Consider the following 111,159-nt stretch of genomic DNA (forward strand, 5'->3'; position numbering starts at 1 on the left):
GCGTCCTCAACGTCACGCCGGACTCCTTCTCCGACGGCGGACGGTACGCCGACCTCGACGCGGCCGTCGGACACGGCGTCCGTCTGCGCGAGGCCGGGGCGCACCTGATCGACATCGGCGGTGAGTCGACCCGTCCCGGCGCCGAGCGGATCGACGCGGTGACGGAGGCCGAGCGGGTGCTGCCGGTCATCCGCGAGCTGACCGCCGCCGGTGTGCCGGTCAGCATCGACACCAGCCGGGCGCGCGTGGCCGAGGCCGCGTTGGGCGCCGGCGCGGCGGTGGTCAACGACGTCTCCGGCGGGTTGGCCGACCCCGACATGGCCCGCGTCGTCCGCGACGCCGGCTGCCCCTGGGTCCTGATGCACTGGCGGGGCCACTCCCGGCAGATGCGCGACCTGGCCAGCTACACCGACGTGGTGACCGATGTGCGGGGCGAGCTGGCACAGCGGATCGACGAGGCGCTGGCCGCCGGGGTCCCGGCGGACCGCATCGTCATCGACCCCGGCCTCGGCTTCGCCAAGACGGCCGCCCACAACTGGGAACTCAGCGCTCGCCTGCCGGAGCTGCTGGACCTCGGGTACCCGCTGCTCTTCGGCGCCAGCCGCAAGTCCTACCTCGGTCGACTCCTCGCCGGCGCCGACGGCACACCGCGACCCACCGCTCAGCGGGAGGCCGCCACCGTGGCCACCAGCGTGCTCGCCGTCGCGGCGGGCGCCTGGGGCGTACGCGTACACGACGTGCGCGCCACCGTGGACGCGCTCGCCGTCTGGGCCGCCACCGGCAGCCCGCGCCTGGTGCCAGCCAGCCCGGCTGGGCGGCCCGTACGAGCGGCCGCCGGCCGGCGAGAGGGAGACCGATGAACGACCGGATCCAGTTGACCGGCCTGCGTGCCCGCGGCCGGCACGGGGTGTACGACTTCGAGCGCGCGCAGGGGCAGGACTTCGTGGTCGACGCCGTCCTGGAGTTGGACCTCGCCCCGGCGGCGGCCAGCGACGACGTCACCGCGACGGTCCACTACGGCGAGCTGGCCGAACGTCTGGTGGCGGTGGTGACCGGCGAGCCGGTCAACCTGATCGAGACCCTCGCCGACCGGCTGATCGCCGTCTGCCTGGCCGACGAGCGGGTCCGCACCGCCACGGTCACCGTGCACAAGCCGGAGGCGCCGGTGCCGCACACGTTCACCGACGTGGCCGTCACGATGACCCGGACGCGTACCCGATGACCCGGGCCGTGCTCTCGCTCGGCAGCAACCTCGGCGACCGCCTGGAGCACCTCCGGACGGCCGTCACCACGCTCGGCGACACCGTGCTGGTGGTCTCCGGCGTGTACGAGACTCCACCGTGGGGGGACGCCGACCAGCCCGCGTACCTCAACGCGGTGCTGCTGGCCCAGGACGCCGCCGCCACGCCCCGCGACTGGCTGGAGCGGGCCCGGGCCGCGGAGCGCGCGGCCGGCCGGGTCCGTGACCCGCAGCGGCGGTTCGGGCCGCGCACCCTCGACGTGGACGTGATCGCGGTCTGGGGCGACGACGACGAGCCGGTGCTCAGCGACGAGGAGGAGTTGACCCTGCCGCACCCCCGGGCGCACCTGCGCGCGTTCGTGCTGCGACCGTGGATCGACATCCAGCCGTACGGGCGGCTGCCCGGCCACGGCTGGTTGACCGACCTGCTCACCGCCGGCCCGGTCGCCGACGACGCGCTGGAACTGCGTCCCCGGCCGGAACTGGCGTTAGAGTCGACGGCATGACCCAGTGGAGCCGGCCGGCATGACGCAGGCGAAGTCCCCACCACCGGGCGGGCCGGGCCCGGACCGGTCGCGGATGGGTCCCACCCGGATCTCGACCCTGGTCGTGGCCGCCCTGGGCGCGGCGGCGGTGGCCTGGCTGCTGATCAGCAGCCTCTACTACAGCGGCATCCCCCGTCTGCCGTGGCTGCCGGTGGTGACGCTTGCCGCGCTCGCGGTGCTGGAGGCGTACGCGGCCGTCAACACCCGCGGTCGCATCGAGCGCAAGCCCGGCCGGGATCCGGTGAACCCGTTGATGGTCGCCCGGTTCGTGGTGCTGGCCAAGGCGTCGGCGCTGGCCGGGGCCATCTTCGCCGGTTTCTACGCCGGGCTCAGCGGGTGGCTCTTCGTCGAGACCACCCGGGCCGCCATCGACGATCGGCCGGCCGCCGGGGGCGGGCTGCTGGCGTCGCTGGCGCTGGTGGGGGCCGCGCTCTGGCTGGAGCGGTCCTGCCGGGTCCCGGAGCGCCCGGACGACGAGCACGAGCCCGACCAGCGCCAGAGCCGTCCCGGCCAGCGCTGAGCAGGGGGTTACGCCTGGCTCCGGGCGCGGGTACGGTGCCTCCGATCGGAGAGCAACGGCCGCCCCCGATCCGTCCGTGCGCCGGACCGGGACGGCCGGCCACTGGGGAGGCGGTGCCATGGGGTACGAGGACACGGGCCGGGACCGGTCGGTCGAACCCTCGTCCGGGGTTCCTGTCGCCGTCCTGGAGAACGTCTTCGACGATCCCACCCACGGCGAGCCGGGCCGGGACCGCGTCGGTGTGCACATGTTGTGGGAATTCCTGCTGCTGGTCGGTCTCGCCGCCCTGGGCTGGCTGCTCTGGCGGGCCGACCCGGACACGCTGCGCGGCGCCGGTCTGCGTACGTTGCTGGTCGGCGCGGTCGGCCTCGGGCTGCTCGCTCTCGCCGCCGGGCTGAGCCTGCGCACCGCCGTCCCCAACCTGGCCGTCGGGCCGGTCGCGGTCGCCGCCGCGCTGCACTACGCGGAACAGGGCGATCGAGGGCTGGCGACGTCCGTGGGGTCGGCCGTCGTGGTCGCCGCGGTGGGCGGTCTCGTGTTGGCGCTGGCCGTGGTGGTGTTACAGGTGCCCGCCTGGGCGGCGAGCCTGGCCGCAGCGGCCGGAGTCGTGGTGTACATCGAACGTCGTTCGACGTCGATTCTGGTGCAGGGGGACTACGACCCGAGGCGTACGGCCGGCTACCTCTTCGCCGGGTTCGCCGCCGTCGCGGTTCTCGGCGGTCTGTTCGGCACGATCAGGTCGATCCGCCGGCTGGTGGGTCGGTACCGGCCGGTGGCCGACCCGGCCCGGCGCCGGGGCGCGCTGGCCGCCGTGGTCGCCGCCGTCGCGCTCGTCGGTTCCACGGTGCTGGCCGCGCTCGCCGGTGTCCTGCTCGCCGCCAACGGCCCCGGGGCGGTCACGCCCACCTCCGGGCTGGACTGGACCGTCCTGGCCATCGGCGTGTCCCTGCTCGGCGGCACCAGCGCGTACGGCCGCCGCGGCGGGGTGTTCGGCACGGTGCTGGCGGTCGGCCTGGTCACCGTCTTTCAGGCGTACGCGCCGGAGCGCGACTGGACGGTGAGTCACTGGGCGCTCGGTGGCGTGGCGCTCGGCGTCGGGCTGCTGGTGACCCGGCTGGTCGAGACGTTCGGGCGGCCCCGGCCGGGCCACGTGGAGAAGATCGAGCCGGTCGGCGACGGCACGATCAGCACGGGATGGAACGTGCCCCGGCAACAGTCGGCCGACAACTGGCCTCCGACGCTGCCGACACCCCTCGCGCCGGAATCGGCCGACCCGTGGCGTGACCCCCGCTGGGAGACCGGCCCGCGGCGCTGGGACGCCGACGACCGGTGAGCCGTGTCCCGTCCGCCGAGCCGGCGCTGATCTCGACCGTTAGGCTCGCCGCATGACCGACACACCTGCCGCCACCCCCGGCGGAACCTCGTTCGAGGAACTCGACGCGCTGTCCACGGAGGAGCTGCGGGAGCGGGCGTTCGCCCGGGCCCGGGAGCGTCGCGACGTGGGGTTCTACTGGTCGGTGCTGCGGCACCTGCCGAACGCGGACGAGGCCACGGTGCTGGACGGCGCGCCGAACTCGATCGGCCCGACCATCGACGAGGCGAACGCCTTGTGGCGGGAGCTGACCGGGCACGGCTACGAGGAGTCGGCGCCGCTGCTGCGGGCCGCCTTCATCGACTACCTGCTGAAGCACTGAGCCGTTCGGGGCAGCCCAGGTCCGCCCGGCCGGCCGGCACGGGACCTGGGCGGATCATGGGACTCGTCCGTACGGGCCCGGTCAGCGGCTACGGGACGGCCGCCGGCACCGGCGCGCTCGCCGTACTGCTGCTGGTCGGCATCTGTGGCAGCCCGGCGTACACCGGCTGGGCCGCCGCGACGCTTACCGACCCGGACTCGGCCGGCGGCTTCTACCTGCGCCTGCTCGCCTGGCCGGCCTGGCGGCTGGACGCGGACGGGCAGGCCGGCGGTCTGTTCGCCGCCGACCTGCGGGCCGTCGCGCTCGTGGTCCTCGCGGTGGCGCTGCTCTATCTGCTGCCCGCCGCGCAGGTGGCCCGGGTGCCCGGCCCGGTCAGCCAGTTCTTCTCCGGCTGGGCCGCGTACGTGCTGGCCGGCGGGCTCGCCGCCGTGCTGGCGGCGCTGCTCGGCCCGGACCCGTCGCTGCTGGCAGCACTGCGAGACGCCAGCAGCGGCGCCGGCTACGGCTTCCTCACCGGCTGGATCATCGGCACCGCGAGCCTCGGTGGTCGCGCCTGACCCGCGCGACCCCATTCGGAACGGGTGACGCCGCCGGGTCGGTCAGCGGCCGGGTCAGCCCGTCGAGCGGCCCAGGTCGAGCAGACGCTGGCGGCTGAGCGCGCCCACCGGGCGGCCGTCGTCGGTCACGACGAGCTGGTCCCGCCCCGACGTGAGCAGTGCCGCCAGCGCGTCGTACGCCGTGCCGTCCAGCGCCACGGTGGGCAGATCCGCGGCGGCGCCTGGGGGCACCGGCTCCAGGGACTCCCGGTCGAGCGGGGTGACCGCCAGCCGGCGGATGCCCCGGTCGGCTCCGACGAATTCGCGGACGAACGGGGTGGCCGGTGCGCCGAGCAGGGCGGCCGGCGTGTCGTACTGCTCAAGGTGCCCGCCCTGAGAGAGCACGGCGATCCGGTCACCGAGCCGGACGGCTTCGTCGAGGTCGTGGGTGACCAGCACGATCGTCTTGCGGACCTCGGCCTGGAGGCGGAGGAACTCCTCCTGCAGGCGGGCCCGGACGATCGGGTCGACGGCCGAGAACGGCTCGTCCATCAGCAGCACCACCGGGTCCGCGGCGAGCGCGCGGGCCACGCCGACCCGCTGCCGCTGCCCACCCGACAGCTCGTGCGGATAGCGGCGGCCGAACTGGGCCGGGTCCAGACCGACCAGGTCGAGCAGCTCGTCGACGCGGGCCCGGGTCCGATCCCGGGACCAGCGGAGCAGACCCGGGACGGTTGCCACGTTCGCCCGGACCGTCTGGTGTGGAAAGAGGCCGACGTTCTGGATCACGTAGCCGATCCGGCGGCGTAGCCGCACCGGGTCGACGTCGGTGACGTCCTCGTCGCCGAGCATGATCCGCCCGGCCGTCGGCTCGATCAGACGGTTGACCATGCGGAGCACTGTCGACTTGCCGCAGCCGGACGGGCCGATCAGCACCACCAGCTCGCCGGCCTTGACGTCCAGGCTCAGGTCCCGCACGGCCTCGGTGCCGTTCGGGTAGCGCTTCTGGATGCCCTGCAGGGAGATCGACGCCGCGCGAGGGGATTCGGCCACGCTGGCGGCCTCCGGGGTAACGTCCACGTATGTCCTTCCGCCTGAGCTACCGGGCCGACCCGGGTAACCCCTGGTTCTCCTGGCAGTACGTGCGGGACAACTCTGACACGATCCTCGCCGCCATGCGCGAACACGCCTCCCTCACGGGACGCGCGGTGCTGATCGCGGTGCTGATCGCCCTGCCGTTGTCCGTGCTCGCGTACTGGGTCCGCCCGCTGGCCGGCCCGATCCTCGGCGTCACCGGCGTGATCTACACCATCCCGTCACTGGCGCTGTTCGCGTTCATCGCGCCGTACCTGGGCACCGGCGCCACCACCGTGCTGGTCGGGTTGGTCCTGTACGCGCTGCTGCTGATCGTCCGCAACGTGGTGGCGGGGCTCAACCAGGTGCCGCCGGAGGTCGGCGAGGCCGCCGAGGGCATGGGCTACGGCCGCTGGCGGCGGCTCTTCCGGATCGACCTGCCGCTGGCGATCCCCGGCATCCTGACCGGGTTGCGCCTGGCCACCGTGTCGACGGTCGCGCTGGTCACCGTCGGCGTGCTGGTGGGGCACGGCGGCCTCGGTCAACTGATCTTCGCGGGCTTCCAGAACAACCTCTACAAGGCCGAGATCATGACCGGTACGGTGCTCTGCGTGGCGCTCGCGGTGCTGCTGGACCTGCTGCTGGTCCTCGTCGGCCGGCTGGTCACCCCCTGGTCCGCCCGGGGCGTCCGGTGAGCGCCGCGGCCAACCCCGTGCACCAGGCGGTGCTCTGGCTCAACGACCCCCTGAACTGGAGCAACCCGGGCGGCATCCTGGACCGGCTCGGCGAGCACCTGACGATCTCCGCCCTGGCGGTGGCGCTGGGCTGCCTGGTGGCCTGGCCGGTCGGGCTGTGGCTCGGGCACACCGGCCGCGGCGGCGGTCTGGTGGTGCTGGTGTCCAACGCCACCCTGGCCATTCCCACCCTGGCGCTGCTGACCATCCTGCCGCTGACCTTCCTCGGCTTCGGGCGTACGCCGGTGGTGGTGGCGCTCGCCGTCTTCGCTATTCCGCCGCTGCTGGCCAACGCCTACACCGGCGTACGCCAGGCGGACCCGGAGGCGCGCGACGCGGCCCGCGGGATGGGCCTGTCCGGCGGGCAGTTGCTGCGTCGGGTGGAGCTGCCGCTCGCGGTGCCGTACCTGGCGGCCGGCTTCCGGACCGCCGCCGTGCAGGTCATCGCCACGACCGCGCTGGCCTCGTTCGTCAACGGTGGCGGTCTCGGCGAGATCATCCGTACCGGATTCGGTCTGAGCATCGCCGCCGGTGGCGGGCAGATCGTGGCCGGTGGTGTGCTGGTGGCCGGGCTGGCATTGCTGGCCGAGCTGCTCCTCGGGATCGTCGAACGCCTGGTCACCCCCCGTCCGCTGCGACGCGGACGGCAGCGCGCGGGCCGCGCCCGGCCCGCCGACGCCACCGGCCGCGCCTGACGCGCCGTCGCGATCCGTCCGGGTGAGCGGACGCCGAAGCGGCGACCAGCGGCGGGCCGGTCGGTGACGATGCGGTGACGAAGCCCATCCCGGGTTGTCGGTCGCTCGCGGACCATGTTGGGTGGAAGTCGCGGGCGGCCGACAGCCGGGATCGCCCGTCGGACACGCGGCCGGCCCGGGACGGGTCGCGCCGGGACACGGAAGGCGGGCGGCACACATGCGCGCACGTACACGTCTGGCGATGGGCGCCATCGGCGCCATCGCCGGAGCAGCACTCCTCACCGGGTGTGGCGATGCCGGCTCGTCCGGCACCGACGCCCCCCAGACGAGCGCCTCCGGGGCCGGGTGCGCCCCGGTCGCCGGTCAGCAGCTCATCGCTCTGACGGACGACAAGAAGCTCCAGAACTCCGACAACGTCATTCCGGCGGTCAACAGCAAGGTGGCCAACCCGCAGCTGATCGCCGCGCTGGACAAGGTCTCCGCGGCGCTCGACACGCCGAAGCTGATCCAGCTCAACAAGGCCGTCGACGCCGACCGCAAGACCCCCAAGGTGGCCGCCGAGGAGTTCGCCAGCGCCAACAACATCACCGCGGGAATCGCCAAGGGCCCGGGTGGCGACATCGTGGTGGGCGCTGGCAACTTCAGCGAGAGCCAGACCCTGGGCGAGCTGTACCGGATCGTGCTCACCGCCGCCGGTTACCAGGTCAAGGTGCAGCAGATCGGCAACCGGGAGCTGTACGAGCCGGCGCTGGAGAAGGGCGAGATCCAGGTCGTCCCGGAGTACGCGTCGACCATGGCCGAGTTCCTCAACACCAAGGCCAACGGCAAGAACGCCCAGCCGGTGTCCTCGCCCGACATCAACACGACGGTGACCAAGCTCAAGGCCGAGGGCGACAAGGTGGGCATCACCTTCGGCACCCCGGCCGCCGCGCAGGACCAGAACGCGTTCGCGGTCACCCAGCAGTTCGCCGACAAGTACGGCGTGCGGACCCTCTCCGAGCTGGCCGCGAAGTGCTCCGGCAGCGCGACGGTGCTGGGCGGCCCGCCGGAGTGCCAGCAGCGTACGTTCTGCAAGCCGGGCCTGGAGAAGACGTACGGGCTCTCGGTGGGCTCGTTCTCCTCGCTGGACCAGGGCGGGCCGCTGACCAAGAACGGGCTGCGTGAGGGCAAGATCAGCGTTGGTCTGGTCTTCTCCTCGGACGGTGCCTTCGCCACCAGCTGAGGTTCCTTTCGGGTGTGCCGTGGACGCCCCCTCCCCATCTCGGGGCGGGGGCGTCCGCGCGTCCGGGGACCCGTTCCCTCCGCTGGGGATCGTCGGTAGGCTGCACAGCCATGCCAGCCCCGGTCACCCCCGACGCCCGGCGTCAACCGCTGTTGCTGACCGTGCTCTTCTGGGGCGGCGTGGCCCTGGCCCCGGTGGCGGCGCTGATCCTTCTGGTCGCTGACGGTAACGGCCCGCTGCGCTTCGCGGCGGTGCTCGCCATCGTGGCGGTGGTCCTGATCGGCCTCTCCATCGCGTTGCGTCCCGACGGTGACGACGGTCGGGCCGATGAGCTGCTGGACGAGATCGAGGAGCTGCGCCGGGAGTTGCGCGCCGAGATCGTGGCCGCCGCGCAACGCGGCAACCAGGCGCTCGACCAGGCGCAGCGAGCCCAGGAGGGGATCGCGGCGGTCCGCCGCCGCCTCGATGCCACCGGAGCGGCCCTCGCCGGCGCCACCCCGCTGGCCGAGCCGGCAGGCGCCGGGCGGGTGCGGGTGCCGGCCGCCGACCCGGTGGACGAGACTCCGCCCGCCCGCAGCCGGGTACCGGTCCCCGGCGACGCCCCGGTCGCCCGGGTCCGGGTGCCCGCTCCCGAGGAGGCCGCCGGCCGGGTTCGGGGCCCGGGTCCGGGCGAGGTGGCTGGTCGGGTTCGGGTGCCGGCCCCGGACGAGGCCGCCGATCGGTGGGGTCGCGACGAGCGCGCCGACGACGAACCGGCGTACCGCCACCGCGCCGCCGCCGACGCGCCCCCCGAGCCAGCCGCCGGCGGTGTGTACGGCGCCGAGCGGTCCGCGGCCGGATACGCCGCCGCTCCCCGCCCGCGTGAGCACGACCGCCCCCGTGAGCACGACCGCTCGGAGCCGGCGCACCGGCCGGTGGGCGTGGTCCGGCACACCGAGACCGTGCACGTCACCACCCGGCACACCGTCGTCGACGGCGGACCGGCCGAGCCGGGCGGGCGCTACGGCGGCGGGTACGCCGGCCAGTGGACCCCGCCGGCCCAGGAATGGACCCGGGGCGGCGGCACGGAGGGACGTGCCCGGCCGGCCGACCGCTCGTGGGGCGAGCCGGAGAACCCCCGGTCCACGTACGCCGACGACCGTGCCCGCCCAGCCGACGACCGGGCCCGCTCTGCCGACGACCGCGCTCGGCCCGTCGACGACCGGTCCTGGGGTCAGCAGCCCGCCGCCCGGGGTGAGTCCGGTTGGAAGGGCGCACGGGACGGCTCGGGCTCCGACCGGAACGGGCCCGACCGCGGCGACGAGGAGCCGGGCTGGAGGGCTCGCCGCGACGAGCCGGAGTGGACCGGCCAGCGCGACGTGTACGCCCAGGCCGACGAGCCCGCCTGGGGCGGCCGATCGCAGCACGACGACCGTGGCTGGTCGGAGCAGGCCGAGCCCGACCACGCCGGTGCGCCGCAGCCCGGTCCCGCCCTGCGGGCGGACGACACCGGCGAGTACTGGTCGCAGTTGCGGGCCGGCGACCGGTGGGCGGCCGTCCGGGACGACGAGAACGGCCGTGAGCTGCACGTCGGAGAGCGCCGGGCCGAGGTGCACGCCGACGCCACGGGGACCGAGTACCGGATGGCGGACCGCTGGGCGTCCGTCCGCCAGGAGGACCCACGCCGCCACGACGACGCGCGCCGCCACGACGACGCGCGCCGCCACGAGGACGCGCGCCGCCACGAGGACTCACGCTGGCAGGACGAGCGCGAGTCGTACCACCGGTCCGAGCCGGGCGGCCGGCCGGCGCTGCCGGTCGGCGGCGTGCCCGTGCCGGACGAGTGGCGCCCGCCGCGCCAGCGCGGTCACGAGCCGGAGCCCGCCCCCGAGCGGGCCGGCCGCCGCCGGGTCGAGGAGCGGTACGGCTACCCGCCGCAGGACGACGTGCCGCGTGCCGGCGGCGCCCCGGTCACCGACCGCTGGCGCTGACGCGTCACTTGTCGATGTCGCCGACCACGAAGAACATCGAGCCGAGGATGGCGATCAGGTCCGGAACGAGGCAGCCCGGAAGCAGGGTGGCCAGCGCCTGCACGTTCGCGTACGAGGCGGTGCGCAGCTTCAACCGCCAGGGGGTCTTCTCGCCGCGCGACACCAGGTAGTAGCCGTTGATGCCGAGCGGGTTCTCCGTCCAGGCGTACGTGTGCCCCTCGGGCGCCTTGAGCACCTTCGGCAGGCGGGTGTTGATCGGCCCGGTCAGCCGGTCCACCCGGTCCAGGCACTGCTCGGCGAGATCCAGCGAGACGTACACCTGGTCGAGCAGCACCTCGAAGCGGGCGTGGCAGTCCCCGGCATTCTTGGTCACCACCGGCACGTCCAGCTCGTCGTACGCCAGATACGGGTCGTCGCGGCGCAGGTCCAGGTCGAGTCCGGAGGCTCGGGCCACCGGCCCGGACGCGCCGAACGCGGCGGCGTCGGCGGCGGACAGCACGCCCACGCCCACCGTGCGGGCCAGGAAGATCTCGTTACGCCGGATCAGGTGGTCGAGGTCGGGCAGCCGCCGACGGACCTCGCCGATCGCCGCGCGGGCCCGCCCGGTCCAGCCGTACGGGACCTCCTCCTTCAGCCCGCCCACCCGGTTGAACATGTAGTGGATCCGGCCGCCGGAGACCTCCTCCATCACCGCCTGGATGGTCTCCCGTTCCCGGAAGGCGTAGAAGACCGGCGTGATGGCCCCGATCTCCAGCGGGTAGGAGCCGAGGAACATCAGGTGGTTGAGCACCCGGTTCAGCTCGGCGAGAGCCATCCGCAGCCAGGTGGCCCGCTCCGGCACCTCCATGCCCATCAGGCGTTCCACCGCGAGCACCACACCCAGCTCGTTCGAGAACGCCGAGAGCCAGTCGTGCCGGTTGGCCAGCACGATGATCTGCCGGTAGTCGCGCACCTCGAAGAGCTTCTCCGCGCCTCGGTGCATGTAGCCGACGATCGGTTCGCAGGCGATGACCCGTTCGCCGTCGAGCACCAGCTTCAGGCGCAGCACGCCGTGCGTGGAGGGATGCTGCGGGCCGATGTTGAGCACCATGTCGGTGCCGAGCTGCTGATCGCCGGTGCCGGCGACCAGACCGGCCCCGGTGCCGACGGTCAGTTCACGGAGGGCCCCGGCGTCGGTGGTCATGCCCGTCATCGTGCCACGGCGACGGTGCCCCGGGTCACGGCGACCGCTCAGCGCCACCGGGTCGGCCAATCGGCTCATGTGGTCGTCGGACCCCCGCCGTAGCATCCCGATCCATGGAGCGGACGGAGATCGACGGAGTGCCGGTTCGGTGGAAGCAGGGGCCGGCGCCGCTGAGCGCCACCCTGCTGTTCGGCTGCGGCGCGCGGGACGAGACGTTCCGCACCATCGGGGTCACCCACCTGATCGAGCACCTGGTGATGAGCACCCTGCCCCGCCTGCATCACGAGCACAACGCCTCGGTGGACCTGCACGTCACCGAGTTCACGGCGACCGGCCGGCCGGAGCAGATCGTGGCCTTCCTCGCCGCCGTCTGCGACGGTCTCCGGGCCCTTCCGCTCGACCGTCTCGAGAAGGAGGCGGGTGTGCTGGCCGCGGAGGGTGGCCACTGCACCGATCCGACGACGGCCGCGCTGCTCACCCAGCGGCTCGGCGTGCAGGGCGCAGGGCTCGCGCCGTGGACCGGTCCGGGCTACGACCGGCTGACGCCGGAACAGATCCGCGAGTACGCCGCACGTTGGTTCGTGGCCGGCAACGCGGTGCTGCTGCTCACCGGCCCACCGCCGGAGGGCCTGCGGCTGCCGCTGCCGGCCGGGCCTCGACCGGATCATCTCGCGCCGACGCCCGTGGCGACCGCCGAACCGATCTGGTGTGAGCACCTCGTGCCGTCGGTGGGTGTGTCCCTGGTTGGCGACGACGACGCGGCGATGGCGCTGGGCTCCCAGGTGCTCTCTCAGCGGCTGGAGCAGATCGCGCGGCGCACGCACGGCCTGAGCTACGAGGTGGGCGGTGACGTCGTCCTGCTGGGCAACGGACAGCAGTTGGTGACGGTCACGGTGGACGCCCGTGAGGGCCAGGAGCCGCAGGTGGCCGCCCTGCTCTGGGAGGAGCTGAACCGCCTGGCCACGGAGGGACCGACGGCTGCCGAACTGGCCGAGGAGTGCGCCGCCGCCCGCGAGATGATCGAGGACCCGCGCGCCGTCGAGGCTTATCTCCACAGGTCCGGCTTCCGGGAACTGCTGGGCCTGCCGCAGATCACTCCCGAGCAGCGGCTGGCCGAGTTCCTGGCGGTCACGCCGGAGGATGTCCGCGAGCGGTTCCAGGCCGCGCTGCCCAGCGCGCACCTCGTCGTACCGTGCGGAGTGACCCTCTCGCTCCCCGGGCTGACCGAGGGCGGCTGTCCTCGTCTTCCCGAGCAGCCCGAAGGTCGGGTGTTCCACCCGCCGATGCTGGCGAAGGTGCTCGCCCGTGAGGCGCGCGGCCTCCGGCTGATCCTCACCGACGACGGGGTCGCGCTCCGCGACCCGGACGGCGACGTGCACCTGGTCCGCTTCGACGAGGTGGTCGGTGTCGAGGAGGACGGCGCCGCGCGTACCGTCTTCGGCCGCAACGGCTGCCACGTCCTGGTCGATCCGGACATGTTCCGCGGCGCCGAGCGGGCGGTCCGCGCGGTCGACGCGGCGGTCCCGGCCTCCCTGCGTTACCGGCGCTCGGAACTCGTCGGGCTGGACTGAACGACGTCGGCGATGCCGACCGGTTGGCGCAGCCACCAGTGCCCGCCGAGCCCGGCCGGGTCGGTCAGCTCGGCCACCGCCGACGCGGCGGCCAGCGCCCGCACGTAGCCGACCGGGTCGGTGCCGGCCAGGCTGAGCGGCGGTCGTCCACCGTCGGCCCCGAGCGCCCGCAGCGCCTCGGCCTGCGAGACCAGGGAGTACGCACACCGGGCGACCGCCGCGCCGGCGGAGGCGACCGAGTCCATTGCCACGTGTGCGGTCACATCACTCGACCCGTCCGGCACCGGAGGCACCTGCCGCCCACCCCGATACCCGGTCAACGTCCCGTCCACCGGCCGACCCTCACGCAGGTGTCCGTAGTCGACCGCCACCGCCAGCCCTCGGCTGATCCTGCCCACCGCGTGTGCCCAGGCTTCGTCCCTCGGCCTTCCTATTTCTGCCCGGTTGCTGTGGGGGTTCGGTTGGTCGCGTTGGGGGGTCTCCGGGCAGCCCGGCCGGCTCCGGGCGGTCAGGATTGATCCCTGCGCCGGCCGGGCTGCCCGGAGACCCGACTCGCTTCCGCCAGTCGCATCAGTCGAGGTTGAACCACCGGTCACGGCACGGTCCGCACCGCGCGGGCTCGCGGGACCGGGCCACCAGGTGGTCAGCCAATCAAGATCAGCAGGGTCGACTGGCCCGCCTATCGTCTCCACACCGCTCTCGGGTTCGACAAGTACATACCGCCAGCCACCGGTGGTGTGCAGTGCCACGTCCAACGGCACGTTGTCCAACCACTCGGTAGCCAGCAGCACCCCCGTGATCTCACCGGGGATCTCGGCGGTCCAGTGGATCTCCTCTGGGAGGTCGTCGGGTCGGGGCGCCAACTCGACAGCGGTGAACCGCACCCGTTCCGCCAGCGAACGGGCGGTGATCGACGACCGCTCGCCGGGTGACTGACGGACGGCGGTCGTTGGAGTCAGGGTTTCGGGGGAGCCCGCCCACGCAGGGATCAAGCCTGACCGCCCGGAGTGGGTGGGCTCCCCCGAAACCCCCACCGCAACCCTGCCAGAGTGGGCGGGCTCCCCGGAAACCCCCACCGCGAGCCCGACGGCATCTTCAGACGCGAGAAGGCGGCGCAGGGCCAGCAGCAGTTCCCCCCGCCCAGCCCCAACGTCGACCACGTCCAGCCGTGATGGATGGCCGAGGGCAGAGTCCACCTCCGCGACAAGGCGCAGGAGCGCGGCGGCGAAGGCGGGGGAGGCGTGCACGCTGGTCCGGAAGTGGCCGGCCGGCCCGGCGCCGGCCACGAAGAAGCCGTCCGGCCCGTAGAGGGCCTGGCTCATCGCGTCCCGCCACGGGATCGGCGTTCGGAGCGCAGGAGACGTCACCGTGCCGACCCTACGGCCACCGGTCCGGTGGCGACTCCCGATCCCCGTCGCGCGGTCCGCGGGTGGCCGCGGTCACCGTCGCCCTTCGGGCTCGGGTCAGCAGATCTTGGACAGTTTCCGTTAGCTGCTAACGGAAACTGTCCAAGATCTGCACACGGGGCCGGTGGTGGTGAAGGTTTTCACACATGCTTGTCCCGGTTCGGCGAGCCGGGCGCATACTTGCGATCGACCGGTACCCCTTCTCGAGGACTGGATCGTTGCCATGAGCGCACCGCTGCGCCCGCGCCCGGCCGCCCCACGTGGGCCCGCCGGGTCGTGGGATCGCGCCGACACCGGCGCCCGCGCCACCTCCCGTCTGCTCACGGTCGGCGTCGTCGGCGCCGGTCGGGTCGGTGCCGTCCTGGGCGCCGCGCTCGCCGCCGCCGGCCACCGGGTGGTGGCTGTCGCCGGTAACTCCGGTACCAGCCGCGCGCGGCTCGCCCTGCTGCTGCCCGAGGTGCCCCGCCGCCCGGTCACCTCCGTCGCCCGCGCCGCCGCCGACCTGCTGCTGATCGCGGTGCCGGACGACGCGCTGGCCGGAGTGATCGCCGACCTCGCCGACCGGGGTGCCCTGCACCCGGGCCAGGTGGTCGCGCACACCTCGGGCGCGCACGGTCTCGCCGTGCTGGCGCCGGCCGCCGCGGTCGGCGCCCTGCCGCTGGCCCTGCACCCCGCCATGACCTTCACCGGTACGCCGGACGATCTGCCCCGGCTGGCCGGCATCTCGTACGGAGTGACCGCCCTGGCGGACCTGCGCCCGCTGGCCGCCCGGCTGGTCACCGACCTCGGTGGCGTGCCCGAGTGGGTGGCCGAGGCGGACCGCCCGCTGTACCACGCCGCGCTCGCGCACGGCGCGAACCACCTGGTGACCCTGGTGAACGAGGCGACCGACCGGCTGCGGGACGCCGGCGTGGCTCGCCCGGAGAAGGTGCTCGCCCCACTGCTGCGGGCCGCCCTGGAGAACGCGCTACGCCTCGGCGACGACGCGCTGACCGGTCCGGTCTCCCGGGGCGACGCGGGCACGGTCGAGCGGCACCTGGCCCGGCTGGCCGCCACCGCGCCGGAGTCGGTCCCCGCGTACCTGGCGCTGGCCCGGCGTACCGCCGACCGGGCGATCGCCGCCGGCCGTCTGCGCCCGGTGGACGCCCAGCCGCTGCTCGGTGTGCTCGCCGGGACGAGCCGGGAGGTGGCGGCATGACGCAGCTTGTCCACACGCGCGCCGAGTTGGCCGAGGCCCGGGCCGCGTTGAAGGGCACCGTCGGCGTGGTGATGACCATGGGCGCCCTGCACTCCGGGCACGAGACGCTGCTGCGCGCGGCCCGGGACCAGGCCGACCACGTGCTGGTGACGATCTTCGTGAACCCGCTGCAGTTCGGGCCGAACGAGGACTTCGACCGCTATCCGCGCACCCTCGACGCCGACCTGGAGGTGTGCCGGCGGGCCGGCGCCGACCTCGTCTTCGCGCCGTCGGTGGCCGACATGTATCCGGACGGCCAGCCCCGGGTGCGCCTCGACCCGGGTCCGCTCGGCGGGGAGCTGGAGGGCGCGAGCCGCCCCGGCTTCTTCCACGGCGTGCTCACCGTGGTCCTGAAGCTGCTCCAACTCACCCGTCCCGACCTGGCCTTCTTCGGCGAGAAGGACTATCAGCAGCTCACCCTGGTGCGGCGGATGGCCCGGGACCTGGACGTCCCGGTCGAGGTGATCGGCGTACCGACCGTTCGGGAGCCGGACGGGTTGGCGCTGTCCAGCCGCAACCGTTACCTGAGCGAGCCCGAGCGGGCGGCGGCGCTGAGCCTGTCCGCCGCGCTGCGGGCCGGGGCCCGGGCCGCCGACGACGGCCTGGACGCGGGGGAGGTGCTGTCCGCCGCGCACGCCGCGTTCGGCGCCGGTACGCCCGGCGCTCAGCTCGACTACCTGGTGCTCACCGACCCCGAGCTGGAGCCGGGGCCGGTGTCCGGGCCGGCCCGGCTGGTGATCGCCGCCTGGGTCGGCGCAACCCGGTTGATCGACAACGCGGCGATCCACCTCGCCCCTCGTCCCTGACCCGGCCGCACCCACCACCACTCTTTTCGCGAAAGGCGAGCCCGATGCTGCGGACCATGCTCAAGTCGAAGATCCACCGGGCCACGGTGACCCAGGCCGACCTGCACTACGTCGGCTCGGTGACGGTGGACGAGGACCTGCTCGACGCCGCCGATCTGCTCCCCGGCGAGCAGGTCGCGATCGTGGACATCACCAACGGCGCCCGGCTGGAGACGTACGTCATCCCGGGCGAGCGGGGCAGCGGCGTGATCGGCATCAACGGCGCCGCCGCGCACCTCGTACACCCCGGTGACCTGGTCATCCTGATCTCGTACGGGCAGATGGACGACGCCGAGGCCCGGTCGTACCGGCCGCGGGTGGTGCACGTCGACACCGACAACCGGGTCGTCGAGCTGGGGGCGAACCCGGCGGTGGCGGCCCCGGGCACGGCCGGCGACCCGATGCCCAACCCGTTCGCCGTGTCCGGAGTCTGATCTCGCGCGAGCCGATTCCGGTCTGTCACCGGAAGGTCATTTGCGGTTACCCTGGGCACGCTGGCGGAAGCCGGTAGGTGGCTGGGGGAGGCCGCGATGCGCCGTGCCATGACGACCCTGTTCGCCACTGCCGTCACGGCAGTGTTGCTGGTCGGCTGCGCCGGGTCCGGTGGTCTGGACGGCGACCTGACCGACGACTGGGCGGCGCCGCCACCGGCCACGGCGTTCACGCCGGCCGTCGGGATGTGCCAGGCCGCCGACTTCGTCGAGGTGGTCACGCTGGCCGCCTACCAACCCATGGACTGCGCCGGCCCGCACCGGGTGGAGACCGTGCACGTGGGGGCGTTCCCGGCCCAGCGGGCTGCCGCCCCGGCCAACGGGTCGGTGGAGCTGCGCGGCGCGTTCACGGAGTGCGACACGAGGTCCTCGGCGTACGTGGGCGACGACTGGCGGGCCGGGCGACTGCGGCTGTCGGTGGCGCTGCCCTCCGGGCCGGGCTGGGCAGCCGGTTCCCGCTGGTACCGGTGCGACCTGACCGAGCTGACGACTGTCGAGGCGGCGGCCACGGTGGTGGTCCGGTCGGGCAGCCTGCGGGACGCGTTGAAGGGGGCCTCCGGGCTGCGGTTGGGCTGCCAGCAGACCCGCGCCGGGGCGGGCCGGGGCGTGCAGACGCTGGTCCCGGTGGAGTGCGGCGGTCGGCACGACGCCGAGTTCGTCGGGGTGTGGCGTGCGCCGGACAAGCCGTACCCGGCCAAGGATGCCGACTGGGCGCCGCTCTACACCGGCTGCCGCACCGTCCTCGGCCGCTATGTCGGTGTACCGGACGACTCCGACCTGCGGTTCCGCAGCGGCGTGGTGGTGCGCCCGCCCGGTGCGGGGCGTTGGCGGGTCGGTGACCGGGGGGTCCGCTGTTACCTGTGGCTGAGCGACCGTACGGTGAGCGCGTCGTTGAAGGGCGCGGGCCCGGCCGGCCTGCCGGTGCGGACGAAGTGACCGCGGCCGACCGCTCGGCGCGGCGCGGTCCGCGCCGGACGTGGTAGCCCAAACCACTCGTTGAGCCCCCGCCTCCCTCGGCGAGGATCGTTCGGGTTGACTGGTGGGATGGACGTTCCGACGGTCGACCTGCCGGCCCTGCCCAGACTGCTGGCCGCGCCCGAGCCCGGCTGGGTGGAGACCACCGACGTGATCGTGGTGGGCTCCGGGGTGGCGGGGTTGACCGCTGCGTTGCACCTGCGCGAGGCGGGCCTGCATGTCACGGTCGTCACCAAGGTCAACATTGACGACGGCTCGACCCGGTGGGCGCAGGGCGGCATCGCCGCCGTGCTCGACCCGACGGACACTCCGGCGGCGCACGCCCGGGACACCGAGATCGCCGGAGTGGGGCTCTGCGACCCGGCGGCTGTCCGGGTGCTCGTCGAGGAGGGGCCGACCCGGCTGCGGGAGCTGATGCGGATCGGCGCCGAGTTCGATCGCCACCCCGACGGTTCGTTGATGCTGACCCGCGAGGGTGGGCACCGCGCGGACCGGATCGTGCACGCGGGCGGGGACGCGACCGGCGCCGAGGTGCAGCGCGCCCTGCACGCCGCCGTGCAGCGCGACCCGTGGATCCGGCTGGTCGAGCACGCCCTGGTGCTGGACCTGCTGCGGGCGCCCGGCGACGGCCCGGACGGGCTGGGTCCGGCCTGCGGGATCACCCTGCACGTGCTCGGTGAGGGCAGCGAGGACGGCGTCGGCGCGCTGCTGGCCCGGGCGGTGGTGCTGGCCACCGGCGGGATGGGCCAGATCTTCGCGGCCACCACCAACCCGGCGGTGTCCACCGGCGACGGGGTGGCGCTGGCGATGCGGGCCGGCGCGGCGGTGACCGACGTGGAGTTCGTCCAGTTCCACCCGACCGCCCTGATCACTCCGCCGGGCGCGGGGGTGCCCGGCGCCGGGCACGCGCAGCAGCCGCTGGTCTCCGAGGCGCTGCGCGGCGAGGGCGCGTACCTGGTGGACTCCGACGGCAAGCGGTTCATGGTGGGGCAGCACGAGCTGGCCGAGTTGGCCCCCCGGGACGTGGTGGCCAAGGGCATCCACCGGGTGCTGCTGGCCAGCGGTGCGGACCAGGTCTTTCTCGACGCCCGCCATCTGGGCGGCGATTTCCTGGCCGGGCGGTTCCCGACCATCGTGGCGTCCTGCCTGGCGATCGGCGTGGACCCGGCCACCGATCTGATCCCGGTCGCCCCGGCCGCGCACTACGCCTCCGGTGGCGTCCGCACCGACCTGCGCGGCCGCACGTCGATCCCCGGCCTGTACGCCTGTGGCGAGGTCGCCTGCACGGGTGTGCACGGCGCGAACCGGCTGGCCAGCAACTCGCTGCTGGAGGGGCTGGTGTTCTCCCGGCGGATCGCCGACGACATCGCGGCCGGCCTGCCCGAGCAGGCCCAACCGGCGGACGTCGGCGCGTGGCGCGGCGGCGCGGGCTGGGTCCTGCCGGCCGGGGTGACGCCGACGCTCCAGCAGGCGATGACCCGGGGCGCCGGGGTGCTCCGGTCCGCGGCGACGCTGGCGGAGACGGCCGGGACGCTGACCGAGCTGGGCGCGGCCCGGGGCCGACCGCGGACCGCCGACTGGGAGGCGACCAACCTGCTCACGGTGGCTTCGACGCTGGTCGCGGCGGCGTACGCCCGCGGTGAGACCCGGGGTTGCCACTGGCGGGAGGACTTCCCGACGGCCGACGAACGGTGGCTGGGCCACCTGGTCGGGTCGGTCGGGGCGCACGGCCGGGTGACGGAGCAGTGGGAGGGGAAGCCATGACGGGGTCGACAGAGGCGGCGTTGCGGGCGACCGGGCTGGACCCGGAGCAGGTGCGGCGGGTGATCGAGACCGCGCTGGTCGAGGATCTGGGGCCGGGTTTCCTGGACGTCACCAGCGTGGCGACCATTCCGGCCGAGCAGACCGACACCGCCGACCTGGTGGCCCGCGCCGACGGCGTGGTGGCCGGGCTGGCCGTGGCCGCCGCCGTGTTCGAGCTGGTGGGCGAGGTGACCGGCTTCGGTCGTACCGTCGAGGTGTCGGTGCTGGCCCGCGACGGTGAGCGGGTGGCCCGCGGCGACGTGCTGGCGACGGTGACCGGCCCGACCCGGCTGCTGCTGACGGCCGAGCGGACGGCGCTCAACCTGCTCTGCCGGATGTCCGGGGTGGCCACCCACACGCGTGCCTGGGCGGACGCCCTGGCCGGCACGAAGGCGATGGTGCTGGACACCCGCAAGACGACGCCGGGCCTGCGGGCGCTGGAGAAGTACGCGGTGCGAGCCGGCGGAGGCACCAACAAGCGGATGGGCCTCTACGACGTGGCCATGATCAAGGACAACCACAAGCTGGCGGCCGGAGGCATCACGGCGGCGTACCGGCGGGTCCGGGAGGCGTTTCCGGAGGTCCCGGTGCAGGTCGAGGTGACCACTGTCGCCGAGGCGGTGGAGGCGGTGGAGGCGGGCGCCGACTTCCTGCTCTGCGACAACATGACCCCGGAGGTGTTGGCCGAGGCGGTGACCGCGGTGGGCGACCGGGCGGAGCTGGAGGCGACCGGCGGTCTGACCCTGGAGGTGGCGGGCCGGTACGCGGCCACCGGCGTCGACTTCCTCTCGGTGGGCGCGTTGACCCACTCGTCGCCGATCCTGGACATCGCGCTGGACCTGCGTACGGAGTAGTTGTCTAGGCTGCGTGCGTGCTGCTCTGCATCGACATCGGAAACACCAACACCGTGCTGGCGACCTTCGACGGCGACAAGCTGGTGCACTCCTGGCGGATCAAGACCGATGCCCGCTCGACGGCGGACGAGTTGGGCCTGATGTTCCGGGGTCTGCTCGCCGGGGACAACGTCGAGATCACCGGCGTGGCCGCCTGCTCCACGGTGCCGGCCGCGCTGCGGTCGCTGCGGACCATGCTCGGCCGCTACTACGCGGACCTGCCGAGCGTGATCGTCGAGCCGGGCGTGCGGACCGGGGTGCAGCTGGCGATCGACAATCCGAAGGAGGTGGGCGCCGACCGGGTGGTGAACACGCTGGCCGCGTTCACCCTCTACGGCGGGCCGTCGATCGTGGTGGACTTCGGCACCACCACCAACTTCGACGTGATCAGCGGTCGGGGCGAGTTCCTGGGTGGGGCGTTCGCCCCGGGCATCGAGATCTCCTTCGACGCGCTGGCCGCCCGCGCGGCCCAGCTGCGCAAGGTCGAGGCCACCAAGCCCCGCTCGGTGATCGGCAAGAACACCGTGGAGTGCCTCCAGGCCGGTCTCTACTTCGGGTTCGCCGGGCAGGTGGACCGGATCGTCGAGCGGATGACCGAGGAGTTGGGCGAGGTGAAGGCGGTGATCGCCACCGGCGGTCTCGCCTCCCTGGTGATCAACGAGTGCAGCACCATCACCCACCACGAGCCGATGATCACGCTGATCGGCCTGCGGATGGTCTACGACCGCAACCTGTGAACGCCGGCCGCCGTCGAGGCCGGCCTCCGTGCGGGCCTTCAGCGCCGCCGGGCCCGCAGCACGATCGTGCGGTACGGCAGCTCGACGGTTTCCCGCCCGGCCAGCTCGGGATGGCCCGCGAACAGGTCGCGCAGTTCCCGGTCGATGCGCGCGCGCCGCTCGGGTGGGGCGGTGAGCCAGTACGAACGGGTGTGCAGCATCGCGACCACCTCGTCGGGTGTGAGCGTCGTGTGGTGCGTGAACTCGCCCAGCTCGACAGGTGTGAACGCGGAGCCGAAGTCCTCGTACCGTCCGACGACGTCGCCGGCGTTGTCACCGAGGTGGGCGATCCGACCCAGCTCGGCCACCCATGCGACCCGCTCGTCCCGCATGTTCCAGATCGGGGCGAACGTCCCACCCGGCCGGAGCACCCGCGCGATCTCGGCGTGCGCCCGCTCCCGGTCGAACCAGTGGTACGCCTGCCCCACCACCACGGCGTCCGCGACCCCGTCGGGCAGCGGCACCGACTCGGCGCCGCCGGCCAGCGCGGTGACGCCGGGGGTGGCGGCGTCCAGTTGGGCGCGCATCTTGGGGTCCGGCTCCACCGGGGTCACCTGGTGGTCGAGGGCGAGCACTCCCCGGGTGAGAATGCCGGTGCCGGCGCCCAGGTCGACAACCTGGGCGGAATCGCCCAGCCCGTCGAGCGCCCACCGCACGGCTGCCACCGGATAGCGGGGTCGAAACCGGTCGTAGTCGGCCGCCGCCGCCCCGAACGAGAGGGCCTGAGTGTGATCCGCCATGGCGGGCAGGTTATCCGGTAACGACCCCCTGAGGGCTTGAGTACGCTCGGGCCTGACCCCGCCGACAATCCTTCGTTGAGGAAGCGTGCCGTGACCGAGCAGACCGCCGTGCCAGTTGACCCCGCCGACGACCTTCCCGAGCAGATGAAGGTCCGCCGGGAGAAGCGGGACCGGATGCTCGCCGAGGGTGTGGAGCCGTACCCGTTCGGTTTCCCCCGGACCAGCACGCTCGCCGAGATCCGCGCGAAGTACGCGGATCTGCCCACCGACACCGCCACCGGCGACGAGGTCTCGGTCACCGGCCGGGTGATCTTCGTACGCAACACCGGCAAGCTCTGCTTCGCCACCCTGCGCGACGGCGACGGCACCGAGTTGCAGGCCATGCTCTCCCTGGACCGGGTCGGTCCGGAGCGGCTGGAGGCCTGGAAGCGCCTCATCGACCTGGGCGACCACGTCGGCGTGACCGGTGAGGTGATCACCAGCCGCCGGGGCGAGCTGTCCGTGCTCGCGCAGCGGTGGGAGATGACCGCCAAGGCCCTGCGGCCGCTGCCGGTGGCCCACAAGCCGCTCTCCGAGGAGGCTCGGGTCCGGCAGCGCTACGTCGATCTGATCGTCCGGCCGCAGGCCCGGCAGATGGTCCGCACCCGGGCGGCGGCGGTGCGTAGCCTGCGCGATTCACTGCACGGCCAGGGCTTCATCGAGGTGGAAACTCCGATGCTGCAACTCCTGCACGGTGGCGCGGCGGCCCGACCTTTCGTGACCCACAGCAATGCGTTGAGCACCGATCTGTATCTGCGAATCGCTCCGGAACTGTTTCTGAAGCGCGCGGTCGTTGGTGGTGTGGACCGCGTCTTCGAGATCAACCGCAACTTCCGTAATGAGGGCGTCGACTCCTCGCACTCACCGGAGTTCGCGATGCTGGAGACGTACCAGGCGTACGGCGACTACGACACGATGGCCGAGTTGACCCGCAATCTCGTGCAACAGGCGGCGATCGCGGTCAGCGGCTCGACGGTGGTGAGCCATGCCGACGGGCGGGAGTTCGACCTGGGCGGCGAGTGGCGATCGGTGACCCTGTTCGGGGTCCTTTCCGAGGCACTCGGCGAGGAGGTCACGGTCCGCACCGAACGTTCCCGGCTGGTGGAGTACGCGGACAAGGTGGGATTGGCCGTGGACCCGAAGTGGGGCCCGGGCAAGCTCGCCGAGGAACTGTTCGAGGAACTCGTCGTCCCCGGCCTGCAGGCGCCCACGTTCGTACGCGACTACCCGGAGGAGACCAGCCCGCTCACCCGGGCGCACCGCAGCGAGCCGGGGCTGGCCGAAAAGTGGGACCTCTACGTTCTCGGCTTCGAGCTGGGCACCGCGTACTCCGAGCTGGTCGACCCGGTGGTGCAGCGGGAACGGCTGGTGGCCCAGGCGCAGCTGGCCGCCCGCGGCGACGACGAGGCGATGCGTCTCGACGAGGACTTTCTCCGGGCCATGGAGTACGGAATGCCACCGGCCGGGGGTATGGGAATGGGAATCGACCGGCTGTTGATGGCCCTGACCGGCCTCGGAATTCGGGAAACGATCCTCTTCCCGTTGGTCCGCCCGGAGTAGTCGTCCGCCGACTCCCAGCGAGTCGTAACGGCATCCTATTGACGGGGCGAGCAGCACGGGGGTTATTGTGCTCTCGTTAGCAGGAGCGCCCTGCTCGAAAGGAATGTGGGACGTGGCCAAGCAGATCATTCACAAGCTGGTCGATGACCTGGACGGTGGGGACGCTGACGAGACCGTCAAGTTCGCGCTCGACGGTGTTCAGTATGAGATCGACCTGTCCGGCGCCAACGCCGCGAAATTGCGCGACGTATTCGCGCCGTACGTCGGTGCCGGCACCAAGGTGGGTCGCGGTGGCGTGGTGATCGGTGGGCGCGCCGCCCGCGGTCGCGGTGGCGCCACCGCCGACCGGGAGCAGAACAAGGCGATCCGGGAGTGGGCCAAGAAGGCCGGCAAGGACATCTCGGACCGGGGCCGTATCCCGCAGGAGATCGTCGACGAGTACCACGCCAAGCGCTGATCCGTTCAGCTGACCGGTGGCAGCCGCCACCGCAGGGCGACACCGACGCCGGGCCGGAGCATTCTCCGGGCCGGCGTCGCCGTATCCGCGCCCGGACGGGCCGGTCGGAATGTTTCCCGGGCCGACCGGCGTTGTCCACAGGCAGTGGAGTAACTATCCACAACCTGTGGACAACTTCCCGAAAGGGTCGGGTCCGGCCAGTCCGCAGGCTGCCAGATCGGCGCTCGCTTTCTGCGATCCGCCCCTGGAGGCCGTCAGAGACCCTCCCCGGGCCCTGCGGAGCCTTCCGTGGGGTCGGTCGGATTTCGCTCTGCGCGTAGCGCCAGGGGTACCGGAACACCTCCTGAGCGCGGACGGTTGTGCAAAACGACGTGGAACTGACCCAGACCGGAGAGACACGACCTCAGCCGAGTCGGTCAGCGACGATAGAGTAAGGAGGCACGGACGCCCGTCCTGGACGTTCGTGCACCGGCCCCGCCGAGATCTAGACCATCAAGGCGCACGGCACGTGAGGAGCACGAGGGCATGTTCGAGCGGTTCACCGACCGAGCGCGACGGGTTGTCGTCCTGGCCCAAGAAGAGGCCCGGATGCTCAACCACAACTACATCGGTACGGAACACATCCTGCTGGGCCTGATCCACGAAGGTGAAGGCGTCGCGGCAAAGGCCCTGGAGAGCCTCGGCATCTCCCTGGAGGGCGTCCGCCAGCAGGTCGAGGAGATCATCGGCCAGGGCCAGCAGGCGCCGAGCGGGCACATCCCGTTCACGCCGCGGGCCAAGAAGGTGCTGGAGCTGTCGCTGCGCGAGGCGCTGCAGCTCGGCCACAACTACATCGGCACGGAGCACATCCTGCTCGGGCTGATCCGCGAGGGTGAGGGCGTCGCCGCCCAGGTGCTGGTCAAGCTCGGCGCCGACCTCAACCGGGTCCGCCAGCAGGTGATCCAGCTGCTCTCCGGCTACCAGGGCAAGGAGCCCGCCGCGGCGGGTGCCGCGCCGGGTGAGGCCGCGCCGTCGACCAGCCTCGTGCTGGACCAGTTCGGCCGCAACCTGACCCAGGCCGCCCGTGAGGGCAAGCTCGACCCGGTCATCGGGCGCGAGAAGGAAATCGAGCGGGTCATGCAGGTGCTCTCCCGCCGTACCAAGAACAACCCGGTCCTGATCGGTGAGCCCGGCGTCGGTAAGACCGCCGTGGTGGAGGGGCTTTCCCAGAAGATCATCAAGGGCGAGGTGCCCGAGACTCTCAAGGACAAGCAGCTCTACACGCTCGACCTCGGTGCGCTGGTCGCCGGTTCCCGCTACCGCGGTGACTTCGAGGAGCGCCTCAAGAAGGTGCTCAAGGAGATCCGCACCCGCGGCGACATCATCCTGTTCATCGACGAGATCCACACCCTGGTGGGTGCGGGTGCCGCCGAGGGCGCGATCGACGCCGCGAGCATCCTCAAGCCGATGCTGGCCCGTGGTGAGCTGCAGACCATCGGTGCCACCACCCTGGACGAGTACCGCAAGCACCTGGAGAAGGACGCCGCTCTCGAGCGCCGGTTCCAGCCGATCCAGGTGGGTGAGCCGTCGCTGGCGCACACCATCGAGATCCTCAAGGGCCTGCGCGACCGGTACGAGGCGCACCACCGGGTGAGCATCACCGACGCCGCTCTGGTGGCTGCGGCGACGCTGGCCGACCGGTACATCTCCGACCGCTTCCTGCCGGACAAGGCGATCGACCTGATCGACGAGGCCGGTGCCCGGATGCGGATCCGCCGGATGACCGCGCCGCCAGACCTGCGTGACTTCGACGAGCGCATCGCCCAGGTGCGTCGCGACAAGGAGTCCGCGATCGACGCGCAGGACTTCGAGCGCGCCGCCCAGCTGCGCGACAAGGAGAAGCAGCTCCTCGGCCAGAAGGCTCAGCGGGAGAAGGAGTGGAAGGCCGGTGACCTGGACGTCGTCAGCGAGGTTGACGACGAGCAGATCGCCGAGGTGCTCGGCAACTGGACCGGCATCCCGGTCTACAAGCTGACCGAGGAGGAGACCTCGCGCCTGCTGCGCATGGAGGACGAGCTGCACAAGCGCGTCATCGGCCAGGAGGACGCGGTCAAGGCGGTCTCGAAGGCGATCCGGCGTACCCGGGCCGGCCTGAAGGACCCGAAGCGCCCGTCGGGCTCGTTCATCTTCGCCGGCCCGTCCGGTGTCGGTAAGACCGAGCTGTCCAAGGCGCTCGCCGAGTTCCTCTTCGGCAGCGAGGACGCCCTCATCCAGCTGGACATGTCCGAGTTCCACGACCGGTACACGGTGTCCCGCCTCGTGGGTGCTCCTCCCGGCTACGTCGGCTACGACGAGGGCGGGCAGCTGACCGAGAAGGTGCGGCGTCGGCCGTTCTCGGTGGTCCTCTTCGACGAGATCGAGAAGGCCCACCCGGACGTGTTCAACACGCTCCTGCAGATTCTGGAGGACGGTCGGCTCACCGACGGTCAGGGCCGGATCGTGGACTTCAAGAACACGGTCATCATCCTGACCACCAACCTGGGCACCCGCGACGTGGCCAAGGCGGTGTCGCTGGGCTTCCAGGCGTCGGAGGACTCCGAGTCCAACTACGACCGGATGAAGCAGAAGGTCAACGACGAGCTCAAGCAGCACTTCCGGCCTGAGTTCCTCAACCGGATCGACGACACCATCGTCTTCCACCAGCTGCGCCAGACCGAGATCCTCTCGATCGTGGACATCATGATCCAGCGGATCGAGTCGCAGCTGCGCAACAAGGACATGGGTCTGGAGCTGACCGACAACGCCAAGAAGTACCTGGCGGCGAAGGGCTTCGACCCGGTGCTTGGTGCCCGTCCGCTTCGTCGCACGATTCAGCGCGACATCGAGGACAACCTCTCCGAGCGGATCCTCTTCAACGAGCTGACCCCCGGTCAGATCGTCGTGGTGGACTGCGAGGGCGACCCGAACGACATCGACAAGTCCAAGCTCGTGTTCCACGGTGCGGACAAGCCGGTCGAGGTTCCGGACGCCGTCCCCGCCGACCTCGGTGGCACCGCCGCCGGCACCGCCGCGGCGAGTGCCGACGAGTAGCACGACCAGCAGCAAGGGGCGGGGCCCCGGTGGCGCAAGCCACCGGGGCCCCGCCTTTTCGTCGTCGGGGGCACTGGTCCGCTAGGTGCCGGACGACAGGCAGGCATCTCTGTGTCGCAGGCTTTGCTCTGCTTCAGCGGACGCAACACCTCGTGTCCGTTATCCGGACACCGAGTGTTGCGTGGGTTGAAGCAGAGCAAAGGTGACGGGAGCACCCCTTCGAACCGGCGGCCGGTTCGAAGGGGTGTCAGGCGTTCAGGTCGGCGGTTGGTGCGGACGGGCCATCGCCGGCGAGCCGGAACGAGTCGGTGCCGACCGGTTCCACCAGCCCGTCCTGTACGAGGCCGGCCAACGCCCGCGCGCGCTGCACGTCGTCGGTCCAGACCTGGTCGAGGCGCTGGTGCGGGACCGGCCCGGTGGTCTCCCGGAGCACCCCGAGCAGCAGTCCGCGTACCTGCCGGTCGGTGCCCGCGTACCGCTGGGGACGGCGGGTCGGGCCGGTTGCCGGCTCCTGCCCGGAGGCCCGCCAGGCGCAGACCGACTCGACCGGGCAGGCCGTGCAGCGTGGTGACCGGGCCGTGCAGAGCACCGCCCCCAGCTCCATGAACGCGGCGCTGGCCAGTGCCGCGGCGGCGGGCTCCGCCGGCAGCAGTTCCTCGGTGGCGACCAGGTCGGCGGGTCGGGTGACCGGTCCGGCGTCCGGTTCACCGGCCACGGCGCGACAGACCACCCGCCGTACGTTGGTGTCGACCACCGGATGCCGCTGCCCGTACGCGAAGGCGGCCACCGCACGCGCCGTGTAGGTGCCCACGCCGGGCAGCGCCAGCAACTGCTCCAGCCGGTCCGGCACCTGACCACCGTGCCGGTCCACGATCGCGACCGCGCACTCCCGCAGTCGGACCGCCCGGCGGGGATAGCCGAGACGCCCCCACATCCGGATCGCCTCGGCCGGGGTGTCGGCCGCCAGCGCGGCCGGGTCGGGCCAGCGGGCCAGCCAGGCGTGCCAGGCCGGCACCACCCGGACGACCGGGGTCTGCTGGAGCATGACCTCGCTGACCAGGATGGCCCACGGGCTGACCCCGGGTTCCCGCCACGGCAGGTCACGGGCGTGCTGCTGGAACCACCGGCTGACCAGGGTGGCGAAATCGGGTTGAGTCATGGCGACGTCGATGATGTCACGCGGTCCGGTCCCGCTGGATGGGCGGCTCGGGCGGGGTGTCGCGGTGGCGGTGGGCGGATCGGGCAGAATGCGCGGATGAACGAGCTCGCGATCACCGTCATCGGTCGGGACCGGCCGGGCATCGTGGCCGACGTCGCCGAGGTGCTGGCCCGACTGGGCGCGAACCTCACCGACAGCACGATGACCCGGCTGCGGGGGCATTTCGCGATGACCCTCATCTGCACCGGCCCGGACGCCGCCGGGGTGGAGGCGGCGCTGGCGCCGCTGGCCGCCGAGGGTCAACTGCTGGCGACCGTACGCGCGGTCACGCCCGACGGTGAGGTGGCCCCGGCCGGCGAGCCGTACGTGCTGGCGGTGCACGGGTCGGACCGGATGGGCATCGTCGCGGCGATGACCCGGGTGCTGGTGGACGCCGGCGGAAACGTGACCGACCTGAGCACCCGGTTGGCGGGTTCGCTCTACGTGGTGTTGGCCGAGGTCGAGTTGCCGGCAGGGGTCGCCGAGGCGGTGACCGCACGGCTGCACCGGACGGCCGCCGAGTTGGGGGTCGAGGTCACCCTCCGGCCGGCCGACCCGGATCTGCTGTGAGCGACGGGCGGGGCGGGCCGGACGCCGGCCGGGACGTCGAGGCGTACGCCGGTCTGGGGGACTGGACGCCGGAGTCGCTGGCGGTGGCGGGCGAGGTGCGGGCCGTCGTCTCGGCCCCGCATCCGGTGTTGAGCCGGGCCGGGGACGATGTCGATCCGACGGCCGAGGAGACGGTCCGGCTGGCCGCCGACCTGGTCGCCACGATGCGGGTCTCGCCGGGCTGCGTGGGGTTGGCGGCGCCGCAGGTCGGTGTGCCTGCCCGGGTCTTCGCCGTCGACGTGACCGGGCATCCGAAGGCGGTCACCGTGCACGGCACCTTCGTGCTCTGCAACGCCCGGGTGGTCGAGGCGACCCGCTGGAAGCCGGGTCGGGAGGGCTGCATGTCGGTGCCGGACCTGACCGGGGATGTGAAGCGGGCCAGTCGGCTGGTGGTGGAGGGTGACCTGCCGGGCACCGGCGCGGCGGTCCGGTTGGTGACGGACGGCTTCGAGGCGCGGGCGTTGCAGCACGAGATCGACCACTGCGCGGGGTTGCTCTTCCTGGATCGGGTGGCCGGCGCGCACGCCGTCTACCAGCGCAAGGTCTACCTCTGAGCGGGTGGCGGAAGGTCGGCGCGTCCGTCCTCAGTGGAGTTTCGCCGCGCTGCGCCGGTGGCGCTCCGGCGCGTCGTGACGTGCGGGTGGGCGCCGCGCGGCTACGGTGGGGGGCATCATGCGTCTGACGGTCGGCCCCCTGCCACCCGCCGTGTACTGGCGGCGTCGCGCCGTCGTACTCGGAGCGGGGCTTCTCTTCCTGATTGTCCTGCTTTACTCCTGCACCGGCTCGGGCCGCTCCGGCGCTCGACCGAATGCGGGGGCGAGCCCGACGTCGACTCCGACGTCCACGGCGAGTCCCGGGCCGGGTGGTCCGGTGTTGAGCCCGCAGACCGGGGCGCCGTCGGCGTCCGGGTCCGCCGATCCGAATGCGGACCGGTCGGCCGGTCCGAACGCCACGGACCCGAGCCCCGAGACCACCAGCAACGACCCGTCGCTGGGCTCGGCCGGGTCGGTCGACGACGGCACCTGCACCGACGCGGAGATCAGCGTGACCTCGGTGGCGCGGCCCACCTCGGTACAGCGCGGCGCGGTGGTCGACCTGCAACTGAAGATCAAGAACACCTCGGAGCGGACGTGCAGCCGCAACGTCGGCGCCGACCTGCAGGAGATCTTCATCAAGGCCGGTGCCGAGAAGGTGTGGTCCTCGGACACCTGCGGCAAGGTCCAGGGCTCGGATGTGCAGTCCTTCACGCCCGGGTTCGAGCGCTCCTACCAGGTGGGCTGGAACGGGCGGGACGCCACCCGCTGCGATGGCGCCGGGCTGGCCGCCGGCCCCTTCCCTCCGGCCGGGACGTATCAGGTGTTCGCGCGGGTCGGCACCAAGTACAGCGCACCCGTGAAGATCACCATCACCGGCTGAGCCGGGTCAGACGTACCGCTCCAGGATGGACGCCTCGGCGAGCCGGGACAGGCCCTCCCGGACGCCCCGAGCCCGGGCGTCGCCCACGCCCTCGACGGCCTGCAGGTCCTCCACCGTCGCGCCCAGCAGCCGCTGGAGGCTGCCGAAGTGCAGCACCAGGCGGTCGACCACGGCCACCGGCAGGCGCGGCACCTTGGCCAGCAGTCGGAAGCCACGCGGGCTGACGGCGGCGTCCAGCGCGTCCGATGCGGCCGGGTAGCCGATGGCCTTGGCAACCGACACCAGGTCGATCAGCTCGGTGGCGCCGAGCAGGTCCAGCTCGACCAGCGCCTCGTCCAGCGTGCGGGACTTGCGGCCGACCGGGAGGTAGTCCCGGATGACCAGGGTGCGGTCGGCGTCGACGCCGGCCATCAGCTCGTCGAGCTGGAGGGCGAGCAGCCGCCCGTCGGTGCCCAGTTCGACGACGTAACCGGCGATCTCGTCGGCGATCCGGCGGACCATCTCCAGCCGCTGCACCACGGCCACCGCGTCCCGCACGGTGACCAGATCCTCGATCTCGAGCGCGGAGAGCGTGCCGGAGACCTCGTCCAGCCGCAGCTTGTACCGCTCCAGGGTGGCCAGCGCCTGGTTGGCCCGGGACAGGATCGCCGCCGAGTCGTCCAGCACGTGCCGCTGGCCGTTGACGTAGAGGCTGATGATCCGCATCGACTGGCTGACCGAGATCACCGGGTAACCGGTCTGCCGGGCGACCCGCTCGGCGGTGCGGTGCCGGGTGCCCGACTCCTCCGTCGGGATGGACGGGTCGGGCATCAGGTGCACGGCCGCCCGGACGATGCGGGTGCCGTCGCTGGAGAGCACCACGGCCCCGTCCATCTTGCACAGCTCCCGGACCCGGGTCGCGGAGAACTCGACGTCCAGCGGGAAGCCGCCGGTGCAGAGACCCTCGACGACCTTGTCGTAGCCGAGCACGATGAGCGCGCCGGTGCGCCCCCGCAGGATGCGCTCCAACCCGTCCCGCAGCGCGGTGCCGGGTGCCATCAGGGCGAGGTTCGCCCGCAGCGGATCGCCGGCGCTCCCGGCAGCGGTGGTCACGCTCACGCTGATCGGGCGGGCTGGCGAGCCCACGGCGCCGGTGCGGGCCTGGGGCGGCGCGCCGGCAGGCTTGGTGGTATCGCGGTCGATCGGCACGGGCACAGTCTACGGACTGCCGTGCGGTGGGTGCTGTCGTGGTTACTGTGATGTGTCACGATGCCGCCCTTCCAACCGTTTCCACTTGTGCCGATGCTGTCCGGTATCGCCGCCCGCGTCGGCACGCTGGGTCACTCGGCGGACGCGCGGGCCGCATGGTGCAGCGCCGAGCGGACGTCAGTGACCTCGGTCACCCGCATCCCGTCGGGCCCGGCGCCCGTGCTGGCCGGGCCACAGCCCGGCGGGACCAACGCCACCTTGAACCCCAGGCGGGCCGCCTCGGCCAGCCGGCGCGGCACCGCTCCGACCCGGCGCACCTCGCCGGTCAACCCCACCTCACCGATCGCCACGAGGTGCGGTGCGATCGCCAGGTTGAGCCCGCCGGAGGCGACCGCCAGCGCGACGGCCAGGTCGGCCGCCGGCTCCACCACCCGGATGCCGCCGACGGTGGCCGCGAAGACCTCGCGATCGTGCAGGGTCAACCGCTCGGTGCGCCGTTGCAGGACCGCGAGCACCATCGCCAGGCGCGCGGAGTCGAGGCCGGAGACCGTACGACGGGGTGAGCCGGCAACCGTCGCGCCGATCAGGGCCTGCACCTCGGTGACGAGGGCCCGCCGTCCCTCCATGGCCACGGTCACGCAGGTGCCGGGCACGGGTTCCGAGTAGCGGGTGAGGAACAGCCCGGACGGATCGGCCAGGCTGCTGATGCCGCCCTCGTGCATCTCGAAGCAGCCGACCTCGTCGGCCGCGCCGAACCGGTTCTTGACGCCGCGGACCAGCCGCAGCGAGGAGTGCTTGTCGCCCTCGAAGTGCAGCACCACGTCGACCAGGTGCTCCAGCACCCGGGGCCCGGCCACCTGGCCGTCCTTGGTGACGTGGCCGACCAGCACGGTGGCGATGCCCCGCTCCTTGGCGACCGAGACCAGCGCGGCGGTGACCGCGCGTACCTGCGTCACGCCACCGGGCACGCCCTCGGTGCCGGTGGTCGAGATGGTCTGCACCGAGTCGAGCACCAGCAGGCCGGGCTTGACCGCGTCGAGGTGCCCGAGCACCGAGGCCAGGTCGCTCTCGGCCGCCAGGTAGAGCTGGTCGTGCAGGGTGCCCATCCGCTCGGCACGCAGCCGGACCTGGCTGACCGACTCTTCCCCGCTGACCACCAGGGAAGGGCTGCCGGCGCCCACCGCCCACTGCTGCGCCACATCGAGCAGCAGGGTCGACTTGCCCACGCCGGGCTCGCCGGCGAGCAGCACCACCGCCCCGGGCACCAGCCCACCGCCGAGCACCCGGTCGAGCTCACTCACGCCGGTGGGCCGGGCGCGGGCCGGAGCGGCGCTGATGGTGGCGATCGGCCGGGCCGGCTCGGCCGGCAGCCGTGAGCTCACCACCCGACCGGAGACGGTCGGGCCGGTCACCGTGGACTCGACCACCGAGCCCCACTCGCCGCACTCCGGGCAGCGACCCACCCACTTGGGCGGCTGGTGCCCGCAGGCGTCGCACTCGTACGCCGGACGCGGCTCGCGGGTGGCGGACCGGCCGCGGGCGGCACCGGCCGTGCCGGCACGGCCAGAGGTCGATCGGGAGGTGGTCACATCAGGACGCTAGCCCTCTCGTACGACGAAAACACCCCGGCGTGGTGGTTCCCACGCCGGGGTGTTCGTCGATGTCGGGGTCGGGTCAGCCGTGGGTGGCGCCGCCCTCGTCGCCCTCGTAGCCGCCCTCACGCTCGATGATCGGCGAGGGGGGCGCGGCCGGGGTGAGCGGGACGGCGATCGGCGCCTGGCCGGTGACCGTGTTGCCGTTGCCGAAGTCGAAGGTAACGACGACGTTCTGGCCGGAGCGCAGCGCCTCGGTCAGGCCGATCAGCCGCAGCTGCGTGGTGGCCTCCGAGTTGAGCTGGAGGTAGCTCAGCGGAGCCAGCTCGATCCGGGCGGGCTGGCCCGGCGCGGCCGCGCTCGCCGAACCCGACGCGCGCGCCGACTCCGGGGCGGACGGCGTCGCCGACGACGAACCGGTCTCGGACGGGGTCGCCGACGGGCTGCCCGAACCCGACGGGGTGGCGGACTCCGACTCGGAGGCCGACGGCGTCGGGCTCGCCGAGCCACCCGAGATCAACACCTCGCGCGCGCTCTGGGTGGTGACGGTGACCGTCACGGTGCTCTTCGAGTCGTTGTAGATCACGGCGTTGAGCGGGGCGTCCTGGCCGGCCCGGTAACCCTCGGTGCCCGGGTAGGTGACCAGCAGACCACGCACCGAGTAGGCGCCGTTGGGGGTCGTGAGGTTGACGCCCTGGACCGACGGCTCCTTCAAAGCCGTCTCGGCGACCTGACCGGCGCCGCATCCGGACGCGAGCAGGCTGGTAGCCGCCGCCATCCCGGACAGCAGCAGGGCCGCCCGCCGGGATCGGTTGATCGAGCGCGTCACGTCGGTCCTCCTCGTTACGATCCCCACCCGGCCGTACGCCGGGCACGGTGGCCATACCCGCGCAGACCGCGCTCCAGGGTAGTTGGAGCTGATCGAGGCCCGCACGGGGACCCGGCAATGCCACCGTCCCGGGTGCCCCTCACACCACCCGACCGCTCGCCACCAGCAGAACGACGTCGATGAGGGCCACCAGCATGACCGCCCGGAAGGCGGACACCGGCCGCCGGCCGGCCCGGGCCGCCGAGCGCCCGGCGTACCAGCTCAGTGGCGGCACGACGGCGGCCGTGCCGACCGCCGCCAGCCCGAGGGCCGACGGCGGCCCGGGCGGCCCCAGGACCAGGATGGCGGTCGCGGCGAGGAGCAGCCCCGCCGCGGCCGCCCGGCTGCCCGCCGCGCCGAGGCGGTGCGGCAGGCCGCGTACCCCCGTCCGGGCGTCGTCGGCCAGGTCGGGCAGCACGTTGGCGAAGTGCGCGCCGGCCCCCAGGCAGGCCGCCGCCGCCAGCAGCCAGGCCGGCGGGGTCGGCTCGCCGGGCAGCGCCAGCACCACGAAGGCGGGCAGCGCGCCGAAGGACACCGCGTACGGCAGCACCGAGAGGACGGTGGCCTTGAGCGGCCAGTCGTAGAGCAGCGCGGAGACCAGGGCGACCGTGAGCCAGAGCGCCGCCGGAGGGTTCGTGGTCAGCGCCAGCAGCGGGCAGGCCAACGCGGCCGCCGCCGCGGCCCAGGCCGTGACGCGCCGGCCCACCGCGCCGGCGGCGACCGGCTTGTCGGTACGCCCCACAGTGGCGTCCCGCTCGGCGTCCAACGCATCGTTGGTCCAGCCGACGGCGAGCTGGCTGGCGAGTACGGCGAGCACCACCGAGACGATTCCCGACGGCCGGTGCCCCACCCCCCAGGCCAGCAGACCGGACACCGTGGTCACTGCGGCGGCCGGTTCCGGATGGCTCGCTCTGACCAGCCCTAACACCCTGGACGACATAAGGGAAGTCTGGTCGTTACCGAGCAGTCGTGCCACGCTCGGTGCCATGCGAGACGTGGCTGCGGCCGCGGCGTCCACCGGTCCCCGGGTGCTGCCGCGCAACGACCCGCGCCAGTACGACGACCTGGCCGGCGAGTGGTGGCGGCCCGATGGCGCGTTCGCGATGCTGCACTGGCTGGCCGAGGCCCGCGCGGCGCTCGTGCCGCCGGCGACCCGCCCGGATGCGGTCCTGGTCGATCTGGGCTGCGGCGCCGGACTGCTCGCGCCGCACCTCGCCGGTAAGGGATACCGGCACGTCGGTGTCGACCTGACCCGCTCGGCGCTGGTCCAGGCCGCCGGGCACGGGGTGCGCGTGGTCCAGGGTGACGTCACCGCGGTGCCGCTGCCGGACGGGTGTGCCGACGTCGTCTCGGCCGGTGAGCTGCTGGAACATGTGCCGGATTGGCCGCGCGCGGTGGCGGAGGCGTGCCGGCTGCTGCGCCCGGGCGGCCTGCTGGTGCTGGACACCCTCAACGACACCGCGCTGGCCCGGCTGGTCGCGGTACGGATCGCCGAGCGGCTGCCGACGGTGCCGCGTGGCATCCACGATCCACGGTTCTTCGTGGACGCTCGCGCACTGGTGGCCGAGTGTGCCCGGCACGGTGTCGAGCTGCGCCTGCGCGGCATCCGTCCGCAGGTCGGCGGTCTGGTCGCCTGGCTGGTGCGCCGGGCGCGTGCGACGCGGACGCCGGGCGCGACGTCGACGGGCCGTGCCCCGCGCATCGTGCCGACCCGGTCCACCGCCGTGCTGTACCAGGGCCAGGGGGTCCGCAGAGGATAGTCGGCTCGTGGCGGGGTATGGGACGCCGAGAAGGGAGCGATATGACGGTGCATGCGCTTGAGGCGGCCCGCCGGTTGGCGCCGCGGTTCGCCGCGCGGGCGGCGGAGCACGACCGGGACGGCTCCTTTCCGGTCGACGACTTCCGTGACCTGCGGGAGGCCGGCCTGTTCGGGCTGATGGTGCCCCGCGCGCTGGGTGGCCTGGGCGCCAGCTTCGCCGAGTACGCCGCGGTGGCCACCGAACTTGCTCGGGGCAACGGCGCGACCGCGCTGGTGTTCAACATGCACGCCTCGGTGACCGGCGCGCTGGGCGCGGTCACCGAGGAGTTGGCCGAGGCCCTGGGTGTGCCGGACGAGGCACTGGCCGCCCGGGACGGCCTGCTCACCGCCGCCGCGCAGGGCTCCTGGTACGCCGTCGCGATGAGCGAGCGCGGCGCCGGTGCCCGACTCTCCCAGTTGAGCACGGTCTACGAGCCGACCGACGAGGGGTGGCACCTCAAGGGCAGCAAGACCTTCTGCTCCGGGGCGGGGCACGCCGACGGCTACCTGGTGGCCGCGCGCAGCTCCGCCGACCAGTCGGTGGTGTCGCAGTTCCTGGTGCCGGCCGGTGACGGTCTGAGCGTCGAGCCGACCTGGGACGCCCTCGGCATGCGCGCCACCTCGTCGCACGACCTGCACCTGGACGTCACCGTCCCGGCCGACCGGCTGCTCGGCGGGGTGGAGGGGCTGGCGCTGGTGGTCGCCCAGCTGATGCCGCACTGGCTGGTGGCCAGTTACGCGGCCGTCTACGTGGGGGTGGCCCGGGCGGCGATCGACGCGGCGGCCGAGCATCTCAACGCCCGCAACCTGGCCGGCCTGCCGGCGGTGCGGGCGCGGCTGGGCCGGGCGGACGCGGCGACCGCGGCGGCCGAGCTGGTGGTGGCCGAGGCGGCCCGCCGGGTCGACGACGCCCCGGGGGACGCGGAGACCAACCGCTGGGTGTGGCGGGCGAAGCTGCTGGCCGGCACCACGGCCGCCGAGGTGGCGGCGTCGATGCTGGAGGCGGCGGGGACGTCGGCGACCCGGCGCGGTCATCCGTTGGAGCGGCTCTACCGGGACGCCCGCTGCGGCTCACTGCACCCGGCCACCTCGGACGTCTGCGCCGACTGGCTGGGGATCGCCGCTCTGGGCGGGGACCCGGACCGCGACGGATCGGCACCGCGTTGGTGAGCCCGCGCGGCGGTACACGTACGGGGGAGGAGCCGGCCGAGGTGGCCGGTGGGACGGCCAGGGGGAGGACAGCGTCTGACGAGAGGTGGGGATCGTGTCCGTACCAGTGATCGCGGGGCTCGGGACAGCGCAGCCGCCGTCCGCTTCGCAGGACGAGTTGTGGGAGGGCTTCTTCTCAAAGCACTTCTCCGGCACCACCCGGTCGTTGGCCCAGCGGATCTTCGCGAACTCGGGGGTGACCCGCCGCCAGGCCGCGGTCAACCCGCTGCTCGAGGACGTCTCGGACTGGCCGACCGAGCGCCGGATGCGTCGCTACCAGGTGGAGGCGCTGCCGCTCGGCAAGGAGGCGGTGGGGCGTGCGCTGACGGCGGCCGGTCTGGACGCCAGCGACATCGGGCTGTTCATCGTCTGCTCCTGCACCGGGTACGCCACCCCGGGGCTGGACATCCTGCTCGCCCGCGACCTGGGCATGGCACCGGACACGCAGCGGATGTTCGTCGGCCACATGGGCTGCTACGCGGCGCTTCCGGGGTTGGGGGCGGCGAGTGACTTCGTGACCGCCCGGGGCCGGCCGGCGCTGCTGCTCTGCGCGGAGCTGACCAGCCTGCACATCCAGCCGTCCACCGCCCGGGTGGACACCCAGCAGATCGTGTCGCACGCGCTCTTCTCGGACGCCGCGGTCGCCGCCGTGGTGGTGCCCGACGGCCGGGGGTACGCGTTGCGCGAGGTCACGTCGGTCACCGACACCTCGACCGCCGACCACATGACCTGGGACGTCACCGACGCGGGGTTCCGGATGGGGCTGTCGCCGAAGGTGCCGCAGGTCCTCTCCCGGCACGTTCGCGGGTTGGTGGACGACCTGTTGGCCCGGCACGGCGGCGTCAGCTCCGACGTGGACGGCTGGGCGGTGCATCCGGGTGGGCCGCGCATTCTCAACGTGGTCGAGCGGGAGTTGGCCCTGCCGCCGGAGGCGTTGGCCGCGTCCCGGGCGACGCTCGACGAGCACGGCAACTGCTCGTCGCCGACCGTCCTGTTGATCCTGGACCGGTTGAGTCGTTCGACGCCGGCGCCCCGACGGGTCGTCATGCTGGCGTTCGGTCCGGGCCTCACCCTGTACGCCGCCCTGCTCGATCGACAGGACTGAGCGCCTCTCGACCCGACCGGTACGCTCACCACATGGATGCGGCGGACGACCGGCTGCGGTCGGCGGTGCTGGCCGGGGTGACCCTGGCCGCGCTGGCGGTCGGCGGTTGGTGGTGGCGTGCCGCCGCGCCAACCCCGGCGGCCGGGCCGGTGGGCGTACCGAGCGCCGAGCCGAGCGTCAGCACCGAGCTGGAGCGTGTCCTGGCCCGTGGCGTGCCCGAGGGACGGGTGACGCTGCGGGTGGATCCCGAAACGGGCGAGGCCGTCCGGGTGGAGGGCCGCCCCCCGCTGGTCGACCCGGAGACGGGCACGGTCATCGACCTCGGCGACGATCAGGGCGTGCTCTCTCCTGGGAGTGACCTGCCCTCGTTCCGGGCCACGATCTGGCGGGAGCAGCGGGAGTTGACCCCCGGCCAGGGGCTGACGCGTCAGTCGTCCGGCGACGGCTCCCGCTATCTGCTGCAGTACCGGTGCACCCGGCCGGGCACGCTGGCGGTGACGAGCACCGGGGCCGAGCTCGCCGGCCCGCCGCGCATCGATTGCGACGGCACGCTCGCCTCCGCCGAGGTGGTGCCCACCGACGGGCCGTTCCGGGTGTCCCTGTCGGCCGTCGGTGACAAGCCCATTGACGTCCAGGCGCAGCTCGTCGCGCTGCCCCCGTCGTAGGACGACCGCTCAGCCGGCCAGGGCGCTCAGGTCGTCCTGGTACGCCTCGACCGGTCCCGGGTCCGGCAGCACCCGGGTCACCACGCCGGTGCGGTCGACAAGCAGCGCGTTCGCGGCGCTGGAGCCCAGGAACGAGCGCAGCCCGCCAGCGGGATCGGCCAGCGCCCGGACGCCGTTGACCGGCGGTGAGGTGGCGACAGCCCGTTGTTCGGTCACCGTGACGACGGTGACGCCGGCGGGCGCCGCCGCCACGGCCTCCGTGACGACGTCCGGGCAGCCGCAGTCGTCCACCAGGATGATCATGGCGGGCAGCAGGCCGCGCAGCGGCACCGGCGCCTGTCCGGCATCGACCAGGTCCAGCGCGGGCAGCGCCTGACCGGCGAGCGCCACGGGTGGCGTGGAGGGCGCCGGGGTGGGTCGGTCGGTGCCCCGGCCGGCGCGGGGCCAGGTCACGGCGACCAGGCCGGTCAGGGTGGTGAGCACCGCCACCAACAGGACCAGCAGCGGCAGGGTGAGGGCGCGGTGCCCGGTGTGGTGGCCGGCCGCCCGGCGCAGCTCGCGGCGCACCTCGGCGGCCTCGCTCGCCAGGGTCGAGGCGTCGTCGGGGACGACGATGCGGCCCCACTCGGGTGGCAGGTCGGGCAGGCCGTCGGGCGGCCCGTGGCCCTCTGCGTCCGGCTTGCCCATCGGACCCCCAGGAAGCGTCTCGAGAGCGGCGTGTGACTCGGACTCCAGCGTCCCGCACCGGGGGCAGCTCCCGCTACACCTGGGCGCGTTTCCGCTGGGCGGGATACCATGGGGGAGCGCATAGCCCTTGATCTCGACGTTCTGTTCACCCGCATCGGGAAGTAATCCGTGCGTTACGGAGCGTGTTCAAACCATCGGTTTGACCGCCTGTCAAGCTGAAGAAAGACCTCTCACAGGGCCCCTGAGCTGCGCCAACGGTCAGGACATCGGTGAGACATCGTTGCCTGAGCGTGTTACCCTAGACACAGCGAAAGGGGTTTCGAACCTATGGTTTTCAGTGTCGGCGAGACCGTTGTTTACCCCCACCACGGGGCCGCACTCATCGAGGCAATCGAGACTCGGATCATCAAGGGCGAGCCTAAGAAATACCTCGTCCTGAGGGTTGCGCAGGGTGACCTGACGGTCCGGGTGCCGGCCGAGAACGCCGAGATCGTGGGCGTCCGTGAGGTGGTCGGCGAAGAGGGCCTCGGTAAGGTCTTCGACGTTCTCCGGGCTCCGCACACCGAGGAGCCGACCAACTGGTCGCGGCGTTACAAGGCCAACCTGGAAAAGCTGGCCTCCGGCAACCCGCTGAAGGTCGCCGAGGTCGTGCGTGACCTGTGGCGCCGGGAGCGGGAGCGGGGCCTCTCCGCAGGCGAGAAGCGGATGCTGGCCAAGGCCCGCGACATTCTCGTCGGCGAGGTCGCGCTGGCTGAGAAGAGCACCAAGGACGAGGCGGAGACGCTGCTCGACAAGGTCCTCACCGAGGCCTAGTCCGCACAGCATCGTCGTACCCACTTCGTAGCGAAGAAACCACCGAGGACCGCGACGTGACCGCGCAGCTCAACCCGCGCGGTGACGTCGCGGTCCTTGTGCCTGCGGCGGGTGCCGGCGTACGGCTCGGTCCCGGCCGACCCAAGGCGCTGCGCCTGCTCGCGGGCGAGCCGCTGCTGGTGCACGCCGTACGCCGGCTCGCCGCCGCCGCGTCGGTGCACACGATCGTGGTGGCCGCGCCCGCGGCCGAGGTGGCGGGTGTCCGTGAGCTGCTGGCTCCGGTGGCGCCGGTGATCGTGGTGCCCGGTGGCGCCGAGCGGCAGGCTTCGGTCGCCGCCGCGCTGGCAGCGGTGCCGGCCGGCCCGACGATCATCCTGGTGCACGATGCCGCCCGTGCGTTGACCCCGCCCGAGTTGGTCGAATCGGTCGCCGCCGCGGTCCGGGGTGGCCGGGCCGCGGTGATTCCCGTCCTGCCGGTCGTCGACACGATCAAGGAGGTCGGCGCCGACGAGGTGGTGCTGGGCACCGTCGACCGAGCTGCCCTCCGGGCGGTGCAGACCCCGCAGGGCTTCCGCCGGTCCGTCCTGACCGCCGCGCATGCCGCGGCCGGCGACCCGCTCACCGACGACGCCGGCCTGGTCGAGAAGCAGGGCATCGCCGTGAGCTGCGTGCCCGGCTCGGAGTACGCCCTGAAGATCACCCGTCCGTTCGACCTGGCGTTGGCGGAGCACCTGCTCGCCGCCGGCGGCTGACGCGTAACCTCTGTTCATGATCGTTCCTCGGGTCGCCATCGGCACCGATGTGCACGCGTTCGAGCCGGGCCGGCCCTGCTGGGTCGCCGGGCTGCTCTGGCCCGACCAGGACGGTCTCGCCGGGCACTCGGACGCCGACGTCGCCGCCCACGCCGCCTGCAACGCGCTGCTCTCCGCCGCCGGCCTCGGTGATCTCGGCGCCGCCTTCGGGGTGGACCAGCCGGAGTGGTCCGGGGCGTCCGGCGTGGCGCTGCTGACCGAGACGGCCCGCCGGGTGCGGGCGGCCGGCCTGGAGATCGGCAACGTCTCCGTGCAGATCGTCGGCAACCGTCCCAAGATCGGCCGCCGTCGGGACGAGGCCCAGCAGGTGCTCTCCGACGCCGCCGGCGCCCCGGTCACCGTCTCCGCCGCGACCACCGACGGGCTCGGTTTCACCGGCCGGGAGGAAGGTCTGGCGGGCATCGCGGTGGCCCTGGTGTACGACGCGCCGGCCGCCTAGGCTCGCCGCGATGTCCACCGAACCCGCTCCCGACCAGTTCGCCGGCGACGGCTATCTCGAACGCGCTCAGCTCCTCGCCGAGCTGGGACGCCACGACGAGGCGGCCGGCGAGTTGACCGAAGGGCTCGCGCTGAAGCCCGCGGATTCGCAAGCCCTCACCATGCTGGCCCGGGTGCATCTCGTCGCCGACCGGCCGGTCGATGCGCTCGCCGCCGCCGACGCGGCCGTGGCCGCCGCGCCGGAGGCACTGCCGGCGCTCGTCGTCCGGGCCATGGCACTGCTCGACCTGGGGCGCTACGCCGATGCGGCGACCACCGCCGACCGGCTGCTGGCGCTCGGGCCGACCGACGCGTACGCCCAGCGCAGCGCGGCGGCGATCCTGGCCGACTCGCGCAACGGGCAGCCGGCGCTGAACGCGGCCTGGCGTGGGGTTGAGCTGGCCCCGCAGGAGGCGCAGGCGCACCTGGTGCTCAGCCTGGTCGCGGCCCGACTGGAGCTGTTCGACCTGGCCGAGCGGGCCTACCGGGAGGCGCTACGGCTCGATCCGCGCCTCACCGAGGTCGGGCACGACGTCGGTGTCCTGCACCTGGAGCAGCGCCGCTGGTCCGAGGCGCTGGAGCACGTGGCGGAAGCGGTGGCGATCGGCCCGAGCCGGATCGACTCCCCGCGGACCCTCGCGTACGGCCTGCACCGCCTGGTGCTCTATGGCGCGGGCTGGTCACTGGTCGCCGCGGTGGTGGTGGCGTTCGCGGCCTCGACGAGCGACGGGTTCTCCCGTGTCCTGGCGGTGCTCGCGGCCCTTACCGGCGGCGTCGTGGTCTGGCAGCTCGCGGCGCGGCTGCCGGGGCTCACCCGGACCGTCCTGCCCGCCATGCTGCACGCGGACCGCACGATGGCCCTGGCGATCTACGCGGTGGCCGCCGCGCCGGCGCTGCTGCTCGTGTACGCGGTGGTCGGCTCGCCGTGGCCGCTGGTGCTGGCGATCGTCGCCACCGCGATAGCCGAGTTCGCCACCTTCACCAGAACAGCCTTCCGCTGACCCAACCTCCGGCAACACCACAACAGCGACTAGACAGAACGCGCCCAAGTCCAGGCGTACCCCTCGTCCTCGCAGGCGCGCGCCCCGTCGCACAGGTCGAGGGGCCGGAAGGTGTCCACCATGACGGCCAACTCGTCGAAGTAGTCCGCGCCGATGGAGCGTTCGGCGGCGCCCGGCTGGGGGCCGTGGGTGAAGCCGGACGGGTGCAGTGAGATGGAGCCCTGCTCGATGCCGGAGCCGCGTCGGGCCTCGTAGTTCCCGCCGGTGTAGAAGAGCATCTCGTCGGAGTCGACGTTGTGGTGGTTGTACGGCACCGGGATCGAGTCCGGGTGGTAGTCGACCTTGCGGGGCACGAACGAGCAGATGACGAAGTTGGGGCCCTGGAAGGTCTGGTGCACGGGCGGGGGCTGGTGGATGCGGCCGGTGATCGGCTCGAAGTCGTGGATGGAGAACGCCCACGGGTAGAGGTGCCCGTCCCAGCCGACCACGTCGAACGGGTGGTTGGCGTACACGTAGCGGGTCCAGCCACGACGGTGGCGGACCAGCACCTCGACCTCCTCGCCGTCGACGAGCAGCGGGGAGTCCGGGCCGCGGACGTCGCGCTCGCAGTACGGCGAGTGCTCCAGGAACTGGCCGCGGACGGAGAGGTAGCGCTTGGGCGGGCCGATGTGCCCGGCCGCCTCGACGGTGAGCAGCCGCACGGGCTGGTCGCCGGTGGGAACCAGCCGGTGGATGGTCGAGGTGGGGATGATGACGTAGTCGCCGGCGACCGCGTCCAGCGCCCCGAATGGCGACTCGACCCGCAGGGTGCCCGCCTCGACGTAGAGGCAGTGGTCACCGGTGGCGTCGCGGAACAGCGGGGAGGGCCGGTCGGCGAGGACGTACCCGATGCGGACGTCGTCGTTGGCGAGCAGGTACTGCCGGCCGAGGATCGGGTCGGCGCCGCCCGCGTCGAGCTTGTGGGTGCGCAGGTGGCGCGGCTTGAGCGGCAGGTTCGGCGCCCGGGTGAACGTCGGCGGGGTGAACTCGTCGGCGGCCAGGATCGCCGTGGGGGCGTGCCGGTGGTAGAGCAGGGACGAGTCGGAGGAGAAGCCCTCCTGACCCATCAGCTCCTCGGCGTAGAGGCTGCCGTCGGGCTGGCGGAACTGGGTGTGGCGCTTGCGCGGCACGTCGCCGACGCTGCGGTAGTACGGCATCTCGCCTCCCGATATATCCCGTTCACCGGCCGAAGGCGTCCGATAATCGGACGCTGTTGTCCGTTCCTTGTAGCGTCCCGTACATTCTTGTTCCGTGTCAACGCAGGTGCCCGCGCTCCTCGACGGCCTGGTGGACGACGCCGCCGTCTTCCCTCCGGGCAGCGCGGCGCTGCCCGACGCCCTGACCGCCCACCGCCGGCACCGCGCCGCCTGGTACGCCGACCTGGTGGGCCCGCTGCTCGTTCCCGCCTCGACCGTCGCGGCCGGCGAGCTGAACGGTCTCGTCGACCCGGCCGAGGGCCTGGTGATCGGGCTGATCGGTGACACCGGGATCGGTCCTCTGCCCTTCGCGCTGTCGTTCCTGGCACCCGACGGCGTGACCGCACGCCAGGTCGAGGTGGCCGTCGCCAAGCGGGGCGAGAACCCGCTGCCCGGCATCGCCGAGCTGCTGCGGCTGACCGAGGACCTGCCGGACGTCGAGGCCGTGTACGCCGAGCTTCCGTTGACCTTCGGGCTGATGGGCGCGCTGGACGCGATCGCCGCCTCCCGCGCCGACGGTGTCCCGATCGCCGCGAAGTTCCGCACCGGCGGGTTGGCCGCCGAGCTGTTCCCCACCCCGGCCGAGCTGGCCGCCGTGATCTGCGCGTGCCGGGACCGGGACCTGCCGTTCAAGCTCACCGCAGGGCTGCACCAGGCCGTGCGTCACCTCGACCCGGAGACCGGGTTCACCCACCACGGGTACGCCAACGTGCTGGCCGCGACGCTCGCCGCCGCCGACGGCGCGAGCGCGCGGGTGGTCGCCGAGCTGCTGACCGCGCTCGACCCGCGCCCGCTGCTCGAACGCGCCAACGAACGGCTGGACGCGCCGCGCCCACTGTGGGTCGGCTTCGGCTCGTGCAGCATCCTGGAACCACTTACCGATCTGATCCGGCTGGGGCTGGTGAACGGGGGGCACGACGCATGACCTGGGTGACCGGCGTTGACGGTTCACCGTACGGGGTGACGAACCTGCCGTACGGGGTGTTCTCCTCGGGTGGGGGCCGGCCACGGATCGGCGTACGGATCGGGTCGTGGGTGTTCGACCTGGCCGGTGCCGAGACCGCCGAGCTGGTGCTGGCAGCTGGCGCGCTGTGCCGGCCGACCCTCAACGACTTCATGGCGCTGGGCCGTCCGCAGTGGACGGCGGTGCGTCAGCGGATCGTCGAGCTGCTGACCGACCCGACGCACCGGCCGGCGGTCGAACCGCTGCTGGTGCCCCTGGCCGACGTGGAGCTGCTGCTTCCGTTCGAGGTGGCCGACTACGTCGACTTCTACTCCTCGGAGCACCACGCCTCGAACGTCGGGCAGATCTTCCGCCCCGGTCAGCCGCCGCTGCTGCCCAACTGGAAGCACCTGCCGATCGGCTACCACGGACGGGCCGGCACCGTCGTCGTCTCCGGCACGCCGGTGACCCGGCCCACCGGCCAGCGGGCGTCCGCCGAGGGTCCGGTCACCGGCCCGTCGGTACGCCTCGACATCGAGGCCGAGGTCGGCTTCGTGGTCGGTGTGCCCAGCCCGCTGGGCGCCCGGGTGTCCGTCGACGACTTCGCCGACCACGTCTTCGGGGTGGTGCTGGTCAACGACTGGTCGGCCCGCGACATCCAGGCGTGGGAGTACCAGCCGCTCGGTCCGTTCCTCGGCAAGTCCTTCGCCACCTCGGTCTCGGCCTGGGTGACGCCGTTGGACGCGCTGGCCGACGCCTTCGTGCCGGCTCCGGAGCAGGACCCGCCGGTCGTCGACTACCTGCGCGACGTGCCGCACCTGGGGCTCGACCTGCGGCTGGCGGTCGAGTGGAACGGCGAACGGGTCAGCGAACCGCCGTTCGCGAGCATGTACTGGACCCCGGCCCAGCAGTTGGCGCACCTCACCGTCAACGGCGCGTCCCTGCGGACCGGCGACCTGTACGCCTCGGGCACCGTCTCCGGCCCGGACCGTTCCCAGGTCGGCTCCTTCCTGGAGCTGACGTGGGGCGGGGCCGAGCCCGCGAAGGTCGGCACCGAGAGTCGTACCTTCCTCGCCGACGGCGACACCGTCACCATCACCGCCACCGCGCCCGGCCCGGACGGCACCACCATCGCCCTCGGTGAGGTCACCGGAACGGTCCGCCCGGCCCGCTGAGCCGGCCCGCTGAGCCGGCCCGTCCCGCGGGCCCGCGCCCGGCGTGCCTGCCACCTGGCTCGCCCTCGGCTTCCTTTGCTCTGCTTCACTCCACGCAACACCTGGGGCCGCTCGCTGTTGCGTCCGTTGAAGCAGAGCAAAGGGTCCGCTGGTTCACCTCGGCCCGCTTCGGAGCCGTCTGAGCGCCTGCCCGTCGGGCCATCATCGATGAGACTCGTGATCGCACCGTCTGTGCGATCACCAAGCCTGGTTACCCCGTTGGTCACGCGGATCATGTCGCCCCGCCACCCGTACGGCCGGATCTCGCCCGGCCGCGGGTGGTGGGGCATCCCGACGCACACGGAGGTAACGACGATGCACGATCTCACCGGAGCGCTCTGGCGCACCAGCAGCCGCTCCAACGACCAAGGGCTCTGCGTGGAGGTGGCGGACAACCTGGTCGACGTCCTCGGTCTGGTCGCTCTCCGCGACTCCAAGGACCAGGCCGGCCCCACGCTGGCCATCAGCCCGCCGGGGTGGACAGCGTTCATCGGCGCGATCAGGGGTGGTCGCTTCGACCGCTGACCGGTACGCCGGGCGCCGGTCGACGATCGGTGCCAGGCGACCGCCGAAACGGACAGCGGGGCCTCCGGTTGGTGAAAATTCCGTCCGGGGGCCTCGTCCGGCGCTCACCGCGCGTACCGTCGACGACACGGGAGGGCGGCATGTCGACGGTGGCGGTTACCGGTTTCATCGAGGCGCACGCTGCCGATGTCTGGCGTCTGCTGACCGACCTGCCCGGCCGGGCCACCCGGCTGACCGCGGCCGGCCCGGTCGAGGTGCTGACCCCGGGCCCGTTCGGGCCGGGCACCGCCTGGCGTGAGGCGCGCGCCCAGCCGGGCGGCGGCACACTCACCGAGGAGTTCCTGGTGGTGGAGGCGTTCGCGCCGCAGCGGCTGGTGCTCTGTTCCTCCGGTGCCGGCGCGGACTACCGGATCACCTGGAGCCTGCGGCCGGTCCGGCGTCGCCGCCGCGCCCGCACGGCGATAACGGTCACCCAGGAAGCAGTGCCCACCGATCCGTACGGCCGGGTGGTGGCCCTGCTGCTCGGTGGCCTCGCCGCTCGGGCGGTCGAGGTGGCGCTCCGGCGTGATCTCGCCGACCTGGCCGTCGCGGCCGGCACCCTCGGCTCGGTCGAGGCGGCCTGACCCGCTCACCCGCGCACCGCGGCCCGTCCAACCTGGCCGGGGTCCGTTCGGTTGCGCTGGGTAGGGTGCCGGGCGGAGGTGCGGCATGGGGTTCCCGAGGGGCCGGCGACGGCTCGTGCTGGCGGTGGCGGTGGTGCTGCTCGCCGTGGCAGCCGTCGCGGTCGTCGTCCACCGGGTGCTCGCGCCGGCCGAGGTGAGCACACCGGCGCGCGGCGCATATCCGGCCGCGCCCCGACCGGCCGCCGGCGTGGTCGGTCGGCTGCCGGTCGCCCCGTTGATCGTGGACGGAAGACTGCGGGTGTACGCCGCCCACCGCCAGGTCTACGCCGACCGACCGGTCGACGGGCGGCACCGGACCACGCCCTACTGGTCGTACCGGCGCTGGCCGGCGGAGCTGACCGGGGTGGTGGCGAGCGGCAGCACCGTGATCAGTCGCTGGTCCGACGGCCGGCTCGTCGCGCTCGACGCGTCCACCGGGCGGGTGCGGTGGCGGGCCGACGGCCCGGTGCCCGCCGCGAGCGCGGCGGTGATCCGGCGGACCGGGGCCGCCACGGTCTGGGACGCGCGCGGGCTCCTCCTCACCGACCTCGCGGACGGCCGGACGGTGCTGACGGTCACCGGGGACACGCAGGCCCGCGGGGTGGAGGTGGCCGGCGGCCGGGAACTGTGGCGAGCCGATCTGCCCGGCGCCTGCCGCAGCGACCTCGGCACCACGACGACCGGGCAGTTGATCGGCCTGGACACCTGCGCCGGGCCGGCCACGATCGAGTTCCGGGATGCCGCGACGGGCGTGGTGGGTGAGCGTTGGCGACCGCCGGGCGGCCCGGATCGGCTGGTGGTCACCCCGCTCGGTTGTCGTACCGGCCGGTCGGGCTGCCTGGGCCTGCGGACGGCCGGCCCCGGGGACGCCGGTGGCCGCGGCTGGCTGCTGGGCGACGGCGGGCCGCTGGCCGCGCCCGCGCTGGACCCGGCCGGGGCCACACTGGCCGGTGACCAGGCCGTCGCCGTCGTCGACGGGGTGGCGGTGGGCCGGTCGGCGCGAACGGGCGCCGAGCTGTGGCGTTTCGCCGGCCTGGGACCGGCGCGGGTGCTCGCGGTGCAGCCCGGCCGGGCGCATCTGCTGACCGAGGCCAACGAGCTGGTGACACTCGACCCGGTGACCGGTGTGCTGCTCTCCCGCTACACGCTCAACGTGGGCTCGGACGGCACGGGCTGGGCGCCCGGGGCGGTCTGGGCCGAGGACGGCTACGTCGCGGTGGAACGGCTGCGCGAGCCGGTCGACCCGAACGGCGACGACCAGCGCTACTACCTGACCTCCGAAGCGGTGATCCTGGCCGCCACCTGATCGGGGCACCGACTGACCAACCTTGTGTCACTGGTTGGTCATACTCCGTCCGCTCAGGTAAGCGCCGCCTCCGCGGCGGCCAGGAACGCGTCGTTCTCGGCCGGAGTGCCGATGGTGACCCGGACGCCGTCCCCGGCGAACGGTCGGACGATCACCCCGCGCGCCTCGCACGCCTTGCCGAAGGCCACGGCCCGGTCGCCCAGCGGCAGCCAGACGAAGTTGGCCTGGCTGGTCGGCACGTCGGGCACGAACTTGCGCAGCGCCTCGGTGACCCGGTCCCGCTCGGCGACGACCAGCGCGCAGCGTCGCTCCATCTCGCCGGCCTGGGTCAGCGCCGCGAGCGCGCCCGCCTGGGCGGCCGTGCTCGTGGAGAACGGCGTGACCACCTTGCGGATGGCCGCCGCCACCACCGGCTGGGCGACCAGCCAGCCGATCCGCAGCCCGGCCAGACCCCACGCCTTGGACAGGGTGCGCAGCACCGCGACGTTCGGCCGGTCCAGGTAGTCGAGACCGTCCGGCACCTCGGCGTCGGTGACGAACTCCCGGTACGCCTCGTCGATGACCACCAGCACGTCGTCCGGCACCGCGTCGAGGAACCGGTCCAGCTCGGCCCGGCGTACCGCAGTGCCGGTGGGGTTGTTCGGGTTGCAGACCAGGATCATCCGGGTCCGGTCGGTCACCGCCGCCGCCATGGCCGCCAGGTCGTGCCCGTGCCCGGCGTCGTTGGGCACCCGCACGCTGGTCGCGCCGCTGGTCGCCGCGATGATCGGGTACGCCTCGAACGACCGCCACGAGTAGAGCACCTCGTCACCCGGCAGGCAGGTGGCCCGGACGAGGTGCTCGGCGAGCGCCACCGACCCGCAGCCGGTGGCGATCCGGTCCGCGTCCACGCCGTACCGCTGGGCCAACGCGTCGCGCAGCGCGACCACGCCCATGTCCGGGTAGCGGTGCGAGGCCATGACCGCCTCGGTGACCGCCTCGACCACACCCGGCAGCGGCCCGTACGGCACCTCGTTGCTGGCCAGCTTGATGGCCTCCGGCAGACCCAGCTCGCGGGCCAGGTCGGCGGGGCTGCGCCCCGGCACGTAGTTCGGCAGCGCGTCCAGGTCGGCGCGGGTCAGTCGCAGCGCGGGCTCGTGACGTCCGGAGTCGGTCATGGGGTGTCTCCCGAGGGCTGGGGGTGGTCGTCTGGGGCGGGGGAAGTGGCGGTGGCGGGGACCTCGACGACCACCGTCTGCGCGCGCTTGTCGTGCAGCGCCCGGCGCAGCGGGTGGTCGAAGAGCGGGGACAGGGAGTCGACCAGTTGCAGCAGCAGGCCGAGCCCGGCGCAGTACCAGAGCAGGGTGGGCAGGCCCAGTGTCGTCCACCGGGTCAGCGCCCGGCCGAAGCCCAACGGCTGGTCGGCGGCGATCGGGACCGCCTTGATCCGCATCACCCGTTTGCCGATGGTCTGCCCGTTGGCCGCCATGGCGGGCACCTCGTACGCCAGCCACAGCGCGGTGGCGATCACCACGATCACCACCTGGAGGAGCCCGGTCTGCTCGCTGATGGGTGGCATCCCCTCGGTGGAGGTGTTCCCCTCCATGCCGCGCCGGAACGCCTCCCGCCAGTATGGCATCAGCTCGTCCAGCCACCGCCAGACGAACCAGCCGTTGACCAGCACATTCAGTGCGAACACGAGACCGAAGTCGATCAGCCGGGCGACGAGCCGGCGGCCGTAACCGGCCAACCTGAGCCCGTGCGGCCGAGGCTCGGGCGGTCGGCCGAGCCAGCCGGGGGGACCGCCGGGCGGGGCCCACCCGGGCGGCACGCCCTGCGGCGTCCAGCCGGGAGGACCGGCCTGCGGCGTCCAGCCGGGCGGCGTGCCCGGTGGCGCCCAGCCGGGCGGGCCGGCCTGCGGGCCCCACCCCGGGGCGGCCTGCGGACCGTGCCCGGGTTGCGGGGCCGGCCCGGAGTGCGGGGGCCAGCCCGGCGCGGTGCTCACCGGGTGGGCAGCGGCAGGTGCGGTCGGGGTGACCGGTGCGGGCGGCGGCTCGGCCGGCGGCGGTCCGTCCGGCGGGGTGGCGTCGACGGGAATGGGCGCGCCGAGCCAACCCTCGCCGTCCCAGTACCGCCGGGTCTCGGTGTCGGCGGGGTCGACATACCAGCCGGGTTGCACGCTCACGCCGACGCTCCGCTTCGCTGCGCGTCGGCGTGCGGCGCCACGCTGCTGGGCCTGCTGGTTTGCTCGCTCACGAGGCCACCTTAACGACGATCGTTTCGGCTGCCTTGTCGTGGAGGCACTGCTGCCAGGGCTTGTCCCAGAGCTGCCAGAACCCGTCGAGGTAACTGCCCCCGGGCACCAGGCCGGCGAGTTGCTGCACCAGGTACCGCTTGGCGGCGGTCCAGCGGTCGAGGGTACGGGTCGGATCGAGCGGCACGACCCGCAACTTCATGGTCTTCTTGCCGAGGGTCTGGCCGGTCCGGAACATCATCTCGACGTAGTACACGTACGAGAGCACGAGCGAAGCGGCGATGATCGCGAGGTCCAGCCACAGCAGGGGCAGCACGAGGTCGTGGTAGAAATCCGGCTCCGCCATGGTGCCGTCCGACGCGACCTGGAAGAGGTCCGGCGCGATGACGACGAAGAAATAGATCATCGCGGGCACGGTGAACACCAGGCCGACCACCATGAAGACCGCGCAGTCGATCAGGCCGGCCAGCAGCCGGTCGCTGAAACTGGCGAGCGGCTGCCCACCCGGGCTCAGCGTCGGCGGCGGGGCCATCGGCCGGGGAGGGCCGGGATACCACGGCGGTGGGCCGTAGCCGAGCGGCGCGTACTGCGGTGGAACCGTGTACCCGGGTGGGGCGTGGTGCGGTGGCACGGCGTACCCCTGGGGGATCTGTCCGGGCGGCGGCGCGACGCCGCCGGCGGCGGGCGGAGGCCCACCGACCGGCGGCGTCGGGTACGGCGGAGGCTGCGTCACGCTCGACAGTGTTACAGGTTGCCGCGGGCTTCCTGCTCCCGCTCGATCGCCTGGAAGAGGGCCTTGAAATTGCCCTTGCCGAAGCCCAGCGAGCCGTGCCGCTCGATCAGCTCGAAGAAGACGGTCGGGCGGTCCTGCACCGGCTTGGTGAAGATCTGGAGCAGGTAGCCGTCCTCGTCCCGGTCGACGAGGATCTTGCGGGCCTTGAGCTCCTCGATCGGCACCCGCACGTTGCCGATCCGGGCGCGCAGCTCCGGGTCCTCGTAGTACGAGTCCGGGGTGTCCAGGAACTCCATGCCGGCGGCGCGCATCGCGTCGACGCTGGCCACGATGTCGTTGGTGGCGACGGCGATGTGCTGGGCGCCGGGGCCCTGGTAGAACTCCAGGTACTCGTCGATCTGCGACTTCTTGCGGGCGATGGCCGGCTCGTTGAGCGGGAACTTCACCTTGCGGGTGCCGTTCGCCACGACCTTGCTCATCAGCGCCGAGTAGTCGGTGGCGATGTCGTCGCCGATGAACTCCGCCATGTTGGAGAAGCCCATCACCCGCTTGTAGAACTCGACCCACTCGTCCATCCGGCCCAGCTCCACGTTGCCGACCACGTGGTCGACGGCCTGGAAGAACCGCTTCGGCTGGAGGCCGGCGTCGATCATCGGCTGCCGGTCCACGATCGGGCCGCGGGCCACGAAGCCGGGCAGAAACGGGCCGCGGTAGCGGGAGCGGTCGACCAGGGTGTGCCGGGTGTCGCCGTACGCCGCGATGGCGGCCATCCGGACGGTGCCGTTCTCGTCGCTCACCTCGTGGGGCTCGACGACGCCGGTGGCGCCCTGGGCGACGGCGTGCGCGTACGCGGCGTCGACGTCCGGCACCTCCAGCGCGATGTCGCTGATCCCGTCGCTGTGCTTCGCCACGTGCTCGGCGCCGTCGGCGTCCGGGCGGACCGCGCCGGTCAGCACGAACCGGGCCGAGCCGCTGGTCAGCACGTACTGGGCGTGGTCGCGGTAGCCCTGCTCCGGGCCCCGGTACGCCACGCAGGTCATGCCGAAGGCGGTGGAGTAGTAGTGGGCGGCCTGCTTGGCGTTGCCGACCAGGAAGTGCACGTGGTCGAGCCCACGGACGGGGAACGGGTCGTGGCTGATGTCGTGGTCGACAGCGCCGACGAGCCGGTCGACGTCGACGTCCTCGGTCGACTGGGGTCGGTCGATCGCCTGGGTCATGGTGGCCTCCCTCGCGTACCGGCCGGCCTCGTGGGCCGGTTCTTGACCGAAGGATCGCGGTGCGGGCGTCGAGTGGGCAACTGTCGGCGTAAATGCTGGTCAGGTTGTGCATTCGGTATGGTCTTGACCCGTGAAGGGTGAGCAAGCTGTGCAGCTCGACGCGCTCGACGTGCGATTGGTCGAACTGCTCGCCGAGGAGCCGCGGATCGGGGTGCTGGAGTGCTCCCGGCGGCTCGGCGTGGCCCGGGGCACCGTGCAGGCCCGGCTGGACAAGCTGGTCGACCGGGGTGTCATCGGTGGCTTCGGCCCGGAGATCTCGCCGGCCGCGATCGGGTTCGGGGTGACCAGCTTCGTCACGCTGGAGATCAGTCAACGGCAGGGCCACGACCCGGTCACCGCTCACCTCGCGGCGATCCCCGAGGTGCTGGAGGCGCACACCATCACCGGCTCCAGCGACCTGCTCTGCCGGATCGTGGCCCGCTCCAACACCGACCTGCAACGGGTCATCGACCAGATCGTCTCGTCCGCCGGCATCACCCGCGCGTCGACGATCATCGCGCTGGCGGAGCAGATTCCCTACCGCACGCTGCCCCTGGTCCGCAGCGCCGTCCGGGCCGAGGGACGAACACCCACGTAACACCTCCGGGCCCAGAAAGCGCGGCGACACGGCGGCGCGGGGCGTACGGAAGATCCGTGATCGTGGCTACGGTGTGCGGGTGGCGAAGGGGAGCGTGCGCGGTGGGCTGCTGCTCGGCCTCGCCGTGGTCGTCGCCCTCGCCGCCACCGGCGTGTGGAACCCGTTCCCCGGCCTGTGGGAGTGGGTGGACCGCAGCGAACCCATCTCCGAGCCGGACGTGGTCTGGCAGCAGCGGGTCGGCGGCACCCCGCGCAGCGTGACCATCGCCGGCGACGCCGTCGTGGTCGAGCAGCGCACCCGGGTGGAGGCCCGCAGCCTGGCCACCGGCGCCCAGCTCTGGGAACGCAAGGCGGACTGGTCGGCGGTCGCGGGCGGCGACCGCGACTCGGTCGTCGCCGTGGGCAAGCTCCTGGTCAAGGGGTACGAGCTGCTCGACCCGACCACCGGGGCGACCCGGCGACGCGACGACGACGCCGTGGCCGTGTGGACGTACCGCAACCTGCTGCTGGACGCCCGCTGCACGGATGCCACCGACTGCACCCTGAGCGCGTGGGACCCCCGGGGCACCGCCCCACTGTGGACGGCCTTCCTGCCCGGCGTGCACAGCGGCCTGCTCGCCGACAACCCCGGCCTGCGCGGCACCCGCCGGCTCACCGCCACCCGCGTCGACGACGGGGTGGCCGGGCCGGAGCCGGTGCCTCCGCTGCTCGGCTTCCCGGTCGACGGCCGGGTGCACGTCGTGGACACCGCCACCGGCCGGGTGCTGCAGAACGTCGAGCCGGGCCGGGACGAGCGGCTCTCCGTGGTGGGCGGCCGGATGCTGCGGATCGCCGCCCGCTCCCAGGACGGCACCTGCTACTTCGCCATCTCGGCGCGGGATCCGGCGACGGGGCAGGAGGCGTGGCAGCGGGCCGGGGTCAACCTGCGCACCGCCGACACCGCCGGCTGCGTCCAGCGCGAGGACCCGCAGGGAGCGCGCAACGTCCTGATCGGCGTGGGTTCGGACGGCCGCGAGGCGGTCATCGACGGGTACGACGGGCGGCTGCTCTGGGTCGGCGAGGCGAGCACCAAGCTCGTCGCGGTCGACGACCGCTACGCGGTGTTCCGCTCCGCGGACAAGCGCTCGGTGGTGTCCCGTGAACTCGGCGCCGACCGGGTGCGGTGGACCCGTCCGGCCAGTGCGAAGGCCGGCGCCGCGCTCACCCCGTACGCGGCGGTGCTCGCCGACGAGAAGCCGTCGAGGTTGGTCGCCCTCGACCCGCGCAGCGGCCGGGAACTGGCCGTCCTGCGGACCTCAGCGAACGCCCTCGCCGTCGGTTCGCAGGGAATGATCATCGGTGAGGGGCGGGAGATCGGGTACGTCCGCTTCGGCGCCACCGGAGGTGCCCCCGTCCCGCCTCCCGGCGACGGTGGCAACCCCGGCCCCGGCGGCACCGGCCCCGGGCGGGGCAACGACGGCGACGGTGACTGCGGGCCCAAGGGTGAGCTGTGTCCCGATCCCGACGGCGGCAAGGACGGCTGAGCGGGCGGGACGTCGGTGCGCGGAGCGCGGCGGACCTCGGGGGATGAGAGCGGCGTCCCAGACCCAGCCCGGCGGGTGGGAATGATCGACCGGTCTGCCCTAGGCTTGCCGCTCATGAGCAGTGCCGCCGCATTCTCGTACGCCCCTCTGCTGCCGACCGGTCCCGACCAGACGGACTATCGCCTGGTCACCGACGAGGGCGTGGACGTCGTACACGGCCCGGGGGGCCGTCGTTTCCTCACCGTGGAGCCGGCCGCGCTCACCGCGCTGACCGCCGAGGCGATGCACGACATCGCGCACTTCCTGCGCCCGGCGCACCTGGCCCAGCTCCGGGCGATCATCGACGACCCGGCCGCGTCGCCGAACGACCGGTTCGTCGCGCTGGACCTGCTGCGCAACGCCAACATCGCCGCCGGCGGGGTGCTGCCGATGTGCCAGGACACCGGCACCGCGATCGTGATGGGCAAGCGTGGCCGGCACGTGCTGACCGACGGCGCCGACGCCGAGGCCATCTCCCGGGGCGTCTACCAGGCGTACACGAAGCTCAACCTGCGCTACTCCCAGCTCGCCCCGCTGACCATGTGGGACGAGCGGAACACCGGCAGCAACCTGCCGGCCCAGGTCGACCTGTACGCCGAGGACCCGGACGGGCACCCCGACGCGTACAAGTTCCTGTTCATGGCCAAGGGTGGCGGCTCGGCCAACAAGTCGTACCTCTACCAGGAGACCAAGGCGCTACTCAACCCGACGCGGATGATGCAGTTCCTGGAGGAGAAGCTGCGGCTGATCGGCACGGCCGCCTGCCCGCCGTACCACCTGGCCATCGTCATCGGCGGCACCTCCGCCGAGTACGCGCTGAAGACCGCGAAGTACGCCTCCGCGAAGTACCTGGACGCTCTCCCGACGCAGGGTTCGATGAGCGCCCACGGCTTCCGGGACCTGGAGCTGGAGGCGGAGGTGCTGGAGCTGACCCGTAACTTCGGCATCGGCGCGCAGTTCGGCGGCCGGTACTTCTGCCACGACGTGCGGGTGGTCCGGCTGCCCCGGCACGGTGCCTCGTGCCCGGTGGCGATCGCCGTCTCCTGCTCGGCCGACCGGCAGGCCGTCGCCAAGATCACCCCGTCGGGCGTCTGGCTGGAGCGACTGGAGACCGACCCGGCACGGTTCCTGCCCGACGTCACCGACGACTCGCTCGACTCCGAGATGGTCGTCCGGGTCGATCTGAACCGGCCGATGGACGAGATCCGCGCCGAGCTGTCCAAGTACCCCGTGAAGACCCGACTGTCGCTGTCCGGCCCGCTGGTGGTGGCCCGCGACATCGCCCACGCCAAGATCGCCGAGCGGTTGGACGCCGGTGAGCCGATGCCGCAGTACCTGCGCGACCACGCGGTCTACTACGCCGGTCCGGCGAAGACCCCCGAGGGGTACGCGTCCGGCTCGTTCGGCCCGACCACGGCCGGGCGGATGGACGCGTACGTGGAGAAGTTCCAGGCCGCCGGTGGCTCGCAGGTGATGCTGGCCAAGGGCAACCGGTCCGGTCAGGTGACCCGCTCCTGCCAGCAGCACGGCGGCTTCTACCTCGGCTCGATCGGCGGCCCCGCGGCCCGCCTCGCCCAGGACTGCATCAAGCACGTCGAGGTGCTCGAATATCCGGAGCTGGGCATGGAGGCGGTCTGGAAGATCGAGGTGGAGGACTTCCCGGCCTTCATCGTGGTCGACGACAAGGGCAACGACTTCTTCGCCGAGGTCACCAAGCCGGTGCTCACCGTCGGCCGCCGCTGACTGACGCGTACGCGAAGGGGTGCCGGGCGAACTCGCCCGGCACCCCTTCGGTCGTCCGTGCTCTGCCGACATCGGTGCGCCCCGCCCCTGGGGTGGGAGGGCGCACCGCCCCCGTCGGATGTCGTCACCGACAACCCGGATCGAGTCTGCGGCGCACCGCACTCGATCCGCTCTCAGATCACTATCACCAGACTGCGGCGATCTGTGATCGTCGGGCTACGCTGCTGGAAGTTGCGCCATCGACGCGGGGGAGCAGATGCGGTTCGGGATCCTGGGGCCTCTGCGCGTCGGCGGTGGCGAGTCCACCGTCACCGCTGGCCGGGACCGGGTCGTGCTCGCCATGCTGCTGCTCCGTGCCGGCCGGCTGGTGCCGATCGAGGAGCTGGTCGACGCGGTGTGGGAGGAGCGCCCGCCCGCGACCGCCCGGGCCCAGTTGCAGACCTGCGTCTCCCGGTTGCGTCGCCGGTTCACCGAGCTGGGGCTCGCCCCGGAAACCATCATCACCGATCCGGTCGGGTACGGCGTTCGCACCGCCCCGAGCGACCTGGATGCCGAGGTCTTCGCCCGCAGCGTCGAGGAGGCCCGGGCGGCCGCCGCGGCCGGTCGGCTGGCCAACGCGGGTGAGCGGTACCGCTCAGCCCTGGCCCTCTGGCGCGGGCCGGCGCTCGGCGGTATCCCCAGCCGCAGTGTTCGTCGCCGCGCGCAGGCGCTCGATGAGCAGCGCCTCACCGCCCTGGAGGAGTGCGTCGACGTCGAGCTACGCCTCGGGCACGCCGCGGAGCTGATCGACGAGCTTGCCGAGAGCGTCGACCAGCACCCGCTGCGGGAGCGTCTGCGGGGCCAACTGATGGTGGCGCTGTCCTCGGTCGGCCGACAGGCGGACGCGCTCGCGGTCTACCGGGAGGGCCGGCGCTCCTACGCGGAGGAACTCGGCATCGAGCCGGGCGCCGAGTTGCAGGCGCTGCATCAGCGCGTGCTCGCCGGCGACCTCGCCCTGGCCGGTCGGGAAACCCGACCGATCGCGCCGGTCCGGTCGCTGCCCCGGGCGATCGGTGACTTCACCGGCCGGCAGGAGACGGTGGCCCGCCTGGTCAAGGAGATCGAGGAGGACGGCACCCGGATCCAGGTGATCGATGGCATGGCCGGCAGCGGCAAGACGACTCTCGCCGTGCACGTCGCCACAGCCCTGGCTGACCGCTACCCGGACGCCCAGCTCTTCATCGACTTGCACGGGCACAGTGCCCGTCGTCCGCTGACACCGGCCACGGCCGTGGCCGCCCTGCTGCGACAGCTGGGCGTGCCAGCCGAGCGGATACCGGAGGACACCGACGACCGACTGGCGCTGTGGCGGACGGAGCTGGCCGACCTGCGCGCCCTGGTGGTGCTGGACAATGCGTTCGCTGCCGACCAGGTCGCGCCGCTGCTGCCCAACGGCTCGCACTGCCAGGTGCTGATCACCAGCCGTCGTCGACTGATCGGGCTCGACGAGGGCCGCCCGTCGTCGCTGCCGGTGCTCGACGCGGACGAGGCCATCGAGCTGCTCGGACGGGTGGTCGGCGCGGAGCGGGTCGCCGCCGAACCGGAGGCGGCGGCCGAGGTGGTGCGGCGCTGTGGCCACCTGCCGCTGGCGATCCGGCTGGCCGGCGCCCGACTCGCGCACCGGCCCCGCTGGCGCGTCGCCGACCTCGCCCAACGGATGCTCGCCGGGGCGGGAGCGCTGGCTGAACTGACCGCCGGGCAGCGCTCGGTGGGGCAGGCGTTCGCGCTGTCGTACGAGCAGGTCTCCCCTGCGGCGCAGCGGCTGTTTCCGCTGCTCGGCCTCTATCCCGGCGGACGGCTGGACAGTCGGGTGGCCGCCGCCCTCGCCGAGCTGCCCTTGACCGACACGCAGGAGCTGCTGGACGAGTTGGTCGACGCCCATCTGGTGGAGGAGGTGCAGCCGGGCCGGTACCGGTTGCACGACCTGCTCCGCGAGTACGCCCGCCTGCTGCTTGCCGCCCCCGAGCGGCAGGCCGAGCGTCGGGCCGGCCTGGAGCGGCTGCTCGACTACCACTTGGCCGTCACGTTGGCGATCGCCCGGACCATCGAGGCGGCGGGCAGTCGGCGCAACATTCCCGTGCACACGCCCGGCCGGCCCGACCTGGTGGCCGTCCCAGCAGCGCAGGGTCGGGCGTGGTTCGAGGAAAATCTCGTCGCGCTCACCGCCCTGATCCGGCTGGCCGGCGAGGAGGACTTCCCGGCTCAGTGCTGGCAGCTGGCCCGAGCCGGCTGGCGGCTCAACTTCGACGGCGGGCACCTTGACGAGCTGATCGAGACCCACACGATCGGCCGGCGGGCCGCCGAGCGGCTGGGCGACGAGGCGGCGGTAGCCGCGATGCTGAACTACCTCGCCTCTGCGTATTTCCGACTGGCCCGCTTTCCGGAGGCGATCAGGGTGATGGAGGTGGCGCTCGAGTTGCGCCGCCGGCTCGGACTGCGTGGCGACGTGCTCAGCACCCTGTGGAACCTGGGCGCCTCGTACGCCGCGAACGGTGACTTCCGGCAGGGCAAGGCGAAGTTCGACGAGGCGCTCGGCATGATCAACGGCCAGGGTGACGGCAACGAACTGACCAACCTGCTGAACAACCTGTGCTTTGCGCTGATCGGGTGGGGTCGGTACGCCGAGGCGCTGCCCATCGCCCGGCAGCACCTCATTCTGGCCCGACAGACCGGAGACATGGCACAGGTTGCGCATGCGTTCGGGCACCTCGGCATGATTCGCCACCGGCTCGGCGATCTGGGCCCGGCTCGTCGAATTCTGCGGCTTGCGCTGTACCTGAGACGCAAGGCGAGCAATCGATTCGGTGAGGGCGAGGTGCTCAACGAGATCGGTGTGATGGAGCGCGACGCGGGGAGGCCGGAACGTGCCGCGGCCCTGCACCGGGACGCACTGATGGCGATGATGGAGGCCGGCGACCGGATCGGTCAGTGCGCCTCACGTAACCTGCTGGCCCTGGCGATGCTGGAGCAGGGAGATGCCGCCAGCGCGCTCGACCTGCATCGCAGGGTGCTCGTCGACGCCGGCCGGCTGGGTGCCCGCTACGAGCAGGCGAGGGCGCTCCAGGGGATCGCCCGGTGCGTACGAAACACCGATCCGGCTGCCGCCCGACTGCACCTGACCCGTGCGCTGGGCCTGTACCGGCAGATCGACGTGCCGGACCGGCACGAGGTGGAACGGCTGCTCGCCGAGCTGGGCTGACGGATCATCTGCGGGTCGGCCACGGGCGCGGCAGGATGGTACGCGTGACGACTCCAGAGAGCACCGGCTACCGGATCGAACGCGACTCGATGGGCGAGGTGGAGGTGCCGGCCGAGGCGCTGTGGCGGGCGCAGACCCAGCGCGCGGTGCAGAACTTCCCGATCTCCGGGCGGGGCATCGAACCGGCCCAGATCAAGGCCCTGGCCCAGATCAAGGGTGCCGCGGCCGAGGTCAACGGCGAGTTGGGCGTGATCGACGCCAACGTGGCCGCCGCGATCGCCGCCGCCGCCGCGCACGTCGCCGACGGCGGGTACGACGACCAGTTCCCGGTCGACGTGTTCCAGACCGGTTCCGGAACGTCGTCCAACATGAACGCCAACGAGGTGATCGCGACCCTGGCGAGCCGGGAGCTGGGCTCGCCGGTGCACCCGAACGACCACGTCAACGCCTCCCAGTCGAGCAACGACGTGTTCCCGTCCTCGATCCACCTGGCGGCCACCCAGTTCATCGCGGAAGATCTGCTGCCGTCGCTGACCCACCTCGCCGAGGCGCTGGAGGGCAAGGCGGCCGAGTTCGAGACGGTGGTGAAGGCGGGGCGTACGCACCTGATGGACGCCACCCCGGTCACCCTCGGGCAGGAGTTCGGCGGGTACGCCGCCCAGGTCCGCTACGGCATCGAGCGGTTGGAGGGCTCGCTGCCCCGGCTGGCCGAGCTGCCGTTGGGCGGCACGGCCGTGGGCACCGGGATCAACACCCCGCTCGGCTTCGCCGCCGCCGTGATCGGCAAGCTGCGCGAGTCGACCGGGCTGCCGCTGTCCGAGGCGCGCAACCACTTCGAGGCGCAGGGCGCCCGCGACGCGCTGGTGGAGACCTCGGGGCAGTTGCGGACCATCGCCGTGGGTCTCTACAAGGTCGCGAACGACATTCGCTGGATGGGTTCCGGCCCCCGGGCCGGCCTGCGGGAGCTGCGCATCCCCGACCTCCAGCCCGGCTCGTCGATCATGCCGGGCAAGGTCAACCCGGTGGTGGCCGAGGCGATGCGGCAGGTCTGCGCCCAGGTGATCGGCAACGACGCGACAGTCGGTTTCGCCGGTTCACAGGGCGACTTCGAGCTGAACGTCATGCTGCCGGTGATGGGCCGCAACCTGCTGGAGTCGATCCGGCTGCTGGCCGCGGCGAGTCGGCTGTTCGCCGACCGCCTGGTGGCCGGCCTGGTCGCGGACGCCGAGGTCTGCCTGGCGTACGCCGAGGGGTCGCCGTCGATCGTCACCCCGCTGAACCGCTACCTCGGGTACGACGAGGCCGCCTCGATCGCCAAGGAGGCGCTGGCCAAGCAGGCGTCCATCCGGGAGGTCGTGATCTCCCGAGGTCACGTCGACTCGGGCACGCTCACCGAGACCCAGCTCGACGAGGTGCTCGACCTGCTCCGGATGACCCACCCCTGACCTGCGGGTGCCCTGCTCAGCGCGGGTCGCTGCGGTGTCGGTCAGCGGGGTCGCTCTGCGCGGGTCGCTGCGGTGTTGCTCAGCGGGTCGCCACGTGGTGCCGCTCTGCGCGGGTCGCTGCGGTGTCGGTCAGCGGGGTCGCCGCGGTGTCGCTCTGCGCGGGTCGCCACGCGGTGTCGCTCAGTGCGGGTCGCCACGCGGTGCCGCCCAGGCGAGGAACCGGGTGAAGAGGGCCCTCGGGTCCGGGCCGCCCTGGGGGTTGAGCCGATACAGGTCAGTGGCCGCGTCGTGCAGGACCGTGCACAGGTAGATGCTCAGGGCGATCTGGTCGTGGGCGTACTCCTGGCGGAGGGTGAGTCGGGCGACCGGGCACGGCCACGGCGCGGCGCAGACCCGGCAGAGCCAGAGTGGACGCAGCGGCAGGTGCGGTCGACGGGGCGTGGTCGCGCGGTCGTCCGGGGCGGTCCGGCACATGGTGTGGGAGTCCCTTCGAGCTGAATCGTCTCTGACGTCACCTCCCCGCGGACCGTCTCGCTTCGGCCGCGACGTCGCCGAGATCGTGGCCGATCGCGCGATGACCGCCATCCGTCTCAACCGACCTCAACAACCTCAACCCGCTTCAGATCTTGGACAGTTTCCGTTAGGCGCTAACGGAAACTGTCCAAGATCTCGAAGAATTCGCTCAGACGGCGCCCGGATGGCGCGGCGCTGCGCCAAGATCGCGCCGGATCGGGGTGCGATCGGTGTGGCCCGGCCGGTCGTGGTCGGGTCGGCGTGGTCGGGTCGGCGTGGGCCGGGTCGGTGTTGTGGGGTCGGGTCGGTGTTGTGGGGTCGGGTCGGTGTGGTCGGGCCGGGTCGGTGTGGTCGGGCCGGGTCGGTGTGGTCGGGCCGGGTCCGTGTTGTCGGGCCGGGTCCGTGTTGTCGGGTCGGGCCTGGTCGGTGTGGTCGGGTCGGGGTGGCCTGGTCGGTGTGGTCGGATCGGTGTGGTCGGGTCGGTGTGGCCTCGCTGGGGTGGTCGGGTCGGGTTGGTCGGTTGGTCGGTCTGCTGGGTGGGGCGGGACCGCCCGGCACGGGGGATCGGGCGGTCCCGTGCGGCGCCGCCGGGCCCGGGGGACGGGGAGCGGTGCCGCACTTCACAGTCTGGTGATCGGGCGACTACGGTCGGAAGGGTTTGGCCGGGTCGTCACAGCCGTCCTGTTTCCGGTGGTGACGCCGCTGGCGGCCGGCTGGAGTTGATCGTCGACGGGATGGAGAGGCGGCAGGTCATGGGCGATGGGCAGATGACGGCGGCGGCGTTCCTGGTCACCGAGCTGCGCCGGGCGCGCGTTCGCCGGGGCTGGAGTCAGGACGAGCTGGCCAAGGCGGTCAACTACTCGCCGTCCATGGTCAGCGCCGTCGAGTTGGGCCAGCAGCCGCCGACCGCCAAGTACCTGGAACTCGTCGACCGTGCCCTGGACACCGGCGGCCTCTTCGGCCGCATGTCCACCGAGCTGGTCAGCATGGACCGGACCCAGCCGTGGCTACGCGGCTGGCAGGCGCTCCTGGAGCAGGCACGCACGGTCCGCTGGTACGAGCCCCGGTATGTACCCGGGCTCTTCCAGACCGAGGGATACGCGCGCGCGGTCTTCGAAGCTGGCGGCCTGCTTGCCTCTGACGAGGTCGAACGGCGAGTGACCGAGCGGATGGACCGCCAGGACGTGCTGCACAGCGAACGTGCGCCGCAGATCGTGGCCGTGTTGGACGAGGCAGTGCTGCGGCGACGGGTGGGCGAGCGGAAGGTGATGCGCGATCAGGCGCTGCACCTGGCCAGCATCGCCACCGGGCACCCTCGGGTCCGGCTGCACGTGGTGCCGCGATCCGCCGAGGAGTACCCGGGGCTCGGCGGACCGTTCGCGCTCGCAGCCCTGCCCGACGGCACGGAAGTGGCCTACCTGGACAGCCAGGTTCGCGGCCAGGAGCTGGACCAGGAGCAGGATCTGGCGCGGTTGCAGCGGGTCTGGGAGGCTACCTTGGGCGAAGCCCTGCCCCCGCAGGCTTCCATCGAGTTGATGAGCGAGGTGGCCGAATCGTGGAGTTGACGGGCGCTCGGTGGCGCAAGAGCAGCCGCAGCAACCAGGACGGCAACTGCGTCGAGGTGGCTACGAACCTTGGGGGCGTGGTCGGAGTGCGAGACAGCAAGGACCCGGACGGGCCCGTGCTCGTGGTCGACGCGTACTCCTGGCGGCTCTTCGTGGTCGCGCCCCCGCGCTGACGCGACCGCCCTGCCCGCGACGGTGGTCGCGGGTCGGAAAAGACGTCGACGGGGTCGTCGGGCGGGCGCGATGATCCGGTCATGGATGGCGATGACCTGGTTCCTCCGGGGACCGAGCGGCTGCGGTTGCGGCGGCTGAGCGTGGCCGATGTGGACGCGTTTGTCGAGTTGGACAGCGACCCCGAGGTGATGCGTTTCCTCACCGGCGGCGTCGCAACCCCGCGTGCCACCGTCCGGGACGAGCATCTGCCGAAGCTGCTCGCCCAGTACGACAGTCATCCCGGCCTCGGTCGGTGGGCGGCCGTCGATCGGGAGACGGGTGACTTCCTGGGCTGGTTCGCCCTCGACCCGTCCAAGGACGGCACCGAGGCCGAGCTGGGCTACCGGCTGCGCCGCTCGACGTGGGGTCGCGGCCTGGCCACCGAGGGGTCGCGGGCGCTGGTCCGGTACGCCTTCGACACCGTGGGCGTGCGTCGGGTGTGGGCCGAGACAATGGCGGTCAACGAGCGGTCCCGGCGGGTGATGGTGAAGGCGGGGCTGCGCTACGTGCGCACCTTCCACCTTCGGTTCGACGACCCGATCCCGGGGACCGAGCACGGCGAGGTGGAGTACGAACTACGGGCCGACGTCGCTCAGGGCCGGCCGGCGGCCCTGCGGGCCCGGTAGGCGGTCACCGCCGCCCGGTTGCCGCAGCCGGCCTCGCAGAACCGCCGTGACCGGTTGCGGGACAGGTCGACGACGACGTTGCCGCAGTCCGGGTACTCGCAGATCCGCAACCGGCTCAGCTCGCCCATGCGGACCAGGTCGGCGATCGCCATCGCCGCCTCCACCGCCATCCGGGTGGCCAGCGGCGCGTCGCGGGGCACGGCATGCAGGTGGTACGGCTCGTCGTCGTGCTCGATGAGCTGCGGCAACGCCCGGTGCTCCAGCAGCAGGGCGTTGACCATGGCGACGACCTCCGGCGGTTCGGCGTGCCAGATCCGGCGCAGCCGGGGGCGTAGCTGCCGCACGGCGCGCAGCTCGGCGTCGGTGTGCTCGTGCCGCCCGCTGTAGGCGTGCCGGGTGAAGAACGCGTCCAGCGCGGCGACGTCGGGCAGCAGCTCGCCGTCGCGGCCCGCGGTGTTGACCAACGCGGTGGCGGCGATCAACGAACATTCGGTGTCATGAGCGAATAGCAACTTGACTCCTGTCACGATGGCCGCCTAGCGTCATGAGCACAAGGATAGTTTGCTCATGACACCGTGTCGTCCCCGAGGAGCGCGAGATGCAGTCACGACCCACCGCCGGCGCCGCGCTGGCGCTGCTCTCCGCGGTCACGTTCGCCACCTCGGGCACCTTCGCGCGGTCGCTCATCGAAGCCGGCTGGTCGGCCGAGGCCGCCGTCGTCGCCCGGGTCGGCGTGGCCGCCCTGGTGCTGGCGATCCCCGCCCTGCTCTCCCTGCGTGGCAGGTGGCACGTGCTGCGGAGCAACAGCGGGGCGGTCGTGATGTTCGGGCTGCTCGGGGTGGCGCTGGCGCAGGTGTGCTTCTTCAACGCCGTGCGGTACCTGCCGGTCGGCATCGCACTGCTGCTGGAGTACCTGGGCATCATCCTGGTCGTCGGCTGGATGTGGCTGCGGCACGGCCAGCGCCCCCGGCGGCTCACCGTGGCCGGTTCGGCCGCCGCCCTGTGCGGGCTGGCCTTCGTCCTGGACCTCACCGGCACCGCCGGCTTCCACCCGGTCGGCGTGGTGTGGGGGCTGGGTGCCGCGTTCGGCCTGGCCGGCTACTTCGTGCTCGCCGGCCGGGTCGACCCCCGACTGCCCTCGGTCGCCATGGCCAGCGGCGGGATGGCCGTCGGCGCCGCCGTGCTGCTCCTCGTCGGGCTGACCGGTCTGCTGCCGCTGCGTGCCACGTTCGGCGAGGTCACGTTCGCCGGGCACCGCACCACCTGGCTGCTGCCCATCGTCGGGCTCACGCTGGTCGCCGCCGTGATCGCGTACCTCGCCGGCATCGCCGGCACCCGGATCCTCGGCCCCCGGCTGTCGTCGTTCGTCGGGCTGACCGAGGTGCTGTTCGCGGTGCTGATCGCCTGGCTGTTCCTCGACGAACTGCCGACCGCCTGGCAGCTCTTCGGCGGTGCGCTGATCGTCGCCGGGGTCGCCCTGGTGCGCCTCGACGAACTGCGCGGTACGCCCGCGCCGGCCAACCCCGAGCCTGCGCTGGCGACCACCCCGCGGTGAGAGAGTGGTTGCCGTGCTGACCACCGTGGTGTTCGACGCCGACGAGACTCTGCTGGACCTGCGGCCGGCGGTGACCGCCGGGCTGGTGACCGTCCTCGACGAGATGCGGCGTCGTACGCCGGACGCCGCCGACGTGACGCTCGCCGAGCTGGAGTCCGACTGGGGCGCGGTCTTCGGCGAGCTGAGCGCCGCCCCGGTGCTGGAGATCCGCCGCGCCGCGCTGGCCCGGTCGCTGGCCCGCGCCGGGCTCGACGACCACCTCGACGAGATCGCCGCCCTCTTCTTCGCCCGCCGTTTCGCCCTCACCCGACCCTTCCCGGACGTCCCGCCGACCCTGGCCGTGCTGCGCACCCGGTACACGCTGGGCTTCGCCACCAACGGCAACAGCCGCGCCGAACGCTGCGGGCTCGCCGGGGAGTTCGCCTTCGAGCTGTACGCGCACGAGAACGGCCTGCCCAAGAAGCCCGCCCCGGAGTTCTACGCGGCGGTGGTCGCGACCGCCGGGGTCCCCGCCGAGCAGATCGTGTACGTCGGTGACTCGTGGGAGCACGACGTGGTGGCACCCCGGCGGGCCGGCCTGCGGTCGGTGTGGCTGAACCGGCAAGGGCTGCCCCGCCCGGCCGGTTTCACCCCCGACGCGGAGGTGTCCACCCTGGCCGACCTGCCAGTGGTCCTGTCGGATCTGTCGGCGGGGTCGTCCGACCGGGTGGACGTGGGCATCGAGCTGGGCGGATGAAGGAGAGATTCACCGCCATAACGGACGTTCACCTGGCGTAAACCGGGCGGGTGTTGTGTGATGGCTGCCACGTCCCTCAACGAGAGGATCCGATGTGGTGAGCAAGCGCTTCACCGCCGGTGCCGTCGCGACCGCGGCAGCACTGGCACTTACGGCAGCGGGCCTGGGTGTACCGGCCAGCGCCGCGCCGAGCACCTCCCGCACCTTCACCGTCGTCGCCGAGGACGGCTTCGCCGCCGACACGGCCGTCGCCGCCATCCAGGCAGCCGGCGGCACGGTGGTGTCCCGGTCCGACGAGGTCGGCATGTTCCAGGTCACCAGTGATCGGGCCGACTTCGCCGCCAAGGCGACGGCAGCCCCGAGCCTGATCGGTGCCGCCGAGCAGAAGGCCATCGGCCGCAAGCCGAAGCTCGACCGGGTCGAGCAGGAGCACCTGGTGGCGGCGTCGGTCGCAGCGGGCGCCGCAGCCCGGCGCGGCGCAAAGATGGACCCGCTCGACGACAAGCTCTGGGGCCTGGAGATGATCCGGGCCGACAAGGCCCGCAAGGTCGAGCCCGGCGACCGCCGGGTGACCGTCGGCGTGCTGGACACCGGCGTCGACGCCAGCAATCCGGACATCGCGCCCAACTTCAACTGGGCGTTATCGCGCAACTTCGCGCCCGACCGGACCGACGTGGACGGCCCGTGCGAGGTGCCGAGCTGCCTCGACGCGGTAGGCACCGACGACGGCGGGCACGGCACCCACGTGGCCGGCACCATCGGCGCGGCCGCCAACGGCTTCGGCCTCTCCGGTGTCGCCCCGAACGTGTCGCTGGTCGAGCTGAAGGGCGGCCAGGACTCCGGCTACTTCTTCCTCGACCCGGTCGTCAACGCGCTGGTCTACGCCGGCCGCTCCGGGATCGACGTGGTCAACATGTCGTTCTACGTCGACCCGTGGCTCTACAACTGCACCGCCAACCCGGCCGACTCGCCCGAGGCGCAGGCCGAGCAGCGGGCCATCATCAAGGCCATGAAGCGGGCGCTGGTCTTCGCCCACAACAAGGGCGTCACCCTGGTCGGCGCGCTCGGCAACAACCACGAGGACCTGGGCGCGCCGCGTACCGACACGTCCAGCCCGGACTACGGCGCCGACCCGTACCCGCGCCCGATCGACAACAACAGCTGCTGGGACCTGCCCACCGAGGGCCCGCACGTCATCGGTGTGTCGTCGGTCGGCCCGTCCGGCAAGAAGTCGGACTTCTCCAACTACGGCACCGAGCAGATCTCGGTCGCCGCGCCGGGCGGCTGGTTCCGCGACGGCTTCGGCACGGACACGTTCCGCACCTACGCCAACGAGATCCTGTCGTCGTACCCGAAGCATGTGCTCCAGGAGGAGGGCTCGGTCGACGCCGACGGCAACGTCGTCGCCGGCTTCGAGGAGTCCGTCTTCAAGCAGTGCAAGCCCAACGGTGAGTGCGGCTACTACACCTACCTCCAGGGCACCTCGATGGCGTCCCCGCACGCCGCCGGCGTTGCCGCGCTGATCGTCAGCCGGTACGGCAAGCCGCAGGGCCGGGGTGGCTTCGGCCTGTCCCCGGACCAGGTGGAGCAGCACCTCTACCGCACGGCGGCCGAGCACGCCTGCCCGGAGCCGCGCCTCCAGCAGTACCGCAACGAGGGCCGTGACGAGTCCTTCGACGCGTACTGCGCCGGAGGGGTCAACTTCAACGGCTTCTACGGGTACGGGATCGTCGACGCCTACGCGGCGGTGACGACCCCGCTCAAGCCCAACGCCCGCCCGTAAGACACCACCGCGAGGCCCGGTCGACGCTGGTCGACCGGGCCTCGCTGTGTCCCGGCCACCCATGCCGGCCTCCCCGGGCTTGATCCACTCGGGTTCCTTGATGGCGGGGTGTCGCGGGCCCGGGGACAGCCCGACTTCCAGGAACCCGAGTGGATCACGTACGCCCCGGGTGGTCACCGCCGCCAGCCGCGGGCATTCAACGCGGCGCGCACCTCGTGGAGCACCGTCGGGAACTCGGCATGCATTCGTCGACTGGTCACGTGCAGCACCAACCAACCCGCGCCGACGAGCAGGTTGAGTCGTCGGCGATCGCGGTGCAGCTGATCGGCATCGGCGTGCCACTGCCCGTCGTACTCGACCGCTACCCGGTATTCCGGCCACGCCAGGTCGGGATGAAGGATCACGCCGTTGGGCAGGCGTACCGGATGTTGAACAACGGGACGTGGCAGCCCGCCCAGCACCAACCGCACCCGCAGCTGCGATTCCGGCGGGGACTGGGCCCCGCCGTCAGCCAGGTCGAAGAGCCAGCTTGCTCGGCGATTCCCCGCCCGGTTCGCGTTACGAGCAGCCGCCTCGATCAGCGCGGCACGATCGGCCAGCCCCTGCCCGAGCAACGCGTCGATGATGCTGACCGCTCGGATCGGGTCGAGCCAGACTGCCGTCTCCCAGGCGGCCTGTTCGGGGTCGGAGCGGGGGATCGAGCCGCGCGGGAACCGGAGAGGCTCGGCGGCCGTTCGGCTGTCACCCCACCTGACCCCCACCGGGCTGCCCGGTCCCGCCGCCACCGCGCGCCCCCGGGGCCGCCGCGCGTCCACGGGGCGGGTCGCGCCTGTTCGGGGCGCAGGGCCTGGGCCGGGCGGGCGTTCCGATCCGGGTGGGCGGGGCGTGCCGGTGGGGTGGGCTGTTCGTGGAGAGCCTGCGGCGGCCGGCTGCTCTGGTCCCGATCGGCGGGTCGTGCCGGTTGGGGGTCCTGCTTTCGGCGCACCGCTCGTGCCCGGGGAGGTCACCAGCCGCTCGCGCGAATCCGGGTCGAGGGGCGCAGGGTGGACGTGCACGCGGAGGCCGCGTTGCGCGCCGACCCGTAGCGATCGGGGCACGAGGACGTGCACGTCGTCGGTGAAGGCGGCGGCATGTTCGATGCCGTGCAGGAAGGCGGCCGACGGGCCCCCGACGACCACCCCGGGCGGTAGCCGAAGGAGCGCGGCGCGACAGGCCAGGGCGTGGTCCCGGTCCAGTCGGGCGTCGGCGTAGATGTCGTGGCGCAGCCGCACCCACGCGGCGCTGCGCAACTGGTGCTCGCTGAGAAGGCCGGCCCGGACAGCGTCGGAGCCACGGAAGACCTGCCAGGTGAGGGCATCGGGTCGGTACGGACGAGGTGGCATGTCGAACAGCGTGCGGACCGCGAACCACCCGCCGAAACCCCTGTGGACAACCCGCTCCGAGCCTCCGTCGGCCCCTGTGGACAACGGTGAGCCCACGCACCGATCGTGGTATGGCACCCAGCGGTGATCGACTCGCGTTCATGGAAATCGGGCTGTCGCTGGTGCTCGGATGCCGCGCTTTGCATGAACCCGAGTCGATCAAGCCCCAGGCCGCCAGGCGGTCGGCGGGGAGGTCAGCGGAGGGCGGCGGTGACGGCTGTGGCGGCGGCGAGCACCTGGGGGCCGATCAGGTCGACGTCCAGCGGGGCGAGCGCGACCACCCCGACGCTGGCCTCCAGACCTGGTACGCCGAGCACCGGCGCGGCCACCCCGTACGCCCCGGACTGCAGCTCCCCGCTGCTGCTCACCGGTTCCGCGGCGCCGCCCCGACCGGCCAGGATCGCCCGACCCGCGGCGCCCCGGTCCAGGGGATGTCGCGCCCCGGTCCGGTACGCGACGTGGAACGACGTCCAGCTCGGCTCGACCACCGCCAGGGCGACGCCCTCGCCGCCCTCCACCACGGTCAGGTGTGCCGTGGCGCCGGCCTGCTCGGCGAGCCGGCGTAGCGCGGGCAGCGCCCCCTCGGCGAGCAGCGGCTGGGCGCGTCGGGCCAGGTGCAGCACCCCGGCGCCGAGGCGGAGCCGGCCGTCGCTGTCGCGGCGCAGCATGCCGTGCCCGGTCAGCGGGCCGACGAGCCGGTAGACGGCCGCCCGGCCGATGCCGAGTCGCGTCGCCACCTCGGTGACGGTCAACCCGGCCGGCGCGTCGGCGACCAGGTGCAGCAGTCGCAGACCCCGGTCGAGAGTCTGGGACGTCTCCCCGGCCCGGCCGGACCCCGCCGTCTCATCCACAGCACGCAGCGTACGACCCGGCACCGGCGGGCTCGGACAGGCGCGGACGGCTACCCTTGTACGGTGACGCTACGCCTGTATGACACCGCCACCCGATCGGTGCGGGACTTCGTCCCGCGGGAAGCCGGCAAGGTGGGGGTCTACCTGTGTGGTCTCACCCTCCAGGCGCCGCCGCACATCGGCCATCTCCGCTCCGGCGTCAACTATGACGTGCTGCGCCGCTGGCTGCTGGCCGCCGGCTACGAGGTCACGTTCATCCGCAACCTGACCGACATCGACGACAAGATCCTCGTCAAGGCGGGGGAGCGGGGTCGGCCGTTCTGGTCGATCGCGTACGCCAACGAGCTGGTCCTCGCCGAGTCGTACCGGGCGTTGAACGTGCTGGCGCCCACCTACGAGCCGCGCGCCACCGGGCACATCCCGGAGATGCACGAGCTGATCACGAAGTTGATCGCGGACGGGCACGCGTACCCGGCCACCGACGGCTCCGGTGACGTCTACTTCGACGTGGCGTCCTGGCCGGCGTACGGGTCGCTGTCGGGTCAGTCGCCGGACGCGATGCAGTCGGCGGGGGACGCCCCCGACCGGGGCAAGCGGGACCCGCGCGACTTCGCCCTCTGGAAGGGCGCCAAGCCGGACGAGCCGGCGGACGCGTACTGGCCGTCGCCGTGGGGGCTGGGCCGCCCGGGTTGGCACATCGAGTGCTCGGCGATGTGCTGGCGCTACCTCGGCCCGGAGTTCGACATCCACGGCGGTGGTCTGGACCTGACGTTCCCGCACCACGAGAACGAGATCGCCCAGTCCCAGGCGGCCGGGTTGCCGTTCGCCCGCTACTGGGTGCACCACGGGCTGCTCAGCATCGGCGGGGCCAAGATGGGCAAGTCCGCCGGCAACGCGCTCGACCTGGCGTACGTGGCTTCGCTCGGCGTGCGGCCGGTGGAGCTGCGCTACTACTACGCCGCCGCCCACTACCGCTCGGTGATCGACTACTCGGAGGACTCGCTGCGCGACGCGGCCACCGCGTACCGGCGGATCGAGGGTTTCGTGCAGCGGGCCGCCGAGCGGGTGGGCACCGGGCAGCTCGGTGAGCTGCCGGCCGGCTTCGTCGCGGCCATGGACGACGACCTCAACACCTCCGCCGCGCTGGCCGTGCTGCAACAGCACCTGCGCGACGGCAACACCGCGCTGAGCACCGGCGACGATGTGACCGTCCGCACCACCCTGGCCGCGGTACGGGCGATGCTGGATATCCTCGGCATCGACCCCTTCGACGAGGCCTGGACCGGTGGCGGCAGCTCGAACGATCTGCGCGCCGTGGTGGACTCCCTGATCGCGCTGGCCCTGGAGCAGCGCGCGCAGGCCCGGGGCCGCAAGGACTGGGCCGCCGCCGACGCGGTACGCGACCAGCTCAAGCTGGCCGGCGTGGTGGTCGAGGACACCCCCCAGGGCCCCCGTTGGACTATTGGAGAGCAGGACTGATGGCCGGCAACTCGCAGCGCCGTGGCCGGCGTCTGACGCCGAAGGCAGGTGCCCCCAAGGGCACCGGCGGCAAGAACAAGGACTCCCTCGCCGGACGCGGGCGCACTCTGCCCGCCGACGAGCGGCCGTGGCACAAGGGTTACTCGGGCACCGAGAAGCTGCCGCAGCGCACCGCCTGGAAGCAGGACAAGGAGCGCCGGGCGGCGGCCGAGGAGGGGCGTGCCCCGAAGATCGGTCAGCCGGGCAGCAAGGACACCACCTGGGGCAGGGGCGGTGGCCGGGGCGTACCGGCGAGTCGGGGTGGCGCCGCGGGTCGGGGTGGTCGGCCGACCGCCGGCCGGACCGGTCCCCGGGTCGCGCCGGGGCGCAAGTCCAACCCGTCCAAGGACACCCCGGAGCTGCTGGTCGGGCGCAACCCGGTGCTGGAGGCGCTGCGCGCCCAGGTGCCGGCGACGGCGCTCTACGTCGCCCAGGGCATCGACATGGACGACCGGATCAACGAGATCATCCGGACGGCCGCCGACCGGGGCATCGCCAACCTGGAGATCAGCCGCGCCGAGCTGGACCGGATGACCGGTGGCGTGCTGCACCAGGGCGTCGGGTTGCAGGTGCCGCCCTTCGCGTACCAACCCTTCGAGGACATGGTCGCCGCGGCCCTGGAGCAGCAGGCGCCGCTCCTGGTGGCGCTGGACGGGGTCACCGACCCGCGCAACCTGGGCGCGGTGATCCGTTCGGCCGCCGCGTTCGGCGCGCAGGGTGTCTTCGTACCCGAGCGGCGGGCTGCCGGGATCACCGCGACCGCCTGGCGGACCAGCGCCGGCGCGGCCGCGCGGGTGCCGGTGGCCCAGGTCACCAACCTGACCCGGTCGCTGAAGGCGTGCCGGGACGCCGGCTTCATGGTGGTCGGCCTGGACGCCGACGGCGACACCGACCTGTACGACCTGGAGGCCGCTGTCGGGCCGCTGGTGGTGGTGGTCGGCTCCGAGGGGCGCGGGTTGTCCCGGCTGGTCGGCGAGACCTGCGACCTGACGGTGAGCATCCCGATGATCTCCGAGGTGGAGTCGCTCAACGCCAGCGTGGCCGCCGCGGTCACCCTCGCCGAGGTGGCCCGCCGCCGCTCGGTCGAGCTGTAACGACGTTCGACGAGGCCCCTTCCCGCCCGGTGCGGGAGGGGGCCTCGTCGTCAGATCTGGCGGGTCCAGGCGACGAAGAGCAGCGCCCCGGCCACCGCGATCAGCAGCGTGGCCGGAATCAGCCACGCCGGAGCGCGCTCCCCGTCGAGACGTCGGGTCAGTCGCTGGTGCACGGCGGCGATGCCGATCAACGCGAGCAGGGCTGCGGCGGCCATCGGCAGGCCGACGAGGAAGTGCGCCAGCCACGCACCGGCCCGGGTCGGACCACCCCAGGAGTGGTCGTACGGACCGCTGTCGACGATGCCGTACAGCACGCCGCGCAGCACCATCAGCAGCTCGACGCCGAGTGGCACGAGGGCCACGACGCCGAGCAGCAGACTGAGCAGCCCGTGGCCGAGCACCGCGACCGGGCCGGGCCGCCGGCCGGTTGCGGGCGTCGGCGGCGCTCCGAGCAGCCCGGTACGCAGGGTCCGCCACCGCGCGGCGGCGGCACCGGCCCCAGCCACCGGGGCGGTCACCAGCGCGAGCAGGGCGACCGGCACCAGCATCGCGCAGTAGGCGAGGCTGTGGCCGGCCAGGCGGGCGGTCCGGTACGGCCGGGAACGGATGGTCGGGTGAGCGGTGGCGGTGGCGGACACGGCGTCTCCTCGGGTTGGGCGTGCCGCGACGCTACGGGCGCGGCCCGCCCTGCCGAGTCACCCCGCGGAGCCACATTGGTGCTGGCACCGCGGGGTGAGAAGCCGTCCCCGGGTACGACGAAAGGGGCGGCCCGCCGAAGCGGACCGCCCCTTTGCGGTACTTCGTTACGTCAGATCCGGCTGCCGGTGGCGGCGTGGAAGACGTGGCTGCGGCCGGTGCGCGGCTTGACGAACACGGTGTCACCCATGTTCGGCATGGTGCGCCGGTCGGTGCGGACGACGAAGCGCTCCGAGTTGCCGCCCAGCGCGGCGTGCCCGTAGACGTTGGCGTCCGAGCCGAGGTCCTCGACCAGCTCGACGACGACCGGCATGCCGCCCTCGGTCGGGCTGACCAGGTCGCAGTCTTCCGGGCGGAAGCCCACGGTCACGTTGCCGTCGCCACCCTCGGCGCGGGCCGCGGCGACCTGCTCGCGGGTCAGCGGGATGTGCAGCTCGGCGAACTCGGCGCCCTGCTCGTTCAGCGGAACGGTCTTGATGTTCATGGCGGGGGAGCCCATGAAGCCGGCGACGAACACGTTGGCCGGGGTGTCGTACAGCGCCCGCGGGGTGTCCACCTGCTGGAGGACACCGTCGAGCAGCACGGCGACCCGGTGGCCCATGGTCATGGCCTCGACCTGGTCGTGCGTGACGTAGACCGTGGTGACGCCCAGCTTGGCCTGCAGCGAGGCGATCTGGGTACGGGTCTGCACCCGCAGCTTGGCGTCGAGGTTCGACAGCGGCTCGTCCATGAGGAAGACCTGCGGCTCGCGGACGATCGCCCGGCCCATCGCGACACGCTGACGCTGACCGCCGGAGAGCGCCTTTGGCTTGCGGCTGAGGTACTCCTCCAGCTGGAGCAGCCCGGCCGCCTCCTTGACCCGCCGGTCGATCTCCGACTTGGAGGTCTTGCGCAGCTTGAGGGCGAACGCCATGTTCTCGTACACCGTCATGTGCGGGTAGAGGGCGTAGTTCTGGAAGACCATCGCGATGTCGCGGGCCTTCGGGGGCAGGTGGGTGACGTCGCGCTGGTCGATGTAGATCGAGCCGGCGTCCACGTCCTCCAGGCCGGCGAGCATGCGCAGGCTGGTGGACTTGCCGCAACCGGAGGGGCCGACGAGAACGAGGAACTCGCCGTCGCCGATCTCGAGGTCCAGCTCGTTGACGGCGGGACGCTCGGTGCCCGGGTAGATCCGGGACGCCTTGGAATAGGTGACCGTAGCCATGGTGGTGCGCTTCCTTTCACCGGCAGGAACGTGCCGGACGATCCGAGTGAAGGAGCGACCGGCACGTACCCGTGCCGGTCAGCGGACGGCGGGTCGGCCGCGGGGGCGGCCGTGGTGTCGTCCGTGTCACTGCACGGTAAACGGGTTTCCCCGTGCTGCCAAGGCGAGCGGCCCGCGGAGGTGATCCGTTGCCCACGCATTCCGGGCACTCGGGCACGGGCAGGCATCAATCGACGTCTCCTCGAAGCGACGGGCGTCGGGTTGTTGACGTTTCCCATGCTCGGGAGCCCTCGCGATCGGGATATTCAGACGTCAGTCGCTATGCTGACCTCGACGCACGCGCCCCTGTAGCTCAGCTGGCCAGAGCACTCGCCTTGTAAGCGAGATGTCGCCGGTTCGATCCCGGCCGGGGGCTCCGAATATTTCGGCGGTCCGGCCGTCCCCCGACGGCTCGTCGGCAGGGGCATCGATGGTTGGCCACTCCTATAGTTCGGGTATCACCGACCGTCGAGGAGTCGCATGAGCCCGGTCGTCGCTATCGCCGGTAGTGCCCAGGCGGGCCGCTCCTACTCGCCCGCCATCCGCGACCCGGAGGGTGCGGCTGCCGCGGCGGCCGAACTGGGTGCGGCACTCGCCAACCAGGGCTGCCGCATCGTCGTGTACTCCGGCGATCCCGAGTACCTGGAACGGGACGTCGTGCGCGGCTACATCCGCTCCGGCCGGGCGATGCCCGGGTCGATCCTGGTCCGTGGTCGGTACCAGCAGGACGTGGACTTCGAGGAGGTCCAGCGGCACCCGGAGCTGTTCACCGTCGTGCCCGAGTCGACCGACGACTGGGAGGTCAGCTTCTACCGCTCGCTGCTGACGGCCGACGCGTTGCTGCTGGTGGGCGGCGAACGCTCCACGTTCATCGCCGGGCTCATCGGACTGTCCCGGCGCATCCCGGTCGCCGCGGTCGCCGCGTTCGGCGGAGCCGCGGAGAAGGTCTGGCAGCGCCTCAGCACTGAGCGTGGCGTCGCCACCGAGGAGGAGGTGGCCCTGCTCGCCCGACCGTGGCAGCCGGGCGCCGCCGAGCCGATCGTCGCCGCGCTCTGCGCCCAGGTGCAGCGCCGCACCGAGCAGGAACGCGCCTCCCGCGAGGCCGAGCGGGCTGCCGGGCGGCGTACGGTGGCGGGCCTGGTCACCGCGCTGGTCCTCCTGCTGCTCGCCCTCGCCACGATCCCGCTGGCGTACGCCGCTCCGACCGGCGGATGGCAGAACGTCGCGGTTCTCGTGGCCGCCCCGCTGTTCGCCTCGGTGTGGGGTGCGATCGTGCGTAACGCGTACGACGGCAGTGGCAACTGGCTGCGGGCGGCGGCGTTGGGCTCGGCCGCCGGTGTGATCGCCTTCCTGCTGTTCGTCGCGGCGCAGCTCTCCACCAACCCGGGCCTGCTCGACGGTGACGCGGCGCGGCAGTTGGTCTTCTTCGTCCTGGCCATCGGGTTCATCGGCGGGTTCACGTCCGAGGTCGTCTACGCCAAGCTGCGCGACCAGGACGTGACGCAGACGTCGGTCCTTCCGCCGGGCGGCCTGCGGTGAGCCGGGCCGTGGAGGAGTCCAACCGGGCGATGCTGCGTGCCCGCGACGCGATGGACCGGGCGTACGCCGAGCCGCTGGACATCCCAGCGTTGGCCCGGATCGCGTACGTCTCCGAGGCGCACTTCATCCGGACGTTCCGGGCCACCTTCGGCGAGACGCCACACCGCTACCTGCAACGCCGCCGCGTGGAGCGGGCCATGGCGCTGCTGGTGGAAACGGGCCGGGACGTGACAGACATCTGCTACGCGGTCGGCTTCGGCAGCTTGGGCACGTTCAGCCGGACGTTCCGGCAGATCGTGGGGGAGTCCCCCTCGGATTTCCGGCGTCGCCGCGCGGCGCCGGGCAACGTGCCGTCCTGCTTCACCAAGGCCTGGACGCGTCCCAGCAGTTTTGGATAAGCAGCAGGTCAGGGCCACCCTCTACGGTCGTGGCATGACGATGAACGCGATCAGCCGCTCCCAGATCTACGTCCTCGACCAGGACCAGGCGCTTGACTTTTACGTCAACAAGCTCGGCATGGAGGTCAACACCGATCAGGACCTCGGCTTCATGCGCTGGTTGACGGTGAACCTGCCCGGTGACCCGGAGCGCGAGATCCTGCTGGAGAAGCCGGGCCCGCCGGCCATGGACCCGGCGACGGCCGAGCAGGTGCGGGAGCTGCTCACCAAGGGTGCCCTGGGTGGCTACCTGTTCATGACCACCGACGACGCCCACAAGACCCACGAGGAGCTCGTGGCGAAGGGCGTCGAGATCACCGACGAGCCGACCGAGCGCCCGTACGGGATCGACTTCGGCATCCGCGACCCGTTCGGCAACAAGATCCGCATCGGCCAGATGTTCCCCCGGGCGTAGCGCCAAGATCAAGAAACCGGAAGGCGCGGGCCAGTCCCGCGCCTTCCGGTGTGTTTGGGTGTACGGCATGCGAACGCGGCTGTTGTACCTGACCCGACATGGCGAGCAGGACCTGACCGGGCACGCCGACACGGACTCGACCGAGCCGGATTCCGGCCTGTCCGAGCGCGGCCGGCGGCAGGCCACGCTGCTCGGTGAGCGCCTGCGGGGCCGGTCGTTCGCCGCCGTGCACCACGGGCCGTTGCGCAGGGCCGCGCAGACCGCCGAGGTGGTCGCCGCAGCACTGCCCGGCGTTCCGGTGTACGCCACGGAGCTGGCCGGTGACCACCTCCCCCACGACACGGACCCGGCCGGCCTGCCGTCGGCGTACGCCAATTTCCTGGCCGGATTCTCGACGGCCGAGCGGGCCGACGGGCCGCGGGTGACGGCGGCGGCGGTGCGGCGCTTCACGGGTCCGGTGGCCGCCGACGAGGGAGCAGCCGAGGGCGAGCCGGTTCGTGAGCTGGTGGTGACGCACACCTTCCTGATCGCCTGGCTGGTCCGGCATGCCCTCGACGCGCCGGAGCGGCGGTGGCTGGGTTTGAACCACCACAACGCGGGGTTGACCGTCATCCGGTACGGCCCGGCCGGGCCGCCGAACCTGATCACCGTCAACGACGTGGCGCACCTGCCGGCGGAGCTGCGCGGCACCGGCCTGCCCCCGGACTACCTGGTCTGAGCTGCCGGTCGGTCAGCCGGTGACCCGCAGCAGCAACTCGACGAGCGCACGGGTGGCCGGCGGCGGCGCGGGATCGGCGGGGCAGTCGACGTACCCGGTCTCGACGACGCCGACGGTCAGGCGGTAGCTGAACGCGTCCGCGCAGCTCGTCGCGGTGGCCGTGCGGCGGGCCTCGGTGGTCAGTCGGGGGTCGGCCGCCAGGCCGCGGAACCGGCCGAGGTCGGCGGCGGCGAGTTTTCCGTTACGACGGCTGCCGGCCCGGTCCACCACCGTCCACCGGCCGTCCGGTTCGACTGTCACGGTGTCGCCGCGTCCGGCGAAACCGCCCGAGCGGAACAGCGTCACCCGCCCGGCCGCGGCGTCGGTGGCACCCGGTCCAGGCGGCACGGGCCCGGTCGGCGCGGTGCCGTTCGGAGCGGTAGGTGTCGCGGTCGCTGGCGGCGGGGTGCCGGTGGCCGATGGTTGGTCGGCGGGGCTGGCGGCCCGGTCGGTGCCGGTGCAGCCGGCCAGGAGGGCGGCCAGGAGCGCAATCGTGACGCCGGTCGTCGAGGCGGGTCTCATGTCCGTCGGACGTGCCGTTGCCAGCGTTGGTTCCCCTGTCAAGGCCCTCATCCGTTCGGCCAGTCTCAATGTCTGCGAGCGGTCCAAGCCTTCTCTTTTCTTGAACACATCGCTATATCTACATGCGTGACCACCCCCGTCACACCCTTTCTCCTTTCAGGAGGGCACGTGAAACGACCCCTCGCGGCCGTCAGCGCAGCGCTGCTCACCAGCGGCCTGTTGACCTGCGTCGCCACCGCGGCGCACGCCGCCCCACCCACCGCTCCCGCGCCGGACGCCTCCGCCGCGGCCCGAGCGGCGACCGTCTTGCAGACGAACCCCGGCGCCGTCCAGGGTTCGAGCGCCGAGTCCTACCAGGTGCTGAGCACCAAGGTGGACGCCACCGGCGCGGCGCACACCCGCTACGCCCGGACCTACCAGGGACTCCGGGTGTACGGCGGTGACTTCGTCATCCACACCGCGCCGAACGGCACCTACGCCGGCAGTTCGGTCGGACTCGCCGCACCGCTGACCCTCCCCACCACGGCCCGGGTCACCGCCGCCGCGGCGAAGAAGACGGCCCGCGCCGGGTTCAGCGGCAAGGCCGAGACCGTGGGCGCTCCGGAACTGTTCGTCGACGCCAGTTCCGGCAAGGGCCGGCTGGCCTGGGAGACGGTGGTCAGCGGCTGGCAGCCGGACGGGCAGACGCCGTCGCGGCTGCATGTGATCACCGACGCCACCTCAGGCGCGACCATCGGGTCGTTCGACGAGATCGAGTCGGTGGTCGGCAGCGGCCAGGGCATCTACACCGGCGCGGTCAGCATCGATACGACGCTCTCCGGCAGCACGTATCAGATGATCGACCCGTCGCACGGCAACGGCCGCACCTGCGACATGAACAACGGCACCTCCACCTGCACCACCTTCACTGACGCCGACAACGCGTGGGGCACCGGCGCCAACTCCAACCGGCAGTCGGCCGGCGTGGACGCCCACTTCGGTGCGGCGAAGACCTTCGACTACTTCAAGAACGTCCACGGCCGCAACGGCATCTTCGGCAACGGCAGCGGCGTGCCCAGCCGAGTGCACTACGGCAACAACTACGTCAACGCGTTCTGGGACGGCGCCCAGATGACCTACGGTGACGGCTCCAGCAACTCCCGCCCGCTGGTCTCGCTGGACGTGGCCGGGCACGAGATGAGCCACGGCGTCACCGAGGCGCTGGCTGGCCTGGTCTACTCGGGTGAGTCCGGTGGCCTCAACGAGTCCACAAGCGACATCTTCGGCAACATGATGGAGTTCTACGCCGCCGCGCCGAGCGACCCGGGCGACTACCAGGTCGGCGAGAAGATCAACATCAACGGCAACGGCACGCCGCTGCGCTACATGTACAACCCGTCGCTGGACGGCTCGTCCGACAGCTGCTGGTCCACCAGCACCAAGAACAAGGACGTGCACTACTCCTCCGGCGTCGGCAACCACTTCTACTTCAACCTCGCCGAGGGCACCGGCGCCACCTCGTACGGCACCTCGCCGGTCTGCGGCTCCGCCCCGGCGGTGACCGGCATCGGCCGCGCCAAGGCGGAGAAGATCTGGTACCGGGCCCTGGACGTCTACTTCACCTCCAACACGACGTACGTCAACACCAGCAACCCGGCGAACACGGCGCGCGCCTACAGCCTGCGGGCCGCGACCGACCTGTACGGCAGCTGCTCGACCGAGTACAAGGCCGTGCAGGCCGCCTGGACGGCCGTGAACGTGGCCGGCAACGACGCACCCTGCTCCACCGGCAACGACTTCTCCGTGTCGCTGTCGCCGACCGCCGGCTCGGTGAACCCGGGCAGCGCGGCCTCCACCACCGTGTCGACCGCCACCACCAGCGGTACGGCGCAGACCGTGACGTTCTCCGCGTCCGGCCTGCCCAGCGGGGCGAGCGCCGCGTTCAGCCCCGCCTCGGTGACCTCGGGCGGCTCGTCCACCCTCACCATCAGCACCTCGGCGAGCACCCCGCCCGGCACCTACTCGGTCACCGTGAACGGCGCGGGGTCGGTCACCCGCAGCGCCACCTACACGCTGACCGTGAACGGCACCGGGGGCGGCTGCACCGCGCCGGGGCAGAAGCTGGCCAACCCGGGCTTCGAGTCCGGCGCGACCGGCTGGACGGCCAGCTCCGGCGTGATCACCACCGACAGCGGCCAGGCGGCCCACGGCGGGTCGTACAAGGCGTGGCTGAACGGGTACGGCACCAGCCACACCGACACGCTCGCCCAGTCGGTGGCCCTCCCGTCGGGCTGCTCGTCGTACACGGTCAGCTTCTGGCTGCACATCGACTCGGCCGAGACCACCACCACCGTCGCGTACGACAAGCTCACGGTGCAGGTGCTCAACTCGGGCGGGACGGTGCTGGCCACGCTGGCGACCTACTCGAACCTGAACAAGGCCACCGGCTACAGCCAGAAGTCCTTCTCGCTGGCCGCGTACGCCGGCCAGACCGTCAGCCTGAAGTTCACCGGCGTCGAGGACTCCTCGTTGCAGACGTCCTTCGTGGTCGACGACACCGCTCTCAACGTCTCCTGATCTGACCTGACCTGACCGACAGCCGGGCCCGGCGGCCATCCTCAACGGTGGCCGCCGGGTCCGCGCCGTCAGGTTTCTGGCAATCTTGGACAGTTGCCGTCAGCTCCTGACGGAAACTGTCCAAGATTCGCTTCAGCGTGGAATTCGGGGTGAACGTGTCGGACGCGGAACTGACAGTCGCGGTGACCGGACCGGTGGCGACCGTGGTGATCCACAACCCGGCCCGCCGCAACGCGATGACGGCTGCCATGTGGCGGCAACTCCCCGAGCTGCTCGACCGGCTGGAGCCCGACCCCGACGTACGGGCCCTGGTGCTCACTGGCGCGGGCGACGCCTTCTGCGCCGGCGCCCACCTCGGCGACCTGGCCGAGCTGCTGGACGCCGGCGACACCAGCATCGCGGTGGCCGCCGAGGAGCGGCTGGCCGGCTTCGCCAAGCCGACGATCGCGGCGATCCGGGGCGCCTGCGTCGGGGGTGGCGCTCAGCTCGCGGTCGCCTGTGACCTGCGGATCGCCTCGGATGACGCCCGCTTCGGCGTACCGCCGGCCCGGCTCGGGCTGGTCTACCCCGCGCTGACGACGCGGCGGCTGGCCCGGCTGGTCGGCCCGTCGGCGGCGAAGCACCTGCTGTTCACCGCCGAGCTGATCGATGCCGACCGCGCCCTACGGATCGGCCTCGTCGACGAGGTGCTGCCGGGCGACCGGCTCGCCGCACGGGTGGACGACCTCACCGCCACGATCGCCCAGCGGTCGCCGCTGAGCGTCGCCGCCGCCAAGGAGATCGTCGACGACCGGGCCGGACCGGCACGGATCGCCTGGTGGCACCGGAAGGTGGCGGACAGCGGCGAGGCCCGGGAGGGCGTGGCGGCAATGGCGGAGCGCCGGGCACCCCGCTTCGCCTGGCGAGCGCCGACCGAGCGCTGAAGCTCGTCGCCTACGCCTCGTCGTCGCCGTACGCCGACGAGCCGAGACTCCTCACGCTCGACATGGCCTCGTGCCTGTTCGAGGCGAGCGTCGATCTGGCCCACCTCCTGCCGGACCCGCCCGACCCCGTCGAGTTGTACAACCGCTTCATGGGCTTCGCCCGCCAATTCGTCATCGGTACGCCCCGCCGGCCAGGTCGCCGCAAGTGGTTCGAGCCCTAGACGAGTAATTCCTAGCCTTTGGGGCTGTGGGCGCAGCGGGCGGCCAGCGGTGACCCTCGGTCACCTCGGTGGGGGCGGATGCGGTGGTAAGCGGTATACCTCAGAGTCATATTCATACCTCTGAGGTATACCGCTCAACAGCACATCGACACGGCGGGCAGCCAAAGTGGATGGCCAGAGCCCTTCGCCGCAGCCACCGCGGACCCATCCATTGCGAAACCTCGATCCCGGGTGGTGTCCGCTGCGGGTCGTACGGCAGGCTGTCCGTCGTGCAGCGTGATCGGTTGCTTGCGGGCCGCTACCGGCTCCTGGAGCGCCTCGGCAGCGGCGGCATGTCCGCGGTCCACCGGGCGTACGACGAGGTGCTCGAACGGGACGTGGCGGTGAAGGTGCTCGTCGCCTCGGACGCCAACGCCCGACAGCGGATCCGGGCCGAGGCCAAGGCGGCGGCCCGGTTGTCGCACCCGTACGTCACAGGCGTCTACGACTTCGGTGAGTCGGTCGTCGACGGCGTCCAGGTGCCGTTCGTGGTGCTGGAACTGCTCAACGGCGTCACCCTCGAACAACGGTTGGCCGCCGGTCCGCTGCCACCCCGCGCCGCGCTGCGGGTCTGCGCCGAGGTGGCCACGGCACTCGCGGCCGCGCACGCCCAGGAGCTGGTGCACCGCGACGTGAAACCGAGCAACGTGATGCTCACCCCCACCGGCGCGAAGGTGCTCGACTTCGGTATCGCGGCGGCCGTCGGCGACCCCGAGATCGACTTCGATGGACGGCTGCTCGGTACGCCCGCCTACCTCGCACCGGAGCGCCTGGCGGCCGGCGAGGTCCTGCCGGCCTGCGACGTGTACGCCCTCGGCCTGCTCCTGCACCGGACGCTCACCGGTCGGCTGCCCTGGGCCACCGAGGCGCAGACCGCGATGCTCCGTGCCCACGTCCACGTCGAACCGGACCCGTTGCCCGAGATCGACGGAGTCCCCGCCGAGATCCACCGGCTCTACCGCTGGTGCCTGGCCCGCGATCCCGCCGACCGGCCCTCGGCCGCCGACGCGGCCCGCATCCTGCTCGGAGCTGCCGCCGGGCCGGCGACGGCGGATGTAGCCGCAGCCGCGGGCGGAGCGACCGAGGGCGGGCCGGCGGCTGACGAGGATGAGCCGGTCGACGACGCGCCGTCCGAGCCCTCCGCCGGTGTCACCGCCGACCCGACCGATGCCTCCCAGCGACACCCCTGGCGTCGGCGTCGGGTGGCGCTTGCGGTCGGCGGCGCGGTGATCGCCGCGGTGGCGGTGGCCGGGTCGCTGGGCGACTACGGCACCCGGCAGCACGACGGGCCCATTCCACGAACCGGCATCGGCACGGGTGGCACCACCACTGTGGGGCTGCCGCAGACCGTCGCACAGCCCGAACCGTCCGCCGCCCGTCCGCCGGCCGGCCCGTCGGCCCGGAACACCCCGGCCGTTCCCCGGACCAGCCCATCGACGGGTTCGGGCGGAAGGTCCACTCCGGCACCGACCCCGTCCAGGCCGACGCCCACACCCACACCCACGCCCACGCCCACGCCCACCGACCCTGCGGTGGTCACGGTGCAGGCCCAGGGCGGAACGGTCACCGTCCGCTGCCTCGGAGGATCGGCCGAACTGCTCACGGTGACGCCCACGTCGGGCTATCGGGCGGCGCCCTACGACCCCGGCCCGGCGAAGCAGGTCCAGGTCGAGCTGACCTCGGCCGAGCACAGCAGCGAGATCCGTGTGCACTGCGCGAGCGGCCGCCCGAAGCCGAAGGTCAAGGAACGCGGTCTCTGACCGGGGCCGGCGGGTGCCGCGCCGGGGCGTACCCCGACGCGGCCCCCCGTTCCCGCCGGCCGGTCGGTCACCGCCCGGCCAGCGACGCCCAGCCCGGGTTCACCGGCTCCCGGCGCAGCGGCATGCCCGCCTCCGCCGGGGTGCGGTCGCCCTTGCGCTGGTTGCAGCCGTAGCAGGCGGCGGTGGTGTTTCGCCAGGTGTTCCGGCCGCCCCGCGAGCGCGGCAGGATGTGGTCAATGGTCGACGCGACCCCGCCGCAGTACGCGCAGCAGCGCTCGTCGCGGCGCAGCACCCCGGCCCGGGACCAGGCCGGCCCGGAGCTGAACCGCCACCGGGTGACCACGTAGCGGACCAACCGCACCACTCGGGGCAGCGGGAAGACGCCGATCACCTGGTCCGGCTCCGCCTCATGGATCTCGGCCACCCGACGGCAGAGCATCCGGACGGCGTGCTGAACGGTGACCCGGTGCAACGGGCCGAGGTCGGCGTTGATGACGAGAACGGCGTCCACCGGGACTCCTTTCCAGCTGGTGACGGACAGCGAAGAGCCGCCCGGTCCGGCGTTCGGACGGGGCGGCTCGGCGCGTACGGGTACGCGTCAGTCCGGCCGGCCCGCCCGGGGGCGTTCCGCTCGCCAACCGTCGCCGGGCAGCGTCGACGACGGCACGGTGGTGACGTGCGACCTCGTCATGTGCTGCTCCCGCGGCGGTGGTTGACCTTGCGCGATCACGGTAGGTCGGTACGGGAGAGTCGGGCAACGTATTTCGATGGGCTGCCCGGCTCCTCGGGACGACCCTGACGCCGGGTCCGAGGAGCGCGCCGGGCCCGGGGAGCGCGCCGGGCCCCTGGAGCGACCCCCGCCGCGCGACGGGCGTTGGCCAGTGGCCGGTCCAGCCGCAGGGCCATCCGCGCGGTGAGTTCGCTGTCCAGGAGCGGCCGGTTGACCTCGCCCGCCACAGCCAGCGCGGGACCGGAGACGGAACGCCAGATGGCGGCCAGCCCGGCGCCCAGACCGAGCAGGGCGACAGTGGCCCGCGTGGTCGGTGAACCGGCCGCGGCGGCGGCGCTCACCCCGACCACCGCGAAGAGCACCACCAGCAGGGGCACCAGCACCGGCCAGAAGATGCCCCGGGCGGCCTGGGCCACCAGCCGTCGGTCCCGGATGATCAGGTTCCGGGCGACCACCGCGTAGTCCTCCTCGTCGAGCAGGTCGCGCGGATGCAGGCCGCCGGTGAGCACGCCGCGCCAGAGGTCACCCTGGTTGCGCAGCTCGCGGCTCAGCTCGGCCGGTTCCGGTTCCGCCGGATCGCCCTGGCCGGCCCGTTCCACCGCGACCGCCCAGGCGGCCAGCGAGCGGCGTACCACAGCGGCCGAGTACGGCGGCAGCACGCTGGCCAGCTCGTCCAGCCACCGGCTGAGCTGGACCTGCCGGCCGTCGAAGCGCCGCAGCAGTTGGGCGGCGTCGCCGGGCCGGACCGTGTCGGCCAGGGACCGGCCCAGCCGGTAGGCGAGCCCGACCCGGAGGTTGGTGGCCATCGCCCAGCGCAGCACGTCCACGTTGAGGTCGTCGAGGGCGAGCAGCAGCGGTTCGGTGTCGGCGGTGTCGGGCTGTTCCAGGTCGGGCAGCCGGTCCAGGTCGGGCAGCCGGGTCCGGGCGGCGGACGTGTCCGGCAGCGGCCCGGTGTGCCGGGTGAGCGCCGAGATCTGGGCCAGCGCGACGTCCACGCCGTCGAGGTACATCCGCATCCGGCGCGGGAGCGACATCTCGGTCAGGTTGGAGAGCTTGGCCGGTGGGTGGGCCGGGACGGTCGGACCGGGTTCGGCGTGCTGCCCGTGGTGGTACGCGTCCGCCATCCACCAGCCCAGCCGCAGCGCGGTGACGACGCAGGCGCGCTCGTCGCGGAGCAGCGGGTACGCGTCGTCCCGGCCGGTCTCCTCGGTCAGCGGAACGCTCTGGGCGCCGACGCGGTGCAGTGGTGACATCGCCGCTGCCCTCCCGCCCGGCCGATCGACAGATGATCATTCGAGCGTACGGCAGCGTACCGTCGGTTATGTTGCTTTTTGTCGGTTTGGGGTGGCCCGCCCGGCCAGCAGGCCCCGAGGCCGGATCGAGCGCACCGGCTCGGCCGCGACGCCCTCCGCGCGCAGGATGTGGTTCGCCGCGATGATCCCGGTGGCCGCGGAGCGTTCCATCAGGGCGCTCGGGAAGTCCGTGGCGATCCCGTCGCCGGCCAGATAGACGCCGGGCGCCTCGGTGCGCACCCCCGGACGCCAGGCGTGGCTGCCCGGCGTGAACGCCGGCGCCTGCGCCTCCACCCGGGCGCGCAGCTCCCGGACCCGCAGGTCAGCCGCCTCCGGCCAGAGCGCCACCAGCTCGCGGCGCATCCGCTCGGCCAGCTCCTCGGCCGGCACACCGGGCTCACAGGCGTACGCGTGCAGCTCGACGACCGAACCGCCGGTCTGTCGCGCCCAGCGGCGCGACTCGTTCTCCAGCCGGTGGTAGAGCGTCACCGAGTCCAGTGTGGGCTGCCGCGACACCCCGCTGAACACGGCCCGGTCGGCCGCCACGTCCCCGTCGCACCAGTACCGCGCCACCGCGTACGGCGGGCCGGGCGTGCCGAAGCGGGGCATCCGCGCCGCCAGCTCCGGTGCCCGCCCGACCAGGTCGGGGGAGGCCGCCACCAGCGCGGCCAGGGCCGGCGGATCCACCGCGAGCACCACGTGGGCCGCCGGGTGGCTGCCGCCGTCGGTGGTCGTCACCCGCCAACCCTCGCCGTCGCGGTGCACCCCCGTGGCGCCGGACGCGGTGAACACCCGACCGCCGTGCTTCTCCACGTGCCTCGTCAGCGGCTGCCAGATCGCGGTGGCATAGTCCTCGTCGGGGCAGTCGAAGGCCAGCCCCTCCGGATTGCCGAGCAGGTAGAAGTGGAACTGGGCGACCATCTCGGCCGCCGACATCTCCGCCTCATGGTTGAAGAACGAGTGCGAGAAGACCTCGAACAGCATCGCCCGCGCCCGGTCCGGCAGTCGCAGCGAGGCCAGCAGCTCGTCGGCGGTGGTGTCGTCCAACTCCGCGTAGGTGCGGACCGGGTCGTAGGTGAGCAGCGGCAACGCCGCGTCCCGGTCCATCGACCGCAGATCGGCCAGGCGCAGGCTGGGACTGCGCAGCAGCAGCGCCAGCAGGTTGGCTGGCGGCGCGGGCGGCAGCCTGCCGAACTCCTCGGTCGGCCACTGTGCACTGAGGATCGGATAACCCGGAATCGGCTTGAGGAAGCCCAGGTCGGGCTCGACGCGACGAAGGATGGAACGCCAGTTGTAGTACTGCCGGAAGAACGCGTGGAAGCCATGCTCGTTCTGCTGCTCGCCGTCGCCGAGCGCCTCGGGCCACGCGCCGAGCCGCCCGCCCAGCGTGGGCGCCGCCTCCAGCACCGTCACGGCCACACCCCGCTCGGCCAGCACGACCGCCGCCGACATGCCGGCGATCCCGCCGCCGACCACCACCGCCGCGACCGGTCCCGGCACGCGGTCGGCGCCACCTCCGCCCGGGTCCACCTGGTGCTGACGTACGCCGATGAGCCGACCCACCACACGCGACAGCGCCACGCGTACCTCCCTCGTCCGGGCCAGTCTCCCCTACGGCAGGCAGCGGCGCTCGCGGTCGGACGCGGGCCAGACGTACTCCAGATCCTCCGGGACGTCGGCGCCGAAGATCGGGCGGTAGTGCGCCGGGTCCTTGCGCAGCAGCGACGAGCGGTGGCTCAGGTGCAGGTCGTCGCGGCCGAGCCAGGGCGGCAGGTCACCAGCGCGGGCCAGCTCGTCCTGTGTGCGTACGACGCCGGCCCCGCAGGCGGCGGCGAGGTCGACGGTCAGCGTGGTGGCGCAGGTGTCGGCCCGTCCCGGCTCGGTCCAGACGGCACACATGTCCAGCCCGTAGCGGGTGAGCGCCTCCTCGTACCCGGCCCACATCTTCACCGCCGGATGGTTGCGCCACCCGTACCCGGGTCGGGTCAGGCCGCGGAGCACCTGGATGGCCTCCACCCGTTGCTTGCCCAGCCGCTTCTGGTCCAGCGCGCGGGCGCTGGCCAGAAAGTCCGGGTACGGCAGGAAGGTCTGCATCCCGGTGCTCTACCCGCCGCCCCGGTCGACATGCCTGGTCGACATGCCTGCTCGGGATGATCCGGGCGGGGTCGCCCAGTGTGGTCGTGCTGGTTACGATCCGGGCATGGCGGAGCCGTGGCGGGACCGGGCGCGACGGGCGGTCGAGTGGAACTGGCGGCTACGCGCCGCCGGTGATCCGCGTCCGCACTACGTGATCTGCGGCCGGGACGCGCTCGCCTACTACGTGGCCCGTGCGATGGTCGAATCCGACCTCCCGGCCGGCGGCGTCCGGGTGACCGTCGTGGTGCCGGAGCGCTACCGCCGCAACGGGCCGGACGTGGCCGGGCTGCGTGGGGTCCGCGTGGTCCGCTCGGAGCGTCTGGACGTGGCGACCTTCGAGGCCGCCGGGCTGGCCGGGGCGACCGGCCTGGCCCTGCTGCACCAGGACGACGTCGGCAACCTGCACGCCGCGCTCTGCGCCCAGGCCGTCGACCAGCGGGTGCGCCAGGTGCTGCGGATGTTCAACGGCACCCTCGCCGATGGCGTACGCAAGCTGCTCAAGGCGCCCGTCGAGGTGCTCTCCGACGCCGAGATGGCCGCGCCGGCGTTCGTGGCCGCCGCGCTCGGCGAGGTCGACCCCAGCTCCTTCCAGCATCGGGACAAGACGCTGCGGGTGGCGCGGCGGGCCGACGTCCGGCCGCAGGACGTGGTGTGCGCGCTGGCTCGCCCCGACTCGGAGCAGGGCATGGAGCTGCTGCCGGCCGAGCAGGCCGGCGCCGACCTGGTGCTCGCCGAGGCGACCGGGCAGCCGCCGGGCACCGAGGTCGCCGCCCGGCGGCTGGTCCGGGCGCGGCGGCGTCGCCGCCCGGTCGCGGTGCTGCTGCGGGCCGTACGCGGCTTCGCCACCCGCAAGATCGGCATCGCGGTGATGCTGGTGCTCGCGGTCATCGTGGTGCTCGGTGCGCTGATCTCCCGGGCCGAGGACGTCTCCCCGCTGGAGGCGCTCTACCTGACGCTGGTCACCACGCTCAGCGGCGCCGACCCGGACACCGGCAAGGCGGCCGACGCGCAGATCATGCAGGTGGTGCTCAACCTGGCCGGGCTGGCGCTGATCCCGCTGATCACCGCGGTCGTCGTGGACGGCATCGTCAACGCCCGGCTGGCCCTGCACACCGGCCGGCTGCAACCGGCCCGCGCCGGGCACGTGGTGGTGATCGGCCTGGGCAACGTCGGCACCCGGGTGATGGCACAGCTCCGCGAGTACGACGTCGAGGTCGTGGCGATCGACAAGGATCCGGAGCCGCGCGGCGCGACCCTGGCCCGCCAGTTGGAGGTGCCGCTGGTCGTCGGCGACGCCGCCCTGCCCGAGACCCTGACCGCCGCGTCGGTGGCCGACTGCCAGGCGCTGGTGGTGGCGTCCACCGACGACGTCGCCAACCTGGAGGCGGCCCTGGCTGCGCGCGACCTCCGGGACGACCTGCGGGTGGTGCTGCGGCTCTTCGACGGTGACTTCGCCGAACGGGTGGAGGAGACCTTCGCACTCGGGGTGTCCCGATCGGTTTCCTACCTGGCCGCACCGGCCTTCATCGGCGCGCTCACCGAACGCGCGGTGATCACCACGATCCCGGTCGACAGGCACGCGCTGCCGGTTGCCGAGGTGCCGGTCGCCGCCGGCTCCGAGCTGGACGGTCGACCCCTGGACCTGGTCAACCGGGACGGGCAGGTCCGGCTGATCGCCCGGACCCCGGCCGGCGGCGCGAAGACGATCTGGTGGCGGGACCTCGACCCGCGACAGGTGATCTTCGCCGGTGACCGGCTCACCGTGGTCGCCCGCCGACGTGGCCTGGACTGGCTGACCACCCAGTGCGCCCCACCCGCCCGCACCGGTCCGGTTTCCCGGCCGACCGGGCCTGCGCCCGGCGGCGAGCCGATCCCGCCGTCGGCGACGAGGTCGGTGCCGCGCCCGGCGGACCCCTCAGCGACTCCGCTGCCGCAGGCCGTACCCGACGACGCCCGCGGCGAGCACGCCGAACCCGGTGAGGACGCTGCTGAGCGGCAGGTTGACCGCGAGCAGCAGGCAACCGACCAGCCCCAGCCCGGCGAGCACCTGCACCGGTAGCGTCCGCTCCCGATCCCGGCCCAGCGTGAGCGCCGCCGCGTTGGTGATCGCGTAGTAGACCAGCAACGTGCAGCTGGAGAAGCCGATCGCCTCGCGGACGTCACCGAGCAGCACCACCACGATCACCACGGCGGCGACGGCCAGCTCGGCGCGGTGCGGCACCTGGTGCACCGGGTGCACGGCGGCCAGCGCGCCGGGAAGGTCGCGGCGGCGGGCCATCGCGAGGGTGGTCCGGCCGACTCCAGCGACGAGGGACAGCAGCACCCCGACGACGGCGATCGTGGCCCCGGCGCGGACCACCCAGGCCAGGCCGGGCAGTCCGGCGGCGGTCACCACGTCGACCAGGGGCGCTGCCGAAGCGGCCAGCCGGTCGGCGCCGAGCACGCCGAGCGTGACCACGGCCAGCACCAGGTAGATCGCGAGCACCGCGCCGAGTGCCAGCGGCACCGCGCGGGGGATGGTCCGCTGCGGGTCGCGGACCTCCTCGCCGAGCGTGGCGATCCGCGCGTAGCCGGCGAAGGCGAAGAACAGCAGCCCGGCGGCGGTGAGCACACCCCGGGCGGAGCCGCCCGGGTCGCCGAGCCGGTCCAGGTGCACCGGCCCGCCCACCACGCCGACGACCGCGACCAGGGTCAGCACCACGAGCACCAGCCCGACGAGGGCCTTCGTGGCGGTGGCCGTCTTGCCGATGCCGCGCAGGTTCACAGCCGTCACCGCGAGCACCGCGCCGACCGCGACCAACCGCGCCTGCCCCGGCCACAGGTACGCCCCGATGGTCAACGCCATCGCCGCGCAGCTCGCCGTCTTGCCGACCACGAAACCCCAGCCGGCCACGAAGCCGGCCAACGGTCCGAGGCGTTCCCGGCCGTAGACGTAGGTGCCGCCGGATTCCGGGTAGCGGGCCGCCAGCCGGGCCGAGCTGGTCGCGTTGCAGAAGGCGACGAAGCCGGCCAGCACCAGCGCGGGCAGCAACCCGGAGCCGCCGGCCGCCGCCGCGGCCGGGCCGAAGACCACGAAGACGCCCGCGCCGAGCATCGAGCCCAACCCGATGACAACCGCATCGGGTACGCCGAGCCGCCGCGCCAGTTGATCCACGGACCGAAACCCTAGGGGTACGAGGTGAACGGCCGGTCCCATGTGCGTAGCCGGCCGGGGAGCGGCACATCGTCCCAGGGCACCCGGTGCAGCAGCCGGTCCAGGATCAGCCCCAGCAGCAGCCCGGCCACCGAGTCGGTCAGCCAGTGCCAGCCGAGATAGGTGGTGGTGGTGAGGACGACCAGCGGCGGCACGATGCGGATCACGGTGATCAGCCGGCCCGGCAGGTGCCGGCCGAAGCTGCGAGCCAGCGGGGCGAGTAGCAGCGCGATGACCCCGTACCAGACGATCGCGTTGGCGACGTGCCCCGACGGGTAGGACTGGGCGAATCGCACCGGCAGATCGTCGTGGAACAGCGGCAGGGTCTGCTCGGGCGGCAGGAACGGTTCCTTGACGCTGGCGCTCGGTGCGGCGCGCGCGGTCCACACCTTGAACGGGCCGATGGTCAGATAGGTCAGCACGAACGCGACCACCGGCGGCAGGATCGGCCGCACCGAGCGGAGCCGAACGGCCAGCAGCACGCCCAGCCCGGCGGCGATGAGAGTCAACGGGGTGCCCTGGCCGAGCAGGTTCAGCACCCGGGCCACCCAGTAGGCGACGGTCGGTCGGTGCGCGTCGGCCCAGTCGGCGACGGCCCGGTCCAGCCCGAAGAGCTGGTGGCCGACGAGGGCGACGGTCAACCCGACCAGCCCGGCCAGCAGCAGGGCGTCGAACCACCAACCGGCCGGGCGGACGGGCCGTAGCCGCAGGTCACGTCGTACCGCCGTGGGTTTGAGCACGCGACCACGCTACCGGGCCGACGCGAGGCCGGGGTGTTCGGCGCTGTGGGCCCAGCCACGATGTGAGGCGGATGCGGGGGGCGACCCGTCATGCTTGTGCCCGTGCGGATCACGTCTGCCCTCGTGGACCCGGCGCTGCTCGACCTGCCCTGGTCGACACCGCTGGAAGAGTGGCCTGCCCAGCACCTGGTGGCCCTCCCCCAGGGCATCTCCCGACACATCGTCCGCTTTGTCCGCCTGGGCGACTACGTCTACGCGTTCAAGGAGACCCGCGAGCGGATCGCCGAGCGGGAGTACGACCTGCTCCGGGCCCTGGAGCGCATCGACTTCCCGTCGGTCGAGGCGGTGGCGGTGGTCGCCGACCGGCAGACCGAGGACGGCGAGCCCCTCGAATCGGTGCTGATCACCCGGCACCTGCAGTTCTCGCTGCCGTACCGGGCGCTCTTCTCGCACACCCTGCGCCCGGAGACGATGAGCCGGCTGCTCGACGCGCTCGCCGCCCTGATCGTGCGGATGCACCTGACCGGCTTCTTCTGGGGCGACTGCTCGCTGTCCAACACGCTGTTCCGCCGCGACGCGGGCGCCTTCGCCGCCTACCTGGTCGACGCGGAGACGGGCGCCCTGCACACCTCGCTCTCCAACGGGCAGCGCGGCGAGGACCTGGAGATCGCCCGGGTGAACATCTTCGGTGAGGCGCTGGACCTGCAAGCCGCTGGCCTGCTGCACGAGTCCATCGACCCGGAGGTGGTCTGCGAGGAGGTCGTGCAGCGCTACGAGCGGCTCTGGCACGAGATCACCTACGAGCAGGCGGTCGAGCGGGAGGCCCGGCACGACATCGAGGGCCGCATCCGCCGGCTCAACGAGCTGGGCTTCGACGTGGCCGAGGTCGCCATGTCGACCATCGACGACGGGCGTTACCTGGTGCGACCGAAGGTGGTCGACGCCGGCTACCACACCCGGCGGCTGCTGCGGCTGACCGGTCTGGACGCCGAGGAGAACCAGGCCCGCAAGCTGCTCAACGACCTGGACGCGTACCGGGCGGAGAGCGACCTGACCGACGAGCAGCAGGCGGCGCACCGCTGGCTCACCGAGGTCTTCGAGCCGGTGGTCCGGGCCGTGCCCGCGAACCTGCGCCGCAAGCTGGAGCCGCAGGAGCTGTTCGCCCAGATCATCGAGCACAAGTGGCTGCTCTCCGAGCAGGCCGGCCGGGACGTCGGGATGGCACCCGCCGTGCAGTCGTACCTGGCCGACGTGCTGGTGCACCGCCCCGACGAGCAGGCCGTGCTCGGCGTCGACGTCCCCGCCCTGGGCTGACCCGGCCTCCGCTCGGCGGCGACCGCCGTGCTTGCCGCCGCCCGCCGCCGTCCGGTGCCGCCCGCCGCCGCCCGCCGGCCTCGGCGCTTCACTCCACCCAGGAGCCGCCGTGCAGCACCCGCACCACGTTGAGGTCGTCGTCGAGCACGACGAGGTCGGCGCGGAGGCCGACCTGGAGGGCGCCGACCCGGTCGCCCAGGCCGATGGCGCGGGCCGGGGTGGTGGCCACCATCCGGGCGGCGTCGGCCATCGGGATCCCGGCGTGCACCGCGTGCCGCAGCGCCGCGTCCATGGTCAGCGTGCTGCCGGCGATCGCGCCGTCGCGGGCGAGCCGGGCCACCCCGTCGGTCACCGTGACGGCCTGACCGCCCAACTCGTACTCACCGTCGGCCATCCCGGCGGCGGCCATGGCGTCGGTGATCAGCGCGACGCGGTCCGGGCCGGCGGTCGCGGTGGTGAAGGTCAGTATGCCGTCGTGCAGGTGCACCCCGTCGGCGACGAGTTCGCAGATCACGGTCGGCGCGTCGAGCAGGGCCACCACCGGGCCGGGCTCGCGGTGGTGCACGGGCCGCATGCCATTGAACAGGTGCGTACCCACGCTCGCGCCGGCCGCGATGGCGGCGCGGGTCTGCTCGTAGGTGGCGTCGGTGTGGCCCACGGCCGCTACCACGCGGTGGGTGGTGAGCAGCTTGATCGCCTCCAGCGCGCCGTCGCGTTCCGGGGCGAGGGTGACCATCCGGATCGCGCCTCGACCCAGCTCGATCAGCTCGGTCAGCTCGTCCGTGGACGGGTCGCGCAGATACTCCGGGTTCTGCGCGCCGCAACGGGCCGCGGAGAGGTAGGGGCCCTCGAAGTGGACGCCCGCCAGTACCCCCTCGTCGACCAGCGGCGCGAACGCCTCGGTGGCCGAGCGCATCACCGGAAAGGGCGCGCTGACCAGGCTGGCCAGCAGCGTGGTGGTGCCGTGCGCCAGGTGGAAGCCGGCCGCCGCGCGCGCCTGGTCGGCGTCCCCGGTGGTGAAGGTGTGCCCGCCGCCGCCGTGGGTGTGCATGTCGACGAAGCCCGGCAGGATCCAGTGCCCGTCGCGGACCGACGGATACTCGGCCACGGCCGTGATCCGATCGCCGTCCCACTCGACGCAGCCCTGCCGGATGACACCGGTCGGGGTCACCACTCGGCCGTTCACCCGTACGGTCATCGCTCCTCCTGATGGTCAAGGACGCGGGCGGCGTCCGTGTCCCGGACGCCCGCGGCGTCCAGCGCGAGCAGGGCGGCGCCGAGGCAGCCCGCCTCGTCGCCGAGGGCCGCCGCGACCACCCGCGGCTCTCGGTGGAAGGTCATCCGCTCGTGCAGCGCCGCCCGCAGCGGGCCGAGCAGCCCGTCGCCCGCCTGGGCCAGGCCACCGCCGAGCACGATCGTCGACACGTCGAACAGCGCCTGCCCGGTGGCGAGGCCGTCGGCGAGGGCCTCGACCGCCTCCTGCCAGACCTGGACGGCGAGGGGCTCACCGGCGGCCGCTCGCTCGGCCACGATGGCTGCCGTCACGGCGGCACCGGGTGTCCGCACCGCGCCGTCGCCGGCCAGCTCCGTGTAGCGGCGGCCGATCGCGGCCGCCGAGGCGATCGCCTCCAGGCAACCGGGTCGCCCGCAGCCGCAGCGCGGGCCGTCGGGACGGACCATGATGTGGCCGATCTCCCCGGCGGCGCCGTGCGCGCCGACGGCGGCCACGCCGTGGACGACGTGCGCGGCGGCGATGCCGGTGCCGATCGCCACGAAGAGCACGTGGTCGGCGTCGCGCCCGGCGCCGAGCCGGGCCTCGGCGAGACCACCGACGCGCACGTCGTGGCCGAGGGCGGTGGGCAGCCCGAGCCGCGTCACCGCCAGGTCCCGCAGCGGTACGTCCCGGAAGCCCACGTTCGCCGACCAGACCGCGACCCCGCGTGCCTCGTCCACCACTCCGGGGACGGCGATGCCGATCGCGACCGGGGTGAGGCCGTCGGCTCGGGCCTTGCCGATCAGCCCGTCGGCCACGTCGAGAATGGTGTCGATCACGGCGGCCGGGCCGCGCGCGGCGTCGGTGGGGTGCCGCTCGGTGCGTACGGCGACGCCGTCCGGCCGGACCAGGGCGCACTTCATGCCGGTGCCGCCGACGTCCAGCGCCACGACCACCCGGTCGTCGCTCACGGCACCGCTCACGGTGCAGGCTCGGTTCGCGACTGCGGGGCTCGCAACCCCGGCTCACTCCTCGCGCTCACGCCAGCACCACGGACCGGCTGAGGTGTCGGGGCGCGTCCGGGTCGAGGCCCCGGCTGGTCGCCAGCGCGACCGCGAAGCGCTGGGCCAGGATCAGGTCGGCCATCGGGTCCACCGGCGTACGACCGGCAGACCAACTGCCGAGCACCGTGCGCCAGCCGTGCGTACGGCTGTGCACGAAGGCCGCGCCGGTGGCGGCCACGTCCTCGGGCAGCCCGTCGGGCAGCTCGCCGAACGCCCAGACGAGCCGGCCGGGCGCGGCGATCGAGATGGGGCCGTGTCGGTAGTCCATCGCCGGGTACGCCTCGGCCCAGAAGGTGGCCGCCTCGCGGCACTTCAGGGCGGCCTCCTGGGCGAGGCCGACCGTCCAGCCCCGACCGAGGAAGGTGGCCTGCCCGATGGTGGCCGGGTCGATCGGCAGCGGGGAGCGCACCGCCACCTCGGCGTCGGCGGCGAGCGCGGTCACCGGGTCGCCGAGGTGCGCCCGGAGCAGGGCAAGCGCGGTCGTCGCGAAACGGGTCTGCACCACCGACCGCTCGTCGGCGAACGGCATGGTCACCGCGGCGGTGGCCAGGTCGACCGCCGGCGCGGCCGGGTCGCCGACGATGACGGTGGTGGGTGTACGCCCGCGCAGCGCGGCGAGCAGATCCAGCACCTCGGTGGTGGTGCCGGAGCGGGTGATCGCGATCAGCCGGTCGTAGTGGCGGCCGGCGGGGAACTCGGACGCCTGGAACGCGTCGGTCTCGCCCTGGCCGGCCTGCTCACGGCGGGCGGCGTACGCCATCGCCATGAACCACGACGTGCCGCAACCGACGACGGCGACCCGCTCGCCGGGGCGGGGAAGGTCGCCGCGCACGACGCGGGACAGCTCGGCGGCCTCCCGCCAGCAGTCGGGCTGGCTCGCGATCTCCGCGTCCACGTACGCCATGGGAAACTCCTCGCCGGGCCGACCTGTCTGCGCAATACGGCTCGTTACACCCGTATTTCGCGCGTTATTCTGCGCGAAGTGGGGCGGCCGTGGCAACCGACCGGCCGATCGCGCAGAACAGCCTTTTGCGCCAGGCTATTTTCGCGCACTAGTGTGCACGCAATCAATCACCGATCGTGCAGTCACTGGGAGGGCCCCCGAGGTGGACCGGTACGCCAGATGGAACGCCCTGCTGGAGATGCTGACCGACAACGGCCGGGTCAGCGTCGAGGCGGCCGCCGAGCGGCTGGACGTCTCCCAGGCCACCATCCGGCGCGACTTCGACCAGCTCGCCCAGCAGCAGATGATCACCAGGACCCGGGGCGGCGCGGTCGCCAACGGCGTCTCGTACGACCTGCCGCTGCGCTACAAGACGGCCAAGCACTCGGCCGAGAAGCAGCGGATCGGCGCCGCCGCCGCGGCGCTCGTCACGCCCGGCACCGTGGTCGGCCTGAACGGCGGCACCACCAGCACGGAGGTGGCCCGGGCCCTCGCCGTGCGGCCGGACCTGAACACCAGCGCCGAGGGTGCCCAGCTCACCGTGGTGACCAACGCGCTGAACATCGCCAACGAGCTGCTCGTGCGGTCGCGGATGAAGGTGGTGGTGGCCGGCGGGGTGGTGCGCCCGAAGTCGTTCGAGCTGGTCGGCCCGCTGGGCGGTGCGCTGCTGCGTGAGGTCACCCTGGATGTCGCGTTGCTCGGCGTGGACGCGATCGACCCGCAGCTCGGCGCCGCCGCCCACCACGAGGGTGAGGCGGCCATGAACAACCTGATGGTGGCCCGCGCGAAGCGGGTCGTGATAATCGCGGACTCGTCCAAGTTGGGCGGTCATGCCTTCGCCCGGATCTGCCCGGTCGAGCGGGTCGAGACGCTGGTGACCGACTCCGGGGCGGACCCGGAGGTGGTGGACGCCTTCCGGGCGGCCGGCGTGCAGGTCGTCTGCGCCTGATCGGTAACTCTCCGTCGATAAAACGCATCGATCGGCGTGTCGATGCATACCGGGTATTGCGCGGCGCTGCATACCGCGTATGGTGTCGGCTGTCACGCCCACCATCGGGGGAGGTGCAGCTTGCCAGCTGTCCTGGAGATCGAAGGTCTACGTAAGACGTACAAGAGTCGTCGACGCGGCACCCGCAACGCGCTCGACGGCTTCGACATGCGGGTCGACGCGGGGCAGGTGCACGGCTTCCTGGGCCCCAACGGGTCCGGCAAGACCACCACGCTGCGTACGCTGCTCGGCCTCATCCGGCCCGACGGCGGCCGGATGACGCTGCTCGGGCACGAGGTTCCCGCCGCGCTGCCCACCGTCGCCGGCCACGTCGGCGCCATCGTGGAGAGCCCGCAGTTCTTCCCGCATTTCTCGGCACGGGACACGCTGTCCCTGCTGGCCGGGGCCGGCGAGGTGCCCGCCACGCGGGTCGACGAGGTGCTTGAGCTGGTCGGGCTGCGCGACCGCGCGGGCGAGCGCGTCAAGACGTACTCGCTGGGCATGAAGCAGCGGCTCGCCGTCGCGTCCGCCCTGCTGAAGAACCCGACGCTGCTCATCCTCGACGAGCCGGCCAACGGCCTCGACCCGGGCGGCATCCGGGAGATGCGCACGCTGATGCGGACACTCGCCGAATCCGGGATGACCGTGCTGCTGTCCAGCCACATCCTCGGCGAGATCCAGCTGATCTGCGACTCGGTCACCATCATCTCGCTCGGCCGCCGGGTCGCCTTCGGCCCGGTCGACGAGGTGCTCGCCCAGCACTCGTCCGGCGCGGTCCGGGTCCGCCTGGAGGCGGTCAGCGACCTGCCGACGGCCGCCGAGGCCCTCACCCGGGCCGGGGTCAAGGTCGCCGGGAACCCGGACCACCTGATGCTGACCGGCGTCGACAAGCCGGCCACGGTGACCCGGCTGCTCGCCGAGCACAACCTGTACGTCAGCGAGCTGGCCCCGATCGCGGTCGACCTGGAGAGCGTCTTCCTCGAACTGACCGCCACCGCGCCGGTCCCCGGCCAGAACCGCCAGGTCGACGAGTCCATGAAGGTTGGTGGGACGGGTCAGCCCGGCGCCACCGCGGGAGGGTGGGGCGCGTGAGCCTCTTTCGGACGGAGCTGCGCCGGCTGGTCAAGCGGCGCTTCACCCGCTACATGACGCTGCTCGGCCTGCTGGTGCTGGCCGCGGTGGTGGTCGGTGTCTTCTTCACCAATCAGAAGATCGACGCCGGTCAGCTCGCCAAGGCCGAGCGTCAGGCCGACCAGCAGTACCAGGAGCAGATCCGCTGGAGCGAGCAGGAGCGGGTCAACTGCGAGCAGGCCAAGACGGCCGGCACGCCGAACGACGGCGGCCGCTACCCCGACGACTGCTCGATGATCACGCCGCCGTCGCGGGACCAGATCCAGGCGGAGTGGTTCCTGCCCTCGACGTTCAATTTCCGCAAGACGTTCGACGAGACGCTGGTCCCGTTCGCGGCGATCCTCGCCCTGGTCGGGTTCGTCGTCGGCGCCTCCTTCGTCGGCGCCGAGTGGAGCACCGGCGGCATGATGAACCTGCTGCTCTGGCGGCCGAAGCGGCTTACCGTACTGCTCACCAAGCTGGCCGCGCTGCTCACCGGCATCCTGGCGGTGACGCTGCCCGCCGCGGTGCTGTGGTTCGCCGGGTTCTGGGCGGTGGCCAGCTTCCGGGGCAGCACCGAGAAGATGACCTCGGGCGCCTGGCAGTCGTTCGCTCTGACCGGGGTACGCGGCGTGGCGCTGGTGCTGGTGCTCACCACCATCGGCTTCGCGCTGGCCTCGCTGGGCCGGCACACCGCGATGGCCCTCGGTGGTGTCGTGGCGCTCATGGTGGTCGGCCAGTTCGGCCTGGGCATCCTCCTGTCGATGGCCAGCGTGAAGTTCGCCGAGGCGTGGCTGCTGCCCACGTACGCGCTGGCCTGGATGACCAAGAAGGTGACACTGCAGGACTGGAACGCCTGCAACGCCACCTACTCCGGGGAGTGCAAGCCGGACACCATGGACATCACCTGGCAGCAGTCCTCCGTACTGTTCTCGATCGGGCTCGTGGTGATCCTCGGAGCGGCGCTCTGGACGATGCGTCGACGCGACATCTCCTGATCGACGCCAGGGAGTCAACGGCGCGGCCGGCCCCACCGTCGGGTGTTTCCGACGTGCGGAGCCGGCCGTGCCGGCTGCTGCGACAGTGGTCGGCCCTGGCTAGGCTGAACGTCATGCCCGCCGACGCCGCCCCGACCGCTCCCGAGCCGTCCGCCGACGCTCGTCCGGGCGCGACGGTCGGCGGTGTCGCGCCGAGCGTCCCGACCCCCCGGCCGGCGCCGCCCGTCGAGAGCACCGACGACGCCACGCCGGCCGACGCCGAACCGCCGGACGACGAGACGGCCGCCGCGCCGGCCGCGCCCCCGGCGGGCCTGACCACGCGGGAGCGGGCCATCCTCGCCTTCGAGCAGCAGTGGTGGCGGCACGCCGGCGCCAAGGAGCAGGCCGTCCGGGACACCTTCGGCGTCTCCTCGACCCGGTACTACCAACTGCTCAACGGGCTGCTGGACAATCCGGCGGCGCTCGCCGCCGACCCCGTGCTGATCGGCCGGCTCCGCCGGCTGCGTTCGTCGCGCGCCCGCAACCGCCGTCGCTGACCCGGCCGGCCCTACTTCTTCTCGTACCCCTGCAGGCCGTTGCCGATGGCGAAGAACGTCGGCGCCCACTCGCCGATGAAGATGCCCCACCGGTCCGCGCGTGCCACACCGGCCCGCTCCAGGTGCCTGGAGAGGAACCAGCTGGTGAACGACAGGCCGATGCTGGCGAAGCCGGCCATGTACATGTGTTCCGCCTTGAGCCCCGATTCGTGCAACCGCTTCAACATCTGCGATCCCCCTGTCGCGACGGACGACCCCGACTCGCGTTCCCACCTGCGGAAGCGCAACTCGAAGGCCAGACGTTGTCACGCTACCGCCGGGCCGCCGCCGGCGAACCGGGTTGCCGCGATACCGGATACGGCAGGAATGCAGCCGGGGCGGAGGGGTACGCGGGTTATCGTCCCGGTCGACGTCACGCGGGCCACGGGCCGATGGAGGGAGCAGGCTATGAGGGGTGCCATGCCGAGGCGGCCACGCCGGTGATGCGGGTACGCTCCGCGTCCGCGCCGGCCCCGGGCCGGTCGGTCAACGAGGACCTGGTCTTCCAGTTCGGCCCACTGGTCGGTGTCCTGGACGGCGCGACCGTGCCGGACGGCTTCGACACCGGCTGCGTCCATGGGCCGGAGTGGTACGTCCGACACCTGGCCGCCCGGCTCGGTGTGGCCGAGGCGGCCCGTCCGGCGGCCCGCCTGACGAGCAACCTGGCCGCGGCCATCCTCGCCGTGCGCGCCGATCACGGTGGGCAGTGCGACCTCGATCATCCGGGCACCCCGTCCAGCACCGTCTGCCTGCTGCGCGACTGCGGCGACCAGGTGGACTACCTGGTCCTCTGCGACAGCCCGTTGGTGCTGGACGTCGGCGGGCAGGTCAGCGTGGTGAACGACGATCGGCTGGACACGGCGATGGCCGACCTGCGGCAGACGGTCGCGACCGTGCCGGCCGGTGCGGCGGACCCGGTCACGCGGTTCCGGCACGCGGTGAGCGTCCAACGGGAGCGGATGAACCGCACCCACGGCTACTGGGTCGCTGCCGCCGACCCGGACGCGGCCTTCCACGCGGTGACCGGGACAGCGCTCCGGCAAGGCCCGGCGGCCCTGCGCCGGGCCGCGCTGCTCAGCGACGGCGCGTCCAGCGCGGTCGAGCAGTTCGGGCTGACCGACTGGGCGGGCCTGCTGGACCTGCTCAGCGTCGAGGGGCCGGCCGCGCTGCTGGTTCGGGTCCGGGACGCTGAGCGCGATCATCCCGACCGGCTGCGCCGGCACAAGCCCACCGACGACGCCTCGGTGGTGTTCTGCGAGTTCGGATCGGTCGGGCCGTCGGCCAGATGACGACGGAGCGTGAGGAGAAACACCCTGACCGCCCGACCGGCCGGTACCGGTAGCCGGACCGCCAGTGGATGTCCAATGGGGTGGACTTCGGCCGATGAGGCCGGCAGACTGCGGCACGTGGCGGGTGCGGTCCGGCTGGAGCCGGTGGACGAGCGGAATCTGGAGCCATTGCTCTCCGTAGCGGCTGCCGAGGCCGAGCCGGGCGAGGTGATGCCTCCGGTCGAGGCTCCCGCTGGCTGGTCGCTCGCCCGCCGGGAGGCGTTCCGTGAGTTCCACCGGGCGAGCTTCGCCGGCCTGGACGGCCCGACCGGCTCACAGATGTACGCGATCCTCGTCGGCGGCGAGGTGGTGGGCATGATCCGGATGACGCGCTGTGACGAGCCGGGCACTGTGGAGACCGGCATGTGGCTCGGCCTCTCGGCGCGCGGGCAGGGAGTCGGCGCGGCCGCCCTGCGGGAACTGCTCAACCTCGCCGCCCGTGCCGGTATGCGTGCCGTGGTCGCCGACACGACGTCGGACAATGTCGGCGCGGTCGCCGTTCTCGAAAAATGCGGTGCGAAACTGCGCGAGGACGGCGGAAAGGTGCACGCCGAAATCTGCCTCGATTCGACGCCTCCCGCTCTCTGAATCGGCTCTACCCCTTCGTCTTTCTTGGCGTATTCCCTGCTCAGGATCGTCTGAACGTCCTGTCTGCGTCGTTGGGCGTCGTTCTTCCGAATGTCTCTGCGCAGTGCCGACGGAAATTGTCGCAGCGGTTTCGTGGCAATTCCCCCGGGTACTGCCCGCCGGGTCCGCAGATACGGGACGTCTGATCGAGGGCGTGGCGCGCGCTATTCCCCGGTAGCCCTTCTCCGGCCCCCGCGCGGCAGACGTCCCGGACCCACCGGGGAGCGAGGGAGACCTGATGAAGACCGGAACACGAATCGGGCTGGCAGTGGGCTTCGGCTACCTGCTGGGCCGTCGCCGCAAACTGCGTACCGCGCTGACTCTGGCCGCGGCGGTGGCCGCCGGCCGGGCGAGCCGCGACCCGGGCGGTCTGCTGAAACGGGGTGGTGACCTCCTGCAGTCGTCCCCGCAGCTGAGCAACCTGAGTCGGCTCGGCGGGCCGCTGGTCAACGCCGGTCGATCCGCCGCGACCGCCGCGGCCGGCAGCGGCGTCGACGCGCTCACCGGCCGGCTGCGCGGCTCCGCCGACGCGCTGCGCCGCCGCACCGGCGACCAGAGCGGCAACAGCAGCGGCGACGGCAACCAGGGCGGCAACGGCAACCAGAGCGGCGACGGCAACCAGGGCGGCAACGGCAACCAGAGCGCCGATCGCGGCGCGACGAGCGACCGGAACGACGCGGCCGGGCAGCGACGGGGGCGGTGACCATGGCGGGAGACACCAGTCCGGGCGGCCTCGGCGACAAGCTCCGGGGCCAGTTGGCCGACGAGGTGCGCAACCTGGCCGGGGCGATCGGCGACCGGGCGATGAGCGTGGTGACGGAGCGGATCACCGGCGCGACCGGCCGCCTGAGCGAGTACGCGCGCCAGGGCGGAGGGCCGGGCCTGATCGCCGCCGCCACCGGCGCGCAGAAGCTGGCCGAGGGCGGCTCACCGGTGAAGGCGATGGTGCATGCCGGGGTGGCCGGCGGTAAGGAGAAGGTGATGTCGGCTCTCGGCCGCGTGGGCGGCAAGGGCGGTAAGGGCGGCAAGAAGCAGAAGGTCACCAACATCGTCGAGACGATCGAGGTCGGTGTCCCGGTGCGGGCCGCGTACAACCAGTGGACGCAGTTCGGCGACTTCCCGAGCTTCATGAAGAAGGTCGAGCAGGCGGAGAACGACTCGGCCGAGAAGATGACCTGGAAGGCGCAGGTCTTCTGGTCGCACCGGACGTGGGAGTCGACGATCATCCGCCAGGTGCCGGACCGGCTCATCCACTGGCGCTCGAAGGGCGAGAAGGGCTCGGTCGACGGCACCGTCAGCTTCCACGAGATCACCCCCGATCTGACCCGCATCCTGGTGGTGCTGGAGTACCACCCGCAGGGCCTCTTCGAGCACACCGGCAACCTGTGGCGGGCCCAGGGCCGGCGGGTACGGCTGGAGTTGAAGCACTTCGTCCGGCACGTCATGACCGAGGTGGCGCTCGACCCGGATCAGGTCCAGGGCTGGCGCGGCGAGATCCGCGACTCCCAGGTGGTCAAGGACCACGAGACCGGTCTGCGCGAGGAGCGGGAGCGGCGGGAGCGCGGCCGGGAACGGGGCGGCGAGGCCCCGACCGAGCCGGAGGACGAGGAGTACGCCGAGGAGGAACCGCCCGAGGAGGAGCCGCGCCGCCGGCCCGGCGGGCGGCTGCGTCAGCGGCCGCCCCGGCGACCGGCCGAGCCGGAGTACGACGAGGAGTACGAGGCGTACGAGGACGGCTACGACGAGGGGTACGCGGACGAGCCCGATGAGGAGCCGCCACCACCACCCCGTCGTCGTGCCCCGGAGCGGGCCCGCCGACCTCAGCCACGCGAGGAGCCGCAGCGGCCCCGGCCGCCGGTCCGCCGGGGAGCGGAGCCGCCGCGCCGACCCGTGGTGCGCCGCCGCCGGGAGGAGGGCGAGTGACGCTCGCCTCCGGCGGTGACGCCGTCGGCGGAGCCCTGGAACGTGTGGGCTCCGCCGGCGGGCTCGCCGACGTCGTGGAGACGGTGCTCGACAAGGGCATCGTGATCGACGCGCAGGTGACGGCCGGGGTCATCGGGATCCCCCTCGTGGAGCTCAACGCCCGGGTGACGGTGGCGAGCATCGAGACGTACCTGCGGTTCGCCGAGGCGGTCGACCGGCTCGACCTCGCCCTGGATGAGGGCGAAGGGCTGGCCGGCCTCGTCGGTGGCGTCACCGGCGCGGTCCGGGACGTCACCGGTTCGGTGCGGGGGCTCACCGACGACGCCACCGGCACCGTGCGGGACCTCGGGAGGAGCTGACATGGCGGACGAGACCGGACTGTTCATCTACGGGCTGGTGCCGGCGGACGTGGAGGCGACGCCCGACGCGGCGGGGGTGGGTGACCCGCCCGGCGAGGTGACCGTCATCCGGCACGGTGACCTCGCGGCCCTGGTCAGCGAGGTGCCGCTGGACGCGCCGCTGGGCCGGGCGGCGGACCTGCGGGCGTACCAGGAACTGCTGGACGGGACGGCGGTCGTGGCGCCGGTGCTGCCGGTGCGGTTCGGCACCGTCGTCACCGGCCCGGACGCGGCGCTCGACCTGATCCGGCCGCACCACGACCGGTTCGCCGCGGCGCTCGCCGAGTTCGAGGGCCGGGTGCAGTACGTGGTGCAGGGCCGCTTCGAGGAGCGGGCGTTGCTGCGCGCCATTCTCGACGAGAATCCGACCGCCGCGCTCGCCGACCAGGTGCGGGGGCGTGCCGAGGCGGTCAGCCGGGAGCCCCGCATCCGGCTGGGGGAGCTGATCAGCCAGGCCGTCGAGTTGCGCCGCGAGGCGGAGAACCGGCGGCTGCTCGACGTCACGGCCGAGTACGTGGTCTCCACGCAACTGCGCCCGCCCACCCACGAGATGGACGCGGCCCACGCGGCCCTGCTGGTGGACACCGACCGGGAGGACGCCCTCATCGAGGTGCTCCAGGCGTACGCGCAGGACCGTCGGGGCCTGCTGCGGCTGCGGCTGCTCGGGCCGCTCGCCCCGTACGACTTCGTCGACGCCCACCAGTTGGCGGGCTGACGGTGGACCTGCTCTGGGCGCTGCTGACCCTGCCGTACGCCCCGGTGCGCGGGTTGACCGCCGTGGTCAAGGTGGTGGCCCGGGAGGCCGAGTCGCGTCAGCGCAACCCGGTCAACGTCCGGCGCGAGCTGGAGGAGTTGGACGCCGCCGTGGCGGCCGGCGAGCTCAGCGCCGAGGAACGCGACCGGGCCGAGCAGCGGGTGCTGGACCGGCTCACCGGGGGCGCGGGCCGGCGTTCCGCGGGCTCGGCGCCCGCTGACGGACGATCTCGTGGCCCCGTCCGGGAGAGGGGAGAGCGCCATGACCGATGACGCGAGGGCCCGCGAGCGTGAGCTGGCCGACGAGGAGTACCTGCAACCCGTGTCGGCGGCCGAGGCGGCTCGGGCGGGCCTGCGGCAGCTCGTCGAGTTGACCGGCCGGGAGCCCTCCGTGACCACGTCGCTGGAGCCCATCGAGGACGGCTGGCTGGTCGGGGTGGAGGTGGTGGAGGCACGCCGGATCCCCAACTCGACCGACCTGCTCGGCCTCTACGAGGTGGAGTTGGACATCGAGGGGAACCTGCTCGGCTATCGGCGGGTGCGCCGCTACCAGCGCGGAAAGGGTGAGGTGGGCTGAGATGACCGCTGCGCAGCCGCCCTCGGTGGTGCAGAACTCGGGCCAGGTGCTGCCCGCCGGCCACGAGCCGGCCAACCTGGGCGACATCCTGGAGCGGGTGCTCGACCGGGGCATCGTCATCGCCGGGGACATCCGGGTCAGCCTGCTCGACATCGAGCTGCTGACGTTGAAGCTGCGGCTGGTCATCGCATCGGTGGACACGGCACGCCAGATCGGCATCGACTGGTGGGAGCACGACCCGTGGCTGAGCTCCCGTGCCCGCCCTCCGGTGGAGCCGGGACCGCGCGATCCGGAGCAGGTCGAGGCGGAGCGGCGACCCCGGGTGGCGGCCCGGGCGCGACGTCGCGACGCCGAGGTGGAGGAGTGGGATGAGTTCGACGGCTGAGGTGGCTTCCGACCGGCGTGCCGCGGTGGCCGGGGTCTGGCTGCACGGTGTGGTGCGGGACGTCGATCGGGCGGCGCTGGCGACGGTCGCCGGGATGGGTGGTGTTCCGGTCCGCGCGGTGTCCGCCGCCGGGCTGGTCGCGGTCGTCAGCACCGCGCCGCTCGACGAGTACGGCGAGGAGCCGCTGCGCCGCAACCTGGAGGACCTGGCCTGGTTGGAGCGGGCCGCGCGGACGCACCATGCAGTGGTCGAGGCCCTCGCCCGACAGGGTCCGGTGGTGCCGGCCCGACTCGCCACAGTGCACACCGACGACGGGCGGGTCGCCGCGTCGCTCGCGGCCCGGCGGGCCGAGCTGTCCGCCACGCTGGCCCGATTGACCGGGCGCGGCGAGTGGGGCGTCAAGGGCTACCTGGTGCCGGGGGCGCCCGTGCCGAGCGTCGCCGGGGCGGGCAGCGGCGGGGTGGGGACGGCGTACCTGCGCCGCAGACGTGCCCAGTTGACCGCCCGCGAGGAACACCAGCAGGTGGCGAGCGCCGCCGCGGACGCCGTGCACGTCGCCCTGTGCGAGGTGGCCGTGGCGGGCCGCCGGCACGCCCCACAGGACCGGCGGCTCTCCGGCGTGCCCACACCGATGGCGCTCAACGGTGCGTACCTCGTCGACACCGCGACGCTGCCCCGCTTCACCGACCTGGTCGGCTCGTTGGGTTCCCGTCATCCGGGCCTCCGGCTGGAGCTGACCGGGCCGTGGCCGGCGTACTCCTTCGTGGCGGAACGGCCGGAGCCCACCGGCGCCGGTCGGGGGTCGCGGTGACCGCCGCCCTCGTGCCGAGCAGCGCGGACGGTCCGCTGGCCTACCGGCCGGTTGCCCTGGTCGACCTCCTCGACCGGGTGCTCGCCACCGGCGTGGTGATCAGCGGCGACATCACGTTGTCCATCGCCGACGTCGACCTGGTCCGGATCTCGTTGCGGGCGCTGGTCGCGTCGGTCGGCGCGCTCGCACCACCGGAGGACGTCCGATGACCGGCCGGGATGACGCGGGCGAGTTGGTCGCCGCGCTCGCCGCGCAGTCGTGGCAGCCACCCCGGGTCACGCCGCTGGACCGCCGGATCGCGGTGGACCGCGACTCGGTCGAGCGGGGGCTGGCCAGCCTGGTGCTCACCGTCGTCGAGCTGCTGCGCCAGCTCATGGAGCGGCAGGCGCTGCGCCGGGTCGACCTCGGCGACCTCACCGAGGAGCAGGTCGAGCGCATCGGAGTCACCCTGATGGCGTTGGAGGAGCAGATGGTGGGGCTGCGTGAGCACTTCGGTCTGGCCCCGGAGGACCTGAACCTGGACCTCGGCCCGCTCGGCCCGCTCCTCCCCACGGACTGACCCGTACCGGACGGTGAGGAACACTGCCTGTCGTCGAGTGGATCTCTCCACCGAGGAATGTGCCGCTCTGGTAACGCGCCGGGTACGACAAAAGGTTGGGTGGGGCGCTCAGTCCCGGCCGGCGGCGTACGCGGCGAGCCAGGCGACCTGGGCCGGGTCGAGCGACGGCCGGACCCGTTCCCGGGCGACCGCCACGTGCGCGGCGGTGACCGTGGCGGCGGCCAGGGATTCCCGCATCGCCGCGAGCGCCGCCTCCCGGACCACCGCCGCGCAGTCCGCCGCCGAGAAGCCGGACAGCTCCGCGCCGAGGGCGGCCAGGTCGACGTCGGGCGCCAGCGGCACGTGCCGGGACGCGGCCCGCAGGATCTCGGCGCGGGCCGGCCCGTCCGGCGGCGGCACGTAGACCAGTCGCCCCAACCGGCCGGGTCGCAGCAGCGCCGGGTCGACCAGGTCCGGCCGGTTCGTGGCGCCGACCACCACCACGTTGCGCAGCGTCTCCACCCCGTCCAGCTCGGTGAGCAGCGCGGCGACCACCCGATCCGTGGTGCCCCCGTCGGTGGCCTGCCCGCGTACCGGCGCCAACGCGTCCACCTCGTCCAGGAAGATCAGCGTCGGGGCGGCCTCCCGGGCGCGGCGGAACAGCTCGCGTACCGCGCGTTCGCTCTCGCCCACCCACTTGGAGAGCAGCTCCGCGCCCTTCACCGAGAGCACGTTCGCCCGCCCCGACCCGGCGAGCGCGGTGACCAGGTACGTCTTGCCGCAGCCGGGTGGGCCGTAGAGCAGCACGCCGCGCGGTGGCTGTACGCCGAGGCGGGCGAACGTGTCCGGATAGGTCAGCGGCCACAGCACCGACTCGGTAAGCGTCTGCTTGACCTCGTCCAGGCCGCCGACGTCGTCCAGGGTCACCGACGCCAGCTCCAGGGTGGACGCGGCCATCGTCGTCGGCCGGACCACCTCCAGGGCGGCGGTGAAGTCGGCCATCGCCACCGTGGGCGTCCGCGCGGTCTTCTGCCGCAGCGCCGCGCGTACCCCGGCCTCCCGGACCAGCGCGGCCAGGTCCGCCGCGACGAACCCGGGGGTACGCCCGGCCACCTCGTCCAGCCGGACGTCGTCGGCGAGCGGCACCTGCCGGGTCAGCACGGTGAGCTGCTCACGGCGCAGGGCCGGGTCGGGCAGCGGAACGCTGATCCGCAGCGACAACAGGTCCGGTGCGCGCAGCGCCGGGTCGACCGCCTCGGGTCGACCGGTGGTGCAGACCACGGCGACGCCGGCGTGGACGGTCTCCGCGAGCACCTGCCGGAACACCGTGGCCAGCGGGCCGGGCTCCTCCGCCGGGGCCAACGCCTCCACATCGGTGACCATCAGCACCGCCGGTCCGCCGGCACGAACCGTCGTCGCCGCGGCGCGCAGCCGGTCGGCGGCCGCCTGGTTGGTCAGCGCGGCCACCTCGGGCGCCCACAGCGGGTGGACGCGGGCGCCCACCCGGGCCGCGACGGCCCGGACCAGCGCCGACTTCCCGGAGCCGGCCGGCCCGGAGAGCAGCACACCCAGCGAGATCGTGGTGCCGAGCCGGCCCAGCACCTCCCGGTGGTGGAAGCCGAGATCCAACAGCTCGGTCAGCTCCTCGGCCTGGGCCCGCAGGCCGGGCAGCTCGTCCACGTCCGGCGCGTCGCCGGTCGCGTTCACTGCCGGGGCCGCGCCGAACCCAGGCGCCCCAACGGGCTCGCCGTGGGTGGCCGGCCCGTGCTCCCAGGCGACCACCGTGTCCATGGTGACCAACGACCCGGCGGACTCCTCGACGGCGACCACGGTGAGCAGGGTGCTGGTCCAGGCGAAGCCGACGGTGGTGGCGAGGCTGCGCCGGGCCGCCTCGACGAGGCTGCGCGTCGAGGCGTCCGGCAGCACGTCCTGCGGCAGCAGCGACACGTCGTCGCCCGCCGTGACCACCTTGCCGAGCAGGGCGAGCCGGAGCATCTCCGGGCTGACCGCCGCCACCACCTGCACCGGCCCGGTCAGCGTGACCCGGCCCGCCGGGGTCAGCGGCAGCGGCGACACCCGCACCGAAGCGCCGTCCCGCAGGCCCAGGTTGCCCAGCGTCAGGTCGTCGGCGTACAGCAGGGCGCTGCTCGCGCCCGCCCCGGCCGCCGCGACGATCCCCGCGGTCTGCCGGCGGCCCGTCAGTCGCACCGGGTCGCCGGGGCGCAGCCCCAGCGCGGTCAGCGCCTCCGGGTGCAGCCGCACGATGCCCCGTCGGGCGTCCAGCGCCGCGGGCCGCAGGCTCGCCGTCAGGGTCAGGTCGGGTTGGGCCACCGCCCGACCGTAGCCGGCGTCAGCTCGTCGGGGCGGTCAGCGCCGCGGATCCAGCTCATCCAGCAGCGACGGATCCCGCCGGATCAGCTCGGCCAGACGGGCCGCCGGGTCCGGGGTCAACCCGTCCGGGCCGGGTGCCCACGCCGGCACCGTCCGACCGGACAGCGGCCAGGACGGCGGGGGTTGCACCGGCGGCTCCGGGCCGACCGTGACGTCCGGGCCGTCCCAGGAGACCCGCAGCGGGTACGTCCGACCGTCGTGCTCGACGCGGACGGTCACCGCCAGGCCCGGGTGTGCGCCGACGACCTGGCGGACCGCCTCGGCCACCTCCTCGACCGGACCCCACCCGACGACGTCGCCGGGGCTCTCCCGTTCCGCGTGCCGCCCATCGTGCCGGGCGGGCCCGGCGTTGCGCCCACCCGTGGCGGCGCCCTGCCCAGCGGTCGGGCCCGGCGGTGGCGCGGTGTCGTCCCGATCGGTGACCCGCCGGCGCAGCGCCTCCTCGCGCCGGGCCAACCGGGCCAGCGTCTCGTCCAGGTCGCCCCTCACAGATCACCCCTTCCCGCCACGGCCGGAGCCGGTCGACTCAGGCCTTCCTGTCCCGGGTGGCCCGGTCCAACGCCCGGTCCAGGACGACCAGCAGGGCGTCCCGCACTGAGAGCCGGTCCCGGGCGTCGAACTGCACCAGGGGAACATGATCGCCGATGGCGAGCGCCCAGCGGATCTCGCCGAGTTCCAGGGCCAGTCGCCCGTCGAACGCGTTGACCCCGACCACGAACGGCAACCCGGCCCGCTCGAAGAAGT

Annotated in this window: 109 protein-coding genes, 1 tRNA gene and 3 pseudogenes (2 of these 113 only partly in view); 78 read left to right on the top strand and 35 right to left on the bottom strand. The window is 72.8% G+C overall.

Annotated elements, in window-relative coordinates; genetic code table 11:
- The 7 genes from folP to ACFYPH_RS00675 form a co-directional block, all read left to right on the top strand.
- Window positions 1–860 carry the 3' portion of a dihydropteroate synthase gene (gene folP, locus ACFYPH_RS00645; protein ID WP_355135785.1) on the top strand. 40 nt of this gene lie to the left of the window's left edge, so 860 of the gene's 900 nt are visible here — the last part of the coding sequence; its start codon lies off the left edge, out of view; the stop codon is at window positions 858–860.
- Window positions 857–1,222 (top strand): dihydroneopterin aldolase, encoded by a 366-nt coding sequence (folB, locus tag ACFYPH_RS00650; protein WP_355064941.1) that lies wholly within the window; start codon window positions 857–859, stop codon window positions 1,220–1,222. Before folP ends, folB begins: the two co-directional genes overlap by 4 nt.
- Entirely contained in the window at window positions 1,219–1,746 is a 528-nt protein-coding gene (gene folK, locus ACFYPH_RS00655) for a 2-amino-4-hydroxy-6-hydroxymethyldihydropteridine diphosphokinase (RefSeq protein WP_355064943.1), read from the top strand. Before folB ends, folK begins: the two co-directional genes overlap by 4 nt.
- Window positions 1,747–1,765: 19 nt before the next feature.
- Window positions 1,766–2,305: a DUF3180 domain-containing protein gene (locus ACFYPH_RS00660; protein ID WP_355135781.1), complete on the top strand. Its 540-nt coding sequence runs from the start codon at window positions 1,766–1,768 to the stop codon at window positions 2,303–2,305.
- Between the two features lie 118 nt (window positions 2,306–2,423).
- The gene (locus tag ACFYPH_RS00665; protein WP_387177909.1) at window positions 2,424–3,638 is read left to right on the top strand and encodes an ABC transporter permease; all 1,215 of its coding nucleotides are present in this window, start codon (window positions 2,424–2,426) and stop codon (window positions 3,636–3,638) included.
- Window positions 3,639–3,690: 52 nt separating this feature from the next.
- Window positions 3,691–3,999, top strand: a complete 309-nt coding sequence (locus tag ACFYPH_RS00670) for a hypothetical protein (RefSeq protein ID WP_234587453.1) — start codon at window positions 3,691–3,693, stop codon at window positions 3,997–3,999.
- 56 nt (window positions 4,000–4,055) lie between these two features.
- Entirely contained in the window at window positions 4,056–4,556 is a 501-nt protein-coding gene (locus ACFYPH_RS00675) for a hypothetical protein (protein WP_354861103.1), read from the top strand.
- A 54-nt stretch (window positions 4,557–4,610) separates the two neighbouring features.
- On the opposite strand, the gene ACFYPH_RS00680 is transcribed toward ACFYPH_RS00675, so the two are convergent.
- Window positions 4,611–5,615, bottom strand: coding sequence for an ABC transporter ATP-binding protein (locus ACFYPH_RS00680; RefSeq protein ID WP_355064948.1), 1,005 nt, complete (start codon window positions 5,613–5,615; stop codon window positions 4,611–4,613).
- Window positions 5,616–5,617: 2 nt separating this feature from the next.
- Between ACFYPH_RS00680 and ACFYPH_RS00685 the strand changes: the two genes are divergently transcribed.
- The 4 genes from ACFYPH_RS00685 to ACFYPH_RS00700 all read left to right on the top strand — a co-directional run bounded on the left by ACFYPH_RS00685 (window position 5,618) and on the right by ACFYPH_RS00700 (window position 10,230).
- Window positions 5,618–6,304, top strand: coding sequence for an ABC transporter permease (locus ACFYPH_RS00685; RefSeq protein ID WP_354861107.1), 687 nt, complete (start codon window positions 5,618–5,620; stop codon window positions 6,302–6,304).
- The gene (locus ACFYPH_RS00690; RefSeq protein WP_355135777.1) at window positions 6,301–7,038 is read left to right on the top strand and encodes an ABC transporter permease; all 738 of its coding nucleotides are present in this window, start codon (window positions 6,301–6,303) and stop codon (window positions 7,036–7,038) included. Before ACFYPH_RS00685 ends, ACFYPH_RS00690 begins: the two co-directional genes overlap by 4 nt.
- A gap of 241 nt (window positions 7,039–7,279) precedes the next feature.
- Entirely contained in the window at window positions 7,280–8,260 is a 981-nt protein-coding gene (locus ACFYPH_RS00695; RefSeq protein ID WP_355135775.1) for a glycine betaine ABC transporter substrate-binding protein, read from the top strand.
- 110 nt (window positions 8,261–8,370) lie between these two features.
- Window positions 8,371–10,230, top strand: a complete 1,860-nt coding sequence (locus ACFYPH_RS00700; RefSeq protein WP_387177915.1) for a hypothetical protein — start codon at window positions 8,371–8,373, stop codon at window positions 10,228–10,230.
- A 4-nt stretch (window positions 10,231–10,234) separates the two neighbouring features.
- On the opposite strand, the gene ACFYPH_RS00705 is transcribed toward ACFYPH_RS00700, so the two are convergent.
- The gene (locus ACFYPH_RS00705; protein WP_387179285.1) at window positions 10,235–11,422 is read right to left on the bottom strand and encodes an NADH-quinone oxidoreductase subunit D; all 1,188 of its coding nucleotides are present in this window, start codon (window positions 11,420–11,422) and stop codon (window positions 10,235–10,237) included.
- Between the two features lie 104 nt (window positions 11,423–11,526).
- Here ACFYPH_RS00705 and ACFYPH_RS00710 point away from each other — a divergent pair, with 104 nt between their 5' ends.
- A complete protein-coding gene (locus ACFYPH_RS00710) occupies window positions 11,527–12,984 on the top strand; it encodes a M16 family metallopeptidase (RefSeq protein ID WP_387177918.1) in 1,458 nt (485 codons plus the stop codon).
- Here the strand turns inward: ACFYPH_RS00710 and ACFYPH_RS00715 are convergent.
- Window positions 12,951–14,306 carry an SAM-dependent methyltransferase gene (locus ACFYPH_RS00715; RefSeq protein ID WP_387179288.1) on the bottom strand — a complete coding sequence of 452 codons (1,356 nt, stop codon included), beginning with the start codon at window positions 14,304–14,306 and terminating at the stop codon, window positions 12,951–12,953. The genes ACFYPH_RS00710 and ACFYPH_RS00715 overlap by 34 nt on opposite strands.
- Before the next feature lie 307 nt (window positions 14,307–14,613).
- On the opposite strand from ACFYPH_RS00715, the gene ACFYPH_RS00720 reads away from it, so the two are divergent.
- From ACFYPH_RS00720 to ACFYPH_RS00750, 7 genes are all read left to right on the top strand, one after another.
- Window positions 14,614–15,588, top strand: coding sequence for a Rossmann-like and DUF2520 domain-containing protein (locus tag ACFYPH_RS00720; protein ID WP_387177921.1), 975 nt, complete (start codon window positions 14,614–14,616; stop codon window positions 15,586–15,588).
- The gene (gene panC, locus ACFYPH_RS00725; protein ID WP_354861599.1) at window positions 15,585–16,433 is read left to right on the top strand and encodes a pantoate--beta-alanine ligase; all 849 of its coding nucleotides are present in this window, start codon (window positions 15,585–15,587) and stop codon (window positions 16,431–16,433) included. Before ACFYPH_RS00720 ends, panC begins: the two co-directional genes overlap by 4 nt.
- 44 nt (window positions 16,434–16,477) lie before the next feature.
- A complete protein-coding gene (panD, locus tag ACFYPH_RS00730) occupies window positions 16,478–16,906 on the top strand; it encodes an aspartate 1-decarboxylase (RefSeq protein WP_355064958.1) in 429 nt (142 codons plus the stop codon).
- A 96-nt stretch (window positions 16,907–17,002) separates the two neighbouring features.
- Window positions 17,003–17,899, top strand: a complete 897-nt coding sequence (locus ACFYPH_RS00735; RefSeq protein ID WP_387177925.1) for a septum formation family protein — start codon at window positions 17,003–17,005, stop codon at window positions 17,897–17,899.
- Between the two features lie 108 nt (window positions 17,900–18,007).
- Window positions 18,008–19,702, top strand: coding sequence for an L-aspartate oxidase (locus ACFYPH_RS00740; protein WP_387177927.1), 1,695 nt, complete (start codon window positions 18,008–18,010; stop codon window positions 19,700–19,702).
- Window positions 19,699–20,595 carry a carboxylating nicotinate-nucleotide diphosphorylase gene (nadC, locus tag ACFYPH_RS00745; protein WP_355064962.1) on the top strand — a complete coding sequence of 299 codons (897 nt, stop codon included), beginning with the start codon at window positions 19,699–19,701 and terminating at the stop codon, window positions 20,593–20,595. The genes ACFYPH_RS00740 and nadC overlap by 4 nt, the downstream gene beginning before the upstream one ends.
- A 17-nt stretch (window positions 20,596–20,612) precedes the next feature.
- Window positions 20,613–21,371 (top strand): type III pantothenate kinase, encoded by a 759-nt coding sequence (locus ACFYPH_RS00750; protein WP_234587497.1) that lies wholly within the window; start codon window positions 20,613–20,615, stop codon window positions 21,369–21,371.
- 38 nt (window positions 21,372–21,409) lie between these two features.
- Here ACFYPH_RS00750 and ACFYPH_RS00755 read toward each other — a convergent pair whose 3' ends face one another.
- Window positions 21,410–22,150 (bottom strand): class I SAM-dependent methyltransferase, encoded by a 741-nt coding sequence (locus ACFYPH_RS00755; RefSeq protein WP_363938590.1) that lies wholly within the window; start codon window positions 22,148–22,150, stop codon window positions 21,410–21,412.
- Between the two features lie 90 nt (window positions 22,151–22,240).
- Here ACFYPH_RS00755 and lysS point away from each other — a divergent pair, with 90 nt between their 5' ends.
- The 3 genes from lysS to ACFYPH_RS00770 all read left to right on the top strand — a co-directional run bounded on the left by lysS (window position 22,241) and on the right by ACFYPH_RS00770 (window position 27,275).
- A complete protein-coding gene (lysS, locus tag ACFYPH_RS00760; protein ID WP_387177932.1) occupies window positions 22,241–23,749 on the top strand; it encodes a lysine--tRNA ligase in 1,509 nt (502 codons plus the stop codon).
- A gap of 112 nt (window positions 23,750–23,861) precedes the next feature.
- Window positions 23,862–24,206: an Lsr2 family protein gene (locus tag ACFYPH_RS00765; RefSeq protein ID WP_007466057.1), complete on the top strand. Its 345-nt coding sequence runs from the start codon at window positions 23,862–23,864 to the stop codon at window positions 24,204–24,206.
- A 525-nt stretch (window positions 24,207–24,731) separates the two neighbouring features.
- Complete coding sequence (locus ACFYPH_RS00770) at window positions 24,732–27,275, top strand: ATP-dependent Clp protease ATP-binding subunit (protein WP_354861611.1); 2,544 nt, start codon at window positions 24,732–24,734, stop codon at window positions 27,273–27,275.
- Between the two features lie 247 nt (window positions 27,276–27,522).
- Here the strand turns inward: ACFYPH_RS00770 and ACFYPH_RS00775 are convergent, their stop codons facing one another.
- Window positions 27,523–28,434: an A/G-specific adenine glycosylase gene (locus ACFYPH_RS00775; protein ID WP_354857475.1), complete on the bottom strand. Its 912-nt coding sequence runs from the start codon at window positions 28,432–28,434 to the stop codon at window positions 27,523–27,525.
- Window positions 28,435–28,530: 96 nt separating this feature from the next.
- Between ACFYPH_RS00775 and ACFYPH_RS00780 the strand changes: the two genes are divergently transcribed.
- The 3 genes from ACFYPH_RS00780 (at window position 28,531) to ACFYPH_RS00790 (ending at window position 30,498) form a co-directional block, all read left to right on the top strand.
- Window positions 28,531–29,043, top strand: coding sequence for an ACT domain-containing protein (locus tag ACFYPH_RS00780; protein WP_354857473.1), 513 nt, complete (start codon window positions 28,531–28,533; stop codon window positions 29,041–29,043).
- The gene (locus tag ACFYPH_RS00785; RefSeq protein ID WP_387177937.1) at window positions 29,040–29,636 is read left to right on the top strand and encodes a peptide deformylase; all 597 of its coding nucleotides are present in this window, start codon (window positions 29,040–29,042) and stop codon (window positions 29,634–29,636) included. Before ACFYPH_RS00780 ends, ACFYPH_RS00785 begins: the two co-directional genes overlap by 4 nt.
- Before the next feature lie 118 nt (window positions 29,637–29,754).
- A complete protein-coding gene (locus ACFYPH_RS00790; RefSeq protein ID WP_387177940.1) occupies window positions 29,755–30,498 on the top strand; it encodes a hypothetical protein in 744 nt (247 codons plus the stop codon).
- 6 nt (window positions 30,499–30,504) lie between these two features.
- Here ACFYPH_RS00790 and disA read toward each other — a convergent pair whose 3' ends face one another.
- The 4 genes from disA to ACFYPH_RS00810 form a co-directional block, all read right to left on the bottom strand.
- Entirely contained in the window at window positions 30,505–31,686 is a 1,182-nt protein-coding gene (gene disA, locus ACFYPH_RS00795; protein ID WP_354857469.1) for a DNA integrity scanning diadenylate cyclase DisA, read from the bottom strand.
- 131 nt (window positions 31,687–31,817) lie between these two features.
- Window positions 31,818–33,275, bottom strand: coding sequence for a DNA repair protein RadA (gene radA, locus ACFYPH_RS00800; RefSeq protein WP_354857467.1), 1,458 nt, complete (start codon window positions 33,273–33,275; stop codon window positions 31,818–31,820).
- An 85-nt stretch (window positions 33,276–33,360) separates the two neighbouring features.
- Window positions 33,361–34,107, bottom strand: coding sequence for a hypothetical protein (locus tag ACFYPH_RS00805; RefSeq protein ID WP_387177944.1), 747 nt, complete (start codon window positions 34,105–34,107; stop codon window positions 33,361–33,363).
- A 139-nt stretch (window positions 34,108–34,246) separates the two neighbouring features.
- Complete coding sequence (locus ACFYPH_RS00810; protein WP_387177947.1) at window positions 34,247–35,086, bottom strand: UbiA family prenyltransferase; 840 nt, start codon at window positions 35,084–35,086, stop codon at window positions 34,247–34,249.
- 46 nt (window positions 35,087–35,132) lie between these two features.
- On the opposite strand from ACFYPH_RS00810, the gene ACFYPH_RS00815 reads away from it, so the two are divergent.
- From ACFYPH_RS00815 to ACFYPH_RS00830, 4 genes are all read left to right on the top strand, one after another.
- Window positions 35,133–35,906, top strand: a complete 774-nt coding sequence (locus ACFYPH_RS00815) for a class I SAM-dependent methyltransferase (protein ID WP_387177949.1) — start codon at window positions 35,133–35,135, stop codon at window positions 35,904–35,906.
- A 41-nt stretch (window positions 35,907–35,947) separates the two neighbouring features.
- Complete coding sequence (locus tag ACFYPH_RS00820; RefSeq protein WP_387177952.1) at window positions 35,948–37,114, top strand: acyl-CoA dehydrogenase family protein; 1,167 nt, start codon at window positions 35,948–35,950, stop codon at window positions 37,112–37,114.
- 85 nt (window positions 37,115–37,199) lie between these two features.
- The gene (locus ACFYPH_RS00825) at window positions 37,200–38,258 is read left to right on the top strand and encodes a type III polyketide synthase (protein ID WP_354857456.1); all 1,059 of its coding nucleotides are present in this window, start codon (window positions 37,200–37,202) and stop codon (window positions 38,256–38,258) included.
- Window positions 38,259–38,290: 32 nt separating this feature from the next.
- Window positions 38,291–38,923: a hypothetical protein gene (locus ACFYPH_RS00830; RefSeq protein ID WP_387177955.1), complete on the top strand. Its 633-nt coding sequence runs from the start codon at window positions 38,291–38,293 to the stop codon at window positions 38,921–38,923.
- Window positions 38,924–38,932: 9 nt separating this feature from the next.
- Here the strand turns inward: ACFYPH_RS00830 and ACFYPH_RS00835 are convergent, their stop codons facing one another.
- Window positions 38,933–39,610, bottom strand: a complete 678-nt coding sequence (locus ACFYPH_RS00835) for a hypothetical protein (protein ID WP_355064986.1) — start codon at window positions 39,608–39,610, stop codon at window positions 38,933–38,935.
- Between the two features lie 327 nt (window positions 39,611–39,937).
- On the opposite strand from ACFYPH_RS00835, the gene ACFYPH_RS00840 reads away from it, so the two are divergent.
- From ACFYPH_RS00840 to ACFYPH_RS00855, 4 genes are read left to right on the top strand one after another with little or no spacing between them, the layout of a single operon-like run.
- Window positions 39,938–40,423, top strand: a complete 486-nt coding sequence (locus ACFYPH_RS00840) for a CarD family transcriptional regulator (RefSeq protein WP_088950500.1) — start codon at window positions 39,938–39,940, stop codon at window positions 40,421–40,423.
- A 56-nt stretch (window positions 40,424–40,479) separates the two neighbouring features.
- Window positions 40,480–41,175, top strand: a complete 696-nt coding sequence (ispD, locus tag ACFYPH_RS00845) for a 2-C-methyl-D-erythritol 4-phosphate cytidylyltransferase (protein WP_354857449.1) — start codon at window positions 40,480–40,482, stop codon at window positions 41,173–41,175.
- A 16-nt stretch (window positions 41,176–41,191) separates the two neighbouring features.
- A complete protein-coding gene (ispF, locus tag ACFYPH_RS00850) occupies window positions 41,192–41,674 on the top strand; it encodes a 2-C-methyl-D-erythritol 2,4-cyclodiphosphate synthase (RefSeq protein WP_354857446.1) in 483 nt (160 codons plus the stop codon).
- A 10-nt stretch (window positions 41,675–41,684) separates the two neighbouring features.
- Entirely contained in the window at window positions 41,685–42,713 is a 1,029-nt protein-coding gene (locus ACFYPH_RS00855) for a tetratricopeptide repeat protein (RefSeq protein WP_387177960.1), read from the top strand.
- Window positions 42,714–42,742: 29 nt separating this feature from the next.
- On the opposite strand, the gene ACFYPH_RS00860 is transcribed toward ACFYPH_RS00855, so the two are convergent.
- The gene (locus tag ACFYPH_RS00860; RefSeq protein WP_387177962.1) at window positions 42,743–43,909 is read right to left on the bottom strand and encodes a homogentisate 1,2-dioxygenase; all 1,167 of its coding nucleotides are present in this window, start codon (window positions 43,907–43,909) and stop codon (window positions 42,743–42,745) included.
- A gap of 94 nt (window positions 43,910–44,003) precedes the next feature.
- On the opposite strand from ACFYPH_RS00860, the gene ACFYPH_RS00865 reads away from it, so the two are divergent.
- From ACFYPH_RS00865 to ACFYPH_RS00885, 5 genes are all read left to right on the top strand, one after another.
- Window positions 44,004–44,873 (top strand): hypothetical protein, encoded by an 870-nt coding sequence (locus ACFYPH_RS00865; RefSeq protein WP_354857439.1) that lies wholly within the window; start codon window positions 44,004–44,006, stop codon window positions 44,871–44,873.
- A complete protein-coding gene (gene fahA / locus ACFYPH_RS00870; RefSeq protein WP_354857436.1) occupies window positions 44,870–46,066 on the top strand; it encodes a fumarylacetoacetase in 1,197 nt (398 codons plus the stop codon). Before ACFYPH_RS00865 ends, fahA begins: the two co-directional genes overlap by 4 nt.
- Before the next feature lie 354 nt (window positions 46,067–46,420).
- Window positions 46,421–46,630: a DUF397 domain-containing protein gene (locus ACFYPH_RS00875; RefSeq protein WP_354857433.1), complete on the top strand. Its 210-nt coding sequence runs from the start codon at window positions 46,421–46,423 to the stop codon at window positions 46,628–46,630.
- 140 nt (window positions 46,631–46,770) lie between these two features.
- A complete protein-coding gene (locus tag ACFYPH_RS00880; RefSeq protein ID WP_387177965.1) occupies window positions 46,771–47,253 on the top strand; it encodes an SRPBCC family protein in 483 nt (160 codons plus the stop codon).
- Window positions 47,254–47,338: 85 nt separating this feature from the next.
- Window positions 47,339–48,598 (top strand): PQQ-binding-like beta-propeller repeat protein, encoded by a 1,260-nt coding sequence (locus ACFYPH_RS00885; RefSeq protein WP_355064997.1) that lies wholly within the window; start codon window positions 47,339–47,341, stop codon window positions 48,596–48,598.
- A 53-nt stretch (window positions 48,599–48,651) separates the two neighbouring features.
- Here ACFYPH_RS00885 and hisC read toward each other — a convergent pair whose 3' ends face one another.
- The 4 genes from hisC to hppD all read right to left on the bottom strand — a co-directional run bounded on the left by hisC (window position 48,652) and on the right by hppD (window position 52,781).
- Window positions 48,652–49,755 (bottom strand): histidinol-phosphate transaminase, encoded by a 1,104-nt coding sequence (hisC, locus tag ACFYPH_RS00890; protein ID WP_354857425.1) that lies wholly within the window; start codon window positions 49,753–49,755, stop codon window positions 48,652–48,654.
- Window positions 49,752–50,762, bottom strand: a complete 1,011-nt coding sequence (locus tag ACFYPH_RS00895; protein WP_387177969.1) for an RDD family protein — start codon at window positions 50,760–50,762, stop codon at window positions 49,752–49,754. Before ACFYPH_RS00895 ends, hisC begins: the two co-directional genes overlap by 4 nt.
- Before the next feature lie 67 nt (window positions 50,763–50,829).
- On the bottom strand, window positions 50,830–51,564 hold the full coding sequence (locus tag ACFYPH_RS00900) for an RDD family protein (protein WP_355065000.1): 735 nt from the start codon (window positions 51,562–51,564) through the stop codon (window positions 50,830–50,832).
- Window positions 51,565–51,575: 11 nt separating this feature from the next.
- Window positions 51,576–52,781 (bottom strand): 4-hydroxyphenylpyruvate dioxygenase, encoded by a 1,206-nt coding sequence (gene hppD / locus ACFYPH_RS00905; protein WP_354857418.1) that lies wholly within the window; start codon window positions 52,779–52,781, stop codon window positions 51,576–51,578.
- A 130-nt stretch (window positions 52,782–52,911) separates the two neighbouring features.
- Between hppD and ACFYPH_RS00910 the strand changes: the two genes are divergently transcribed.
- From ACFYPH_RS00910 to ACFYPH_RS00930, 5 genes are all read left to right on the top strand, one after another.
- Window positions 52,912–53,418, top strand: coding sequence for an Lrp/AsnC family transcriptional regulator (locus ACFYPH_RS00910; RefSeq protein WP_355065001.1), 507 nt, complete (start codon window positions 52,912–52,914; stop codon window positions 53,416–53,418).
- Window positions 53,419–53,497: 79 nt separating this feature from the next.
- Window positions 53,498–54,940 carry a PQQ-binding-like beta-propeller repeat protein gene (locus ACFYPH_RS00915; RefSeq protein WP_387177973.1) on the top strand — a complete coding sequence of 481 codons (1,443 nt, stop codon included), beginning with the start codon at window positions 53,498–53,500 and terminating at the stop codon, window positions 54,938–54,940.
- A 114-nt stretch (window positions 54,941–55,054) separates the two neighbouring features.
- On the top strand, window positions 55,055–56,722 hold the full coding sequence (locus ACFYPH_RS00920) for a fumarate hydratase (RefSeq protein ID WP_355065003.1): 1,668 nt from the start codon (window positions 55,055–55,057) through the stop codon (window positions 56,720–56,722).
- Window positions 56,723–56,978: 256 nt separating this feature from the next.
- Window positions 56,979–59,960, top strand: a complete 2,982-nt coding sequence (locus ACFYPH_RS00925) for a BTAD domain-containing putative transcriptional regulator (RefSeq protein ID WP_387177976.1) — start codon at window positions 56,979–56,981, stop codon at window positions 59,958–59,960.
- Between the two features lie 35 nt (window positions 59,961–59,995).
- On the top strand, window positions 59,996–61,405 hold the full coding sequence (locus tag ACFYPH_RS00930) for a class II fumarate hydratase (RefSeq protein ID WP_387177979.1): 1,410 nt from the start codon (window positions 59,996–59,998) through the stop codon (window positions 61,403–61,405).
- Between the two features lie 180 nt (window positions 61,406–61,585).
- Here ACFYPH_RS00930 and ACFYPH_RS00935 read toward each other — a convergent pair whose 3' ends face one another.
- Entirely contained in the window at window positions 61,586–61,879 is a 294-nt protein-coding gene (locus tag ACFYPH_RS00935; RefSeq protein ID WP_354857409.1) for a hypothetical protein, read from the bottom strand.
- A gap of 791 nt (window positions 61,880–62,670) precedes the next feature.
- On the opposite strand from ACFYPH_RS00935, the gene ACFYPH_RS00940 reads away from it, so the two are divergent.
- From ACFYPH_RS00940 to ACFYPH_RS00950, 3 genes are all read left to right on the top strand, one after another.
- On the top strand, window positions 62,671–63,483 hold the full coding sequence (locus tag ACFYPH_RS00940) for a Scr1 family TA system antitoxin-like transcriptional regulator (protein WP_387179291.1): 813 nt from the start codon (window positions 62,671–62,673) through the stop codon (window positions 63,481–63,483).
- Entirely contained in the window at window positions 63,474–63,656 is a 183-nt protein-coding gene (locus ACFYPH_RS00945; protein WP_355135717.1) for a DUF397 domain-containing protein, read from the top strand. Before ACFYPH_RS00940 ends, ACFYPH_RS00945 begins: the two co-directional genes overlap by 10 nt.
- An 81-nt stretch (window positions 63,657–63,737) precedes the next feature.
- A complete protein-coding gene (locus ACFYPH_RS00950) occupies window positions 63,738–64,322 on the top strand; it encodes a GNAT family N-acetyltransferase (RefSeq protein ID WP_387177983.1) in 585 nt (194 codons plus the stop codon).
- Here ACFYPH_RS00950 and ACFYPH_RS00955 read toward each other — a convergent pair.
- Window positions 64,289–64,834, bottom strand: coding sequence for a CGNR zinc finger domain-containing protein (locus ACFYPH_RS00955; protein ID WP_354857403.1), 546 nt, complete (start codon window positions 64,832–64,834; stop codon window positions 64,289–64,291). The two genes, ACFYPH_RS00950 and ACFYPH_RS00955, sit on opposite strands and share 34 nt — an antisense overlap.
- Before the next feature lie 86 nt (window positions 64,835–64,920).
- Between ACFYPH_RS00955 and ACFYPH_RS00960 the strand changes: the two genes are divergently transcribed.
- From ACFYPH_RS00960 to ACFYPH_RS00970, 3 genes are all read left to right on the top strand, one after another.
- Complete coding sequence (locus ACFYPH_RS00960) at window positions 64,921–65,877, top strand: DMT family transporter (protein WP_355065015.1); 957 nt, start codon at window positions 64,921–64,923, stop codon at window positions 65,875–65,877.
- 13 nt (window positions 65,878–65,890) lie between these two features.
- Entirely contained in the window at window positions 65,891–66,613 is a 723-nt protein-coding gene (locus ACFYPH_RS00965) for an HAD family hydrolase (RefSeq protein ID WP_387177988.1), read from the top strand.
- Between the two features lie 97 nt (window positions 66,614–66,710).
- Window positions 66,711–68,396 (top strand): S8 family serine peptidase, encoded by a 1,686-nt coding sequence (locus ACFYPH_RS00970; RefSeq protein ID WP_355065019.1) that lies wholly within the window; start codon window positions 66,711–66,713, stop codon window positions 68,394–68,396.
- Between the two features lie 173 nt (window positions 68,397–68,569).
- Here ACFYPH_RS00970 and ACFYPH_RS00975 read toward each other — a convergent pair whose 3' ends face one another.
- Both ACFYPH_RS00975 and ACFYPH_RS00980 read right to left on the bottom strand, forming a co-directional pair.
- Window positions 68,570–69,778, bottom strand: a complete 1,209-nt coding sequence (locus tag ACFYPH_RS00975; RefSeq protein WP_354857396.1) for a DUF559 domain-containing protein — start codon at window positions 69,776–69,778, stop codon at window positions 68,570–68,572.
- A gap of 233 nt (window positions 69,779–70,011) precedes the next feature.
- A complete protein-coding gene (locus tag ACFYPH_RS00980; RefSeq protein WP_387179294.1) occupies window positions 70,012–70,677 on the bottom strand; it encodes an IclR family transcriptional regulator in 666 nt (221 codons plus the stop codon).
- Window positions 70,678–70,731: 54 nt separating this feature from the next.
- Between ACFYPH_RS00980 and cysS the strand changes: the two genes are divergently transcribed.
- Complete coding sequence (cysS, locus tag ACFYPH_RS00985; protein WP_363941227.1) at window positions 70,732–72,147, top strand: cysteine--tRNA ligase; 1,416 nt, start codon at window positions 70,732–70,734, stop codon at window positions 72,145–72,147.
- A complete protein-coding gene (gene rlmB / locus ACFYPH_RS00990; RefSeq protein ID WP_354857391.1) occupies window positions 72,147–73,280 on the top strand; it encodes a 23S rRNA (guanosine(2251)-2'-O)-methyltransferase RlmB in 1,134 nt (377 codons plus the stop codon). Before cysS ends, rlmB begins: the two co-directional genes overlap by 1 nt.
- 50 nt (window positions 73,281–73,330) lie before the next feature.
- On the opposite strand, the gene ACFYPH_RS00995 is transcribed toward rlmB, so the two are convergent.
- The gene (locus tag ACFYPH_RS00995) at window positions 73,331–73,918 is read right to left on the bottom strand and encodes a hypothetical protein (protein ID WP_387177993.1); all 588 of its coding nucleotides are present in this window, start codon (window positions 73,916–73,918) and stop codon (window positions 73,331–73,333) included.
- Between the two features lie 170 nt (window positions 73,919–74,088).
- The gene (locus ACFYPH_RS01000) at window positions 74,089–75,180 is read right to left on the bottom strand and encodes a sn-glycerol-3-phosphate ABC transporter ATP-binding protein UgpC (RefSeq protein WP_354857386.1); all 1,092 of its coding nucleotides are present in this window, start codon (window positions 75,178–75,180) and stop codon (window positions 74,089–74,091) included.
- Window positions 75,181–75,521: 341 nt separating this feature from the next.
- Between ACFYPH_RS01000 and ACFYPH_RS01005 the strand changes: the two genes are divergently transcribed.
- The 5 genes from ACFYPH_RS01005 to ACFYPH_RS01025 all read left to right on the top strand — a co-directional run bounded on the left by ACFYPH_RS01005 (window position 75,522) and on the right by ACFYPH_RS01025 (window position 78,328).
- A tRNA-Thr gene (locus ACFYPH_RS01005) sits at window positions 75,522–75,595 on the top strand.
- A 104-nt stretch (window positions 75,596–75,699) separates the two neighbouring features.
- Window positions 75,700–76,758, top strand: coding sequence for a hypothetical protein (locus ACFYPH_RS01010; RefSeq protein ID WP_387177997.1), 1,059 nt, complete (start codon window positions 75,700–75,702; stop codon window positions 76,756–76,758).
- On the top strand, window positions 76,755–77,156 hold the full coding sequence (locus ACFYPH_RS01015; protein WP_355135699.1) for an AraC family transcriptional regulator: 402 nt from the start codon (window positions 76,755–76,757) through the stop codon (window positions 77,154–77,156). The genes ACFYPH_RS01010 and ACFYPH_RS01015 overlap by 4 nt, the downstream gene beginning before the upstream one ends.
- Window positions 77,157–77,190: 34 nt before the next feature.
- Window positions 77,191–77,610: a VOC family protein gene (locus ACFYPH_RS01020; RefSeq protein ID WP_354857380.1), complete on the top strand. Its 420-nt coding sequence runs from the start codon at window positions 77,191–77,193 to the stop codon at window positions 77,608–77,610.
- A gap of 67 nt (window positions 77,611–77,677) precedes the next feature.
- Window positions 77,678–78,328, top strand: a complete 651-nt coding sequence (locus ACFYPH_RS01025) for a histidine phosphatase family protein (protein ID WP_363939119.1) — start codon at window positions 77,678–77,680, stop codon at window positions 78,326–78,328.
- Window positions 78,329–78,340: 12 nt separating this feature from the next.
- Here ACFYPH_RS01025 and ACFYPH_RS01030 read toward each other — a convergent pair whose 3' ends face one another.
- The gene (locus ACFYPH_RS01030) at window positions 78,341–78,889 is read right to left on the bottom strand and encodes a hypothetical protein (protein WP_387178002.1); all 549 of its coding nucleotides are present in this window, start codon (window positions 78,887–78,889) and stop codon (window positions 78,341–78,343) included.
- 168 nt (window positions 78,890–79,057) lie between these two features.
- On the opposite strand from ACFYPH_RS01030, the gene ACFYPH_RS01035 reads away from it, so the two are divergent.
- The 4 genes from ACFYPH_RS01035 (at window position 79,058) to ACFYPH_RS01050 (ending at window position 84,388) form a co-directional block, all read left to right on the top strand.
- A complete protein-coding gene (locus tag ACFYPH_RS01035; RefSeq protein WP_355064376.1) occupies window positions 79,058–81,445 on the top strand; it encodes a M4 family metallopeptidase in 2,388 nt (795 codons plus the stop codon).
- Between the two features lie 149 nt (window positions 81,446–81,594).
- Window positions 81,595–82,368, top strand: a complete 774-nt coding sequence (locus tag ACFYPH_RS01040; RefSeq protein ID WP_387179297.1) for an enoyl-CoA hydratase/isomerase family protein — start codon at window positions 81,595–81,597, stop codon at window positions 82,366–82,368.
- A 62-nt stretch (window positions 82,369–82,430) separates the two neighbouring features.
- Entirely contained in the window at window positions 82,431–82,589 is a 159-nt protein-coding gene (locus tag ACFYPH_RS01045) for a hypothetical protein (RefSeq protein WP_354857371.1), read from the top strand.
- A 269-nt stretch (window positions 82,590–82,858) separates the two neighbouring features.
- On the top strand, window positions 82,859–84,388 hold the full coding sequence (locus ACFYPH_RS01050; RefSeq protein WP_387178006.1) for a serine/threonine-protein kinase: 1,530 nt from the start codon (window positions 82,859–82,861) through the stop codon (window positions 84,386–84,388).
- Between the two features lie 67 nt (window positions 84,389–84,455).
- Here the strand turns inward: ACFYPH_RS01050 and ACFYPH_RS01055 are convergent, their stop codons facing one another.
- From ACFYPH_RS01055 to ACFYPH_RS01070, 4 genes are all read right to left on the bottom strand, one after another.
- Window positions 84,456–84,899: an HNH endonuclease gene (locus ACFYPH_RS01055; protein WP_355064380.1), complete on the bottom strand. Its 444-nt coding sequence runs from the start codon at window positions 84,897–84,899 to the stop codon at window positions 84,456–84,458.
- 215 nt (window positions 84,900–85,114) lie between these two features.
- Entirely contained in the window at window positions 85,115–86,371 is a 1,257-nt protein-coding gene (locus tag ACFYPH_RS01060) for a hypothetical protein (RefSeq protein WP_387178010.1), read from the bottom strand.
- Window positions 86,372–86,437: 66 nt separating this feature from the next.
- Window positions 86,438–87,991 carry an FAD-dependent oxidoreductase gene (locus tag ACFYPH_RS01065; protein ID WP_387178013.1) on the bottom strand — a complete coding sequence of 518 codons (1,554 nt, stop codon included), beginning with the start codon at window positions 87,989–87,991 and terminating at the stop codon, window positions 86,438–86,440.
- A 30-nt stretch (window positions 87,992–88,021) separates the two neighbouring features.
- Window positions 88,022–88,504 (bottom strand): MSMEG_6728 family protein, encoded by a 483-nt coding sequence (locus tag ACFYPH_RS01070; protein WP_354858084.1) that lies wholly within the window; start codon window positions 88,502–88,504, stop codon window positions 88,022–88,024.
- A gap of 106 nt (window positions 88,505–88,610) precedes the next feature.
- Here ACFYPH_RS01070 and ACFYPH_RS01075 point away from each other — a divergent pair.
- A pseudogene (locus tag ACFYPH_RS01075) lies at window positions 88,611–90,527 on the top strand (NAD-binding protein); the annotation flags it as partial.
- Here the strand turns inward: ACFYPH_RS01075 and ACFYPH_RS01080 are convergent.
- Together ACFYPH_RS01080 and ACFYPH_RS01085 are read right to left on the bottom strand one after the other, a co-directional pair.
- Complete coding sequence (locus tag ACFYPH_RS01080) at window positions 90,462–91,700, bottom strand: APC family permease (RefSeq protein WP_387178017.1); 1,239 nt, start codon at window positions 91,698–91,700, stop codon at window positions 90,462–90,464. The pseudogene ACFYPH_RS01075 and the gene ACFYPH_RS01080 overlap by 66 nt on opposite strands.
- A gap of 11 nt (window positions 91,701–91,711) precedes the next feature.
- A complete protein-coding gene (locus tag ACFYPH_RS01085; protein ID WP_387179299.1) occupies window positions 91,712–92,449 on the bottom strand; it encodes a phosphatase PAP2 family protein in 738 nt (245 codons plus the stop codon).
- Between the two features lie 120 nt (window positions 92,450–92,569).
- Between ACFYPH_RS01085 and ACFYPH_RS01090 the strand changes: the two genes are divergently transcribed.
- On the top strand, window positions 92,570–93,793 hold the full coding sequence (locus ACFYPH_RS01090) for a DUF4032 domain-containing protein (protein WP_007465906.1): 1,224 nt from the start codon (window positions 92,570–92,572) through the stop codon (window positions 93,791–93,793).
- Window positions 93,794–93,881: 88 nt separating this feature from the next.
- On the opposite strand, the gene nagA is transcribed toward ACFYPH_RS01090, so the two are convergent.
- The 3 genes from nagA to ACFYPH_RS01105 all read right to left on the bottom strand — a co-directional run bounded on the left by nagA (window position 93,882) and on the right by ACFYPH_RS01105 (window position 96,974).
- A complete protein-coding gene (nagA, locus tag ACFYPH_RS01095; RefSeq protein WP_387178020.1) occupies window positions 93,882–94,991 on the bottom strand; it encodes an N-acetylglucosamine-6-phosphate deacetylase in 1,110 nt (369 codons plus the stop codon).
- A complete protein-coding gene (locus ACFYPH_RS01100; protein WP_387178023.1) occupies window positions 94,988–95,977 on the bottom strand; it encodes an ROK family protein in 990 nt (329 codons plus the stop codon). Before ACFYPH_RS01100 ends, nagA begins: the two co-directional genes overlap by 4 nt.
- Window positions 95,978–96,044: 67 nt before the next feature.
- Complete coding sequence (locus tag ACFYPH_RS01105; protein WP_355135685.1) at window positions 96,045–96,974, bottom strand: sugar isomerase; 930 nt, start codon at window positions 96,972–96,974, stop codon at window positions 96,045–96,047.
- A 202-nt stretch (window positions 96,975–97,176) separates the two neighbouring features.
- On the opposite strand from ACFYPH_RS01105, the gene ACFYPH_RS01110 reads away from it, so the two are divergent.
- The 4 genes from ACFYPH_RS01110 to ACFYPH_RS01125 all read left to right on the top strand — a co-directional run bounded on the left by ACFYPH_RS01110 (window position 97,177) and on the right by ACFYPH_RS01125 (window position 100,645).
- Window positions 97,177–97,962 carry a DeoR/GlpR family DNA-binding transcription regulator gene (locus tag ACFYPH_RS01110; RefSeq protein ID WP_007465896.1) on the top strand — a complete coding sequence of 262 codons (786 nt, stop codon included), beginning with the start codon at window positions 97,177–97,179 and terminating at the stop codon, window positions 97,960–97,962.
- A 120-nt stretch (window positions 97,963–98,082) separates the two neighbouring features.
- Entirely contained in the window at window positions 98,083–99,093 is a 1,011-nt protein-coding gene (locus tag ACFYPH_RS01115) for an ATP-binding cassette domain-containing protein (protein ID WP_387178028.1), read from the top strand.
- Window positions 99,090–100,109, top strand: a complete 1,020-nt coding sequence (locus ACFYPH_RS01120; protein ID WP_355064393.1) for an ABC transporter permease subunit — start codon at window positions 99,090–99,092, stop codon at window positions 100,107–100,109. Before ACFYPH_RS01115 ends, ACFYPH_RS01120 begins: the two co-directional genes overlap by 4 nt.
- Window positions 100,110–100,222: 113 nt before the next feature.
- A complete protein-coding gene (locus tag ACFYPH_RS01125) occupies window positions 100,223–100,645 on the top strand; it encodes a DUF3263 domain-containing protein (RefSeq protein ID WP_387178031.1) in 423 nt (140 codons plus the stop codon).
- Between the two features lie 11 nt (window positions 100,646–100,656).
- Here ACFYPH_RS01125 and ACFYPH_RS01130 read toward each other — a convergent pair whose 3' ends face one another.
- Complete coding sequence (locus ACFYPH_RS01130) at window positions 100,657–100,872, bottom strand: hypothetical protein (protein ID WP_234583345.1); 216 nt, start codon at window positions 100,870–100,872, stop codon at window positions 100,657–100,659.
- A gap of 255 nt (window positions 100,873–101,127) precedes the next feature.
- Between ACFYPH_RS01130 and ACFYPH_RS01135 the strand changes: the two genes are divergently transcribed.
- The 12 genes and pseudogenes from ACFYPH_RS01135 to ACFYPH_RS01190 all read left to right on the top strand — a co-directional run bounded on the left by ACFYPH_RS01135 (window position 101,128) and on the right by ACFYPH_RS01190 (window position 108,045).
- Window positions 101,128–101,973, top strand: a complete 846-nt coding sequence (locus ACFYPH_RS01135; RefSeq protein ID WP_363939080.1) for a hypothetical protein — start codon at window positions 101,128–101,130, stop codon at window positions 101,971–101,973.
- A 117-nt stretch (window positions 101,974–102,090) separates the two neighbouring features.
- Window positions 102,091–102,600: a GNAT family N-acetyltransferase gene (locus tag ACFYPH_RS01140; RefSeq protein WP_354858066.1), complete on the top strand. Its 510-nt coding sequence runs from the start codon at window positions 102,091–102,093 to the stop codon at window positions 102,598–102,600.
- Between the two features lie 277 nt (window positions 102,601–102,877).
- Entirely contained in the window at window positions 102,878–103,342 is a 465-nt protein-coding gene (locus ACFYPH_RS01145) for a hypothetical protein (RefSeq protein ID WP_387178036.1), read from the top strand.
- A 2-nt stretch (window positions 103,343–103,344) separates the two neighbouring features.
- On the top strand, window positions 103,345–104,562 hold the full coding sequence (locus ACFYPH_RS01150) for an SRPBCC family protein (RefSeq protein WP_355064399.1): 1,218 nt from the start codon (window positions 103,345–103,347) through the stop codon (window positions 104,560–104,562).
- Window positions 104,559–104,774: pseudogene (gvpJ, locus tag ACFYPH_RS01155) on the top strand (gas vesicle protein GvpJ); the annotation flags it as partial. The gene ACFYPH_RS01150 and the pseudogene gvpJ (ACFYPH_RS01155), both read left to right, overlap by 4 nt.
- Before the next feature lie 148 nt (window positions 104,775–104,922).
- On the top strand, window positions 104,923–105,675 hold the full coding sequence (locus ACFYPH_RS01160; protein ID WP_387178039.1) for a GvpL/GvpF family gas vesicle protein: 753 nt from the start codon (window positions 104,923–104,925) through the stop codon (window positions 105,673–105,675).
- Window positions 105,676–105,677: 2 nt separating this feature from the next.
- Window positions 105,678–105,986: a gas vesicle protein GvpG gene (locus ACFYPH_RS01165; protein WP_387178042.1), complete on the top strand. Its 309-nt coding sequence runs from the start codon at window positions 105,678–105,680 to the stop codon at window positions 105,984–105,986.
- Window positions 105,976–106,290, top strand: a complete 315-nt coding sequence (locus ACFYPH_RS01170; protein ID WP_355135673.1) for a gas vesicle protein — start codon at window positions 105,976–105,978, stop codon at window positions 106,288–106,290. Before ACFYPH_RS01165 ends, ACFYPH_RS01170 begins: the two co-directional genes overlap by 11 nt.
- Window positions 106,291–106,336: 46 nt before the next feature.
- Window positions 106,337–106,492, top strand: a pseudogene (gene gvpJ, locus ACFYPH_RS01175) (gas vesicle protein GvpJ); the annotation flags it as partial.
- 166 nt (window positions 106,493–106,658) lie between these two features.
- Window positions 106,659–107,486 (top strand): GvpL/GvpF family gas vesicle protein, encoded by an 828-nt coding sequence (locus tag ACFYPH_RS01180; protein WP_387178045.1) that lies wholly within the window; start codon window positions 106,659–106,661, stop codon window positions 107,484–107,486.
- A complete protein-coding gene (locus ACFYPH_RS01185; RefSeq protein ID WP_355135667.1) occupies window positions 107,483–107,695 on the top strand; it encodes a gas vesicle protein in 213 nt (70 codons plus the stop codon). Before ACFYPH_RS01180 ends, ACFYPH_RS01185 begins: the two co-directional genes overlap by 4 nt.
- A complete protein-coding gene (locus ACFYPH_RS01190) occupies window positions 107,692–108,045 on the top strand; it encodes a gas vesicle protein K (RefSeq protein WP_387178048.1) in 354 nt (117 codons plus the stop codon). The genes ACFYPH_RS01185 and ACFYPH_RS01190 overlap by 4 nt, the downstream gene beginning before the upstream one ends.
- Window positions 108,046–108,153: 108 nt before the next feature.
- Here ACFYPH_RS01190 and ACFYPH_RS01195 read toward each other — a convergent pair whose 3' ends face one another.
- The 3 genes in view from ACFYPH_RS01195 to ACFYPH_RS01205 are tightly spaced (at most 37 nt apart) and all read right to left on the bottom strand, a layout consistent with a single transcriptional unit that may run on beyond the window.
- Window positions 108,154–110,355: an AAA family ATPase gene (locus tag ACFYPH_RS01195; protein ID WP_387178051.1), complete on the bottom strand. Its 2,202-nt coding sequence runs from the start codon at window positions 110,353–110,355 to the stop codon at window positions 108,154–108,156.
- 36 nt (window positions 110,356–110,391) lie between these two features.
- On the bottom strand, window positions 110,392–110,904 hold the full coding sequence (locus tag ACFYPH_RS01200; protein WP_354858049.1) for a hypothetical protein: 513 nt from the start codon (window positions 110,902–110,904) through the stop codon (window positions 110,392–110,394).
- 37 nt (window positions 110,905–110,941) lie between these two features.
- Window positions 110,942–111,159, bottom strand: partial view of an ATP/GTP-binding protein gene (locus ACFYPH_RS01205; protein WP_387178054.1) — the 3' portion only. The gene runs 535 nt beyond the window's last position; only the last 218 of its 753 coding nucleotides appear in the window; the start codon falls outside the window, past its right edge; its stop codon occupies window positions 110,942–110,944.

The organism is Micromonospora sp. NPDC005252 (genome assembly GCF_042872475.1).
Classification (GTDB): Bacteria; Actinomycetota; Actinomycetes; order Mycobacteriales; family Micromonosporaceae; genus Micromonospora.

What these genes read in the sequence shown, in the direction of transcription:
- folB (WP_355064941.1), top strand. Translation starts at nt 857, where the DNA reads ATGAACGACCGGATCCAGTTGACCGGCCTGCGTGCCCGCGGCCGGCAC.
- folK (WP_355064943.1), top strand. Translation starts at nt 1,219, where the DNA reads ATGACCCGGGCCGTGCTCTCGCTCGGCAGCAACCTCGGCGACCGCCTG.
- ACFYPH_RS00660 (WP_355135781.1), top strand. Translation starts at nt 1,766, where the DNA reads ATGACGCAGGCGAAGTCCCCACCACCGGGCGGGCCGGGCCCGGACCGG.
- ACFYPH_RS00665 (WP_387177909.1), top strand. Translation starts at nt 2,424, where the DNA reads ATGGGGTACGAGGACACGGGCCGGGACCGGTCGGTCGAACCCTCGTCC.
- ACFYPH_RS00670 (WP_234587453.1), top strand. Translation starts at nt 3,691, where the DNA reads ATGACCGACACACCTGCCGCCACCCCCGGCGGAACCTCGTTCGAGGAA.
- ACFYPH_RS00675 (WP_354861103.1), top strand. Translation starts at nt 4,056, where the DNA reads ATGGGACTCGTCCGTACGGGCCCGGTCAGCGGCTACGGGACGGCCGCC.
- ACFYPH_RS00685 (WP_354861107.1), top strand. Translation starts at nt 5,618, where the DNA reads ATGTCCTTCCGCCTGAGCTACCGGGCCGACCCGGGTAACCCCTGGTTC.
- ACFYPH_RS00695 (WP_355135775.1), top strand. Translation starts at nt 7,280, where the DNA reads ATGGGCGCCATCGGCGCCATCGCCGGAGCAGCACTCCTCACCGGGTGT.
- ACFYPH_RS00700 (WP_387177915.1), top strand. Translation starts at nt 8,371, where the DNA reads ATGCCAGCCCCGGTCACCCCCGACGCCCGGCGTCAACCGCTGTTGCTG.
- ACFYPH_RS00705 (WP_387179285.1), bottom strand. Translation starts at nt 11,422, where the DNA reads ATGACGGGCATGACCACCGACGCCGGGGCCCTCCGTGAACTGACCGTC.
- ACFYPH_RS00710 (WP_387177918.1), top strand. Translation starts at nt 11,527, where the DNA reads ATGGAGCGGACGGAGATCGACGGAGTGCCGGTTCGGTGGAAGCAGGGG.
- ACFYPH_RS00715 (WP_387179288.1), bottom strand. Translation starts at nt 14,306, where the DNA reads ATGAGCCAGGCCCTCTACGGGCCGGACGGCTTCTTCGTGGCCGGCGCC.
- ACFYPH_RS00720 (WP_387177921.1), top strand. Translation starts at nt 14,614, where the DNA reads ATGAGCGCACCGCTGCGCCCGCGCCCGGCCGCCCCACGTGGGCCCGCC.
- panC (WP_354861599.1), top strand. Translation starts at nt 15,585, where the DNA reads ATGACGCAGCTTGTCCACACGCGCGCCGAGTTGGCCGAGGCCCGGGCC.
- panD (WP_355064958.1), top strand. Translation starts at nt 16,478, where the DNA reads ATGCTGCGGACCATGCTCAAGTCGAAGATCCACCGGGCCACGGTGACC.
- ACFYPH_RS00735 (WP_387177925.1), top strand. Translation starts at nt 17,003, where the DNA reads ATGCGCCGTGCCATGACGACCCTGTTCGCCACTGCCGTCACGGCAGTG.
- ACFYPH_RS00740 (WP_387177927.1), top strand. Translation starts at nt 18,008, where the DNA reads ATGGACGTTCCGACGGTCGACCTGCCGGCCCTGCCCAGACTGCTGGCC.
- nadC (WP_355064962.1), top strand. Translation starts at nt 19,699, where the DNA reads ATGACGGGGTCGACAGAGGCGGCGTTGCGGGCGACCGGGCTGGACCCG.
- ACFYPH_RS00755 (WP_363938590.1), bottom strand. Translation starts at nt 22,150, where the DNA reads ATGGCGGATCACACTCAGGCCCTCTCGTTCGGGGCGGCGGCGGCCGAC.
- ACFYPH_RS00770 (WP_354861611.1), top strand. Translation starts at nt 24,732, where the DNA reads ATGTTCGAGCGGTTCACCGACCGAGCGCGACGGGTTGTCGTCCTGGCC.
- ACFYPH_RS00775 (WP_354857475.1), bottom strand. Translation starts at nt 28,434, where the DNA reads ATGACTCAACCCGATTTCGCCACCCTGGTCAGCCGGTGGTTCCAGCAG.
- ACFYPH_RS00780 (WP_354857473.1), top strand. Translation starts at nt 28,531, where the DNA reads ATGAACGAGCTCGCGATCACCGTCATCGGTCGGGACCGGCCGGGCATC.
- ACFYPH_RS00790 (WP_387177940.1), top strand. Translation starts at nt 29,755, where the DNA reads ATGCGTCTGACGGTCGGCCCCCTGCCACCCGCCGTGTACTGGCGGCGT.
- ACFYPH_RS00810 (WP_387177947.1), bottom strand. Translation starts at nt 35,086, where the DNA reads ATGTCGTCCAGGGTGTTAGGGCTGGTCAGAGCGAGCCATCCGGAACCG.
- ACFYPH_RS00815 (WP_387177949.1), top strand. Translation starts at nt 35,133, where the DNA reads ATGCGAGACGTGGCTGCGGCCGCGGCGTCCACCGGTCCCCGGGTGCTG.
- ACFYPH_RS00820 (WP_387177952.1), top strand. Translation starts at nt 35,948, where the DNA reads ATGACGGTGCATGCGCTTGAGGCGGCCCGCCGGTTGGCGCCGCGGTTC.
- ACFYPH_RS00830 (WP_387177955.1), top strand. Translation starts at nt 38,291, where the DNA reads ATGGATGCGGCGGACGACCGGCTGCGGTCGGCGGTGCTGGCCGGGGTG.
- ACFYPH_RS00835 (WP_355064986.1), bottom strand. Translation starts at nt 39,610, where the DNA reads ATGGGCAAGCCGGACGCAGAGGGCCACGGGCCGCCCGACGGCCTGCCC.
- ACFYPH_RS00840 (WP_088950500.1), top strand. Translation starts at nt 39,938, where the DNA reads ATGGTTTTCAGTGTCGGCGAGACCGTTGTTTACCCCCACCACGGGGCC.
- ispF (WP_354857446.1), top strand. Translation starts at nt 41,192, where the DNA reads ATGATCGTTCCTCGGGTCGCCATCGGCACCGATGTGCACGCGTTCGAG.
- ACFYPH_RS00855 (WP_387177960.1), top strand. Translation starts at nt 41,685, where the DNA reads ATGTCCACCGAACCCGCTCCCGACCAGTTCGCCGGCGACGGCTATCTC.
- ACFYPH_RS00860 (WP_387177962.1), bottom strand. Translation starts at nt 43,909, where the DNA reads ATGCCGTACTACCGCAGCGTCGGCGACGTGCCGCGCAAGCGCCACACC.
- fahA (WP_354857436.1), top strand. Translation starts at nt 44,870, where the DNA reads ATGACCTGGGTGACCGGCGTTGACGGTTCACCGTACGGGGTGACGAAC.
- ACFYPH_RS00875 (WP_354857433.1), top strand. Translation starts at nt 46,421, where the DNA reads ATGCACGATCTCACCGGAGCGCTCTGGCGCACCAGCAGCCGCTCCAAC.
- ACFYPH_RS00880 (WP_387177965.1), top strand. Translation starts at nt 46,771, where the DNA reads ATGTCGACGGTGGCGGTTACCGGTTTCATCGAGGCGCACGCTGCCGAT.
- ACFYPH_RS00885 (WP_355064997.1), top strand. Translation starts at nt 47,339, where the DNA reads ATGGGGTTCCCGAGGGGCCGGCGACGGCTCGTGCTGGCGGTGGCGGTG.
- hisC (WP_354857425.1), bottom strand. Translation starts at nt 49,755, where the DNA reads ATGACCGACTCCGGACGTCACGAGCCCGCGCTGCGACTGACCCGCGCC.
- hppD (WP_354857418.1), bottom strand. Translation starts at nt 52,781, where the DNA reads ATGACCCAGGCGATCGACCGACCCCAGTCGACCGAGGACGTCGACGTC.
- ACFYPH_RS00920 (WP_355065003.1), top strand. Translation starts at nt 55,055, where the DNA reads ATGAGCAGTGCCGCCGCATTCTCGTACGCCCCTCTGCTGCCGACCGGT.
- ACFYPH_RS00925 (WP_387177976.1), top strand. Translation starts at nt 56,979, where the DNA reads ATGCGGTTCGGGATCCTGGGGCCTCTGCGCGTCGGCGGTGGCGAGTCC.
- ACFYPH_RS00930 (WP_387177979.1), top strand. Translation starts at nt 59,996, where the DNA reads ATGGTACGCGTGACGACTCCAGAGAGCACCGGCTACCGGATCGAACGC.
- ACFYPH_RS00935 (WP_354857409.1), bottom strand. Translation starts at nt 61,879, where the DNA reads ATGTGCCGGACCGCCCCGGACGACCGCGCGACCACGCCCCGTCGACCG.
- ACFYPH_RS00940 (WP_387179291.1), top strand. Translation starts at nt 62,671, where the DNA reads ATGGGCGATGGGCAGATGACGGCGGCGGCGTTCCTGGTCACCGAGCTG.
- ACFYPH_RS00950 (WP_387177983.1), top strand. Translation starts at nt 63,738, where the DNA reads ATGGATGGCGATGACCTGGTTCCTCCGGGGACCGAGCGGCTGCGGTTG.
- ACFYPH_RS00960 (WP_355065015.1), top strand. Translation starts at nt 64,921, where the DNA reads ATGCAGTCACGACCCACCGCCGGCGCCGCGCTGGCGCTGCTCTCCGCG.
- ACFYPH_RS00975 (WP_354857396.1), bottom strand. Translation starts at nt 69,778, where the DNA reads ATGCCACCTCGTCCGTACCGACCCGATGCCCTCACCTGGCAGGTCTTC.
- rlmB (WP_354857391.1), top strand. Translation starts at nt 72,147, where the DNA reads ATGGCCGGCAACTCGCAGCGCCGTGGCCGGCGTCTGACGCCGAAGGCA.
- ACFYPH_RS01000 (WP_354857386.1), bottom strand. Translation starts at nt 75,180, where the DNA reads ATGGCTACGGTCACCTATTCCAAGGCGTCCCGGATCTACCCGGGCACC.
- ACFYPH_RS01010 (WP_387177997.1), top strand. Translation starts at nt 75,700, where the DNA reads ATGAGCCCGGTCGTCGCTATCGCCGGTAGTGCCCAGGCGGGCCGCTCC.
- ACFYPH_RS01020 (WP_354857380.1), top strand. Translation starts at nt 77,191, where the DNA reads ATGACGATGAACGCGATCAGCCGCTCCCAGATCTACGTCCTCGACCAG.
- ACFYPH_RS01025 (WP_363939119.1), top strand. Translation starts at nt 77,678, where the DNA reads ATGCGAACGCGGCTGTTGTACCTGACCCGACATGGCGAGCAGGACCTG.
- ACFYPH_RS01030 (WP_387178002.1), bottom strand. Translation starts at nt 78,889, where the DNA reads ATGAGACCCGCCTCGACGACCGGCGTCACGATTGCGCTCCTGGCCGCC.
- ACFYPH_RS01045 (WP_354857371.1), top strand. Translation starts at nt 82,431, where the DNA reads ATGGCCTCGTGCCTGTTCGAGGCGAGCGTCGATCTGGCCCACCTCCTG.
- ACFYPH_RS01060 (WP_387178010.1), bottom strand. Translation starts at nt 86,371, where the DNA reads ATGTCACCACTGCACCGCGTCGGCGCCCAGAGCGTTCCGCTGACCGAG.
- ACFYPH_RS01070 (WP_354858084.1), bottom strand. Translation starts at nt 88,504, where the DNA reads ATGCAGACCTTCCTGCCGTACCCGGACTTTCTGGCCAGCGCCCGCGCG.
- ACFYPH_RS01090 (WP_007465906.1), top strand. Translation starts at nt 92,570, where the DNA reads ATGCTTGTGCCCGTGCGGATCACGTCTGCCCTCGTGGACCCGGCGCTG.
- nagA (WP_387178020.1), bottom strand. Translation starts at nt 94,991, where the DNA reads ATGACCGTACGGGTGAACGGCCGAGTGGTGACCCCGACCGGTGTCATC.
- ACFYPH_RS01105 (WP_355135685.1), bottom strand. Translation starts at nt 96,974, where the DNA reads ATGGCGTACGTGGACGCGGAGATCGCGAGCCAGCCCGACTGCTGGCGG.
- ACFYPH_RS01125 (WP_387178031.1), top strand. Translation starts at nt 100,223, where the DNA reads ATGCCCGCCGACGCCGCCCCGACCGCTCCCGAGCCGTCCGCCGACGCT.
- ACFYPH_RS01130 (WP_234583345.1), bottom strand. Translation starts at nt 100,872, where the DNA reads ATGTTGAAGCGGTTGCACGAATCGGGGCTCAAGGCGGAACACATGTAC.
- ACFYPH_RS01135 (WP_363939080.1), top strand. Translation starts at nt 101,128, where the DNA reads ATGCGGGTACGCTCCGCGTCCGCGCCGGCCCCGGGCCGGTCGGTCAAC.
- ACFYPH_RS01145 (WP_387178036.1), top strand. Translation starts at nt 102,878, where the DNA reads ATGAAGACCGGAACACGAATCGGGCTGGCAGTGGGCTTCGGCTACCTG.
- ACFYPH_RS01150 (WP_355064399.1), top strand. Translation starts at nt 103,345, where the DNA reads ATGGCGGGAGACACCAGTCCGGGCGGCCTCGGCGACAAGCTCCGGGGC.
- ACFYPH_RS01160 (WP_387178039.1), top strand. Translation starts at nt 104,923, where the DNA reads ATGGCGGACGAGACCGGACTGTTCATCTACGGGCTGGTGCCGGCGGAC.
- ACFYPH_RS01170 (WP_355135673.1), top strand. Translation starts at nt 105,976, where the DNA reads ATGACCGATGACGCGAGGGCCCGCGAGCGTGAGCTGGCCGACGAGGAG.
- ACFYPH_RS01180 (WP_387178045.1), top strand. Translation starts at nt 106,659, where the DNA reads ATGAGTTCGACGGCTGAGGTGGCTTCCGACCGGCGTGCCGCGGTGGCC.
- ACFYPH_RS01190 (WP_387178048.1), top strand. Translation starts at nt 107,692, where the DNA reads ATGACCGGCCGGGATGACGCGGGCGAGTTGGTCGCCGCGCTCGCCGCG.